Here is an 85,369-nt window from a genome sequence, read left to right as displayed (position 1 = left end):
TGCGATGCTCCGCAGGACCGGCAGCACCCGCTGCCAGCCGTCGTCGCTGAGCGTGTACACGGTGCGTCCGATCGGGGACGGGCCGGTCTCGCCGCTGAACGGGTTCCTGGCGGGCATCCTGCTGGGCTTCGACTCGGGTGCCGCGGCCGGTCTGGAGGCGACGTGCCGCATCGAGATCGACGGCCGCCGTTTCGAGTTCGCGGTGACCGAGGGTCGCCTCGCCGGCGCGCGCGGCGAGCCGGCGGTGACCATCACCGCCAGCGCGGCGGACCTTGTCAACGCCCGCCTCGGGTCAACCGACGCCAAGCGCAAGGCGGCGCTGCGGCGCATCGACTTCGCGGGCGACCCGGGCGCGGTCGACGCGGTGCGTCAGGCGTTTTCGCTGTAGTCGGGAGTCAGTCTCGGTTTTCCAGCAGCGCGCCGATCAATGCGTGGGCGATGAACTTGCCGTAGCGGGAGGCCGACCAACCGCGTTCCAGAACGAGGAGTTCGTAAAGCTCGGGTGCGTGGTACGTCCAGAGGACATCGCGGGCGTGTGTGGCGCTGACCCGCAGCTGCCCGGTGTGGGCCAGGTCGGAGGCGAACATCGTCATCGCCGTGAGAGTTTCGTGCCGGATCTGCTTCCAGACCGTCGCGGCGTCTGGGGACGACGCGGCGCCGTCGCGTGCGAGCAGCTGGACTGGAGCGCTGCGCGGCATCGTGGAGGCCAGGTGCTTGGCGTAGATCTCGATCTTGCGGGCGGCCCGGGGCGCCTTGAGCACCTCCTGGATGACGTCTCGCTGGACCATGGGGATCGGTTCGTCATCGCCGGCGACGGACACATCGAAGAGCGCTTTGAGGACGCCCGCCTTGGTGGCGAAGGCCTTGTACACCGTCTCGACTGACACGCCGGCGTCGCCCGCGATCTCCGCAATGGTCGTCGCCGCATAACCCTGCGCCAGGAAGCGCTTCCGGGCGGCCGCAAGCACCGCCTGCCGGTTCTGTTGCGCCTGTTGGCGACGACGGGTCGAGTCATAGCGGCGCGGAGGCTGGCTCTTGACAGATCCCATATTTCAGTACATGCTCCTGTATCTATTACTATTTACTGTATCAGACATGGGGAGCCAGACATGACAATCGCTACACCTGCTCCCGCCACGCTGGCGGACGGCGACCATTCCATGGCGGTCGCGCGTGGCCTGGCGCCGGAAATTGCGCGGTGCGCCGATGACGCTGAGGCGCTCGGGACATTGCCGATCGATCTGGTCGGGCGGCTGCGTGCTGCCGGCATCTTCCGTGCCTTGCAACCACGCTCGCTCGGCGGCTTTGAAGTGGCACCCGCGGAGTTCATCCAGATGATCGAGGAACTGGCGCGTGCCGACGGTTCGACGGGCTGGATTGGGGCGATCGGCTCCGGCGCTCCGGCGTTCACCGCTTGGCTCGAGCCTGCGGTCGCCCTAGAACTGTTCGGCCCGGACGCGGATTTTTTGGCGGCCACCGTGTTTGCCCCCACCGGGCGAGCCGTCCAGGATGACCGCGGCCGGTTCACAGTCGACGGCCGTTGGCCTTTCGCCAGCGGTTGCCGCCACGCCGAATGGTTGCTGGCCGGGATGTTCGTCTTCGACGGCTTGGACAGTCAGGCGCCGAGAATGATCGCGGGACAGGGCCCGGACTGGCGCCTTGCGTTCTTTCCGCGCGCCAACGCCGAAATCGTGGACAACTGGGACGTTTTGGGGCTGCGCGCCACGGGCAGCAATGACGTGGTCGCACGAGGTCTGCACGTTGCCGAAGAACACACCATCCGCCCGTTCTTCGAGCCGGCCCGCCAGGACGGCCCATTGTGGAGACTGGCGTTCTTCACACTGGTCGGAGTCGCCTTGGTCGGTGTCCCGCTCGGGATCGCGCGGCGCGCGCTCGACGAATTCGCCGACCTTGCGCCCACGAAGACCCGTGCCGGCACCTTCGAGCCCCTCGCCGAGGACCCTGTCGCGCAGGTCGAGTTCGCCGGTGCCGAAGCGGCTTTGCGGTCGGCGCGGGCCTTCGTTCTCGACGAGGCCGGCGCCCTGTGGGACACCGCGCTCGCCGGCGACACACCGTCGCTACAGCAGCGCGCTCGTTTCCAGCTCGCCGCCCAGCAGGCAATGCGCGCGGCGCGCCACGCGGTCGACGCGACGTTCGGCCTGACCGGTGCGGGGGCGGTGCACGCGACCCATCCGCTGCAGCGATGCTTCCGGGACTTACATACCGTCGGTCAGCACGTGTACTTCAGCCCGTCCGCCCTGAAGCGCTATGCCAACGCCCAATTCGGCATCACCCAACCGACCCACTTGATGTGACACCCACGCCCCGTCAGACCTCCAAGGCGTTGATCCACTTTTCCAGCCGCCTGGCTTCGCGCGTCATGATCTCGGGTTGGGCCAGCGCGTTCGTGAGGACCGCGCTGCCCTCGTAGGCGATGACGAGTTGGTGCGCCAGGTCGCGGGCGTCGCGGCGACCCATGGCGCGGAATTGCTGCTCGGCCCAGTCCAGCAGGGTCTGCATGAGTGGAGCGGTCAGGGCGGGCGATTGGCCCGGCTGGTTCGCGAGCTCGGTGCACAAGGTGCCCAACGGGCAGCCGTGGTCGGCGATCGTGTCACGCGAGTCGGCCAACATGCCCACGAGCGCCTTGAGCCGGGCCTTGGGGCTACCGTGCCGGCGTTGCACGGCCGCGGTGGCGGATCGGATTTCGTCGGTGCGCGCCTCGACGACTGCGGCCACGATGTCGTCCTTGGTCTTGAAGTAGTAGTACACGTTGCCCAGCGGTACGTCGGCGGCCTCGGCGATGTGCGCGAGCGTGGTACCCGCGATGCCCTGGCGATGGAACAGATCGCATGCGGCGGCGATCAGTCGCTCTCGCTTGCCCGGGGGCGTCGGCGGGGCGGCATCGTCGGAATCGGTTGAGTCAGCCATATCACTCACGGACTATAGACGGCACGCATCCATGCTCAACGCCCACAACAGATTCCTGTTCTCGTGCGTGTTGTAGGAGGTCTTGACGCTCCTAGCCTTAGCACGCGCGAAGTATTGGCCGGAGTGCTGCGCTCGCCGCGTGGAGGAGGCAAGGTCCACCGAGGTGGCCGCGCCCTTGTCGGGGGAAATCGAAAACGGCAGCGCCGCATAGGACATCGCACGCAGGGCTCCCGGGGCGTCCCGCATCATCGGTGTCCTGACGATCCCGGGATGCACGGCGTTCGCGGTGACCCGCGTCGACGCCAGCCGGTGCGCCAACTCGATGGTGAACAACAGCACGAGGAGCTTGGACGCCGCATAGGCGCGGATGGCCGAAAATCGTTGCTCGCCTTGCAGGTTGTCGGGTTCGAACTTGCCCACGCGGTACACGCTCGAGCTCAGGTTGACGATTCTGCCCTGTGGGCTCCTTCGCAGTTCATCGAGCAACAAGTGGGTGAGGTAAAACTGCGAGAGGTAGTTGACCTGAAAGGTCGTCTCATAACCGTCCTCGGTCAGGATGCGCCGCGTCACGACGATCCCGGCGTTGTTGATCAACACGTCCAACCGCGGATAACGGGCCGCGAACGTGTCGGCCAGCCGCTGCTGCTGGGCGAGGGACGTGAGGTCGGCGGTGAGGTAATCGACGTCGTGATTGCCGGTGGCCGCGACGATTTCGCTCATGACGCTCGCCGCCTTGGCTTCGTTGCGTGCGGCGAGCACGACGGCATAACCCTTTGTCGCGAGCGCGGTCGCGGTGACCTTGCCGATGCCGTCGGTGGCCCCGGTGATCAGGCAGATTGGTTTGTCCATGGGCTATTGGGCGGCCGCATTGATCTGCGATGGCCGCGCCAACATGCGCGACATCATCGAGCGGGTCAACGCCGCGGGCACGAGCGCGGCACTGACCCGGTTGATCCGGCCCGGTATGCAGTTGGCGCGGTTGCGCTGCAGCGCGCGCAGCGCCTCGCGGACGCAATCGTCCGGCGTCAAGGGCGGTATTGGCAGCTTGTCGGGGTCCAGGCCGAGCTCGGCCAGCACGGGGGTGCGGGTGGGTCCCGGGTGCAGGACGGTCACGTGCACGCCGTGCTTGGCCAGCTCGCCGTGCAGTCCGGCGCCGAGGCTTGTTACGTAGGCCTTGGTCGCCGCGGTGTGCGCCATGTAGGGCACGCCGTGGATCGCGCCCAGCGCGGAGACGAGCACGATGCCGCCGCGGCCGCGTCGCGCCAGGCGTTGACCGAAGTGGTGGCTCAGGCCCAGGTGCGCCGCGGTGTTCAGCCGCAGGACCGCGCGCTGCGCCTGCAGGTCGGAGCTCAGGAAGGGCCCGGGCAGGGCCACACCGGCGTTCGACACCAGCAGGCCGACGTCAATGTCGTTGGTGGCCTCGGCGATTGGGGTCAGCATGCCCGGCTCGGACAGGTCGACGTCGAGGGCGCGATGCTCCACACCGTGGCGCTCCGCCAGCTCCGCGCCGACATCCCGCAGCACGTCCAGGCGCCGGGCGACCAGCACCACGTTGATGCCCGCGGCGGCTAGCTGGTTGGCGAACTCGCGCCCGATCCCTGATGACGCGCCCGTCACGACGGCCCACGGACCGAATTGGTGTGCGTTGATGCTCATGGCGTCCGCCTTCCCTTTGTCATGTACCAAGCTAGTTAGCCAACTTACTATCTCAGGTGAGTACTGACAAGGAGAAGAATTGAAGAACGGATTGCGCTGGCATCGGCTCAGTATTATGTTAGTTATCTGACTGATTACTGCCTACCGCGAGAGGCTTAGAGCCAGATGATTGTCGTCAAGCGTGCGTGGCTGCCGCTGGCCATCGCGGCCCTGGTCGCTATCGCGGGTTTCGCCGTCTACCGGCTGCACGGGACATTCGGTGTGCACCCCAACGCGTCGGCGGCGAGCCCCCGCGCCGATGACATCAAGCCGTTCAATCCCAAGCGCGTGACCCTCGAGGTGTTCGGCCCCGTGGGGAGCGTCGCCGACATCAACTACCTCGACGTCGACGCCGCACCGCAGCGAGTCGACGGTGCCGGGTTGCCGTGGACCTACAGCGTGTCCACTACCGCCCCGGCGGTAAGCGTCAACGTCGTGGCGCAAGGCGATGGTGAGGTCATCGGCTGCCGAATCACGGTGAACGGCCAGACCAAGGATCAACGAACCGTCGAAGGCGTCAACCCCCAAACCTTCTGCCTGGTGAAATCCGCGTGATCGCGCGAACGGTCCGCCGCCTTGCGCTGCCCATCCTGCTGTTCTGGGTGGGCCTCGCCGCGATTACGAATATCGTTGTGCCACAACTGGAAGCGGTCGGGGAAGCGCACGCGGTGTCGATGAGCCCCGACGACGCTCCCGCGATACAGGCGATGAAGCGCATCGGCCAGGTATTTCACGAGTTCGATTCGGACAGCGCCGTCATGGTCGTCCTGGAAGGTCAGGCGCCGCTGGGCGACACGGCACACCGGTTTTACGACGACCTGGTGCGCCGGCTCGCACAGGACAAGAAGCACGTCGAGCACATTCAAGACTTCTGGGGCGATCCGCTCACCGCGGCCGGCTCGCAGAGTCCCGACGGCAGGGCCGCATATGTGCAGGTCTTCCTCGCCGGGCACCAGGGCGAGACGCTGGCCAACGAGTCCGTCGACGCCGTGCGGCGCATCGTGTCGAGCGTGCCGGCACCGGCTGGGGTCAAGGCTTATGTCGCCGGCGCGGCGGCCGTCACCACCGACCAACTCGAATTCGGCAACAAAAGCGCCCGCAAGGTGATGGGCGTGACGATCGGGGTCATCGTGCTGATGCTGCTGATCGTGTACCGATCGTTGGTCACGGTGCTGCTGACGCTGCTGATGGTCTTCATCGAATTGCCCGCCGTGCAGGGGGTGATCGCGTTTCTGGGAAGCCATGGGGCCATCGGGCTTTCGACCTTCGCGGTGCAAATCCTGCCGATACTCGCCATCGCGGCCGGCACCGACTACGCGATATTCGTCGTCGGGCGATATCAGGAGGCCCGCCAGGCGGGAGAGGATCGGGAAGCCGCCTACTACACCATGTTTCGCGGCAGCGCACACGTGGTCCTGGGCTCGGGCCTGACCATCGCCGGCGCGATGTTCTGCCTGTCCTTCACACGGCTGCCCTACTTCCAAACGCTGGGTGCGCCCTGTGCCATCGGCATGTTCACGATGGTCGCGGCGGCCCTCACCCTGGGCCCGGCCATCCTCACCCTGGGCAGTCGATTCGGCCTGTTCGATCCCAAACGGAAGATCAAGACGCGCGGATGGCGACGGGTCGGAACCGCCGTCGTGCGCTGGCCCGCGCCGATCCTCGCGGCGACCTGCGCGAGCGCCCTGGTCGGGCTGCTGGCGCTGCCGTCGTTCACCACGAGCTACAACGACCGCAATTACCTGCCCTCGATCACACCGTCCAACATCGGATACGCCGCGGCGGACCGGCACTTTTCGCCGGCGCGGCTCAACCCCGACCTGCTTCTCGTCGAGACCGACCACGACATGCGCAATCCCGCCGACATGCTCATCCTGGACCGGGTTGCCAAGGCCGTCTACGCGGCCGACGGCGTCGCCCGCGTCCAGGGCATCACCCGGCCGCTGGGTACCCCCATCGCGCACACGTCCATTCCCTTCCAGATCAGCATGCAGGGGACGACCCTGACCGAGAACATGAAGTACATGCACGACCGCATGGCCGACATGCGCGCCGTCGCCGATCAGATGGCGGGCGTCATCGACACCATGCAACGGATGCTCGCCGCGATGCGTGGGCTCGCGGCCACCACCCACGACATCGCGGGCCAAACAAAGCAGATCGTCGCGGACACCGACGACGTGCGCGACCGCATCGCCGATTTCGACGACTTCTTCAGGCCGTTGCGCGGCTACCTCTCCTGGGAGCGGCACTGCTTCGACATCCCCGTCTGCTGGGCGCTGCGCTCGGCATTCGATGCGCTGGATGGCGTCGACAAGCTCACCGACGACCTGGGCGGGCTGGTGAAAGACACTGACAGCCTCGATGTCATGCTGCCACAGCTGATCTCGCTGCTGCCGCCGATCATCGACGCCACCTCGACCATGCGCACGATGACGATGACCATGTACAGCTCGTTCTCGGGTCTGCTGGATCAAATGGACGCCGCCCAGCAGAACGCGAGCGCGATGGGGCAGGCCTTCGACGCGGCCAAGAACGACGATTCCTTCTATCTGCCGCCGGAAGCGTTCGACAACCCCGACTTCAAACGGGGCTTGGCGATGTTCCTCTCGCCCGACGGGAAGGCGGCCCGGTTCATCATCACCCACAACGGGGATCCGGCGACACCCGAGGGCATCTCGCACGTCGACGCCATCAAAAAGGCCGCGCACCACGCGGTCAAGGGAACCCCCTTGGAGGACGCCAAGATTCAGCTGGGCGGCACGGCGGCGACGTACAAGGACATGAGTGACGCGGCCAAGTACGACCTGCTGATCGCCGGGATCGCCGCGGCCAGCCTGATTTTCGTCATCATGCTGATCATCACCCGCAGCGTGATCGCCGCCCTCGTCATCATCGGCACGGTGCTGCTGTCGCTGGGATCCTCGTTCGGACTGTCGGTGCTCGTCTGGCAAGACATTCTCGGAAGTCCGTTGCACTGGCTGGTCATCGCGATGGCGCTGATCGTGCTGCTGGCCGTGGGATCGGACTACAACCTGCTGCTGGTATCCCGATTCAAAGAGGAAATCGGCGCCGGCATCAAGACCGGAATCATCCGCGCCATGGGCGGAACCGGAGCGGTGGTGACGTCCGCCGGGCTGGTGTTCGCGTTCACCATGGCGTCCTTTGTGTTCAGCGATCTGAGGATGATCGGACAATTCGGCACGATCGTCGGGATGGGGCTGCTCTTCGACACTCTCGTCGTGCGCTCCCTCATGACGCCGTCGATCGCGGCCCTGCTCGGACGCTGGTTCTGGTGGCCGCAACGCGTCGGCTCCAGACCTCGTGCGGTGACACCCACGGTCTCGGCCCGGACCGTCGCCGAAAGCCTGCACGCATGAAATCCCGCCGCGCCGAACAGCAGACGCTCTCCAAGTCGATACGCCTCGCCGCGCCGCCGGAGAAGGTGTGGAACTTGATCACCACCGTCGCCGGCATCGCCGAGTGGTACGACACCTGGGACGCCGTCGAGCACGCCGTCGAGGACCAACGGCTCGAGGTGGGCACGTCGTTTCGGTTGATCCGTCATCGCCGCGGCCGCGACGACACCGCACTGTGCCGGGTGACAGCGCTACAGGCGCCCACGCGATTGTGCTGGGTGCAATACGCCCCTCATCTGTCCGCCATGTCGGTCGAGTTCCGGTTAGTGCCCGACGACGGGGCCACCCTGCTGGAGCACACCAGGAGTTGGATCACCACGTGACCGGTAGTTCGACGAGTCCGCCGGCCAGCACGTCGCGACGCATGGGCAGTCTTGCGGCATCGACCGTGAGATTCATTGACGGAAACCGTGGAATCAGTTGAGCGAAAACCGCTTTCAGCTCGATGCGGGCCAGCGGCGCTCCGATGCAATAGTGCCCGCCGTATCCGAACGCGAGATGGGCGGCTTCCTTGCGGGAGACATCAACGCGTTGCGGGTCGGCGAACGTCGCGGGGTCGTGGTTGGCCGCCCCGACGTCCAGCAGCACCAGGTCTCCGGCGTGGATCGCGACTCCGTCGATGTCGAAGTCCGTGCGCGCGTAGCGGGGAATGCCGCCCACCCCGCCCCCGGTTGTCGACGCTCGTAGCAGTTCCTCGACGGCATTGGGAATCAGCGCGGGGTTATCGACAAGCGCCTCCCACTGATCGCGGTTGGTCAGCAAATGCATTGTCCCCAAGCCGATCTGGACCACGGTGGTCTCGTGCCCGGCGAACAGCAAGAGCATCGACATCGTGGCGGCGTCTTCGTCGGAGACGCCGTCGGTCGCACACAGCCGCGACATAACGTCGTCGCCCGGGTGGGCGCGCTTGCGCTCGACCAGGGCGCGGCCATAGTCGAACAGCGCGGCCAGCCCGCGCTCGGAGCGATCGTGATCGCGCACGTTGCCTGCGTCCTCCGCCCAGGCACGGAACTGGTCCCTATCGGAATAGGGCACCCCGAGCAGCTCGCAGATCACCAGGATGGGCAGCGGCAGCGCCAATCGCGCGTGCAGATCGGCCGGGGGGCCCTGCTTTTCGAGTTCGTCCAGCAGCCCGGTGGTCAGTGCCTCGACTCTCGGTGCCAGCGAACGCAGGTGCTTGGGTGAGAAGTGGGGCTGTAGCAGTGCCCGCATCTTCGCGTGGTCCGCCGCCTCGGTGTCGAAGTCCCCCAGCGGGCCACCGAACAATGCCGATTCGCCTGTGCGCGCAGCCGTTTCGGGTTCGCGATGAGAACGGCCGAGGCGATCGTCGTCGAGCAGTCGTCGCACGTGGGTGTAGTCGCTGACCAGCCAGCCCACGTCGCCGACCGGGGTCCGTACCCGATGTATGGGCAGTCCGATGGATGTCATCGCATGTCCCCAGCAGGTATAAGAGTCCTTATACAACTGTACTTGTATACTTGGGCTTAGACAAGAGGAGGTTGGGGTGACGGTTGTCCAATCCGAGCCGACCCGGCGGATGCCCCGCGCCCAACGGCGCGAGCAGATCCTCGAGGCCGCCACCCGCGCCTTCGCCCGCGGCGGCTTCGCGAACACGGGGCTCGATGCCATCGCCGCGGAGGCCGGCGTGACCCCGGTGATCCTGTACCGGCACTTCGCGTCGAAGGCCGACCTGTATCGCGAAGTCATAGAGAGTGGCCACCAAAGGCTGCGCGAGGCAACCGGCGGCGAAGACCTCGGCGATGCCAGCATCCCCGCGTTCATCCGCGCGGCCGCGGCCGATCCGGACGCCTTCCGGCTGCTCTACCATTACGTCGCGCGCGAACCGCAGTTTCACGACATCATCGACACCCTCATCGAGAGCTCGGCCGACCTCACCCGCCGCCACCTCGCGGGCGTCGCCGATGATCGGTGGCGGAGCTGGGCGGCGCGGCTGCTGCCCAGCATGACGATCGACGCCGTCATCGCCTGGCTCGACGCCGGCCAGCCCGACCCCGCCGACGCCGCCATCCGAATCAGGAGCGTTGTCGACGCCGTGATCCAGGCCGCGGAGCGCTGACCGGGGGCGGTCGTCGGCAGCCACTAGACTTTCTGCCGTGGCCGAACCCGCTGACACCGTGTCGACGCCCCGCCCTGTGTTGGTGGTCGATTTCGGCGCACAGTACGCGCAGCTGATCGCCCGCCGGGTGCGGGAGGCGCGGGTCTTCTCGGAGGTCATCCCGCACACCGCCTCGGTCGAGGAGATCAAGGCCCGCGACCCGGTGGCGCTGGTGCTCTCCGGTGGACCGGCCAGCGTCTACACCGAGGGCGCGCCGCAGCTCGATCCGGCGGTGTTCGACCTCGGGCTGCCGGTGTTCGGCATCTGCTACGGGTTTCAGGCCATGGCGCAGGCGCTGGGCGGGACCGTCGCGCACACCGGCACCAGCGAGTACGGCCGGACCGAGCTGAAAGTCGTTGGCGGCGAATTGCATTCGGGGCTGCCCAGTGTGCAGCCGGTCTGGATGAGTCACGGCGACGCCGTCACCGCCGCCCCCGACGGGTTCGACGTGGTGGCCAGCAGCCCCGGTGCGGTGGTGGCCGCCTTCGAGAACCGCGGCCGGCGCCTGGCCGGGGTCCAGTACCACCCCGAGGTGATGCACACCCCGCACGGGCAACAGGTGCTCAGCCGGTTCCTGCACGACTTCGCCGGACTCGGCGCGGAGTGGACGGCCGCCAACATCGCCGAGGCGCTCGTCGAGCAGGTGCGCGCCCAGATCGGCGACGGCCACGCGATCTGCGGGCTGTCCGGCGGCGTGGATTCCGCGGTTGCCGCCGCGCTGGTGCAGCGCGCCATCGGCGACCGGCTGACGTGCGTCTTCGTCGACCACGGGCTGCTGCGCGCGGGCGAGCGCGATCAGGTGCAGCGCGATTTCGTGGCCGCCACCGGCGCCAACCTGGTCACCGTGGACGCCGCGGACACCTTCCTGCAGGCGCTGTCGGGGGTGACCAATCCCGAAGGCAAGCGCAAGATCATCGGCCGGCAGTTCATCCGGGCCTTCGAGGGCGCGGTGCGGGATGTGTTGGGGGACAATCCCGTTGAGTTCCTGGTGCAGGGCACGCTGTATCCGGATGTGGTGGAGTCCGGCGGGGGCAGTGGCACCGCCAACATCAAGAGCCACCACAACGTCGGCGGGCTGCCCGGCGACCTGAAGTTCAAACTCGTCGAGCCGTTGCGGCTGCTGTTCAAGGACGAGGTGCGCGCCGTCGGGCGGGAGTTGGGTCTGCCGGAGGAAATCGTTGCGCGCCAACCGTTTCCGGGACCGGGGCTGGGCATCCGCATCGTCGGCGAGGTCACCGCGAAGCGGTTGGACACGCTGCGGCGCGCCGACGCCATCGCGCGCGAGGAACTCACCGCCGCCGGGTTGGACAACCAGATCTGGCAGTGCCCGGTGGTGTTGCTGGCCGACATCCGCTCGGTCGGCGTCCAGGGCGACAACCGCACCTACGGGCATCCGATCGTGCTGCGGCCGGTGTCGAGCGAGGACGCGATGACCGCCGACTGGACGCGGGTGCCCTACGAGGTGCTGGAGCGGATCTCCACCCGCATCACCAACGAGGTGGCCGAGGTCAACCGCGTCGTGCTGGACGTCACCAGCAAGCCGCCCGGCACCATCGAGTGGGAGTAGCTACTCCACGAATTCTCTTCTGCCGTAGGCGATCGTGGCCGCATCCCAGTTCCCGCCGGCCTCGGCGACGAGCCTGCGTGCGACCTCGCGATCGTCGTTCCCGGCGACCAGGATCAAGGTGTGGTCGGTCGCGGTGACGGATCCACCCCGGATACGGTCGCGCCCAGCCGGGTCGGCCGCCAGCGCGTCGCCGAAGCGGGCGATGTCGACATCCGGCACGGCGATGATGATCGCGTCCCCTGCCGGCGCGGGCTCGTAGTCGAAGGTCAGGACGGCTTCCTGGTCGAACTGGCGGCGCAGCGCCTCGGCGGCGGTGTGCAACGTACCGTCGGCCCCGCACAGGTGAAATTCACGCGAGCGCTCATGGGTGATCTGCTGCAGCGCCGTCGACCAGTACACGCCGTCGAGGGCGGTGGATCCCGTCACCGCCGTGCCGTTCAGCGCGAGCGTCACGTCGGCTTGCGTCTCGAACAGGGAATCGGTGTTGTCGGTCGCGAACAGCTCCGCGGGGTGACACGGCGCGGCATGGGTTGGCGCGGGAAAAGAAGCGCAAAAAAGCACCATCAGCCACACCAGTACCGAGCGCATAAAGCAGCCTCTCACGTTTCTTGACGGTTGTCGGAGGCTGGGTGTTTACTCCAAATATATCGAACATGCGTTCGAACAGAGTGTTTAGTAGGAGGCAGTCATGACCGCGGCTTTGGCCTCCGATAACCGCGCTGAACAGCTGGAATCGCTTCGCCGACGGATGGCTGCAATGTCCGGGCGAGCCCCCGACCCGCTGCCGGATTCGGAATCCGGGGTGGCGCTCCCGCGGTGGCTGGCGGAGTCGCTCCCGGTGCCGTTACCGCGGGGGACGGTGGCGGTGCTGTCGGGGGCCCGGTCGCTGCTGCTGGGCATGGTGGCCGCGGTGACGGCGGCCGGGGGCAACGTCGCCGTCGTCGGCCAGCCGGACATCGGGCTGCTGGCAGCCGCGGAGATGGGGGCGGATCTGAGCAGGCTGGCGGTGATACCGGATCCCGGGACCGATCCGGTGGAGGTGGCCGCGGTGCTCATCGACGGCATGGATTTGGTGGTACTCGGTCTGGGCGGGCGCCGGGTGCCGCATACCCGCGCGCGGGCGGTGGTGGCGCGGGCCCGCAGCAAGGGGTGCACCTTGCTGGTCACCGACGGCGATTGGCAAGGGGCGCCGACGCGGCTTGCGGCCCGGGTCTGCGGCTACGAGATCACTTCGGCTTCTCCAGGGGCTCCCGCCCCTGGATTCGGCCGGATCAGCAGGGTGCGGCTGCAGGTCAGCGGCGTGTGTGCGGGCAGACGGGTGATCGGCCGAGCGCGAGCCGGGTAATTCCAGTGGTATCCCCTTCTGGTTCAAGGGTTTTAGCGATCTGGTGCATGGACTGGCCCGCGGTCGCGGCGGCAGCGGCAGCGGACCTGCCCGCGACCGCTCCCATCGCGGTCACGTTGGCCAATCGGGTGATCGCCTGCTCGCCGGCCGCTCGTGCGGTGGGAGTGCGCCGAGGGCTGCGACGCCGCGAGGCCGCGGCCCGGTGCCCGCAACTGCACGTCGCGACCGCCGACGCCGACCGCGACGCCCGCTTCTTCGAAGGAGTGATCGCGGCGGTGGACGATCTGGTGCCCCGCGCCGAGGTGCTGCGGCCCGGCCTCCTGGTGTTGCCGGTGCGCGGGGCGGCCCGCTATTTCGGGTCCGAGGAGGTGGCCGCCGAGCGGCTGATCGACGCGGTGGCCGCGGCCGGCGCGGAGTGTCAGGTCGGGATCGCCGACCAGTTGTCCACCGCGGTCTTCGCCGCGCGCGCGGGCCGGATCGTGGAACCGGGTGGCGACGCGAAGTTCCTGTCGGTGCTCTCGATCCGGCAGCTGGCCACCGAGCCGAGCCTGTCGGGTCCGGGCCGAGAAGAGCTGACGGATCTGTTGTGGCGGATGGGGATTCGCACCATCGGGCAGTTCGCCGCGCTGTCCCGCACCGATGTGGCCTCCAGGTTCGGCGCCGACGGGGTGACCGCGCACCGGTTCGCCTGCGGTGAACCCGAGCGAGGCCCGTCCGGGCGGGAGCCGCCGCCGGAACTCGAGGCCGTCCTGGACTGCGATCCACCGATCGACCGGGTCGATGCCGCGGCATTCGCCGGACGCTCGCTGGCCGGCACGCTGCACCAGATGCTGATGGCCGCCGGAGTGGGATGCACCCGGCTGGCCATCCACGCCGTCACCGCCAACGGCGAAGAGCTGCAACGGGTGTGGCGCTGCGCCGAGCCGCTGACCGAGGACGCCACCGCCGACCGGGTGCGCTGGCAGCTGGACGGGTGGTTGAGCAACCGGAATGCCCGAGTCCGCGCGCCCACGGCGGCGGTGACGTTGCTGCGGCTGCAGGCGGTGGAGGTGGTGTCCGCCGAGGCGCTGCAATTGCCGCTATGGGGCGGTCTCGGCGAGGAGGACCGGCTGCGGGCCCGCCGCGCGCTGGTGCGGGTGCAGGGCCTGCTCGGCCCGGAGGCGGTGCGGGTGCCGGTGCTCTCCGGCGGCCGCGGGCCCGCCGAACGCATCACGCTGACCCCGCTGGGCGACGAGCCGGTGCCGGGCGCCGACCCGGGGTTGCCGTGGCCCGGACAACTGCCCGACCCGTCGCCCGCGGTCCTGCTCGATGACCCGGTGGAATTGCTTGACGCCCAAGGCAATCCGATACGGGTAACCGGACGGGGGCTGTTCTCGGCCGACCCCGCCCGGCTGACCGTGGACGCTCGAGACGAGCGGCTGAGCTGGTGGGCCGGACCGTGGCCGGTCGACGAGCGGTGGTGGGACCCCGACGCCAAGGGCAGCGCCGCCCGCGCCCAGGTCTTGCTGGAGGACGAGCGGGCGTTTCTGCTGTGCTACCGCCAGCGGCGCTGGTATCTCGAGGGGAGTTACGAGTAACGGTGCGGGCATACCCGGCGGGTGTGCGGGTAGTCATCCAGCATGGCTTTACGTGCGAGTTCAGCGATCCCCGTCGAATCCGTCGAGGCCTCGGCCTACTCGATCCCGACCGACGCACCGGAGTCCGACGGCACCCTGGAGTGGGACTCGACGACCCTTGTCCTGGCGAGCGTGCGGGCCGGCGGGCAGGTCGGGGTCGGCTACACCTACGCGGGCGCGCCCGTCGTCACCGTCGTCCGCTCCAAGCTGGCCGACGTCCTGGACGGCGCGGACGCGCTGCAGCCGCCGGCGCGGTGGGCGCAGATGCAGGACGCGGTCCGCAACCTGGGCAAGCCGGGCGTGGTCGCCGAGGCGATCTCGGCGCTCGACATCGCGCTGTGGGACTTGCGCGCTCGCCTGTTGGACGAACCGTTGGTCGTGGCGCTGGGCGCCGTGCACGACGCCACCCCGATCTACGGCAGCGGCGGGTTCACCTCATACGACAACGACACCCTGTGCGCGCAGCTGAGCGGCTGGGTCGAGGCCGGCATTCCCCGGGTCAAGATGAAGGTGGGTCGCGACCCGGACGCCGACGTCGGTCGGGTCGCGGCAGCGCGGGCGGCGATCGGCGACGATGCCGAGCTGTTCGTCGACGCCAACGGGGCGTATCAGCGCAAGCAGGCACTGCTGTGGGCCGAGCGCTACGCGGAGTACGACGTGCGGTGGTTCGAAGAACCGGTGTCCTCCGACGATCTCGACGGATTACGCCAGCTGTGCGAGCGCGGGCCGGCCGGCATGGACATCGCGGCCGGCGAATACGGGTACCACCTGCCCTACTTCCAGCGCATGCTTGCCGCGGGCGCGGTCGACTGCCTGCAGGCCGACGTCACCCGGGCCCTCGGCATCACCGGGGTGCTCAAGGTTGCCGCGTTGTGCGACGCGCGGGGCATGGACCTCTCGCTGCACTGCGCGCCGCAGATCAGCGCCCAGGTTGGCACCGCCATCTGGCACCTGCGCCACCTCGAGTACTTCCACGACCACGTGCGGATCGAACGGCTCGCGTTCGACGGGACCATCGATCCCGAGCCGGGCGGCGTGCTGCGCCCGGACCGCACCGCGCCCGGACACGGGTTGACCGTCAAGGACGCGGATCTCGAGCAGTTCCGCGTCGCCTGAACTCATCGCGGGCGAACATCCCGACCCGTGCGATGAACCGGTCGAAGAACTCCTCAGGTTCCACGCCAATACCGATGTGCGCGTTGGGTTCCCGGCCCCAGCGCCCCGACCAATCGACCACGGTCATGCCGCGGGTCAGGGTCCCGGCCAGCTCGACGTCGACCGTCGCCGCCCGGGTCGTCACCAGCTCCGGCTCCAGCGCGACCGCGGCGGCCAGCGGATCGTGCAGATGCGCCACGTATCCGTGAGCGTGGTCGTGGTGGACCTCGCAGTAGTACCGCAGCGCATCCTCGATCACCCGGATCAGCGGATTCGATGCCGTCGACGGCGTGCCGCGTTCATCGTCGGCGCTCATCGGCGTGGTGGTCGAGTTCGCCGCGGCCGCCAGCCGTGCCACCATCTCCGGCGTCATCGCGATGTGCTGGGTGAGATCCAGCCCGCACAGCATCGGAAGGCGTTGGGGTCCAAGGGCTTTAGACCAGGCCGCGAACACCTCGGCCGCCGCCTCCGGGTCCACGCTGATGTTCCATTCGGCGACCGGATTGGTGTTGCCGCGGTAGTCGTAGGCGCCGCCCATGATCACCAGGCGGCGCAGCAGCGTCGGGAGCGCGGGCTCGGCGCGCAGCGCCAGCGCCAGATTGGTCAGCGGCGCGGTGGCCACGCCTATCAACTCCCCGGCGTGGGCGTGTGCCGCGCGCACCCAGGCGGTAGCGGAATCGTAGTCGGTGAGCCGGCGGCGGGTGGGCGGCACGTCGGCGTACCCCATGCCCCTGGGGCCGTGCGCCTTCCCGGGGCGCAACGGACAGTTCAACGGCTGCTGGGCCCCCTTGGACACGGGTATGTCTGTGGCCCCGCACAATTCGAGCAGACCCAGGTTGTTCTCACACACCTGATCCACCGCGACGTTGCCGGCCGTCGAGGCGATGCCGACCACGTCCGCCTCCGGGCTGGCCAGCAGGTAGATCAGGGCCAGCGCATCGTCGACACCGGTGTCGACGTCGACGAAAACGGGCTTCACCGCGGCAAGGATACCGGGACGCTCAGGGCCAGCGGGACGCGAAAGTGATCACCAGGACGTCGCGCTGCGCCGGCGCGGGGGCGTCGATGGGCCGGACCGGGGTGACGCCGTGCAGGTTCCGGCGGTCGTCGCCCAGCAGCAACGTCCCGGGCTCGGCCAGCGTTGTCGTCAGCAACCGGTGACCGTCCGAGTCGCACACCGAACTCTCGCCACCGATGGCGTTGCGGCGTCCGATCAGCAGCGCGCTGACCAGGGTGACGCCGTCGCGGTGCATGCCCTCGGGCGTCGGATGGCCGCCCTCGCCGGTGGATCGGACGCGGAACGGATGCACCTTGACGTTCCAGTTGACCACGTCGTCGAGGGCCGCCGCCAAGCGGGCCAGCAGCTTGATCACCTTGTGCAGCAAGGGATCCTGGCCGAACGCGTCGGTCAGCGGCTCGAAGTCGCGACCCCGGTTGATGTAGAGGGGATTGGAGTCGTCCGGCTGCGCGAAGGTGTTGGCGGGCATGCGTTGCGCAACCCCGTCGCGGAACAGGTACTGGCCGTAGCGGCGTAGCCGCACCACGCCCAGCTCCGCCGCATAGGGGTCGGGCACCAGGTCGTCCCAGTGCCGGCCAAAGCGCGTCCAGGCTTCACGGCCCACCTCCAGGCTTCGGGTCACGTCGAACGACGGGATCAGGGCCGCGCCCGTACTGGTGAGCTGTTCCGCCGCGACGGCGACCGGGTCGGCGTGCGTGCGCCGGTCGGAAGTAATCCGGGCCATCGGTCGGGAATACCGCAATCCGGTGCGGCCAAACGCAACTAGCGGATTTACCAGTGCACTCCGGGCACCAATCGCACCAGCCGCTTGACCGGGCGGGGCGTCCGGATGCCGCGGGCGACGGCCCGCGCCGGGCGCTTCGGCTTGCGGCGGGCCGGTGCAGCCGCGCCCGGGTCGGTGGGCAGCCCGCGGGCCGCGGCCGAATCCGGGTAGCCCAGGTAGAGCTGATGCAGGATCCGCCGCGACAGCCTCGGTGTGAAGTAGTTGCCGACTTCGGCCAGCGTGCCCATCGGGGTATCGATGCGGGCCGGTTTCTCCACCAGCCCGCGCACCACCATCGCCGCGGCGCGCTCGGGGCTGATCGGCGGAACCGGGTTGAGCCGCTGCGACGGCACGATCATCGGCGTGCGGACCAGCGGCATATGGATGTTGGTGAAGGTGATGTGGTCGGACAGCGTCTCCGTCGCGACGACATCGGCGAACGCGTCCAGCGCGGCCTTGGTGGGCAGGTACGAACTGTATTTCGGATTGCGGGCCTGCACACCGGCGCTGGACACGTTGACGACGTGCCCGAACCGGCGCTCGCGCCAGTGCGGCAGCAGCGCCAGCACCATCCGCACCGCGCCGAAGTAGTTGACCGCCATCACCCGTTCGTAGTCGTGCATGCGGTCCGTCGCGTTGACCACCGAGCGCCGGATCGACCGGCCGGCGTTGTTCACCAGGTAGTCGACGTGGTCGAAGCGGCCCAGGATGTCCTTGACGGTGTGCTCCACCGAGGTGGAGTCGGTGACGTCGCAGGTGAACGCGAACGCTTGACCGCCGTTGGCACGGATCTCGGCCACCAGCTGATCCAGCGCGTCGGCGTTGCGGGCCAGCGCGAAAACCGTCGCGCCCTTTTCCGCGACGGCGATGGCCGACGCGCGGCCGATGCCGCTCGATGCACCGGTGATGATGACGTGCCGGCCCTGCAGCGGGCCCGTCGGGTCGTCGCGCCGCGCGCGGTCGGGGTCGAGGTGCTCGGCCCAGTACCGCCACAGCTTGGGGGCGTAGCTCGCGAACTCGGGGACCTCGATGCCGGTGCCGCGCAACGCTTTCCGGGTCTCGTCGCTGACGAATACGGGCTTCAGGTCGACGACGTCGAGGATCTCGGCGGGAATCCCGAGCTGGGTGGCCGCCATGTTGCGCATCCATTTGGCGCGCCCACTGGCCTTCAGCACCGGTGCCGCCACCGAGCGGGGCAGCGACCCGCGCAGCGGGGGCAGCCCGGCCGCCTTGGCGACACCGCGGTAGATGCCGCGCAGCCCAATGGTTTTCGGCGCGGTGAGGTGGAAGGTCTGCCCGTCTCGACCGTCGGCGTGCATGAGGGCGACCAGCGCGTCGGCCACGTAGTCGACCGGAACGATGTTGGTGCGCCCGGTATCGGGCAGCAGGATCGGCGTCAACTTGGGAAGGCGGGCCAGCACCGACAGTATTCCGAAGAAGTAGTAGGGACCGTCGACCTTGTCCATCTCGCCGGTGCGCGAATCGCCGACTACCACCGCCGGCCGGTAGATGCGGTAGCGCAGGCCGGGCGCCGAGCGCACCAGCGACTCGGCCTCGAACTTGGTTTGGTGATACGGCGTCGGCAACCGCTGGCCGACGTCGAAGTCGTCCTCGGTGTACTCGCCGGCGAAGTCGCCGGCCACCGCGATCGATGACACGTGGTGAAGCGTGGCGCCCAGCCGCTGCGCCAGCCCGATGACGGCGCGGGTGCCCTCCACGTTGGCGGCCCGCTGCTCGGCCTCGCCGGCGGTGAGGTCGTAGATCGCCGCGCAGTGCACGACATGGGCGACTGGACCCAGCTCCGCCACGGTCTCGTCGCTGAGCGTTAGCTCCGGAAGCTCGCCGACCAGTGGTTTCGCCCGTTCCCCCCACTGGGCGGCGAGGCGCTCGAAGCGTCCCAGCGACTGGCGGCGGACCAGCACCCACACCTCGGCATCGGCGTGCTCGTCCAACAGGCGAGCTACGACGCGGCGACCAATAAACCCGGTACCGCCGGTAACGACATACCGCATGCAGCCATGGTGGCGGTTGGTGCCGCGCACGTCAACCGTGATCTGTACCGCTATCGGCTAGACGTCGCTCAGGCCGTGAAGTTGCGGATGCCGTCCCAGTCCACCAGCGTCCAGCCGTCCACCGGGTTGCCGGTGACGACCACCCGGCCGATATTGGGCAGGGGATGGCTGCTCAGCAGACTGGTCTTGGCGTTCTTCGTGTTCATCAGCGTCCAGACCATGATCGCCGTGCCCTGCGAGAACACCGCCGGGCTGTGGTGACCGCTGTTGTAGATCTTCTGGATCGCGGCGGTGAACTGATCGTTGAACTGTTTGCCGCTGACCGACCCCGGGATGCTGTTCTGCAGGTCGCCGTTGATCCAGTCCGCCGGCGCCAGCATGTACGTCGAGCTTGACATCGTTTCGGGTTTGCCGTTGTACCAGCCGGCGTTGATCGACTGCAGGCCGTTGAGCACCTCGACCTGCTTGCCTAGTTCGCTGGCCAGCAGCCCGGCGGTCTGCTGGGCTTCCGCCATCTCCGAGGCGTAGACGCTGTCGTACTGGTTGTGGCCGGCCTGGTGTACCAGTTGCTGGGCCTGCCCCTTGCCCTCGGCGGTGAGGCTGGGGCCGGGGATACCGGTGTCGATGACCCCGTCCGCATTCGCCTGGGACTGCGCGTTGCGGATGAAGGTCAGGGTGATGCTGTGCGCCTGCGCCGAGCCGCCGCAGGCACCGACGATTACGGTTGCGGCAAGCACGCTGGCCGCCTTCCAGATCATGCTGCGATTGCGCATGGCGATAGCCTGCCCTGCCCACCATGTCGGTGGGAAGGGTTTGCGATGGTTGAGTGCAGAAAAAGCCGAATTTCCACTGGAGAGGATGCTCGTATGGCGATTGATCCGAGTGCCGTCGGTGCGGTGACCGAACCGATGACCTTCGAATGGACGGACCGGGACACGTTGCTGTATGCCCTCGGCGTCGGTTGTGGGATCGATGACTTGTCGTTCACGACGGAGAACAGCCACGACACTCCCCAACAAGTGCTTCCCACCTACGCAGTGATCTGCTGCCCGGCCTTCGGGGCGGCGGGCAAGATCGGAAAGTTCAACTGGGCCATGCTTTTACACGGATCGCAGGGTATCCGGCTGCATGCGCCGCTGCCGGCGGCGGGCAAGCTGTCGGTGGTCTCCGAGGTCACCGACATTCAGGACAAGGGCGAGGGCAAGAACGCGGTCGTGATGCTGCGCTCTCGGGGCACGGACCCGGACTCGGGGGCGCTGATCGCCGAAGCGTCGACCACCTTCGTCATCCGGGGCGCGGGCGGTTTCGGGGGGCAGCCGGGTCAGCGGCCGGTCGCGCCGGAATTTCCGGACCGCGAGCCCGACGTCCGGATCCCGCTGCCCACCCGCGAGGACCAGGCGCTGATCTACCGGCTGTCCGGTGACCGCAACCCCCTGCACAGCGACCCGTGGTTCGCCCGGGAGCTGGCCGGGTTCCCGAAGCCGATCCTGCACGGGCTGTGCAGCTACGGCGTGTCGGGCCGGGCGCTGGTCGCCGAGCTCGGCAAGGGGGTGGCCGCCAACGTCACCTCGATCGATGCGCGGTTCAGCTCGCCGGTGTTCCCCGGCGAAACGCTGACCACGCTGATCTGGCGCACCGAGCCGGGCAAGGCGGTTTTCCGCACCGAGGCGTCGGGCGCCGAAGGCAACCCCGCGCGCGTGGTGCTCGACGACGGCGCGGCGGAATACGTGGACGGCTAGCTGGTCGGCTAGCCCACGTGGGCGTCGCTTAGCTGACGCGCCAGCCGGTCGGTGAACTCGGTGACGCGCGCGGGGCTGTCCAGCGCGAACAGTGCCGCCGTGGCGCGGTCGCCATCGTCGGTGTGCCGCACCACAATTGGGACGCCGTCGTGGCGCACCGCGTCGAACGCATCCTCGTCGGTGATGTCGTCGCCGAGATAGATCGGCGTCAGGTTCGCGCCGGCCTGAGGACCGGCGTGACGCAGGTGGTCGATCACCCACCGAAGCGTTTTCCCCTTGTCCCAGTCGATATCCGGACGCAACTCGATGACTTCGCGGCCGGTGGTCACGCGCAGCGCGTGACGCTGACCCGCCGCGCGCACCGCCGCCGCCGCCTCGCCGACGCGATCTCGGGCGGCATTGCGATAGTGCACGGCCACACCGAATCGCTTGTGCTCCACCACAACACCGGGAACCGACCCGAGCTGGTCGCGCAGCTGGCCTGCGACGCGCTCCAGCACCGGAATGGCCGCCGCCGCGGCCTCATTTTGGTGGTGCGTTCCGTCGGGTGCGGTCAGCTCGAAACCGTGGCTGCCCGCATACCAGATGCCGGGCAGGCCGACCCGCTCGGTCACGTCGGCGAGGTCGCGGCCGGACAGCACCGCGACCGGGCAATGCGCGGCCAATTTCCGCAGCGCCTCGACAGCACCGGCGGCCGGCCGGGCCGCGTCCGGATCGTCGACGATGTCCGACAGTGTGCCGTCGAAATCGAAGAACACCGCCGGCTGCCGGGCGGTCAGGCCCGCGGCCAGGCCGAGGGCCTGCAATGCGTCGGGAAGCTGCGAGAGCCGTCGGTCCCCGGTCCGCACGGTCACTTCCTGCAGCCCGGCGACGACCGCGTCGGCGCCGAACCGGCGCAGCTCGTCGCGGTGACCCGTGGGGTCGACCCCGATGACCAACGCGAATCCACCGTCGCGCCCCGCCGCGACGCCGGCCGCGTCGTGCGCGACGACGACGCACCGACCGGGTCGCGCGCCCAGGCCGTCGGCCGTCTCGACCGGGCCACCCACGTGCACGTCGATCCCCGCCAGGGCGTCTCGGCGGTCGCGGTCGTTGGTAAAAACGGCGGTGCCGGCACCGATCTCGTGCAGCAGCCGGATCAGCGTCACCGCCGGGTCTGCCGCGGCGCCCTCGGCCGTCACCACCGCGTCGAGGTCGAACAGCACCGCGTCATGGCGGCGCGGGTCGATGATGACCTGCCCCAACTTGCGCACGACCAACTTTCTCACGGAGCGGAATCGAACATACATTCGATATACTCGCCGTGTGGGCTGGTTCAACGGGCCGCCGAGTTGGGCGGAAATGGAGCGGGTGCTCGATGGCAAGCCGCGCCGTGCGGGCGGCCCGGCCCCGGTCGAGCCGGCTTTCGAAGCCGGGGGAGACGTCCCCACGTCGCGCAAGCGCGGGGCGTATGAGCCGCCGGACGACAACCGGAGGGTCCGTTCGTCCGTCGCCTACGCCGAGCTCCACGCGCATTCGGCGTACAGCTTCCTCGACGGGGCCAGCACGCCGGAGGAGCTGGTCGAGGAGGCGGCCCGGCTGGATCTGCGCGCTCTGGCATTGACCGACCACAACGGGCTGTACGGGGCGGTGCGGTTCGCCGAAGCGGCCGCGGAACTCGACGTGCGTACCGTCTTCGGCGCCGAACTGTCTTTCGCGCCCGTCGCCCGCACCGAGGAGCCCGATCCGCCCGGGCCGCATCTGCTGGTGCTGGCCCGTGGCCCGGAGGGCTACCGTCGGCTGTCGCGGCAGCTGGCCGCTGCGCATCTGGCCGGCGGCGAGAAGGGCAAGCTGCGCTACGACTTCGACGCGCTGACCGAGGCGGCGGGCGGGCACTGGCACATCCTGACCGGGTGCCGCAAAGGCAATGTGCGCCAAGCGCTTTCCGACGGCGGGCCGGACGCGGCGGCCCGCGCGCTGGCCGACCTGGTCGACCGGTTCGGCGCGGCGCGGGTCAGCATCGAGTTGACCCATCACGGTCATCCGCTCGACGACGAACGCAACGAAGCGCTGGCCGCACTCGCGCCGCGGTTCGGTGTCGGTGTCGTCGCCACCACCGGCGCGCACTTCGCGGGGCCGTCGCGGCGGCGGCTGGCCATGGCGATGGGGGCGATCCGGGCCCGGCAGTCGCTGGATTCCGCCGCGGGATGGCTGGCCCCGCTGGGCGGTTCGCATCTGCGCTCCGGCGAGGAGATGGCCCGGCTGTTCGCGCAGCGGCCCGAGGCGGTGACCGCCGCGGCCGAGCTTGGCGAGCAGTGCGCGTTCGGGCTGGCGCTCATCGCGCCGCAGCTGCCGCCGTTCGACGTGCCCGACGGGCACACCGAGGACAGCTGGCTGCGGCAGTTGGTGATGGCCGGGGCGCGCGACCGTTACGGACCGGCCGAGGCCGCGCCGCGCGCCTACTCCCAGATCGAGCATGAGCTGAAAGTCATTGCACAACTGCAGTTTCCGGGATACTTCCTGGTGGTGCACGACATCGCCCGGTTCTGCCGGGACAACAACATCCTGTGCCAGGGCAGGGGATCGGCGGCCAACTCCGCGGTCTGCTACGCCCTCGGCGTCACCGCGGTGGACCCGGTGACCAACGAGCTGTTGTTCGAGCGCTTCCTGTCGCCCGCCCGTGACGGTCCGCCCGACATCGACATGGACATCGAGTCGGACCAGCGCGAAAAGGTCATCCAGTACGTCTACGACAAATATGGCCGGGACTACGCCGCACAGGTCGCCAACGTGATCACCTACCGGGGGCGAATCGCGGTGCGCGACATGGCCCGCGCCCTGGGTTTCTCGCAGGGACAGCAGGACGCGTGGAGCAAGCAGGTCAGCAGCTGGAACGGGCTGGCCGACTCGCCCGACATCGAAGACATTCCGCCGCAGGTGATCGACCTGGCCACCCAGATCCGGAACCTGCCGCGGCACATGGGAATCCACTCCGGGGGCATGGTGATCTGCGACCGTCCGATCGCCGACGTGTGCCCGGTGGAGTGGGCCCGCATGGAGAACCGCAGCGTTCTGCAATGGGACAAAGACGACTGCGCGGCAATCGGTTTGGTGAAGTTCGACCTGCTCGGGCTGGGCATGCTCTCGGCGCTGCACTATGCGAAGGACCTGGTGGCCGAACACAAGGGCATCGAGGTCGATCTGGCCAGGCTCGATCTCTCCGAACCGGCGGTGTACGAGATGCTGGCACGCGCCGATTCCGTTGGCGTGTTCCAGGTGGAGTCGCGGGCGCAGATGGCGACGTTGCCGCGGCTACGGCCGCGGGAGTTCTACGACCTGGTGGTGGAGGTGGCGCTGATCCGTCCCGGGCCCATCCAGGGCGGGTCGGTCCACCCCTACATCCGGCGGCGCAACGGCATCGATCCGGTCGTCTACGACCACCCCTCCATGGAACCGGCGCTGCGAAAGACGCTGGGGGTTCCGCTTTTTCAAGAACAGCTGATGCAACTCGCGGTCGACTGCGCCGGCTTCTCGGCCGCCGAGGCCGACCAGCTGCGGCGCGCCATGGGATCCAAGCGGTCGGCCGAACGCATGCGACGCCTGCGCGGCCGGTTCTACGACGGCATGCGCGCGCTGCACGGCGCCACCGACGACGTGATCGAGCGGACCTACGAAAAGCTGGAGGCATTCGCCAACTTCGGCTTCCCGGAAAGCCACGCACTGTCCTTCGCGTCGCTGGTGTTCTACTCGTCGTGGTTCAAGCTGCACCACCCGGCGGCGTTCTGCGCCGCGCTGCTGCGCGCACAGCCGATGGGTTTCTATTCCCCGCAGTCACTGGTGGCCGATGCGCGCAGGCACGGGGTGGTGGTGCACGGTCCGTGTGTCAACGCCAGCCTGGCGCACGCCACCCTCGAGAACGCCGGGACGGAAGTGCGGCTGGGTTTGGGCGCCGTCCGTCATATCGGCGACGATCTCGCCGAACAACTGGTCGAGGAGCGAAAAGCCCACGGCCCGTTCGCTTCTCTGCTGGATCTAACCGCCCGGCTGCAGCTATCCGTGCCGCAGACCGAAGCGCTGGCGACGGCCGGGGCTTTTGGGTGCTTCGGGATGTCCCGCCGCGAGGGTTTGTGGGCGGCCGGGGCGGCGGCCACTCAGCGGCCCGACCGGCTACCCGGCGTGGGGTCGTCGTCGCACATTCCGTCGCTGCCGGGGATGAGTGAGCTGGAGCTGTCCGCCGCCGACGTGTGGGCCACCGGCATCTCGCCGGACAGCTATCCGACGCAGTTCCTGCGGGACGATCTCGACGCGATGGGCGTGGTTCCGGCCGAGAAGCTGCTGAGCGTGCCCGACGGCGATCGCGTGCTGATCGCCGGCGCGGTGACCCATCGGCAGCGACCCGCGACGGCCCAAGGGGTGACCTTCCTCAATCTCGAGGACGAAACCGGGATGGTCAACGTGCTCTGCACGCCGGGGGTGTGGGCCCGGCACCGCAAGCTGGCCAACACCGCGCCGGCGCTGCTGGTGCGTGGCCAGGTCCAAAACGCCAGTGGCGCAGTCACTGTCGTGGCCGAGCGGTTGGGCCGCATCACCTTGGCGGTCGGTTCGCGCTCGCGTGACTTCCGCTGACTCAGCCCGTCGGTGTCGTCCACACCTTGGTCGGGGTGATCGTCAGCCGGGTGCTGTAGGAGCCCATCGCCTCGGTGAGACCAAACTTCGCCGCTTCCTCGCTGTACTTCGCCCAGTAGGGCTCGTCGTCGCGGCAGTCGACGTCGACGGCGTCCACCGTGGCGATCCCGCCGACGACGATGATGCCACCGCCGTTGCCGTCGGAATCCAGATTGAGGCTCACCTTCGGGTGCGACTTGATGTGGGCCACCTTGGCCGCCTGCGGCATGGAGTACACCGTCAGCTTCGCGCCGTCGAAGTAGAACCAGATCAGCCGCGGTACCGGTTGCCCCGATTTTGCGACCGTTGTCAGCCACCCATAGTGGTCGGAGATAAGCCTGCCGGAAACCTCTTGTGTCAGTTCGACGCTCATGGGCCCGAATGTAGTCTCCACCCATGACCCTCAACTTGTCCGTCGACGAAGTTCTCACCACCACTCGCTCGGTCCGCAAGCGCCTCGATTTCGACAGGCCGGTACCTCGCGAGGTGTTGATGGAATGCCTCGACTTGGCGCTGCAGGCGCCGACGGGCTCCAACTCGCAGGGCTGGCAGTGGGTCTTCGTCGAGGACACCGAGAAGAAGAAGGCGATCGGCGACATCTACCTGAACAATGCCCGCGGCTACCTCGCCTCGCCGTCGCCCGAGTACGCCGAGGGAGACACCCGCGGTGAGCGGATGGGCAAGGTCAGGGATTCCGCGACCTATCTCGCCGAGCACATGCACCAGGCGCCGGTGCTGATGATTCCCTGCATCGAAGGCCGCGAGGACAAGACGCCGCTGGGCGGCGTGTCGTTCTGGGCATCGCTGTTCCCGGCGGTGTGGAGCTTCTGCCTGGCGCTGCGCTCCCGCGGCTTGGGCTCCTGCTGGACGACGCTGCACCTGCTGCGCGATGGCGAAAAGCAGGCCGCCGAAGTGCTCGGCATCCCCTACGACCAGTACAGCCAGGGCGGGCTGTTCCCGATCGCCTACACCAAAGGCACCGACTTCCGGCGGGCCAAGCGGCTGCCCGCCGAGAGCCTCACGCACTGGAACAGCTGGTAGCCGCTAGGTCGTCACCGCCTAAACGGGGCGTCCGGCAGGAGGATGGTCTTGCCGTGCAGGCGGCCCGCGTCGGAGTCGGCGTGCACGGCCGCGGCCTGATCGAGCGGGCGCCGGTCGGCGACTTCGATGCGCAGCTGCCCGGCGTCGGCGCGGCTGACCAGCCCGGCCAGCTGCCCGGCGTCGCTGCGTACGAAGACCCGTTGCGTGCGGATCCGGCGGCCGGGGTTTTCCGGGCCAGAAGTCATGGTGCCGACGTGAAAGCCGCCGTCGGCGACGACGCCGATGAGGGCTTCGGTCTCCTCCGGCGAGGTGCTGACCAGGTTGAGCACCACGTCGAACGGTGCACCATCGACGTCGATCGGCGAGCGCGTGTAGTCGATGTAGTCGACGATCCGGTCGGCGCCCAAGCCGCGCAGGCGCTCGGCGTCACGCGCCTTGGCGGTCGCGGTCACGACGGCACCGGCCTGCGTGGCCAGCTGAATCGCGTAGCCGCCGACCGCGCCCGACGCGCCATTGATCAGGATCGTCTGCCCGGCCGTCAAACCGGCGATCTCGAACAGCGCTTGCCACGCCGTCAATGCGGGCTCCGGCAGTGCAGCCGCATCCGCTAGATCCACCGACTGCGGTGCGGCGGCCAGCGACTCGGCCGGCGCTATCGCGTACTCCGCGGCGGCGCCATCGGCATCCAGGGGCAGAAACGCGACGACCGCATCGCCGACGTTCCATCCCTGAACGCCGTCACCGAGTTCGGCGATCGTGCCCGAGACGTCGACGCCGGGGATGTGCGGGAAGCTGATTTGGTACACCTCGGCCAGATAGCCGCCGCGAATGCCGGCATCCACCGGGTTGAACGAGGTGGCGGCCACCTTCACCAGCACTTGCCCCGGGCCCGGCAGCGGTCGCGGGGCCTCCTCGTACTGCAAGACGTCGCTGTCGCCGTAACGGTGGTATCGCACAGCCTTCATGATCTTCCCCTTCCTCGATTGCTTCGATGTTGAAGCAGTTGCACCTGGAGTAACTTGCTTCAACATCGAAGCAATTCCGAAGACGGCTGTGACGGTCGTCTCATTGCTTCGATGTTGAAACATTAAGATGGCCGGATGGCCGAAGGCCTCAAGCCCGTGCAACTGCGCACTTACTTCGCCCTGACCGAGGCGACCAGCTTGCTCCAGTACGCCGTGCGACAGCAGTTGCAGGCCGAGGGCGGCCTCAGCTACGTGCAGTTCGAGGTCTTGGCCAAACTGGTCGACGCCGGCCAACCGCTCACCATGACCGAGCTCGCCGATGGCGTGGTCTACAGCCGCAGCGGCCTGACCCATCAGGCGGGACTGTTGGAAAAGGCGGGGCTCATCACCCGCCAAGTCAGTACCCATGACAAGCGCGCCACGGGCGTCGAGATCACCGAGGCAGGTCGAGCCCTTGTCGCCAAGGTTCTACCCGGCCACATCCAGGTCGTGCGCGAACTCCTGTACGGCTCACTTTCCGATCACGACGCGCAGATCCTCGGGGACCTGATGAGTCGCGTCCGCGATCACATGCGTGATCGGCCACCCCGCTCGGCCGCTCCGCGCAAACGCCACGGCTAGACCGCGCCCGCGTAGCCGTGCTGGCGCCAGGCCTCGTACACGGCGATCGCCGCCGCGTTGGCAAGGTTCAGCGAGCGCCGGCCGGCAAGCATGGGGATGCGCACCTGCTGCGTGACGTGGGGGTCGGCCAGGGTCGCCGCGTCCAGTCCGTCGGGTTCCGGCCCGAACATCAGCACGTCGCCGGCCCGGTAACCGATGTCGGCGAACGAGGTGCTCGCGTGCGCGGTGAACGCCACCACCCGCGCCGGCAGCAGCGCGTCCCACGCCGCCGGCAGCGACGGGTGCACGGTGACCGACGCGAGGTCGTGGTAATCCAGCCCGGCCCGGCGCAGCTTGGGCTCGGAAAGATGGAAACCCAGCGGCTCGACCAAGTGCAGTTCGGTGCCGGTGGCGGCCGCCGTCCGGATGGCGTTGCCGGTGTTGGGGGCGATGCGCGGGCTATAGAACAGCAGCCGAAACATCTGCCGATCATTGCAAAACCGTCCGTGCCGGTGACCCGCCGTGTTTGCCAGATTTGCTTGCCGGTGTAGGCAGAAACCTTAAAGGGCTCTGTCTGCTCAGTAACAATTCTGGTGACCTGAGGCTTGGGCTGTCATACTCGTCGGATTGCCAGGCGTTTTCCGCTCGCGCCTTTCTGCGCGGGGTGGGTGCGAATAAAGCAGGAAGTTTCATGAGGCTCTTTTGTTCAGCGCTGAATGTCAGCGCAGCGGCCCTTCGTGCGGCCGCGATCACGTGACCATGTTCGCCCGCCCGGCCGACTCGGTCGAGGCGGTTCCCCCCGAGTTCGCCGATGCCCCCGCCGCCGCGGCGCCGGTCAAGCGTCCGCCGGCCTGGTCGCTGACTAACTGGCCGGTGCGGTGGAAAGTCCTGGCGATCGTGCTGGTCCCGCTGGTTTTGGCGTCGCTTTTCGCCGCGTTGCGCGTCAACGCCGCCATGGCCAACTCCAGCGGCCTGCGGCTGGCCGCGGCCCGCGCCGACGTCCTACCGGCGATCACCAAGTACATGTCCGCGCTCGACGTGGCGCTGATGGCGAGCTCCGCCAACCGCGACCAGGAAGGCGCGAAGAAGAACTTCGAGGCCCGCAAGGGCGAGCTGGCGGCGCGGCTGGCCGACACCGACGTGACCCCCGACGTCCGGTCGGCGGTGACCAACCTGCTCAACGGCGGGCAGGCGCTGTTGAGCAAGGTGGCCGACAACAGCATCGGTTTGCGGGAGCGGGTGACCACCTATGCGCCGCTGCTGTTGACGGCCGAGGACGTCATCAACGCGTCGGTCCGGGTCGATGACGAGAAGATCCGCGCCGAGGCGCAGGGTTTGAGCCGCGCGGTCGGGGCCCGCGGGCAGATGACCATGCAGGAAATCCTGGTGACCCGGGGCGCGGACCTGCCCGAGCCGCAGCTGCGCACCTCGATGATCACCCTGGCCGGTACCGAGCCGTCGACGCTGTTCGGGATGAGCGAAGTACTGGGCGCGGGCTCGCCCGAAGCCAAGACGCTGCAGCAGCAAATGGTGACCCGGATGGCGATGATGTCCGACCCGGCCAGCCCGCTGGTCGACAATCCCGAGCTGCTGCGCTCGATACGGACCACCGACGGGATCGCCGAACAGGTCATCAAGGACGCCACCGCGTCGGTGACCAAGGCGGTGCACGCCCAGGCCGATGACCGGCGCCGCGCCGCGATCCTCGACAGCATCCTGGTGCTGGCCGCCATTGTGGTCGCTCTGGCCATCGTCTTGCTGGTGGCGCGCGCGCTCGTCGTGCCGCTTCGGGTGCTGCGCGACGCGGCACTCAAAGTCGCGCACACCGACCTCGAGGAAGAGGTCGCGCTGGTCAAGGGCGGTGGCGCCGAGCCGATCCCGCAGCCGTTGCCGGTGTACACCACCGAGGAAATCGGCCAGGTCGCGCACGCCGTCGACGAACTGCACACCCAGGCCCTGCTGCTCGCCGGCGACGAGGCGCGGCTGCGGCTGCTGGTCAACGACATGTTCGAGACCATGTCGCGGCGCAGCCGGTCGCTGGTCGATCAGCAGCTGCAGCTCATCGACCGGCTGGAACGTAACGAGGAGGATCCCGACCGCCTCGACAGCCTCTTCCGGCTGGACCACCTTGCGGCCCGGCTGCGCCGCAACAGCGCCAACCTGCTGGTGCTGGCGGGTGCGCAGCTGGCGCGCGACCAGCGCGAGCCGGTGCCGCTCGCGACGGTCATCAACGCCGCCGTTTCCGAGGTCGAAGACTATCGCCGCGTCGAAATCGCCCGGGTACCCGAGTCAACGCTGATCGGTGCCGCCGCGGGCGGTGCCATCCATCTGTTCGCCGAGCTGATCGACAACGCCCTGCGCTACTCGCCGCCGACGACGTCCGTGCGGATCTCCGGGGCGCCCGGCGGCGACGGTGGGGTGCTGGTGCGGATCGCCGACGCCGGCTTGGGCATGAACGACGCGGATCGGCGCATCGCCAACATGCGGCTGCAGGCCGGCGGCGAGGTCACCCCCGACAACGCCCGCCACATGGGGCTTTTCGTGGTCGGCCGGATCGCCGCCCGGCACGGTATCCGCGTCGGGCTGCGCGGTCCGGGCCCCAACGAGGCGGCGACCGGTACGACGGCCGAGATCTACCTCCCGGCGACGGTGCTTGTGGGCGCCGCCTCACGGGCGGCGGCGGCGCGAGCACGGGCCCGAGGCGTGTCCTCGCCGAGCACCCAACTCGCCAACGCCATGGCGACGACCGACCCCGGCGGCGAGGCCGCCCTGCGAGACGCCGACGTGGCCACGACGTCCGCCCACAACGGCGCTCACACGGCTGCCCCACCGGCTTCCCAATCGCCGGTCCCGCCGATAACCCTGCTGCCGCGCCGCGACCCGGGGTCCAGCGGCATCACCGAAGTTCCCGCCCAACCCCCCGAGAAGCCGCGCCGGCACCGGCGCGAACTGGCCACCCCCTGGTGGGAGACGCAGAAGCAGCCGGAGCCGAAACCGGCGCCGCCCGCGGAGACCGAAACCCCGGCCGCGGCGGTCTCGGACACCTCGGCATTCTTCGCCGCCCGGTCGCGGGATGTGCCCGCGGAGACGCCGGCCGCCGAACCCGCCGACGCGGACGCCGACGTGCCGGTCACTGCGGAAGCCGACGCGTCGGTCACTGCGGAAGCCGACGCGTCGGTCACCCCGATCCGGTCCGTCCAGGCGATCCCGTCGATCCCCGAGGCACCGGAGGCGCCGGAGGCCGCGGAGACCCCGAGCGAGGACGACGTGATCTACCGGCGGATGCTCTCGGAGATGCTGGGCGACCCGCACGACCTGGTCAACAGCGCCGACCTGGATTGGCAGTCGGTGTGGGACCGTGGCTGGTCGCTGGCCGCCGAGGCCGAGGACAAACCCGTCGAGTCGCACACCGCCGAGCACGGCCTGCCGGTGCGTACCCCCGGTGCGAGGCTGGTGCCTGGCGCGGCCAACGGTGTCGGCCTGTCCGCGCACGACCAGGCCGACGAGGACGGCCCCGACCAGGACGATGAAGGCTCCCTCGTAGGATCGAATGGCGGATCCGGTTCCAGCCGGTCCGAGCGGCGGCCGCAGCACGCGGCCGCGGTGCGCGACCCCGACGCGGTTCGCGCCTCCTTCAGCAGCCATTTCGGCGGCGTGCGCACCGGACGCTCGCATGCCCGTGAATCGAATCAAGGACCCGATCAGGAATGACGTCACCGGATAACTCACTGGACTGGCTGGTGACGAACTTCGCCCGCGAGGTCCCCGGGGTGGCGCACGCGCTGCTGGTGTCCGTCGACGGGCTGCCCATCGCCGCCAGCGAGCATCTACCCCGCGAGCGGGCCGACCAGCTGGCCGCGGTTGCCTCCGGGCTCGCGAGCCTGGCGACCGGGGCCGCGCAGCTGTTCGAGGGCGGGCAGGTGCTGCAATCCGTGGTCGAGATGCAGAACGGCTATCTCTTGCTGATGCGCGTCGGCGACGGCTCACACCTGGCCACGCTGGCGGTGACGTCATGTGACATCGGTCAGATCGGTTACGAAATGGCCATCCTTGTCGAACGGGTGGGCGGCGTCGTGCAGTCCTCCCGCCGGTCCGCTGCACACTCGTGAGCCGCGATGGACAAGCGCGAGTCCTGGCCGCCCTCACGTGAGGCGAGCCTCGTCCGTCCGTACACCCTGACGTCCGGACGGACCGGAACCAAAGTCGACCTTCCGCTGGAAGCGCCGATTCAAGCGTTGCAGGCCGGACTGGCGCACCGATGGCCGCCCAACGACGCGAGAGGCAAGATCATCCAACTGTGCGTCAAAAGCCCGTCCGTCGCGGAAATCTCGGCCCGGCTCGATTTGCCGGTCGGTGTCACGCGCGTCTTGATCGGCGATCTGGTGCTCTCCGAATACGTTCGGGTGCATCGAACGTTGACCGAGCGTTCGACCCGCGATGAGCGCCACGATCTCATAGGAAGGACGCTGCGTGCCCTACGCGCACTCTGAGCCGCACCCCGATGCGCACCCCGATGAGGGAGCCACCGCCTCGACGAAAATCGTGATCGCGGGCGGCTTCGGTGCCGGCAAGACCACGTTCGTCGGGGCGGTTTCGGAGATCATGCCGCTGCGCACCGAGGAGATGGTCACCGACGCCTCCGCCGGCGTCGACATGCTCGAGGCGACCCCCGACAAGCGGACCACCACGGTCGCGATGGACTTCGGCCGGATCACCTTGGAAGAGGACCTGGTGCTCTACCTGTTCGGCACCCCGGGCCAGCGCCGGTTCTGGTTCATGTGGGACGACCTGGTCCGCGGCGCCATCGGGGCGATCGTCCTGGTCGACTGCCGGCGCCTGCAGGACAGCTTCGCCGCGGTCGACTTCTTCGAGCACTGCAACCTGCCGTTCTTGATCGCGGTCAACGAATTCGAAGGCGCGCCACGCTATCCCATCGACGAGGTGCGCGAAGCGCTGACCCTGCCCCGCCACATCCCGGTGATCTCCGTCGACGCACGGGATCGCAGATCGGCGACCGACGCGCTGATCGCGGTCAGCGAGTACGCACTGGAAACGCTGGCCGCGAGCTGACCGCTTTGCAGCCCTGGGTCGATTGCGAGTTTTCCGGCAGGGATTTTCGCGACGAGGACCTCAGCCGGTTGTGCACCGAACGGGCCGTGTTCACCGAATGCAATTTCAGCGGCGCAAACCTGGCCGAATCGCAGCACCGCGGATCGGCGTTTCGCAACTGCACATTCGAGCGAACGCTGTTGTGGCACAGCACGTTTGCGCAGTGCAGCATGCTCGGTTCGGTCTTTGTGCAATGCCGGCTGCGGCCCACGACCTTCGACGAGGTGGACTTCACGCTCGCGGTGCTGGGCGGCAACGACCTGCGCGGTGTCGACCTGAGCGGCTGCCGGCTCCGCGAGGCCAGCCTCGTGGAAACCGACCTGCGCAAGGCCGTGCTGCGTGGCACCGACCTGTCCGGGGCACGGACCGCCGGCACCCGGCTCGACGACGCCGACCTGCGCGGCGCGACCGTCGACCCGTCGCTGTGGAGAACCGCAACGCTGGCCGGGGCGCGCGTCGACGTCGGCCAAGCCGTCGCCTTCGCGGCCGCCCATGGGCTGCGCTTGGACGCGGGCCCGGACGCCTGAGCCGTCGTACCCGCTTGAGCCGCTATCGCTTGAGCCGCTATCGCTTGAGCCGCATGCGCCACCACACGACGCCGGTATAGAACACCGACAACGCCGCGAGCATGGCCATGTCGAAGAGCCAGGTGCCGGACGTGTGCTGGAAGTGGCGGTCGCGGGGACTCTGCGGGCCGGGCGCCACCGTCCACAAATCCACCGTCGAGCCCGACGCCGCATATCCCCACCGCGAGGGCACCACCCAGGACAGCTGATCCAGAAAGATGCGGTTGGTGATCGGAACCATCCCGCCGGAGAGCACCATCTGCATCATCAACGACACCACCAGCAGCGGCATGATCTGCTCATTCGAGCGTGCCAGCGACGACAGCAGCAGGCCGAGCATCGCCGAGGCCACGCAGGTCGCCGCGACGGTGACGTACAGCTCGAAGGTGGCATTGCCGAGCAGCACGGCCGGCCGCGTCGGCGTGCCCTTGCCCACGACCACGATGGTGGTTGCGATCACCGCCTGGACGATGGCGAACACGCAGAAGACGACGACCTTGGCGCCCAGATAGGCCCCGGTCGACAGTCCCACCGCCTGCTCGCGCCGGAAGATGGCGCGCTCGCCGATGAGGTCGCGCAGCGTCAGCGCCGTACCCATGAAGGCGGCGGCCATGGTCAGCAGCATCAAGATCGTCGCGGCCTCGCCGGCGGAGGCGCTCGTCGGGTCGGCGATGCCGAAACCGGTGTCGCCGGGAACGGTCAGCGACAGCGCACCCATGACGAACGGCAACAGCGCCAGGAACACGAAATACGCGCGGTCGGACACGATCAGGCGAACTTGGCGCCGCGCGATCGTCGAGAACTGACGACGCACGCTGGTGTGCGCCGCGTCGCCGAGTTCGGCCGCGGGCGCTTCGGCCTCCGGCGGCGGCGGGGGTTTGTTCTGGGCCAGGAACCGGCGATTGGCCTCGTCCGGGTCGGCGCCGACCTTCGCGAAAATGTGGGCCCAGTTGGTGGTCCCCATGACCTCGCCGATCTGGTCGGGCGCGCCCAGGAACGCGGTCTTGCCGCCGGGGGCCATCAGCAGCACCTGATCGCAGATGTCCAGATACGTCAGCGAGTGGGTGACCACCAACACCACGCGGCCGGCGTCGGCCAGTTGCCGCAGCATCGTCATGACTTGCAGGTCCAGCGCGGGGTCAAGGCCCGAGGTCGGTTCGTCGAGGATCAGCAGCGACGGCCCGGTGAGCAGCTCGAGCGCGACGGACGCGCGCTTGCGCTGGCCGCCGGAGAGCTTGTCGACCCGGGTGTCCGCGTGCTGCGTCAGCCCCAGCTCGTCGAGGACCTGCGCGACGACCTCTTCGCGGTCGGTCTTGCTGGTGTCCGGCGGCAGGCGCAGCTCGGCGGCGTAGCCGAGCGCCTGGTTGACGGTCAGCTGGCGGTGCACGACGTCGTCCTGGGGCACCATCCCGATCCTGGTGCGCAGCGTCGCGTAGGCGGTGTGGATGTTGTGGCCTTCGAACGTGACGGTGCCGGCCGTGGGGGTGGCGTACCCGGCGATCAGCCGCGACAGCGTGCTCTTGCCGGCGCCTGATCCGCCGATGATGGCGGTCAGGGTGCCGGGCCTGGCCGTCATCGAGATCTTCTCGAGCAGGTTCTTGCCGTCGACGCTGAAGTCGACATGGCGGACCTCGAGACCGCCGGTGCGCGTCGCCGCTTCCTGGCGGCGCAGCAGGACGCCGCCGGTGAAGACCAGGTCGACGTTGCCGATGGTGACCACGTCGCCCTCGGACAGCAGCGCCGACCCGACCCGGAGCCCGTTGACGAACGTCCCGTTGATGCTGTTGGCGTCGCGGATCTCGGTGCCGATCGGCGTCGGGGCCAGGAACGCGTGATAGCGCGACGCCAGCACGTCGTGGATGACGATGTCGTTGTCGATCGCGCGGCCGATCCGGGCGGCGCCCGCGACGGGTGCCGCCCCCGATTCGGGCCCCAGGGGTTTGATCGTTCTGGTCGGGGCGTCGGGCCCGGGCCCGGCCGCTGCCGGTGGCACCTGGTGGGTTTGTGCCTTGGGCGCGACGATCGGAACCGGCTGCGGCGAGCCGGGCTGATAGCGGCGCGCGACCGGCGCCTGGGCCGGTGACTGGCGGGGCAAGGGGGGTGGTGCGATCGTCGGGATCACCTGCGTCGTCCGCGGTAGCGAGCCGACGCTGCCCCGGTGGTGCCCGACCTCGAAGGTGATCCGCGGCCCGTCGGGCTTGCCGATGTTGATGCTCTGCCCGTCCTGGATGTCGACGGTGGGCACGCGCTGGCCGTTGACGAACACACCGTTGAGCGAGTTGTTGTCGAGCGCCAACCAGCGGCCCTGGTCGAAGCGCAACAGCACGTGCGCGCGGGCGACCAGCGGATGGGCCACTCGCAGGTCGGCGCGCAGGTCGCTGCCGACCACCACGTCACCGCCCGGGGCGAAGCTGCCCTGGGATCGGTTGGACCGAACGGTCAGCACGGGCTGCGCAGGGCGATTCATCGGGTGATCAGTGCCGCTTGAGCCGGATCTTCCACCACACGATGGCGCTGTAGAGGACGCTCAACAGTGCGAGCATCGCCATGTCGAACAGCAGAATGTGTTTGGAGTGCTGCCAGACCGGGTCGTTGGTCGGGATCTGTTTGACCTTCACCAGTGACGGAAAGTCGATCGAGGACGCACCCCCGGCGTAGCCCCAGCGGGCGGGTGTCAGCCATGCGAGCTGCTCGAGACCGACGCGTTGGTAGACCGGGATCATCCCGCCGGACAACACCAGCTGCGACATGATCGACACCACGAGCAGCGGCATGATCTGCTCGTTGGACTGCGCCAGCGACGACAGCAGCAGGCCGAGCATCGCGGAAGCAACACAGGTGCCCGCGACGGTGACGAATAGCGAGAACGTCGAGTTGCCAAAGAAAGGCGGGTCTGCGGTCGGCGCGCCCTTGCCCAGCCGCACGATGAACGTTGCGATCGCTGCCTGCGCGGTCGCGAAGACGCAGAACACCACGATCTTGGCCAGCAGATACGCCGTGGTGGACAGGCCGACGGCCTGCTCCCGGCGGAAGATCGCGCGCTCGCCGATGAGGTCGCGGATGGTCAGCGCGGTGCCCATGAAGACGGCGCCGATGTTCAACAGCACCATGATGTACTGCGGCTGAGTGGGCGCGAGACCGAGCGGGTCGGCGGGGCCGAGGCCGGGTTTTGGGCCTTTCACGGTCAGCGACAACGCGCCGATGAGGAAGGGCAGGATCGCCAGGAAGATCGTGTAACCGCGGTCGGACACGACGAGGCGAACCTGACGGCGAGCGATGGTAGATAGCTGCCGCCACAGGTCGGTTTGGGGTGGTTCGCCCAGATCCGCCGGGCTCTCGGGGGCCGGCGCCTGCGACGACGGCTGGTTGCGTTCCTTGAAGCGGCGGTTGGCCTCGTCGGGATCGGCGCCCACCTTGGCGAAGATGTCGGCCCAGTTGCGGGTCCCCATGGCGGCCTCGACCTGGTCGGGCGGCCCGCAGAACGCGGTCTTACCGCCGGGCGCGACGAGCAGGATCTGATCGCAGACGTCGAGATAGGACACGGAGTGGGTGACCACCAACACCACGCGGCCGGCGTCGGCGAGCTGACGCAGCATCAGCATGACCTGACGGTCCAGCGCCGGGTCCAGACCGGACGTCGGCTCGTCCAGGAGCAGCAGCGATGGTTGGGTCAGTAGCTCCAGCGCCACCGAGGCGCGTTTGCGCTGGCCGCCGGAGAGCTTGTCGACCCGGGTGTCTGCGTGTTTGGTCAGCTCGAGTTCCTCGAGCACCTGAGCGACGACCTGGGCACGTTCCTCTTTGCTGGTGTCGGGCGGCAGGCGCAGCTCGGCGGCGTAGCCAAGGGCCTGGTTGACGGTCAGCTGGCGGTGCACCACGTCGTCCTGCGGGACCATCCCGATCCTGCTGCGCATGGACGCATATTCGGTATGGATGTTGTGACCCTCGAAGGTCACCGAGCCCGACGTCGGGGTGGTGTAGCCGACGATCAGCCGCGACAGGGTCGTCTTGCCGGCGCCGGAACCACCGATGATGGCGGTCAGCGTCCCGGGCCGGGCGGTCAGCGAGATGTGGTCCAGAAGTTGCTTGCCGTGGTCGACGGTGAAGCAGACCGAGTTCACCTCGAGGCCGCCGGTGCGCGTCGCCGCTTCGGTGCGCCGGACCAGGGTGTCGCGGGTGAACACCAGGTCGACGTTGCCGATGGTGACCACGTCGCCCTCGGTGAGCACCGCGGACCCGACCCGCACACCGTTGACGAAGGTCCCGTTGACGCTGTGCGCGTCGCGGATTTCGGTGCCCAGCGGCGTCTGAGTCAGAAACGCGTGATGGCGTGACGCCAGCACGTCCTGGATGACGACGTCGTTGTCGGTGGCACGGCCGATGGTGAGCGAGCCGACCGGCTTCTGTATCGCCCCGGACCGCGACGGCATCAGCGCCTGGAACATCTTCGTCGCGAGGTTGCCCACCTCCGGTTGCTTGGGGGCGGTGCGCGATATCTCGGTGTGCGGCGCGGCCGGCGCCGACGCCGCGGATCCCGCAAGCGGCGGCGGCGGGAAGTTGGGTGGCGGTGGCGGCGCACCGGGCGGAAACGCGGTCGGCCGCGCCGGTGGTGGCCCCGGCGGTGGGCCCGGATGCGGTCGACGCAGTGGGGGCGCGGCGCGGTTCGGTGGGCGCCCCGGCGGGCCGGGCGGCGCGGGCGGAGGGCCCGGCTGACCCGGGGACGGCGAGGGCGGCCACGCCGTTCCCGCCGCGTGCGCCGCCACGGGGATGCCCATCGACTCGGTGCGGGGCGGGCGACCCGCCATCCCTTGGTAGTGACCGATTTCGAAGGTCAGCTGCGGCCCGTCGGGATTGCCGATGTTGACGGTCTGGCCGTCGTGGATGTCGACCACCGGCACGCGGCGGCCGTTGACGAAAGTCCCGTTGAGCGAACCGTTGTCGATCGCCAGCCACCTGCCCTGGTCGAAGCGCAGCAGCAGATGGGCACGCGAAATCAGCGGGTGTGTGATGCGCATGTCGGCGCGGAGATCGCGACCGACCACCACGTCATGGCCCGCCGCGAAAGTCCGTTCGGACCCGTCGTGTCGAACGGTTAGCGCTGGCGGGGGTGCTGCGGTCATCGCCACAACTCTAGCCGGTGCAACTGTTGTCAGCCTGCAATGTCAGGCGCCCCGGTTACCACGCAGTGCGTCCGGCTGTAGACCGTGGGCATGCAGCGATTGCAGTGCGTGCACGCCGAATGCACGCCGTGCGCGGCGCCGTCGGCGGCGATCCGATTGACCAGGTCCGGCTCGGCCAGCAGGGCCCGGGCCATCGCGACGAATTGGAATCCCTCCGCCATCGCGAGGTCCATCGTTTCCCGGTTGGTGATGCCGCCGAGCAGGATCAGCGGCATCGTCAGCTCGGCGCGGAACAGCTTGGCGTGTCGCAAGAGATAGGCCTCGCGGTAGGGGTACTCGCGAAGGAATTTCTTGCCCGTCATGCGGATGCCCCAGCGCAGCGGCGGCTTGAAAGCGCGGGCGAACTCCTTGACCGGTGCGTCGCCGTGAAACAGATACATCGGGTTGACCAGCGAGCTGCCGGCGGTGAGTTCGATCGCGTCCAGCCCGCCATCGTCCTGCAGCCATTTGGCGGTGGTCAGCGATTCCTCGGTGCTGATGCCGCCGCGCACGCCGTCGGCCATGTTGAGCTTGGCGGTCACCGCGATCGGCGTCCCCTCATTCTCCACCGCGCGCCGGACGGCCATCACCATGCCGCGGGCCAGCTTGGCCCGGTTCTCCAGCGATCCGCCGAACTCGTCGTCGCGGCGGTTGATCAGCGGCGACAGGAACGAGCTCGCCAAATAGTTGTGGCCCAAATGGATTTCGACCGCGTCGAAGCCCGCCTCGATGGCCAGCCGCGCGGCGTTGGCGTGTCCTTCGATGACGTCGTCGATGTCCTCGCGGGTTGCCTTCTTCGCGAACCGCATCCCGATCGGGTTGAAGAACCGCACCGGTGCCAGGGCGGTGGCCTTGTTGGAGCGGGCGTTGGCCACCGGGCCGGCGTGGCCGATCTGCGCGCTCACCGCCGCGCCCTCTGCGTGGATCGCGTCCGTCAGCCGCCGCAGTCCCGGCACCGCCTCGGGGCGCATCCAGAGTCCGTTGCCCTCGGTGCGGCCGCCGGGCGAGACCGCGCAGTAGGCGACGGTGGTCATGCCCACTCCGCCGGCGGCCGGCAGCCGGTGGTATTCGATCAAGTCGTCGCTCACCAGCGCGCCGGGTGTGCGCGCCTCGAACGTCGCGGCCTTGATGATCCGGTTACGCAGCGTGACGGGGCCCAGCTTGGCCGGCGAGAACACGTCTGGGGTCTCGGGCATGTGGGCAGCGTAAACCTTGGCCATGGAACACTGTCAGGCGTGGGCGCAATCACGCTGGACGGCAAGGCCACCCGTGACGAGATCTTCGTAGACCTGAAGAAGCGCGTCGCCGAGTTGACCGCCGCGGGTCGCACGCCCGGGTTGGGCACCATCCTGGTCGGGGACGACCCGGGCTCGCAGGCCTACGTCCGCGGTAAGCACGCCGATTGCGCCAAGGTGGGCATCAACTCGATCCGCCGCGACCTGCCCGCCGACATCAGCGCGGCCGTGCTCGACGAGACGATCGACGAGTTGAACAGCAATCCCGATTGCACCGGTTACATCGTGCAATTGCCGCTGCCCAAGCATCTCGACGAGAACGCGGCGCTGGAGCGCGTCGACCCCGACAAGGACGCCGACGGGCTGCACCCGACGAACCTGGGCCGGTTGGTGCTGAACAAGTCCGCGCCGCTGCCGTGCACCCCTCGCGGCATCGTGCATTTGTTGCGGCGCTACGACGTCGAGATCGCCGGGGCGCACGTGGTCGTCATCGGCCGGGGTGTCACGGTGGGCCGCCCGCTGGGCCTGCTGCTGACCCGCCGCTCCGAAAACGCCACGGTGACGTTGTGCCACACCGGAACTCGCGACTTGCCCGCGTTGACCAGGCAGGCGGACATCATCGTGGCCGCCGTGGGAGTGCCGCACCTGCTGACCGCCGACATGGTGCGGCCCGGTGCCGCGGTGCTCGACGTCGGCGTCAGCCGGGTGGACGGCAAGCTCGTGGGTGACGTGCATCCGGACGTGTGGGACGTCGCCGGTCACGTGTCACCGAATCCCGGTGGCATCGGCCCGCTGACCCGGGCGTTCCTGCTGACCAACGTCGTCGAGCTGGCCGAGCGGCGATGACCGCCAGGACCGTCCTGCGGGCGCTCGTGCGGGCCCAGTGGCCGATTCTGTCGGTCGGGCTGATTTTCGCCGCGGCGTTTGTCTTGGTCGGGGCCAACTTCTGGCGCCGCGGTTCCCTGCTGATCGGCATCGGCGTCGGGGTGGCGGCGGCGCTGCGGCTGGTCTTGTCCGAAGACCGTGCCGGCCTGCTCGTGGTGCGCAGCAAGGGCACCGACTTCATGACGACCGCGATCGTCGGGGCCGCGATGATCTACATCGCGTCGACCATCGATCCGCTGGGGACGCGTTAGATCCCCGGCGTGTAGTTGCCTGGGATGCCGGGCATGCCCCCAGGCACACCCGGCATCCCTCCCGGCATGCCCGGCATCCCCCCCGGCATGCCCGGGACCTGCGGCACACCAGATAGGTTGCCGTTGGCTATGTTTGCCATTTCGGTCGGGCAGTACGTCTGTATCGCGATCGTGGTGAACATCTGGGCCATTCCCGGCGACAGGCCGGCGCCCCGCACGCGCTGCACGGCCGCGGCCATGCTCCCGCCCGGCTGGGCGAGCATCGGGCAGATGGATTCGCCGACAGCCATCGCGTTGCCGGGTTGGCCGAAGTCGACGCCGGCGTGGTTCAGCGCGTCGATGAAGGCATCGTCGGTCCCCGGGTCGGCCTCGGCGGGCGCCGAAAAGGCCGCGGCCATGGTGAGCAGGGCGGCCGTCGCCGCCAGCAGGCGGATCGTCAGGGGCTGACGGCGAAACAACCAGAGCCAGTCCTGAGTTCGTGCCAGAGCCTTCAACAGCTTCCCCATCCGTCCCGAGTGCGCTCATGGCACTCAAATCACTCTGGAAACTTTGGTCTACTACTGTCACATTTACAACACGGGGAGATAAAGGTTTGCACACTATGCGTTTCGTGAACGCGACGTGCGCGAGACATCGGTTATTGGAGCGGCTGTAGGTCGACACGCGCCGACACGCGCGTCGACACCGGACTTTCGGGGCGAAATGGTCCAGAATCTGGCATGACGACGAATCGCAGCCGTCCGTCTGACCCCGTGATCTCCCGTGTTATCTCCCGTCAGGCGTTACTCCGCGGCGCCGCCGGAGCGTTGGTGAGCGGGACGGTGTTCGGCGGCACGCGTGCGGCGGCCGACCCGGATCCCGGGTGGGACGGTCTGGCCTCGTCGATCGGCGGTACTATTCTGTTGCCCGCCAACGGAACTCAGTTCGCGACGGGCAAGCAAGTCTTCAATTCGTTCTACGACAACTCCAATCCCGCTGCGGTGGTGAGGGTTTCGTCGCAAGCCGACGTGCAGAAGGCGTTGTCGTTCGCCGCGGCGCACAACCTGAAGGTCGCGCCGCGTGGGGGAGGGCATTCGTATGTCGGCGCGTCCAGCGCCACCGACGCGATGGTGCTCGACCTGCGCGGGCTACCGGGGGGAGCGAACTTCGATGGCGGTAGCGGCAACGTCACGGTGACGCCGGCGACGAATCTCTATGCGGTCCACCAGGCGTGCGCCGCGGCGGGCCGCGCGATCCCCACCGGGAGCTGTCCGACGGTCGGCGTCGCGGGGCTGGCGCTCGGCGGCGGGATTGGGGCCGATTCCCGGCACGCGGGCCTGACGTGTGACGCGCTGAAGTCCGCCACCGTGGTGCTGCCGAGCGGCGACGTCGTCACCGCCTCGGGTAGTGACCATCCGGATTTGTTTTGGGCCCTATGCGGCGGTGGCGGGGGCAATTTCGGCGTGACCACGTCGATGACGTTCGGGACCTTCGCCACCGCCGACAGCGACGTGGTCCGGCTGGACTTCCCGCCGGCGTCAGCCGTTCAGGTGCTCGTCGGCTGGCAGTCGTGGCTGACCGGCGCGGACCGAAACACCGGCGGAATCGTCGATCTCGCCATCGGCGCGACTCCAAGGTGCCATATCCTGGCGATCTGTCCGGCCGGCGCGGGATCCGGGGTGGCCGATGCCATCAAATCGGCGGTCGGCGAGGCGCCCACCGCGGTGCAGACCAAGACGTTGAGCCACATGGATCTGGTGATGTTCCTGGCCGGCGGCAGTTCGGCGCCTCCGCCGCGCGGGTTCGTCGCCGGATCCGACGTCACCGGTCCGGTGGATTCGGCTGCGGCCCATGCCATTGCCACCGCGATCGGGCAGTGGCCCGCCTCGGCGGGACAGGCGTCGGTGCTCGTCGACCCGTTGGGCGGCGCGGTGGGCGATGTGGCCGCCGGAGACACCGCATTTCCCTGGCGTCAGCAGTCCGCGGTGCTGCAATGGTACGTGGAGCCGGCCGCGAGTCAGGTTTCCGCAGCCAAGCAGTGGCTGACTTCCGCGCACCGAGCGGTGCAACAGTTTTCGGCCGGCGGCTACGTCAATTACCTCGAGGCCGACACCACCGCGGCCCGCTATTTCGGACCGAACCTGCCGCGGCTGACGACCGTCCGGCAGAAGTACGACCCGAACCGGATCATGTTCTCCGGATTGAACTTCTGACGCCTTCCGGCCGGTCCACCGTCATTCAAATTTCTTGCGCCACTTTGGTTTCAGTAGTCACAAACTAACGATTCTTGTCGGTGCGCTTGGATAGTTTCGCATTATGAATTCCGGCGGGGTGGTCGACCGAGAGGCGATGACGGCTGCTTTTGATGCGTTGGACGCCGCACTCGACGTGGTCGCCGCGCTGGACTTCGATCCGCTGACCACGCCCGAACGCTTCCATTTCTTGGAGCGCTGCGAACGGGTGCGTCGCCGGTTGCCGGCGGTGGAGCATCCGCTGATCAATCAGCTTGGCCGCCAGGCCACTCCGGAGGAGATGGGCGGCAAGCTCTCGCATGCGATGGCCGAGTGGACGCTGATCAGCCGCGCCGAGGCGGCCCGGCGCATCCGCGAAGCCGCCGATCTGGGACCCCGACAAGCATTGACGGGAGAACCCCTCCCTCCTGTGCTGCCGGGCGCCGCCGCCGGGCAGCGCGATGGGACGTTGGGCCCCGGGCAAGTCGCGGTGATCCGCCGCTTCTATCACCAGCTGCCCGGCTGGATAGATGATTCCACGCGCGACCAGGCCGAAGCCCAATTGGCCAAGCAGGGCAGCCAGTTTCGTCCGGAACAACTGGCCGGGCTCGCCGACACGCTGGCCGACTGCCTCAATCCCGACGGAACCTACACCGACGAGGAACGAGCCCGGCGCCGCGGCCTGACCCTGGGCACCCAGGGCTCGGATGGAATGTCGCAGCTGCGCGGCTGGCTGACACCGGAGGCCCGCGCCACCCTGGAGGCGGTGCTGGCCAAGCTCGCCGCACCCGGGATGTGCAATTCTCTCGATGAAGCCCCAACGGTGGATGGGCCGCCCCCGCAAGAGGCCATCGACAAAGACGCCCGCTTAGTCGGCCAGCGCAACCACGATGGGCTGAATGCCGCCCTGCGCGCGCTGTTGGCGTCGGGAAAACTCGGTCAGCACAACGGGTTACCGGCCTCCATTGTCGTCACCACCACCCTGGCCGAACTGGAAGCCGCCGCCGGGAAGGGCCTCACCGGTGGCGGCACCATCTTGCCCATGAGCGACGTGATCCGCCTGGCCCGCCATGCCCGGCACTACCTCGCGATTTTCGACAAGGGCAAGGCCCTGGCGCTCTATCACACGAAACGGCTCGCAAACCCCGCCCAGCGGATTGTGTTGTACGCCAAGGACCGCGGCTGCTCGGCGCCCGGCTGCGACGTGCCCGGGTACTACAGCGAAGTCCACCACGTCACCGATTACGCGAAGTGCCGCACCACCGACGTCAATGACCTCACCCTCGGTTGCGGTCCCCACCACCGACTGCTGCGACCCGGCGGCTGGACGACGCGAAAACGCGCCAACGGCGACACCGAATGGATCCCGCCCACGCACTTGGATCGCGGCCAACCGCGAACCAACACCTTCCATCACCCCGAGAAACTGCTGCGCTACGACGAGGACGATGACGAGTGGTAACTGCTCAGCTTGTCAGCCATTGGCGTACGCCGCCGTGGCCCGAGCATGTGCCCGTGTGGTGGGTGCTGAATGAATAGTCGCCGTCGCGGCAGATCGCGGTGGCTCCGGGAGGTGTACCTACGAGGCCGGGGGCCCCGCCGGGGGGCAGACCCGACGATGGCCGGGGGATACATTGACCGTCCGAGTTTTGGTAATAACCGCTGCTACAACTGGCCAAGACCGCCGTCGGACTGCTGGGGACCACGGTTGAAGCAATGCCTAAGGCTGACGCTCCAATCGCTGACGCGACGACGAGCACCCTAATCTGAACGCGCATATCAAACCCCGCACAAAACTGCGTTGATTGTCAGGCACCCGAAGCCTGCGGGAGAGCCTAACGTTTCTGTGACTCCGTCACATGAATTCGAGCAACAAAGTTCGGCGCGCTGGCCCGACCTACTCGGCCAGCGTTGCGCGGATGCACACGGTGACGTAGGGCATCGCCAGGCCGGTGGAGTTCGCCAGCGCCGGGTGGGTGGCCAGCAACTCGCGCACCTGGTCGAGCGTCCTGGTGCGGACCTCGGTCGGGGAGGTGATGCAGTAACTACGCGAAGCCACCAGGTCGATCAGCGCTTGCGGGGTAAGGTAATTCGTCCATTCGACTTGATGGCGCTGCGACTCGGCGAATGGCGCGGGCAACCCGACGTCGAATCGACCCCTGTCGCCATCGCTGCCGATGATCTCGCCCAATTCGCGTACCCAGCCGAGCCTTTCGTCGCGGGTGTTCCACACCAGACCCAACCGGCCGCCGGGCCGTAGCACCCGGGCCACCTCGGGAACAGCGCGCTCGGGATCCACCCAGTGCCACGCCTGGGCGACCAGGACCGCGTCAACGCTGTTGTCCTCCAACGGAATCTCTTCGGCGGTGCCCAGCACCGCGCGAGTCTCCGGTAGCGAACTGCGCAGCACCTCCAGCATGTCCGGAATGGGATCCACGGCCACCACGTCCAAGCCGCGCTCCACCAGGCGCGTGGTCAGCTTGCCGGTACCCGCACCGAGGTCGAGCACTTGGCGCGCGCCGCGCGGCAACAACCAGTCGATCGCCTCGGGCGGATACGACGGACGGCCACGCTCATAGGCGGCAGCCGCGGAGCCAAACGACAGCGAGCGGTCGTGCCTGGGGCGGGTCACCTTTGTCACGCGCCTTCGTTCCCGGCCAATTCCAGGGTCTTGCGGATCAAGTCGTTGACCGCATCCGCTTCGATCAGGAAGCCATCGTGCCCGTAGGGGGACTCGAGCACATGCAGGCCGGTGCAGCCCGGCAGCAGCTCGGCCAATTCCTCCTGCAACCGCAGCGGGTACAGCCGGTCACTGGTGATGCCGCCGACCACGACCGGTACCGGGCACCCGCGCAGCGCTTTTCGCACCCCGCCGCGGCCGCGGCCGACGTCGTGGCTGCTGCACGACGCGCTCAGCGCCACGTAGGTGCCGGCGTCAAAGCGGTCCACCAGCTTGTCGCCCTGGTGCTCCAGGTAGCTCTGTATCGCGTAGCGGCCGCCGGTCAACGGGTCCTCATCGCCCTGGCTGTCGTTGGCGAACCGGGTGTCGAGCTCGGCCTCGCCGCGGTAGGTCAGGTGAGCGAAGCGACGGGCGATGGACATCCCGAAATCGGGCTTGCGGCCCGTGCCGTAGTAGTCGCCGCCCTGCCAGGCGGGGTCGCCCTTGACGACCGAAATCTGGGTCTCGAGATGACCGATCAGGTCAGCGGTGCTGCGGGCGCTCATCGCCAACAGCAGTCCGGCCCGGACTTGGTCCGGGCGGCTCACCATCCACTCCAAAGCCCTTAGGCCGCCCATCGATCCGCCGATAACGGCGGCAATCTGCTTGATACCCAGTGCGGCCAGCGCGGCGACATCCGCCTCGACCTGATCCCGCACGGAAATGCGCGGAAACCTGGAGCCCCACGGCTTTCCGTCGGGGGCAATCGAGCTGGGTCCGGTGGAGCCACGGCAACCGCCCAGCACATTGGTGGCCACCGCGCACCAGCGGTTGGTGTCGATCGGGGCGCCCGGCCCGGCCACCCCGTCCCACCATCCGGCCGTGGGATGCTCGGGTCCGGCGGGTCCGGTGATGTGCGAATCGCCGGTGAGCGCATGCATCACCACCACCACGTTGTCCCGCGTTGGCGACAATTCGCCCCAGCGCTGGACGGCTATCCGGACATCGTCGATCACCGCACCGCTTTCGAGCGTCAGCGAGCCGATGTCGACCAGGCCGATTTCGCCTTCGGGGGGCAGCGTCTGGGCGGGAGTCTGGCGTGGAATGTCGGACGTCATCATCTCAGAGTTCATCACAACGCCGCCGTCACGCGCTTTCGTTCTGGGCCAATTCGTTCTGGGCCAATTCGCGCTGGGCCACTTCGAGGGTCTTGCGGATCATGTCGCTGACCGCCTCAAATTCCAGTAGGAAGCCGTCGTGCCCGTAGGGAGAGTCGACCACCTGCAAGCCGGTGCAGCCGGGCAGCAGTTCGGCCAGTTCCTCCTGCAACCGCAGCGGGTACAGCCGGTCGGAGGTGATGCCGCCGACCACCACCGGCACCGGGCACCCGCGCAGCGCTTTTCGCACCCCGCCGCGGCCGCGGCCGACGTCGTGGCTGTTCAGCGCCTCGGTCAGGGCCACGTAGCTGCCGGCGTCGAACCGGTCCACCAGCTTGTCGCCCTGGTATTCCAGGTAGCTCTGCACCGCGTAGCGGCCGCCGTTCAGGGGGTCCTCATCGCCCTGGCCGTCGTTGGCGAACCGGGTGTCGAGCTCGACCTCGCCACGGTAGGTCAGGTGCGCGAAGCGACGGGCAATCGCCAGCCCGGCATCCGGTGTTCGCCCGCTGTCGTAATAATCGCCGTCCTGCCAGTTCGGGTCGGTCTTGATGGCGGCGATCTGAGTGCTCTGGGTTCCGATCTGGTGGGCAGTCGCGCGTGCGCCGACGGCCAGCAGGAGCCCGGCCCCAACGTCGTCGGGGTGGCCGACTATCCATTCCAAAGCCCTTGCGCCGCCCATGGATCCGCCGACGACGGCGGCAACCCGCTCGATACCCAGCGCGGCCAGCGCCGCGACGTCCGCTTCCACCTGATCGCGTACGGATATGTGCGGAAATCTCGAGCCCCACGGCTTTCCGTCCCTGGCAAGGGAACTCGGCCCCGTGGAGCCGCTGCAGCCGCCCAGCACATTGGTGGCCACCGCGCACCAGCGGTTGGTGTCGATCGGGGCGCCCGGCCCGGCCACCCCGTCCCACCATCCCGCCGTGGGATGCCCGGGTCCGGCTGGCCCGGTGATGTGCGAATCGCCGGTGAGCGCGTGCAGTACCACCACCACGTTGTCACGCGTGGGCGACAATTCACCCCAGCGCTGTATGGCGATGTAGACGTCGTCGATCACCGCACCGCTCTCGAGGGTCAGCGAGCCGATGTCGACCACGCCGATTTCGCCTTCGGCGGGCAGCGTTTGGGTCGGAATTTCGAAAATCGTCACGTCGGAGTTGTTCCTCAGAACGCCGCCACCGTCTGCGGGTCGCCGGCCTGAGCGGACCCCGCGGCCGGCGCACCGAATTTCCGCGCCGCGGCGAAGCCGAGCTCCAGGTCGGCGAGGATGTCGTCGATGCCCTCGATGCCGACGGCCAGCCGCACCAGCCCCGGGCTGACGCCGGTGCTCAGCTGCTCGGCGGGGCTCAGCTGGGCGTGCGTGGTCGACGCGGGATGAATCACCAGGGAGCGCACGTCGCCGATGTTGGCGACATGACTGTGCAGTTGCAGCGCGTTGACGAACGCTTTGCCGGCCTCGACACCGCCCGCCAGCTCGAACGCGAGAACGGCACCGGTTCCCTTGGGCGCCAGCTTCTTTGCGCGCTCATGCCACGGCGAGCTGGGCAGCCCCGCGTAGTTGACCGACAACACGTCGTCACGCGCGGCCAGGAACTCGGCGACGCGTTGCGCATTGGCGACGTGGCGCTCCACGCGCAGACTCAGCGTCTCCAGACCCAGCGCCACCAGGAACGCGTTGAACGGCGCCGCCGCCGACCCGTAGTCGCGCAGCAGTTGCACGCGCGCCTTCACGGCAAAGGCCGGCGGTCCCAGCTCGGCGTACACCACGCCGTGGTAACTCGGATCGGGTGTGGTGAACCCGGGGAAGCGGCCCTGCGTCCAGTCGAACGTGCCGCCGTCGACGATGACGCCGGCGATGGCCGCGCCGTGCCCGCCCAGATATTTGGTGGCCGAGTGCACGACGATGTCGGCGCCCTGCGTTAGAGGCTGAATCAAATACGGTGTGGCGATGGTGTTGTCGACGATCAGGGGTACGCCGTTGGCGTGGGCGACCCCGGAAACCCCCGGGGTGTCCAGGATGTCGATCTGCGGGTTGGAGATGGTTTCGCCGAAGAACGCCTTGGTGTTCGGCCGCACCGCCGCCTGCCAGGAATCCAGATCGTCGGGATCCTCGACGAAGCTGACGTCGATGCCGAGCTTCGGCAACGAATAGTGGAACAAGTTGTAAGTGCCGCCGTAGAGGCGCGGGCTGGAGACGATGTGATCCCCGGCACTCGCGAGGTTCAATATGGCGAACGTCTCAGCGGCCTGTCCCGAGGACAGGAAGAGCGCGGCCACGCCGCCCTCGAGCGCGGCGATCCGCTGTTCGACGACGTCGGTGGTGGGGTTGCCGATGCGGGTGTAGATGTTGCCCGGGACCTCGAGCCCGAACAGCGCGGCGGCGTGGCTGGTGTCGTTGAAGGTGTAGGACGTGGTCTGGTAAATCGGCAGGGCACGGGCGCTGGTCGCGGGGTCGGGACTCTGGCCGGCGTGGACCTGCTTCGTTTCGAACGACCAATGGGCAGTCGGATCGGCCTCGGGACTGGTTTCGTCGCTCATGGAAAGCTTCCCCTCTAGTCAGGGGCCCGTCATGGCGGACCCGCGCTTGCCGGATAGCCGGTTGTGGCTACTCAACCTGGTCATCACCCGGGGCACCCCACCGCGGTTGGAGGGTTGCCGGCCAGCAAGCCGGGGCTTGTCGCTGGCGCTCATGACCGATACGAAGCCTAGCTTATTGTGCGGAGCCGACGCCAATAGGCCGCTGCGGTGGCCACCGTGCCGGCACGTGCGGGCTGGCCTGCGGGTCGACACCTGTCCAAATCCCCTTGATAACGTGGCAAGCAGAACGCTGAGCCCTATCCGTATCTGACCCCAATCTGACCCAACGCCGGGAGATGGACCAACCGTGTGCGCCGAACAGCCGACCGTCATCTACACGCTGACCGACGAGGCGCCGCTGCTGGCGACCTACGCGTTCCTCCCGATCCTGCGAGCCTTCGCCGAGCCGGCGGGCATCAAGATCGAGGCGCGTGACATCTCCGTGGCCGCCCGGATCCTTGCCGAGTTCCCCGATTACCTGACCGAAGAGCAGCGGGTGCCGGACGACCTGGCCGAACTGGGCGCGCTGACGAAGCGACCCGACACCAACATCATCAAGCTGCCCAACATCAGCGCCTCGGTTCCCCAATTGGTCGCCGCGATCAAGGAGCTGCAAGGCAAGGGGTACAAGATCCCGGACTTCCCGCAGAGTCCGAAGACCGACGAGGACAAGGCAATTCGCGAGCGATACGCCAAATGCCTTGGCAGCGCGGTCAACCCGGTGCTGCGTGAAGGCAACTCGGACCGACGCGCGCCCAAGGCGGTCAAGGAGTACGCGCGCAAGCACCCGCACAGCATGGGGGAGTTCTCGCCGGCGGCGCGCACCCACGTCGCGACCATGCGGTACGGCGACTTCTACCACGGCGAGAAGTCGATGACGCTGGATCGCGCGCGCAACGTAAAGATGGTGCTGGAAACCAAAAGCGGGCAGACGCTCGAGCTCAAACCCAAGGTAGAGCTGCGCGACGGCGACGTCATCGACAGCATGTTCATGAGCAAAAAAGCGCTCTGCGAGTTCTACGAGGAACAGATGCAGGACGCCTACGAGACCGGCGTGATGTTCTCACTGCACGTCAAGGCGACCATGATGAAGGTCTCCCACCCCATCGTCTTCGGCCACGCCGTGAAGGTCTTCTACAAGGAGGCATTCGCCAAGCACCAGGCGCTGTTCGACGAACTCGGCGTCAACGTCAACAACGGCTTGGTCGATCTCTACGACAAGATCGAGTCGCTGCCCGCGTCGCTGCGCGAGGAGATCATCCGCGACGTGCACGCCTGCCACGAACACCGACCCGAGCTGGCGATGGTCGATTCGGCTAAGGGAATCACCAACTTCCATTCGCCCAGCGACGTGATCGTGGATGCGTCGATGCCGGCGATGATCCGCGCCGGCGGCAAGATGTGGGGTGCCGACGGGCGGCAGAAGGACACCAAGGCCGTCAACCCCGAGTCGACGTTCGCTCGCATCTACCAGGAGATCATCAACTTCTGTAAAACCCACGGGCAGTTCGACCCGACGACGATGGGCACGGTGCCCAACGTCGGCCTGATGGCGCAGCAGGCCGAGGAGTACGGCTCGCACGACAAGACGTTCGAGATCCCCGAGGACGGCGTCGCCAACATCGTCGACCTCGAAACCGGGGAGGTCCTGCTCACCCAGAACGTGGAAGAAGGCGACATCTGGCGGATGCCCATCGTCACCGACGAAGCGATCCGCGACTGGGTCAAGCTGGCCGTCACCCGGGCCCGAAACTCGGGCATGACGGTGGTGTTCTGGCTGGACACCGAACGGCCGCACGAGGTCGAGCTGCGCAAGAAGGTCAAGGCCTACCTGAAGGAGCACGACACCGAGGGCCTGCAGATCCAGATCATGCCGCAGGTGTGGGCCATGCGCTACACGCTGGAGCGCCTGATGCGCGGGCAGGACACCATCGCCGCGACCGGAAACATCCTGCGCGACTACCTCACCGACCTGTTCCCCATCCTGGAGCTCGGGACCAGCGCGAAGATGCTGTCCATCGTGCCGCTGATGTCCGGCGGCGGAATGTACGAGACCGGTGCGGGCGGTTCGGCGCCCAAGCACGTTCACCAACTCGTCGAGGAAAATCATCTGCGCTGGGATTCCCTCGGTGAGTTCCTCGCGCTGGGAGCGTGTTTCGAAGACATCGGTATCAAGACCGGCAACGAGCGCGCCAAGATTCTGGGCAAGACGCTGGACGCCGCGATCGGCAAGCTGTTGGACAACAACAAGAGTCCGTCGCGCAAGACCGGCGAACTCGACAACCGCGGCAGCCAGTTCTACCTGGCGCTGTACTGGGCCGAGCAACTCGCCGCGCAATCCGACGACGAAGAGTTGCGCACGCACTTCGCCGCGCTGGCCGAGGAGTTGGGCCGCAACGAGGACGCCATCGTGACCGAGCTCGCGCAGGCGCAGGGCGAGGCAGTCGACATCGGCGGCTACTATCGCCCGGACACCGAGAAGACGACTGCGGTGATGCGGCCGAGCAAAACGTTCAACGAAGCGCTAGCCGCTTCGCAAGCCTCCCAAGGCTAGATCCACAGGGACGCAGCAAGAGGAAAGTCGAACTCGATATGGCAGGCGAATCCAAAACCGAATCCAAGATCAAGGTCAAGGGCCCGGTAGTCGAGCTCGACGGCGACGAGATGACCCGCGTCATCTGGAAGCTCATCAAGGACATGCTGATCCTGCCCCATCTCGACATCAACCTGGACTACTACGACCTGGGCATGGAGCACCGCGACCGCACCGACGACCAGGTGACGATCGACGCGGCCTACGCCATCAAGAAGCACGGCGTGGGCGTCAAGTGCGCGACTATCACCCCCGACGAGGCGCGCGTCCAGGAGTTCAACCTGAAGAAGATGTGGCTGTCGCCCAACGGGACGATCCGAAACATCTTGGGCGGCACCATTTTCCGCGAGCCGATCGTGATCTCCAATGTCCCGCGGCTGGTTCCGGGCTGGACCAAGCCAATTGTCATCGGCCGTCACGCTTTCGGTGATCAGTACCGGGCGACCAACTTCAAGGTCGACCAGCCGGGAACCGTGACGTTGACTTTCACGCCCGCCGACGGCAGCGAGCCGATGGTGCACGAGATGGTGTCCATCCCCGAGGACGGCGGTGTCGTGATGGGGATGTACAACTTCAAGGAATCCATCCGCGATTTCGCCCGGGCGTCCTTCGCGTACGGCCTGAACGCCAAATGGCCGGTGTACCTGTCGACGAAGAACACCATCCTCAAGGCCTACGACGGCATGTTCAAAGACGAGTTCCAGCGCATTTACGAAACCGAATTCAAGGACAAGTTCGAGGCCGAAGGGCTGACCTACGAGCACCGGCTGATCGACGACATGGTGGCGGCCTGCCTCAAGTGGGAGGGCGGCTACGTGTGGGCCTGCAAGAACTACGACGGCGACGTCCAGTCGGACACCGTCGCGCAGGGCTACGGGTCGCTGGGGTTGATGACGTCGGTGCTGATGACCGCGGACGGCAAGACGGTCGAAGCGGAAGCCGCACACGGCACCGTCACCAGGCATTTCCGCCAGTACCAGGCCGGCAAGCCGACGTCGACCAACCCGATCGCCTCGATCTTCGCCTGGACGCGCGGGCTGCAGCACCGCGGGAAGCTTGACGACACGCCTGAGGTGATCGAGTTCGCCCAGAAGCTGGAGGAGGTCGTCATCGGCACCGTCGAGGGCGGCAAGATGACCAAGGACCTCGCCATCCTCATCGGCCCTGACCAGGAGTGGCAGAACAGCGAGGAATTCCTCAACTCGATCGCCGAGAACCTGGAAAAGGCTCTAGCCGGTTAGGGGCCGACTAACTAACTGGCCGGCGGGTTTTCGGCCGCCCGCAGCGGCCGGCTGCACTCGTCGATGAATTCGGAGATGACCTGGGTGACCCGCTCGGGCGCCTCGAACATCGGAACGTGTCCGACGCCGTCGAGCTTGGTGATCTTCGTTCCCGCGGGCAGGTGATCGGTGAAATGCCGGCTGAATCTGCGCGGCGGAACAACGCGGTCCTTCTCGCACTGCACCAGCTGGACGGGCACCGCGGTCTCGGCCAACTCGAGCAGGCCCGGCTGCAGCAGCGACTTGACGAGCAGCTGGAAGTAGGCCGGACAGTGCGCGGCGTCGTCGATGACGCCGGACAGTTCGCGTTCGCTGACCCCGTCCGGCGACGCGCTCAGCGGCAGGGTCGCCAGCCGGCGGCTGAACGGCAGCTGCAGGGTCCGTTGACCGAGCAATCGCGCCAGGACCAGCAACGGCATGCCCGACAGGAACTTGCTGATCACCTCGAATTTGACCGGGCTCCAGCGGGTCCAGCCGCCCGCGGCGCCGATGCCGGTCACGCTGCGGGCTCGCCCGCGCCGCTCGAGTTCGAACGCGACCCAGGCGCCCAGCGAGTTGCCCACCATGTGGGCGTTGTCCCAGCCGAGCTCGTCGAGCTGCCGCTCGACGTGGTCGGCCAGCACCGACGAGCTCAGCAGCCAGGTGCCCGCGTACGGTCCGCCGTTGTGCCCGGCCATGGTCGGGGCGAACACCTCGTAGCGGCCGGTGTCGGCCAGCCGCGGCGCCACCCCGTCCCACACGGTCTGCGACATCAGGAACCCGTGCAGCAGCAGGACCGGCTCTGTCGAACCATCCCTGGGGCCGAGGTGCGTCGGCGGGCGAGTCGTCATGTTGCCGACCCTAAAGGTGATACCGCCGGTACCGCAACCAACGGGCGGTGTTCGAACGGCCGTGGGCCCGCACGAAGATCGGGGCGTGAAAAGATCGGGGGCATCATGAGCACCGCTACCGGACCCAGCCGCATCTTTTCGGGCGTGCAGCCCACGTCCGATTCGCTTCACCTCGGCAACGCTTTGGGCGCCGTCACCCAATGGGTCGCGCTGCAGGACGACCACGACTCGTTCTTCTGCGTCGTCGACCTGCATGCCATCACCGTCCCGCAGGATCCCGAGGCGCTGCGACGCCGGACTCTGGTGACCGCCGCGCAGTACCTGGCGCTGGGCATCGATCCGGCGCGCAGCACCGTTTTCGTGCAGAGCCAGGTGCCCGCCCACACGCAGTTGGCATGGGTGCTGGGCTGCTTCACCGGCTTCGGGCAGGCGTCGCGAATGACGCAGTTCAAGGACAAGTCGCTGCGCCAGGGCAGCGACTCCACAACAGTCGGGTTGTTCACCTACCCCGTCCTGCAGGCCGCCGACGTGCTGGCCTACGACACCGACCTGGTGCCCGTCGGCGAGGACCAGCGCCAACACCTCGAGTTGGCGCGCGACGTCGCGCAGCGATTCAACGCCCGCTTCCCGGACACCTTCGTGGTTCCCGACGTGCTCATCCCCAAGGCCACCGCGAAGATCTACGACCTGGGCGACCCGACGTCGAAGATGAGCAAGTCGGCGGCCACCGATGCCGGGTTGATCAACCTGCTGGACGATCCGGCCTTGTCCGCCAAGAAGATTCGCTCGGCCGTGACCGACAGCGAACGCGAAATCCGTTACGACACCGAGGCGAAGGCGGGCGTGTCGAACCTGCTGACCATCCAATCGGCGGTCACGGGTGTCGACATCGACAAGCTCGTCGAGGGCTACGCCGGGCGCGGTTACGGCGATCTGAAGAAGGACACGGCCGACGCCGTCGTCGAGTTCGTCAGACCGATCAAGACGCGGGTCGACGAATTGCTCGCCGATCGCACCGAATTGGAGGCCGTGCTGGCCGCCGGCGCGGAGCGCGCCCAGGATGTGGCCGGGAAAACGGTACAGCGGGTTTACGATCGGCTGGGGTTCCTCCTCCAACGGAAGTAGATTCATGGATCGGCTGCGGGCCCGGTTCGGATGGCTCGACCACGTGATGCGCGCCTATGAGCGCTTCGACGACCGCAACGGCAGCTTCTTCGCGGCGGGCTTGAGCTACTACACGATCTTCGCGTTATTTCCCTTGCTGATGGTGGGTTTCGCGATCGTCGGATTCACCCTATCCCGCCGACCCCAGCTGCTGGACACGATCCAGAACCATATCCACGCCTCGGTGCCCGGATCGCTGGGTCAGCAGCTGGTCCAGTTGATGAATTCGGCGATCGACGCGCGGGCGTCCGTCGGTGTGATCGGTTTGGCGACCGCGGCCTGGGCCGGCCTGGGCTGGATGTCACACCTGCGGCAGGCACTGACCGAGATGTGGTGGGACCGACGCATCGACTCGCCGGGTTTCGTGCGCAACAAGCTGTCCGACCTGTTGGCGATGTTCGCCACGTTCTTGGTGCTGATGGCCACTGTCGCGTTGAGCGCGCTCGGCCACGCCCGCCCGATGTCGGCCGTGTTGAGGTGGCTTGGGATACCCGACTTTTCGGTGTTCGACCTCATCTTCAGGATCGTTTCGCTGGTGGTGTCCTGGCTGGTTTCCTGGCTGCTGTTCACCTGGATGATCGCCCGGCTGCCGCGTGAAAAGGTCAGCCTGGCCGCCTCGGTGCGGGGCGGGTTGCTGGCTGCGATCGGCTTCGAGCTCTTCAAGCAGGTGGGATCGATCTACTTGCAGACCGTGCTGCGCAGCCCGGCGGGCGCCGTGTTCGGGCCGGTGTTGGGCCTGATGGTGTTCGCCTACATCACCGGCTTTCTCGTGCTGTTCGCCGCCGCATGGGCCGCCACCGCGTCCACCGATCCGCGCGGCAAGCCCGTCGAGCCGCCGGCGCCCGCGATCATCGCCCCGCGGGTACAGCTGCACGAGGGGCCCAGCGCGCGTCAGACCCTGGCCGCGATGGCCGCGGGAGCCGTTGGCGCGCTGGCCTTTTCCCGCCTGACCCGCTGGCTGCGGTAGCCCCGCATCGGCCGCCAATTTCACGATCGGCGGTGCCGCTCGCGGATCCCGCTCCTCGAATTTCGCCCGTGTCGGGGCACACGGTGGGTATCGTAACCTCGCGAGCTGCCCACACCGCTGGGATCGAGGGTGAATGTGGAGAGCCTGGCTCAGGCACTGGCCGCGTCGATGGATCCAGTGTCTTTGATGAGGCGCGTTGCCGAGCAGGCTTGTGCGTTTATGCAGAAAGCCGACGGGGCCGCCGTCACGCTACTCCGTGCCTCCGATAACGCGTACGTGACCGTTTCCGGACACGGCGCGCTAGCGACGACGCCGGGTTTCGTGGTGCCAAAAGAGGGCAGTATTCAGGGCCTCGCGGCGCGGGAGAAACACCCCGAGCTGATAAACGACGCCTGCGCAGACCGACGACTCTCGCCACGCGTCCGTGCGATGAACAGGCACTGGGGCACTCGGTCGTGGGCGGCGATTCCCCTGATGTACAACGACGACCCCATCGGTACACTGCTGCTGGCCGCGAGGGCCCCCAGTGCGTTCACTGACGCAGATGTCGACGCGCTGCTCGCCATCAGTGCGTTCGTTTCCGCCGTGATCGGTGCCCAGTCACAGCTGTCAACGCTGCTCACCCAGGTAATGAGGGACAGCGACGATCGCGGGCAGCGTGCGCTCACCGAGCGGTTCATCGCCTCGGTGATGTTGCCCGAAGCGGCGGAGACCGAGGGGCTGCAAAAGCGACTGGACGCACTGCTGGCACAGCCGAACGCTCTCGGCGCGGTCTTCCAACCCATCGTCCATCTGGCAAGCGGCACGACGACCGCCTACGAAGGGTTGATACGTTTTCCCGCATGGTCAGAGCTGACCCCGACCCAAGGGTTCAGCGTCGCGCGGCGCCTGGGCCGGGGCATCGAATTAGAACACGCCGCGCTATGCACCGTCCTGAATGCTGCTGGCCGCATCCCGGGCGATTGTCCAGTCGCAGCCAACCTGAGCCCGAGCGCCGTGCTGGAGCCGGCGATTCAAGACGTGCTGGCGGCCCACGACCGGGCGTTGATCGTGGAAATCACCGAGCACGAACCGTTTCCCGATGACCTCGGCCCCGGTCTGAAGCCTCTTCGTGATCGCGGCATACGCGTGGCCGTCGACGATGCCGGCGCCGGATATGCCAGCTTCGCCCAACTGCTGCGGCTACGCCCGGACATCATCAAGATCGACGGGGCGTTGATTGCCGGCATCGACGACGATCCCGTCAAACGTGCGTTGGCGACCGCATTGAGCTCGCTGGCATCCGAGCTGCACGCGAAATTGGTGGCCGAAGCTGTGGAGACACCCGGCCAGCTCCAGACGCTAATTCGTCTCGGTGTCGAATACGGCCAAGGCCTTCACCTGGGGCGACCTCAACCCTAGATGTGACACCAGTCGCCACGGACCATGACGGCGGTCACTTCCAAAGTGCCGTTCAGCACAACAAGATTGGCGTCGTATCCGGGTTGCAAACGGCCCATACCGTCCAGCCCGAGCGCCCGGGCGGGCGTCGCCGAAGTCATCTGGACCGCGGCGGCCAATCCCGCGTCGGCGGCCACGGTGCGGAAGAGCTCATCCATCGTGGCGGTGCTGCCGGCGATCGTCGAGGTTCCGCGCACCCGCGCCACGCCCGAGGCGACGTCGATCGGCACCGGGCCGAGCCGAAACGCCCCGTCGTCGCATCCGGCCGCGGCGATCGCGTCGGTAATCACCGCGACCCGGTCGGGTCCGGCCGTCCCGATCACCGCGCGCATCATCGCGGGGTGGACGTGCACGCCGTCGGCGATGAGCTCCAAAGTGACCCCTGGGTCCTGCAGCAGCGCGAGGGCCGGCCCGGGCTCGCGATGGTGCAGCGGCGGCATCGCGTTGAACAGATGCGTGCCGACGGTGGCGCCCAGGGCGAGCGCGCGGTTGGTCTGCTCGTAGGTCGCGTCCGTATGGCCCACGGCGACAACCACATCCGCGTCCAGGAAGCGTCGGATCGCGTCGTCGCTGCCGGCCCGCTCCGGCGCCAGCGTGACCATGCGGATCGTTCCGGCGCCCGCGGCGAGCACGGCGTCGATCTCGGCGGGTTCGGGGTCGCGCATCTGGGCGGGGTCGTGCGCTCCGCAACGAGCCGCACTCAGCCACGGCCCCTCCAGGTGGATGCCCGCGACGATGCCCTGCCGGGTCGCGTCGGCCAGTGCCCGCACGCCGGCGATCAGCTCCGCGGGCGGGGCGGTGACCAGGCTGGCCAGCGTCGTCGTCGTGCCGTGCACCCGGTGGAACCCGGCGGCCTTGGCGATTTGCCCGGCCTGCAAGTAGGAAGCCCCGCCGCCACCGTGCACGTGCATGTCGATAAAGCCAGGCACCACAACGCAATCGGGAAAATCGTGGTCCGCGGCCCGGGCCGGCTCACCGGCACCGCAGGCGACGATCTGCGCGCCCGACGTCTCGAGCCATCCCGGCCGGCACACCTTATCGTCGAGTATTACGGTGCCCGCGCTGATCATGGGCCCGTGTTTTCCCAACGGCCACCGTTTTCCCAGAAGTGACTTATCTCCTCGAGTTGGCGTCCCTTGGTCTCGGGAGCGAACCGGTGAACGAAGCCGAAGGCGGCCACCGCGAGGGCCGCGAACACCGCGAAGGTCCCCGCGCCGCCGAGGGAGTGCAGCATCGTCAGAAAGACGGCGGCGACGATCGCGTTGGCGACCAGGTTGGAGGTGAGCATCGCGCTCGAACCGATGGACCGTAGCCGGGACGGGAAACTTTCACTCGCGTACACCCAGCCAAGAGAGCCGAATCCCAGGGTGTAGCCGATGATGAACAACAGCACGCCGGCGAACCCGAAAAACAATCCGGCGCCGCCGAGATGGCCCTGGGCGAACACGGCGATCAGGACGACGTCGGCGACGATCATCATCGCGATGCCGGACAACAGGATTGGGCGGCGCCCCACCCGGTCGACCAGGAGCAGCGCGGTGCACACCGCCGCCAAGCCGGCGACCTGAACCAGTGCGGGCAGGGCCAGCAGCGCGAAATTTCCGGTGAAGCCCATGGCTTCGAATATCCGGGGGCTGTAGTAGATGATCGCGTTGATCCCGGTGATCTGGATCAGGAAACCGAGCGTGACCACGAAGGTGGTCGCCCGCAGATAGGGCCTGCGAAGCATCTCCAACAGCATTTCGCGCAGCCCCCCGCCACTTTCTTCCCTTATGGCAGTGGCAATTTCGGCGAGTTCGTCGTCGGCCTGTGCGCTGGCCTCCACGCCCAGCAGCGCTCGGCGGGCGTCATCGGCCCGGCCCTTCAGCAGATACCACCGAGCGGTGTCGGGCAGCCGAGCCAGCAGCGGCAGGAGGAGCACCGCGGGGACGGCGGCGAGGCCCAGCATCCACCGCCAGCTGTGGGTGCCGGCCAGCAGGTAACCGGTCAGGTAGCCGATGATCAGCGCGCTGACGATGGCCAGTTGATAGGCCGTCAGCAGCGCGCCACGCACCGCCGCCGGGGCCGATTCCGCGATGTATACAGGGACGACCACCACCATCACGCCGATGGTCAGACCCAGCACGAATCGCGCCGCCAACAGCATCGGTAGCGAGACGGAGAGCGCACCGACAAGCGCGAACACCGTGTAGCCGGCGGCGATCAGGATCATCGACCTCTTGCGACCGATCGCGTTGGCCAGTACTCCGCCGCCGAGCGCCCCGGCGATCTGGCCGATCACCACCATCGTCGTCAGGAGTTCTTGTTGCCGGGTCGTGAGTCCGAAGTCCTCGGTGATGAACAGTTGCGCGGCGGCGATGATCGACAGGTCGTATCCGAAGATGATGCCGAGGCTGGCCGCGGTGAGCCCAACCCGCAGGCCCCGCCGCGATGGGCGGGCTTGAGTCATTTCGGTGAGTCTAATGTTGCGGCATCGCGGCCTTGTCCCCCCATCGGGGGACACGCGAATTCCACCCGCGCTGCCCGATCGGCGGATACTTCTGTGAGCTCAGCCACCATAAATTTGTCTGCATGCCCGCAGCCCTGGTGCCCTCCGCCCCGGCACAGCCGCGCGTGTTCGGTCGCCTGCTTTCCCAGGGCACCTTCTACAACGCAGGCATGCAACTCAGCAACGGCAGCGTAGTGCTGGCGTTCGTCTGCGCGCACCAGGGTCTCAGCTGGGTGGCCGCGCTGCTCTTTCCGGCCTACAGCCTGGGCGATATCGTCGGGAACTCGGTGTCTCCGGTGGTGCTGCAGCGGGTGGGTCTGATGCGGCACCGGCTGCTGGCCGCGTTGGTGGCGAGCGTGGCCGCACTGATCTTGTGCGACGCGTTCGTTCCTTGGAACGGCGGTCTCGCCGCGCCGGTGTTTCTATTGACCTGCGGGGCAGCCGGAGTCCTCCTCGGGATCGCCGGTGTCGCGTACCCCGACCTGATCTCCAGCAAGCTATCCGCGGCGGGGCGTGGCGAGCTGTTGCTGTTCCAGGGTGCCACCGGGTCGGTGCTGGCCACCGTGGTCACGTTGTTCGTCGTTCCGGTACTGGCCCACGGCGACGAGATGATGTATCGCCGCGATCTGCTGTGGCTGGGCGCAGCCGGACTGGTCGTCTCGGCCATCGCGGCGCTGTCCGTCGGCCCGGTGCGGTCCGTCTCGAACACCACCCGGATGTCCGCGCGGCAGACCTACCGGCAGGGCTTCGCGGTCGCGCGCTCCCAGCCATGGTTTCGCCGGTATGTGACCGCGTGCCTGTTGTTCGCTCCGGTCACCCTTGGCACCACGTTCTATGCGCTGCGCACCGCCCACCACAACAGCAGCTTGCATGTGTTGGTGATCCTGTCGAGCATCGGATTGGTTTTCGGGTCGCCGCTATGGCGCAAGGTTTTCCGGCTCTTCGGAGTGCGCGGCATGATGCTGGGCAGTGCCCTGCTCAGCATCGCCGCCGCCACGCTCACCGTGGTTGCCGAGTCGTGCGGCCAGTGGTTCCACATCTGGGCGTACGGCACGGTGTTCCTGCTGGCGACGGTGGCCGGCCAGGCTGTCTTCGCCGCCGCGATTTCGTGGCTCAGCGCGGTGGCCGACGAGTCGCACCGCGGGACACTGATCGCGTTCAGCTCGACGCTGGTTGCTATCGAGGCCATGGCGCTCGCATTTGTGCTCGGCAGCATCGCGCAGAACCACACCGCGATCTGGCCGGACGTCGTGGTGCTGGTCCTGGCCGTCGCCGCCGCCATTGCGGCGCTGGGAGCACCCAAGTCGGAGACCCGACCGGCACCCGCCGATCGCGAGCGCACGGCGGCGTTCGCGCCTCGCTCCATCGCGAGGGTCGCGCCGTCGGTGAGCCTTCAGGCCGCCTAGGTCCGGGCCTAGGTCAGGGGCCGTTCCGGCGACTTGTCGGCGGGCGTCTGCAACAGCGCCCGCACCAGACGACGGGCCGCGTAGGGCCGAAGCATTTGGCTGGCCGGGCGCGGGCGCACCCGTTGCGGCCACCAGAACCAGCGTCCGAGCAACGCGGCGATGGACGGCGTCATGAACGAACGCACGATGAGCGTGTCGAAGAGCAAGCCCAATCCGATGGTGGTGCCGATCTGTCCGATGATCCGCAAATCGCTGAAGATAAAGAGCGACATCGTGACGGCGAACACCATCCCGGCGGCCGTGACCACCCCTCCGGTACCGGCCATCGCGCGGATGATCCCCGTGTTCAAACCCGAATTGACTTCCTCCTTGAGCCGGGAGATCAACAACAGGTTGTAGTCCGATCCCACCGCCAACAGCAGGATCACCGACATCGCCATTACCAGCCAATACAAATCGACGTGGAGCAAGTCCTGCCAGACCAGCACGGACAGGCCGAAGGACGAGCCCAGCGAGAGCAGCACCGTCCCGACGATCACCGCCGCGGCGACCACGCTTCGGGTGACGATCATCATGATGATCACGATGAGACTGATCGCAGCCACTCCGGCGATCAGCAGATCGTAGGTGGCGCCCTCTTGTAGGTCCTTGAACGTCGCGGCGACGCCGCCCATCGAGATCGCGGCGCCCTGCAACGGAGTTCCCTTGATGGCCTCTCGTGCCGCCTGCTGGATCGGCTCGACGCGGGCGATGCCGGCAGGCGAGTCGGGATCTCCTTCGAGGGCGATGATGAAGCGGGCCGCCTTGCCGTCGGGCGACAAGAACATCTTGAGGCCGCGCCTGAAATCCGGGTTGTCAAGGGCGGATTGGGGCAGATAGAACGAATCGTCGACCTGGGCGGCGTCAAACACCCGACCCATGGCGCCGGGGTCTTTGGTATTCATCTCTTGCTGTTTGTAGAACGACAAAAGCGTGCCGTGCCAGACGACCATCATGTCTCGCATGATCGTCATCGTCGACAGCATCGGCAGCATCTGCGCGCGCATCTCCGGCAAAAGCTTCACGAGGATATCCAGATCCTTGGCGAGGAATGTCAGCTTCTCGCTGAGCTGGTCCACGTTGTCGAACGTGTCGAATACTGCTCGGATCGCCCAGCAAGCCGGGATATCGAAACAATGTTTCTCCCAATAGAAATAGCTACCGATCGGGCGAAGGAAATCCGAGAGGTCCGCGAGGTGATCGCGAATTGTATCCGTGATATTCGACATGTCATGGGTCAGGCTGTCCATGTCGGCCGTGTTGTCGATGATCTTGCCCATGATGTCGTACATGCGATGCATGGTTTCGATCGATACATCCATGGCCTGCACCTGGACCAGCATGTCGTCCAATCGGTCCTTCATGAACCCCATGTTTTCGGCGTTCGTGACGCCTTGCATGCTGATGAGGAATGGGATCGACGTGTGCTTGATGGACGTTCCCAGCGGCCTGGTTATCGATTTCACCTGTGCGATTCCGGGGCTGTGAAATATCGTCTTGGCCACCTTGTCCAACACCAGCATGTCAACCGACGTGCGCATGTCGTGATCGCTCTCGAGCAACAGCACCTCGGGGTTGAGCCGCGCCAGCGAAAAGTGGCGGGCCGCGGCCCTATCCCCGACATTCGACGGCATACCGGCCGGCATGTATTTGCCCAGCGCGTAAGTAGTCCGGTAAGTCGGCAATGCCAGCAGGCCGATTGACGCGATCAGGCACGTCGCGAAGAGCACGGGGCCCGGCCAGCGGACGATCGCCGTGCCCACGCGCCGCCAGCGCCGAGTGTTGAGCCGTCGCCTGGGGTCGAACAGCTCGAAGAAGCTGGCGACGGTCAGCACGGCCGGGCCGAGTGTGATCGCCGCGAGGACGGCAACCAACATGCCGATAGCACAGGGAGCTCCGAGCGAGTGGAAATACGGAAGTCGGGCAAAGCTGAGGCAACACATGGCGCCGGCGATGGTCAGGCCCGAGCCCAAAATCACGTGAACGGTTCCGTGAAACATGGTGAAGAAAGCGGTTTTTCGATCCTCGCCCGCATAGCGCGCCTCGTGGTAGCGGCCGAGCATGAAGATCGCATAGTCCGTGCTGGCGGCAATGGCCAACAGGGTGAGCAAGTTGACCGCGAAGGTCGAAAGACCAAAGACGTTGTGCGCGGCCAGAAATGCCACGGTCCCGCGAATTGCCCCGAGCTCGATGCCGACCATGGCCAGGACCAGGGCCATGGTGACCACGGATCGGTAGATGAACAGCAACATCACCGCGATTACCACACCGGTAATCAGCGTGACCCTGCCAATGCTTTTGTCGCCGGCAACCGATTGATCGGCGATCTGCGCCGTCGGACCGGTGACGTAGGCCCTGACCCCCGGCGGCGCCGGGGTGCTATCCACGATATGCCGCACGGCGAAAACCGCGTTGTACGCCTCGGTCTCGCTTTTGCCGGCGAGATAGACCACGACGTACGCGGCCTTGTCATCCGCACTTTGCGATCCCGTGGCGGTGAGTGGGTCATTCCAGAAGTCCTGGATGTGCGCGACGTGGCGGGTATCGGCGGACAGCCTGTGCAGCAGCTCGTTATAGAACCGGTGCGCGGCATCGGCGAGTGGTTTGTCGCCTTCAAGGAGCACCGTGACGGCGTTCTCGGAATCAAACTCGCCGAACACCTTGCCGATTCGTTTTATCGCCTGAATCGAGGCGCCGCCCTTAGGACTCATGGAGACCGAGTGTGCTTTTCCGACCGCTTCCAGTTGCGGGACAGCGATATTGAGAATGGCCGTGAGCACCACCCACAACAGGACGATGGGCGCCGCAAGCCGGCGGATCGTCCGCGGGAAGCGTGGTGGGCTGGGTTCCGGGGCGGCCTCCGTTTCGCTCATCCGCCGGCCACTTCGCAATAAGTCAGGGCCTTCGGTCCGGTCACGGACCTTTCGTCCTTAATCGCGCCGTTCACGGTGATCCGGCAGCCGAGCACGTCGCCGCTGCTCTGCGCCTCGAGGTTGACTGTGATCGCGGTCAGCGTCGTCGTCACCGTTTGAGACCAGGGGAGGGGCGCATTTTCCAGTTGTTGCACCCTGGCATCGGGATCCAAATAGGCGATTCTTGCGGACGTGGCAGGTCCGAAGATTTCATAGGTCACCCGTTTTGGGTTGTACGGCGGGATATCTCGATCGGCCTTAACCCGCACAACGGGATGTCCGTGAACGCCAAACATCCCGTGCAGACGATAGATGCCGAACCCCGCGACACTGGCCACCGCGAGAACGGCCAGCAATAACCACATTCGTTTGACGAACCTGGTAACCCGAATCATCTTTTCCCTCGCCTTGTGCCACCGGGTCGCAATATCGCCTGTTGCGTCATTGCCGCGTCGTCGCATTAGCGACGAAAACGCTACCGCTAATGGACCGCAGCATTCTTGCGTTTCAGCGAATTGTTATGTGCGGCTAGTGCTGCGGGCGGCGGTTCATTGAGCGCGCGACCATGATCAACGCGAACACGATGATGGCGCCGATGACGGCCACGCCCACTCGCACCGGCAGCGCGTCTGCCGACGGCAGTATCCCGCCCGCCTGGGCGTCATTGGCCTGCCGGTCGGCCGCCGCATCCGGCTTGGTGGCCATCAGCGAGCGGTCGGGTTCGATCAGGTTGCCGACCTGGGTGCCCGTAGGGGTGCTGAACCCGTAGTCCAGCAGGTGCGCGGCCTGCTCCCACGGGGCGATCGGCTGCCGGGTCCCGTGCAGCAGCACCGCCATCAGCCGTCGCCCGTCGTGGTTGGCCGCGCCGACGAAGGTCTGCCCGGCGTCGTCGGTGTAGCCGGTCTTGCCGCCCAACGCGCCCGGGTATTTGAACAGCAGCTGGTTGTCGTTTTCCAGCTCGTACCCCGGATGGTCGCCGTGGCCGGGGAAGTCGAACGTCCGGGTGGCCACGATGTCGGCGAAGGTGGGGTTCTGCCACGCATACCGGTAGAACAACCCGATGTCGTAGGCCGACGTGCTCATGCCGGGCCCGTCCAGTCCCGACGGCGTCACCACCCGGGTGTCCTGTCCGCCGAGCTTGGCGGCCAGGACGTTGATCTTCTCCAGCGCCTGCTGCATCCCGCCCAGCTGCATCGACAGCGCGTGCGCGGCGTCGTTGCCGGAGTGCATCAGCAGGCCGTGCAGCAATTGGTTGACGGTGTAGGTACCGCCGTCGTCCACACCGACTTTGGTGCCTTCGGCGGCCGCGTCGTCGGCGCTGCCGACGACGGACTTGTTGAGCGGCAGCGCGTTCAGGGACGCCATCGCTACGAGCACCTTGATGATGCTGGCCGGGCGGTGACGGCCGTGTGGGTCCTTGGCCGCGACGACGGCGCCGCTGTCCAGGTCCGCGACCAGCCAGGCGTCGGCGGAGACGTCGTTCGGCAGCGGCGGGGTGCCCGGCGCGGCGACGATGCCGCAGCCGCCGAGCGCGTCGCCGCCGACCGGCTTGGGCGGCACCGCCAACGGGATCGGCGCGTCGCCGGCTTGCGGCACCTCCGACGAATCCACCGCGGGCGGAGTGTTCACCTGGTACGGGCAGTTGGTGGGACCGGCGTTGGGCCCGGGGCTGGGCTCGGCGTTGGCAACAACCGGCACAGCGATCGGCGCGGCGGCCAGAAAAACCGCCGCTGCCAGGCATGACGCGGAACGTAACAGGCTCATTGCTTCAGCAGACTAGGCGATCGGAAGGTCAATTCCCGGGAGCCGCGCTGTGACTGATGGGGCAGATGTTACAAACTCGCCGGTGCGAGCGCCGACGGCGCCGAAGCACTACGCTGACACCATTCAAAACAACCGATTTTGGACTCGAATGTCGAAGGGGCGGCGCGACGGTGACGATTCCGCGCCGCGCTCGCTGGAACAGTTGCTCAAGCAGGTCGAGAAGGGGACGCAGGTTCGCAGCTCCGGGGCCGACGGTGTGTTGGACGACCTGAAGCGGCATCGCGACAGCACCACCAACGACGACCTGCGTTCGGCGCTCGCCTGGCTCTGCAACGCGCAGTCGCGGATGGCGAGCAGCCCGTCGCCTGCGCATTCCAGGGATGTGTTGCTGGCCGCGTACGAGGTCAAACGGGTCCTCGCCGTCGGCTAAGCCGCCGCCTGGTCTGGCAGTTCCCCCGATCGGGGGACATGCAATTCGTCCGGCGGTATCCGATCGGAGGATAGTTCTGCCTGCTCAGCGCCCATATTGTCGGTGTCATGGCCGGATCGCTGGACGGGGTCTCCGTACACACGAACCCGTTCCCGCGCCTGCCCTCCCAGGGCGCGTTCTACACCGCCGGGATGCAGTTCAGCAATGGCGCGGTGGTGTTGCCGTTCATCTGCGCACACCTGGGGCTCACCTGGCTGGCCGCGCTGCTGTTTCCGGCGTACGGGCTTGGCTCCATCGTGGGAAATTCGGTGTCTCCCGCGGTTCTGCGGCGAGTGGGCCAGATGCGGCACCTGCTGCTGGCGGCGATGGCCGCGAGTGCGGCCGCGCTGATCCTGTGTGGGGCGGTGATCCGTTGGAGTGGCCTGCTTGCCGGGGCGGTATTTCTGCTGATGAGCGCCGGGGGCGGAGCCCTCGTCGCGGTCTCCAATGTCGCCTACCCCGACATGCCGTCCAGCAAGCTGTCCGCGCTGAGGCTGCTGATGGTCCAGGGGGCCATCGCATCGGTGGTGGCCACCGTTGCCGCGCTGTTCCTGGTGCCCGGGTTCGCCACCGGTGACAAGGCCACGTTGCACCGCGACCTCTTGTGCCTGGGCGCATTCGGCCTGGCCGCCGCCGGCTTCGCGGCGCTGTTCGTCGGCCCGGCGCGGTCCACGTCGACCGCCCCGAGGATCTCCGTGCGTGACACCTGCCGGCAGGGCTTCGGGGTCGCCCGCACCCAGCCGTGGTTTCGCCGGTATGTGATCACTTGCCTGCTGTTCGCCCCGCTTTCGCTGGGCACCACCTTCTATGCCCTGCGCACCGCGCACGAGAGCGGCACTTTGCGGGTGTTGGTGGCCCTGTCCAGCATCGCGCTTGTCATCGGTTCCGCGCTGTGGCGCAAGGTTTACCAGCTGTTCGGCGTGCGCGGCATGCTGCTGGGCAGTGCGCTGCTCAGCGCCGCCGCCGGCGTGCTGTCCATCGCGGCCGAGGCGTGCGGCCAGTGGGTTCACATCTGGGCCTACGGCAGCGTGTTCTTGCTGGCGACGGTGGCCGCCCTGGCCGTCTTCGCCGCGGCGATTTCGTGGATCGGCGTGGTCGCCGCCGAACCCCACCGCGGCATACTGATCGGGTTTTGCTCGATGCTGCTTGCCATCGAAACGACGGCGCTGGGAGGCGCCCTCGGCGGCATCGCGCAAAACCACGCCACGATCTGGCCGGTCGCCGTCGTCCTGATCCTGGCCGTCGCCGCCGCCGTCGCGGCACTGGGCGCACCCGCATCGCAGAAGCACCTCGCGGCGGAGCCCGCCTAGGGCCGGGTCGGCTGCGCCGACTTGTCGGCGGGCGTCTGCAAAAGGGCACGCACCACGCGACGGGCCGCGTAGGGCCGAAGCATTTGGCTGGCCGGGCGTGGGCGCACCCGTTGCGGCCACCAGAACCAGCGTCCGAGCAACGCGGCGATGGACGGCGTCATGAACGAGCGCACGATCAGCGTGTCGAAGAGCAAACCCAACCCGATGGTGGTGCCGATCTGACCGATGATCATCAAATCGCTGAAGATAAAGAGCGACATGGTCACGGCGAAGACCATGCCGGCGGCCGTGACCACCCCTCCGGTGCCCGCCATCGCACGGATGATCCCCGTATTCAAGCCGCCACCGATTTCCTCTTTGAGGCGGGAGACCAGCAACAGGTTGTAGTCCGATCCCACGGCCAAGAGCAGCATCACCGACATCGCCAACACCAGCCAATACAGATCGATGCCGAGCAGGTCCTGCCAGACGAGCACGGACAGGCCGAAGGACGAGCCCAGCGAGAGCAGCACCGTCCCGACGATCACCGCCGCGGCGACCACGCTTCGGGTGACGATCATCATGATGATCACGATGAGACTGATCGCAGCCACTCCGGCGATCAGCAGATCGTAGGTGGCGCCCTCTTGTAGGTCCTTGAACGTCGCGGCGACGCCGCCCATCGAGATCGCGGCGCCCTGCAACGGAGTTCCCTTGATGGCCTCTCGTGCCGCCTGCTGGATCGGCTCGACGCGGGCGATGCCCTCAGGCGTGTCGGGCTCTCCTTCGAGGGCAATGATGAAGCGGGCCGCCTTGCCGTCGGGCGACAAGAACATCTTGAGGCCGCGCTTGAAATCCGGGTTGTCAAAGGCGGATTGGGGCAGATAGAACGAATCGTCGACCTGGGCGGCGTCGAAGTCCCGGCCCATGGCGCCGGGATCTTTGCTATTCATCTCTTGCTCGTTGTCGAGAGACGCAAGTGTGCTGTGCCAGACCAGCATCATGTCCCGCATGATTTTCATCGTCGATAGCATCGGCAGCATCTGCGCTCGCATCTCCGGCAAGAGCCGGATGAGAACGTCCAGATCCTTGGTGAGAAATCGCAGCTTCTCGCTCAGCTGGTCCACATTGTCGAACGTGTCGAATACCGATCGAATCGCCCAGCAGACCGGGATATCGAAACAATGTTTCTCCCAGTAGAAATAGCTTCCAATCGGGCGAAGGAAATCCGAGAAGTCCGCAAGGTGGTCCCTTATCAAGTCGGTGATGTCCGACATGTCGTGGGTGAGGTGATCCATGTCGACGGTGTCGTCGACAACTCCGCCCATGAGTTGATACATGCGCTGCATCGCTTCGATCGACACATCCATCGCGTGTACCTGGACCATCATGTCGTTCAATCGGTCCTTCATGAACCCGATGTTTTCGGCGTTCACTACGCCTTGCATGCTGATGATGAACGGAATCGACGTGTGCTTGATGGACGTTCCCAGCGGCCGGGTTATCGATTTCACCTGCGCGATGCCGGGGCTGTGAAAGATAGCCTTCGCGACCTTGTCCAACACCAGCGTGTCCACCGGATCGCGCATGTCGTGATCGGATTCGAGCAACAGCACCTCGGGGTTGAGCCGCGCCTGCGAAAAGTGTCGGCCTGCGGCCGCGTCCCCGACATTGGACGGCATGCTAGGGGACATGAATTTGCGTAGGTCGTAAGTCGCCCTGTAAGTCGGCAAGGCGAGCAGGCCAATTGACGCAACCAGACATGTCGTGATGAGGACTGGGCCGGGCCAGCGGACGATTGCGGTGCCCACTCGGCGCCAGCGCCGGGTATTGAGCCGTCGCTTGGGGTCGAAGAGCTTGAAGATGCTGCCGACGGCCAGCACCGCCGGCCCGAGCGTGAGCGCGGCGAGGACGGCAACCAACATGCCGATGGCACAGGGGGCGCCGAGCGTCTTGAAATACGGAAGTCGGGCGAGGCTCAGGCAATACATGGCGCCGGCGATGGTCAGGCCCGAGCCCAAAATCACGTGGGCGGTCCCGCGAAACATCGTGTAGAAGGCGGTTTTTCGGTCCTCGCCCGCATAGCGGGCCTCGTGGTAGCGACCGAGCATGAAGATCGTGTAGTCGGTGCTGGCGGCAATGGCCAGCAGGGTGAGCAAGTTGGTGGCGAACGTCGAAAGACCAAAAACGTTGTGGTAAGCGAGAAACGCGACGGTCCCGCGGATTGCCCCCAGGTCGATCACGACCATGACCAGGACGAGAACCATGGTGACGAAGGACCGGTAGATGAAGAGCAACATCACCGCGATCACCGAAGCGGTGATCAGGGTGACCTTGGCGACGCTCCTGTCACCGGCCTCGGTTTGATCGGCGATGAGCGCGTACGGTCCGGTGACGTAGGCCTTGACGCCGCGCGGCGCCGGTGTGCCATTCACGATGTGGCGGACGGCGTGAACGGAGTTGTATGCCTGCGTTTCGTTGTTGCCGACGAGGTACACCACGACGTACGCGGCCTTGTCGTCCGCGCTTTGCGATCCCCCCGCGGTCAGGGGATCACTCCAGAAGTCCTGAATGTGCGCGACGTGGCGGGTGTCCGCCGACAGCTTGTGCATCAGGTCGTTGTAGAACCGGTGCGCAGTGTCATCGAGTGGCTTGTCGCCTTCCAGCACGATTGTCACCCGGCTGTTGGAATCAAACTCGCCGAATACCTGACCCACGTGCTTGATTGCCTGAACCGCGGGCGCGTCTTTCGGGCTCAGCGATACCGAGCGTGCTTTTCCGACGACTTCCAGCTGCGGGACGGCAATGTTGAGAATGGCTGTGAGCCCTAGCCATAACAGGACGATCGGCACCGCAAAGCGGGTGATCATCCGCGGCATAAACGGCGCTTTGGGGGGCCGGCTGAGAGCGCCCATCGCGCAGAACGTACACCTGCGACGGGCAACCGCGACTTGTATTTCAGCTAATCGTTATGTTTGCCGGCCTCGCGGAGCACGGTGCGCAGGATGGATTCGATCGTGTCGAACTCGGCCTGGCCGCTGATCAGCGGCGGGGCCAGCTGGATGACGGAATCGCCGCGGTCGTCGGTGCGGCAATACATCCCGGCCTCGAACAGCGCCGCCGAGACGCCGCCCAGCAGCGCTCGGCGTTCGTCGTCGCTGAAGGTCTGCTTGGTCGCCTGGTCCTTGACCAATTCGACGCCGTAGAAGTATCCCTCGCCGCGCACGTCGCCGACGATGGGCAGGTCGTACAGCTTCTCCAGGGTGGCGCGCAATGCCGGGGCGTTGGCCTTGACGTGATCGTTGAGGCCCTCGCGCTCGAAGATGTCGAGGTTGGCCAGCGCCACGGCGGCCGACACCGGATGCCCGCCGAACGTGTACCCGTGCGGAAACATCGTCTTGCCGTCGTCGAAGGGCTCGAACAACCGCTCGCTGGCGATCATCGCGCCGATCGGTGAGTAGCCCGACGTCATACCCTTGGCGCAGGTGATCATGTCGGGCACGTAGCCGAAGTCGTCGCAGGCGAACATCGAGCCGATCCGGCCGAACGCACAGATCACCTCGTCGGAGACCAGCAGCACGTCGTAGGAGTCGCAGATCTCGCGGACCCGTTCGAAATAGCCCGGGGGCGGCGTGATGGAGCCGCCGGCATTCTGCACCGGTTCCAGGAACACCGCCGCGACGGTCTGCGGCCCCTCGAACTCGATGGCCTCGGCGATCCGGTCGGCGGCCCAGCGCCCGAAGGCTTTCGGGTCGGTGTCGAACGGCTCGGGTGCGCGGTAGAAATTGGTGTTGGGCACGCGGAAACCGCCCGGCGTCACCGGCTCGAACGGCGCCTTGTACAACGGCAGCCCGGTGATCGCCAGCGCACCCTGGGTGGTGCCGTGATAGGCGACCGATCGCGAAATCACCTTGTGTTTCCCGGGTTTGCCGGTGAGCTTGAAATACTGCTTGGCCACTTTCCACGCGGTCTCGACGGCCTCGGTGCCCCCGGTGGTGAAGAACACCCGGTTGAGGTCGCCCGGCGCGTAGCGCGCGAGCCGCTCGGCGAGCTCGATCGCGGGCGGGGTGGCGTAGCCCCACAGCGGGAAGAACGCCAGGGTGCTCGCCTGCCGGGCCGCGACCTCGGCGAGTTCGGTGCGGCCGTGGCCGACCTGCACCGTGAACAGACCGGACAGCGCGTCGAGGTAGCTCTTGCCGCGGTCGTCGAAGATGGTGACGCCCTCGCCGCGGGTGATGGTCGGCGGCGTGAAGTGGGGGCCGTGCCGGGTGAAATGCAGCCAGAGGTGTTCGGTCATCGCCGCGAGCGTAACGCTAGGCTCGCGATATGACCGCAGCGCAGCAGGTCAGCGAGTTCGAAGAGCTGCGGCCGCATCTCCTGTCGGTCGCCTACCGGCTGACGGGAACGGTGGCCGACGCGGAGGACATCGTCCAGGACGCCTGGTTGCGCTGGGATTCCGCCGAGACCGCGGGCGCGATCACCGACCTGCGCGCGTGGCTGACGACCGTGGTGAGCCGGCTCGGCCTGGACAGGCTGCGGTCGGCCGCGCATCGCCGCGAGACCTACACCGGCAATTGGCTGCCCGAGCCGGTGGTCACCGGTCTCGTGGATGCGCAAGAGCCCGATCCGCTGGCCGCGGTGGTGGCCACCGAGGATGCCCGGTTCGCGGCGATGGTGGTGCTCGAGCGGCTCACGCCCGATCAGCGGGTCGCATTCGTGTTGCACGACGGGTTCGCCATGCCCTTCGCGGAAGTGGCCGAGGTGCTGGGGATCAACGAGGCCGCCGCCCGGCAGCTGGCGTCGCGGGCCCGCAAGGCCGTCGCCGTCGAACCACCGCCGGAGCCCGACCCGTCGCACAACGAAGTGGTTGGCCGGCTGATGGCCGCCATGTCCGCCGGTGACGTGGAGGCCGTGGTGGCGCTGCTGCATCCCGACGTGACTTTCACCGGCGATTCGAATGGCAAGGCGCCCACGGCAGTTCAGGTCATCCAGGGGCCGGACAAGGTGGTCCGGTTCATGCTCGGCCTGGCCCGCCGCTACGGCCCCGATTTTTACACGGCCTATCAACTGGGGCTGGTCAACGGCGAGCTCGGCATTTACACGTCCGGCTTCCCGGCCGGCGACGGCTACCGCGAGATGTGTCCGAGGGTGATGGCGATGACGGTACGCGACGGAAAGGTCTGCGCCCTATGGGATATCGCCAACCCCGACAAGTTCACCGGCTCTCCGCTGCGGCGCGAGCGGTCGTAAGTCAGTCGAGTCAAGCGCGGATTGGAGAGGGTAGATGGCCGGCGGCGTCGCCGAGGCGATGGGCAAGTTGATGTTCCGCGGAATGGACAAGATGCGGCACCGCAGCGCGTTCGACGTCGGCGCCAGGACTCCGCAAGGTAAGGACTTCACCGGTTTCGAGAAGACGCGGCAAATCCTGTTGGTGACGTTCAGGCGTTCCGGCGAGGCGATGCCGAGCCCGATCAATCACGGTGTCGCCGACGGGAAGATCTACGTGCGCACGGATGGCTCCACCGGAAAGGTCAAGCGCATCAAGAACAATCCGCGCGTCGTGGTGGTGCCGAGCAGTTTTCGCGGCAAGCCGAAAGGTCAAGCGGTTGCCGGGGTGGCCAGGATCCTTTCCGAGTCCGAACATGCGCACGCGGACAAGGTGATCGCGGCAAACTGGAGCCTGCCGATGAAGTTGTTCGAGCGCAGCCTGGACAAGGGCAGCGCGGCGTTCGACATCCCGACCACCTACATCGAGATCGCGCCGGCGCCCGAGGCTTGATTGGAGCGCATGGTTTCCAGCCCGACCCGCAGCGCACCGGCCGCCTCACTGGCGGCTTCGGCGAAGCGGCCGCCGAGGCCGACGAAGTTGAGGTACGCATGGGGCAGGTCAGCCTGACATGTGAAGGCAACCGGGATTCCGTTGGCGCGCAGCGTTTTCGCGTATGCCTCGCCGTCGTCGCGGATCGGATCGAAACCGGCGCTGGCGATATAGGCGGGCGGCAGGCCGGTGACGTCTCCGTGCAACGGTGACAATCGCGGATCGCCGCGATCGGTTCCCGGCGGCACGTAGTTGGCCAGTGCCCACTCGAGGTTCGCGTCGGTGAAGGTGGAGCCGCGGGCGAACAGGTCGCGCGACGGACGGCGCGTGCTGAGGTCAGTCGGCGGATACATCAGTAGCTGAAACGCCGGCACCGGACCGCCCCGCCGCACCGCCTGCTGCGCGGTGACGGCGGCGAGATTGCCTCCGGCGCTGTCGCCCCCGACCGCGATGCGGCCGGGATCCGCTCCCAGATCCGTAGCGTGGCGGTGCGCGTGCTCGAACGCGGCGACGGCGTCGTCGAGGGCTGCGGGGAACCGGTGCTCGGGCGCACGCCGGTACTCGACGGACAGCACGCGCACGCCGGCGTGGCTCGCCAGGTACCGGGCGACGGGGTCGTGGCTCAGCCGTGAGCCGACGGAGAAGCCGCCGCCGTGGAAGTACACCAGCAGCCCCGACGGCTCGGGCACGTCCCCCGGCGCGTACAGGGTGGCCGGGACGCCGCCGCGCTCGGCGGGGATGGTGATTTCCCGCGTCGCCACCGGTATGGGTGATGCGTAGCCGATGAGCCGCGAGAGTTGGTCATAGCGCGCGCGGGCCTTTTCGACGGGGTCGGTGAAAACGTCGGAACCCGAGAGGTTTTTGAGCCGGATCATCAATTGCGCGTCGAGGGTGAGTTCCTGGCCGTCGATGCGGAGCGGAGGGCCGGCCAACAATCGTCGGACCGGCCGGGGCGCCGCGAAGAGGGCCCGGATGACGGCCGCCTTCGCGTGGGTACCTAGCGGTGCTGCCATGAGATCAAGCGTGGGGCAATCCGACCGGGGACGCTTGTACGGATCCGTCAGACTTCGCGAACCGCTTGCGCGAAGGCACGCGGGGCCGCGCCGGTCATCTCCCAGCACACCTTGTTGGCGTGCGAGCCGTCGGCGAATCCGGCCAGGTGGGCGGCATCGGTCACGGAGCGCCCGTCGAGGAGGTGGCCGACGGCGGTCACCAGCCGCTGCCAACGGATCGTGGCCGAGAACGAGACGCCGGTCTGTTGTCGGCATAGCCGCCCGAGGTAATCGGGCGACAGCGCAACGGCATCCGCGACCGAGGCCACATCGATGTGGGCGGGAACCCGGCTGGACACGACGTCCATCGCCCGTCGCAACTGCGGGTGAACGGACCGGGGTTCGCCCGGGCGCCGGTCGTCCGTGCCGCACAGCTCGTCGACGAGTACGTCCGCTCCGGCCCGTGGGCCATCGGCATCCAGCGACGCCGCGGTCATCTCGGCCAATCGCTGCCCGTCGCCGACGATCCAGACTCCGCGCCGACCGCGGCTGTGGCCCAACGTGTTCAGCGCAAAACCCTGCGGTGTCTGCAACCCGAAATACAGCGTCAGCGCCCCCGATGCCGAATCCGACCGGACGGCGTGGCGTGCTCCGCTGGCGACGACGACCAGCCGGCACACGTCCCGCGCATCGCCGTCGCGCGTGACCGTAACGGGGCCCTGCGTACCGACTGTGACCTGAACCGCGGGATGGTGGTGGACGGCAAGGTCGGAGAATCCGCCGCCCGCGATGAGCCGCCCCGGCTGCACATCCCAGACGCGCATGCCGCCACTTTAGCCCCGTCGTGCTGCCTGGCTCGTGACGTCCGCCCACGGAACACGGCAGGCGTCACCGGAATTGAAGCCCTGCTCGGTGATGCCCAGGGCGGAGTTCACCCGGGCCCGCATGTTCTCGAGCCCGATCTGATAGGTCAGCTCGAACACCCCCGCGTCGCCGAAGCGGGCCCGCAGGTCGGCGACCTGCTCGTCGGTGACGGTGTGCGGATCCGTGGTTATCGCGTCGGCGTAGGCGATGGCGGCGCGCTCGTCGTCGGTGAATGCCGGTGAGGTGGCGTAGTTGTCGATGTCCTTGAGCCGCTCCATGTCCAGGCCGTCCAAGCGCTGCAGCATCGACCCGAAGTCGACGCACCAGGAGCAGCCGATGGCGCGCGCGGTCCACAACACCGCGAGCTCACGCACGCTGACCGGAAGCGTCTTCGACGCCCGCTCGACCATGGTCTCGTGGACGGCGCCGGCGATCATCAGTTTGCGATGATGCGCGGACACGGCGAACGGTTCGGGAACTTGGCCGTAGCGCCGCTTGGCGACCCGGTACATCGCGCGGGTCAGCAATCCGGCGCGCTTGGGGGGCAGGGGCTCGATACGTGTTTTCTGTGTCATACCCCTCAGACGAGACAGGTCGACAATGTGTGACGAGCGCGGCGGTCAGCGCGAGGGGCGACTTCGCGCCTTCTGCCTCGCGGGCCGCGAGACAGCCGTAACATGCGGCTAGCCTCTCGGCATCGATGGCCAGTGGTGGCGATTGGGAGTCAACGATGACTGCGCTGTTTAGCCGGCGGGCCGACCAGTACGACTGGCTCTCCGGCTACCTCGCGTCGCGGGGCATCGGAGGCGCCACTCGGGCCGTGATGGCGTTCATTGCGACGTCGATGGTGTTGTGCCTGCTCGCACTGCTGGCCAGTTCGGACGGTCCCCGCGGACCGGTGCCGGTGGCGATGACATGGGTTGCCGTCGCCGGCGGGGTAGCGGGCGTGTTGCTGTGGGTTTGGCGGTGGCCGACGCGCAGGCAGTCAATCGCATTCGCCATCACGTGCAACACCGCCGTCGCCTTGGCGTGCCTGGCACACCCGAACCCGCTCGCCGCGCTGATCGGGTGCATAGCATTCGCGACCTTCGGCGCCTACATGGCGTTCTTTCACACCACGGGATTGGTGCTGTACAACTTCGCGGTTGCCGCCGCCGTCGGCTCCTGGGAGGCGGTGTCGTTGGCGAGATCTGGACACCCCAGCCTGGCGGGGGTGGACCTCTGGCTGGTGATCGAGGTCAACATCGCCCTACCACTCGCCATTCGCATCCTGGTGCGCGCTTTGGCGGGAGATCTGCTGACTGCCGACCGCGATCCGTTGACTGGCCTGCTCAATCGGCGCGCATTTCAGCACGAGGCGCTGGGAATGATCTTGGCCCGACGCGGCATCGACTCCCACCTCGTGGTCATGTTGATCGATCTCGACAACTTCAAATCCGTCAACGACAGGTGCGGCCACGCGGCGGGCGATCGCGCACTGGTCCAGGTCGCGCGGGCGCTGTTGGCCGCCGCCGACAATCAAGCGGTGGTGGCCCGGAGCGGTGGTGAGGAATTTCTCGTCGCCGGCACGTCTTCGACCTGCAACGCAGAGTCGTTGGCCGCGCGCGCGTGCCGGGCCATCGCGATCTCGGCCGCGGGAGTCACCGCCAGCGTCGGCACCGCGTGCGCCCGCCTCGACGACGCCGCAACCGAGCCGCAGTCAGTTCTAGAGGAGTTGATCACGGCCTCCGATGCCGCGATGTATCAGGCTAAACGGTTGGGGGGCAACCAAAGTAATCACCACGAACTTTGTTGACCCGTGCAGATATCAGCGCGTGAACATCAGCGCGCGCTTGACCTCCTGGATCGCCTTGGTCACCTCGATGCCCCGCGGGCAGGATTCGGTGCAGTTGAACGTGGTGCGGCACCGCCACACGCCGTCGACCTCGTTGAGGATGTCGAGGCGCTCGGCGGCGGCCTCGTCGCGGCTGTCGAAGATGAAGCGGTGCGCGTTGACGATCGCGGCCGGGCCGTAGTAGCTGCCCTCGTGCCAGAAGATCGGGCAGCTGGTGGTGCAGCACGCGCACAGGATGCACTTGGTGGTGTCGTCGTAGCGGGCGCGGTCGGTGGGGCTCTGGATGCGTTCGCGCGTCGGGGGATTGCCGGTGGTGATCAGGTACGGCTTCACGGCGCGGTAGGCGTCGAAGAACGGCTCCATGTCGACGACGAGGTCCTTCTCCACCGGCAGCCCGCGGATCGGTTCGACCGTGATGGTCAAAGACTTGCCGGGCTTCTTGGGTAACAGGTCGCGCATCAGCACCTTGCACGCCAGCCGGTTGACGCCGTTGATGCGCATGGCGTCCGACCCGCACACCCCGTGCGCGCACGATCGCCGGAAGGTCAGCGTCCCGTCGAGGTAGCTCTTGATGTAGATCAGCAGATTGAGCAGCCGGTCACTGGGCAGGCAGGGCACCCGAAAGCTTTGCCACCCACCGGTTTTCGCGAAGGCGTCCGGTTGGTCGGGATTGAACCGGGCGATCTTGACGGTCACCAGCACCGCGCCGTCCGGAACCGGCGGCAGCGGCGGGTCCAAAGTTTCGGCGTCCTCTCCTGGTTCCAAGGCCATCAGTACTTCCGCTCCTTCGGTTCGTAGCGGGTCTGCACCACCGGCTTGAAGTCCAGCGCGACGTCGCTCAGCAAGTCGGTGCCCTGCTTGTAGGCCATGGTGTGCCGCATGTAGTTGACGTCGTCGCGGTTCGGATAGTCCTCGCGGGCATGCCCGCCGCGGGACTCCTTGCGATTCAGGGCGCCCACGACGGTGACTTCGGCCAGCTCCAGGAGGAAGCCCAGCTCGATGGCCTCCAACAGGTCGCTGTTGTAGCGCTTGCCCTTGTCGTGCACGGTGATTCGGGAGTATCGCTCTTTCAAAGCGTGGATGTCGGTCAGCGCCTGCTTGAGCGTCTCCTCGGTGCGGAACACCGCGGCATTGTTGTCCATCGTCTGCTGCAGGGAACCGCGGATGTCGGCGACGCGCTCGTTGCCGTGCTCGGAGAGGATGTCGGCCACCCACCCGACGACCATCGCCTCCGGCGTCGGCGGCATGTCGACGAAGTCGTGGCCCCGGGCGTATCCCGCCGCCGCGATGCCGGCCCGGCGCCCGAACACGTTGATGTCCAGCAGCGAATTGGTGCCCAGCCGGTTGGCGCCGTGCACCGACACGCACGCGCACTCGCCGGCCGCGTACAGGCCCGGGACGGTGGAAGTGTTGTCCCGCAACACCTGTCCGGTGACTGTGGTCGGGATGCCGCCCATCAGATAGTGACAGGTCGGATAGACCGGGACCAGCTCGTGCACCGGGTCCACACCCAGGTAGGTGCGGGCGAACTCGGTGATGTCGGGCAGCTTGGCCTCGAGCACATCCTCGCCGAGGTGGCGCACGTCGATGTAGACGTAGTCCTTGTGCGGCCCGGCACCGCGACCCTCGAGCACCTCCAACACCATCGAGCGGGCGACGATGTCGCGGGGCGCCAGGTCGACGATGGTCGGGGCGTAGCGCTCCATGAAGCGCTCGCCCTCGCCGTTGAGCAGCCGGCCGCCCTCGCCGCGCACCGCTTCGGAGATCAGGATGCCCAGGCCGGCGAGCCCGGTCGGGTGGAACTGGTGAAACTCCATGTCCTCCAACGGAAGTCCCTTGCGGAAGACGATGCCGATGCCGTCGCCGGTCAGCGTGTGCGCGTTGGACGTGGTTTTGTACATGCGGCCCGAACCGCCGGTGGCGATCACGACGGCCTTGGCGTGGAAGACGTGGATGTTGCCGGTGGCCAGCTCGTAGGCGATGACCCCGGTGGCCACCGGACCGCTCGGGGTCTGCGTCAAAGCCAGGTCGAGCGCGTAGAACTCGTTGAAAAACTCCACGTCGTGCTTGACGCAGTTTTGGTAGAGCGTCTGCAGGATCATGTGGCCGGTGCGGTCGGCGGCGTAGCAGGCCCGGCGTACGGGTGCCTTGCCGTGGTCGCGGGTGTGCCCGCCGAAGCGGCGCTGGTCGATGCGGCCCTCGGGGGTGCGGTTGAACGGCATCCCCATCTTCTCCAGGTCGAGCACCGCGTCGATGGCTTCCTTGCACATGATCTCCACGGCGTCCTGGTCGGCGAGGTAGTCGCCACCCTTGACGGTGTCGAAGGTGTGCCATTCCCAGTTGTCGTCCTCGACGTTGGCCAGCGCGGCGCACATGCCGCCCTGGGCGGCCCCTGTGTGGCTGCGGGTGGGGTAGAGCTTGGTGAGCACCGCGGTACGCACGCGGGGGCCGGCCTCGACGGCGGCCCGCATTCCCGCCCCGCCCGCGCCGACGATCACCACTTCGTATCGGTGTTGCTGGATCACCGGTCAGCCTCCGATATTCGGGTCGAACGTCATCAGGACGTAGGTGCCCAGCACCAAAGTGAATCCCATCGACAGCAGCAGCAGGCTGTTGAGCCAGAATCGGGTGCGGTCCGTGCGGCTGTAGTCGTCGATGATGGTGCGCAGGCCGTTGCCGCCGTGCAGCTGCGCCAGCCACAACAGCGCCAGGTCCCAGAACTGCCAGAACGGTGACGCCCACCGCTGGGCCACGTAGTTGAAGTCGATGCGGTATACCCCGTTGTCCCACATCAGCATGATGAACAGGTGCCCGATGGCCAGGAAGACCAGCGCGACGCCGGAGAACCGCATGAACAGCCACGCGAACTTCTCGAAGTTGGGTATGCCGGCGCGACGCCGCGGCGAGCGCGGATTGTCCAGGCTCGCCGGACGGTCGTGGCTGCGCTGGTGTACCGGGGCGACCTCGCCCCGGCCGAGCTGAAGGTCGGGGCTGCTCATCGGAAGTGCTCCCACATGTGGATGCCCAGCACTACCCCCACCGGAACCATGAGCAGCAGGAAGACGACGCAGACGATCCAGAACATCACACGCTGGTAGCGGGGGCCCTGCGACCAGAAGTCGATCAGGATCACCCGGATCCCATTCAGGCCGTGGAACGCTACGGCGGCGACCAGGCCGAATTCCATCAGGCCCACGATCGGGGTCTTATAGGTCGCGATCACCTCGTTGTAGGCCTGCGGGCTGACCCGGACCAGGGCGGTGTCCAAAACATGCACGAACAAGAAGAAGAAGATCGTGGCACCGGTGATGCGATGCAGCACCCACGACCACATGCCGGGATCCCCCCGATACAGGGTTCGCGGCGGCCGCCGCTTGCGCGAGGGTGTCGACGCCGGTACGGCCGGATCCGCGGTTGTCGCCTGTGTGCTCACTGAAGTTCTCACCGCCTTCGTCAACAAGCCGGGCAACCGAGCTTAGCCCCGCAACGATGGGCCGCGGTAGGAGATCGGTCCGGCCAAGACGCCGTGTCGCATCGGAGTTAGGGTGGCTGCTTGAGCCGGCCCAACAAGTCAGCCCATCGGTGAACGGGGGTTGCGAAATGCCAGATGTCGATTGGAATATGCTGCGGGACAACGCGATCCAGGCGGCTGCGGGAGCCTATGCGCCGTACTCGCGGTTCAAGGTAGGTGCCGCCGCACTGGTCGACGATGGCCGCGTCGTCACCGGTTGCAATGTGGAGAACGTCTCATATGGCCTTGGTCTCTGCGCCGAGTGCGGTGTGGTGTGCGCCCTGCATTCCACCGGCGGGGGCCGGCTGATCGCGCTGGCGTGCGTGGACGGGCAGGGATCCTCGCTGATGCCGTGCGGGCGATGCCGTCAGGTGCTGCTGGAGCACGGTGGTCCGGAGTTGCTGATCGACCATCCGGCCGGGCCCCGCCGGCTCGACGAGCTGCTGCCCGACGCGTTCGGCGCCGAGGTCCCCCGGGAACGTTCTTGACCGATTTCGCATTCGACGCGCCGACGGTGATCAAGACCAAGCGCGACGGCGGCAGGTTGTCCGACGCCGCCATCGCGTGGGTCGTCGACGCCTACACCGACGGCAGCGTCGCCGACGAGCAGATGGCGGCGCTGCTGATGGCGATCGTGTTGCGCGGCATGGACCGCGGCGAGATCGCCGAGTGGACGGCGGCGATGCTGGCGTCCGGTGAGCGGTTGGACTTCAGCGATCTGCGGCGCGACGGACGGCCGCTGCCCACCGTGGACAAGCACTCCACCGGCGGGGTCGGGGACAAGATCACCCTGCCGCTGCTGCCCGTCGTCGCCGCGTGCGGGGCGGCGGTGCCGCAGGCGTCGGGCCGGGGGCTCGGGCACACCGGCGGCACCCTGGACAAACTGGAATCCATCGCCGGATTCACCGCCCAGCTGTCCAACGGGCGGGTCCGCGAACAGCTCGTCGATGTGGGCGCGGCGATCTTCGCCGCGGGCGAGCTGGCGCCCGCGGACGCCAAGCTGTACGCGCTGCGTGATGTCACCGGCACCGTCGAGTCGCTGCCCCTGATCGCCAGCTCGGTGATGAGCAAGAAGCTGGCCGAGGGCGCGGGCGCGCTGGTGCTCGACGTGAAGGTCGGCGCGGGGGCGTTGCTGACGTCGGAGGCGGCTTCCCGCGAGCTGGCGCACATCATGATCGAGTTGGGCGCCGCGCACGGGGTGCCCACGCGCGCGCTGCTGACCGACATGAACGCTCCGCTCGGCGCGGCCGTCGGCAACGCGCTCGAGGTCGCCGAGTCCCTGGAAGTCCTGGCCGGCGGCGGGCCGCCCGACGTGGTGGAGCTGACGCTGCGGCTGGCCGGCGAAATGCTCGAACTCGCCGGGATCGACGGCGCCGACCCCGCCGACACGCTGCGCGACGGCACCGCGATGGACCGATTTCGCCGGCTCGTCGCCGCCCAGGGCGGCGATTTGTCGATACCGTTGCCGATCGGTGCGCTGTCCGAGACCGTGACCGCCACCCGGGGCGGCACAATGGGCGATATCGACGCGATGGCAGTGGGGCTGGCGGCATGGCGGCTCGGTGCGGGCAGATCCCGCCCGGGCGAACGGGTGCAATTCGGCGCCGGCGTGAAGATCCACCGCCGTCCCGGCGAACCGGTGGTGGCCGGTGACCCGTTGTTCACCCTCCACACCGACACGCCCGAACGCGTCGGCGCCGCGATGGCCGAGCTGGACGGCGCGTGGAGCGTCGAAGACACACCGCCCGCGCCGCGGCCGCTGATCATCGATCGGATCGCCACGTGACCACACTTCTGGATCTGCGGCAGATCGAAAAAGCGCCGAAGGCCCTGCTGCACGATCACCTCGACGGTGGGCTGCGCCCGTCGACCGTGCTGGAGATCGCGGGCCAGACCGGCTACGACGGGCTGCCCGCCACCGACGTCGAGGAGCTGGCCACCTGGTTTCGCACCCGGTCGCACAGCGGTTCGCTGGAGCGCTACCTGGAGCCGTTCTCGCACACCGTCGCGGTGATGCAGACGGCCGAATCGCTGCATCGGGTGGCCTACGAGTGTGTGGAGGACCTGGCTGCCGATTCGGTGGTTTACGCCGAGGTGCGGTTCGCGCCCGAGCTGCACATCGACCGCGGGCTGTCTTTCGACGAGATCGTCGACGCCGTGCTCGCGGGTTTCGCCGACGGGGAGAATGCCTGCGCCGCCGCGGGGCGTCCAATTGTCGTGCGGCTCTTGGTCACCGCCATGCGGCATGCCGCGGTTTCACGGGAGATCGCCGAGCTGGCGATCCGCTTCCGGGACAAGGGCGTGGTCGGGTTCGACATCGCCGGGGCGGAGGCCGGCAACCCGCCGTCGCGACACCTGGATGCGTTCGAATACATGCGAGATCACAACGCGCGCTTCACCATTCACGCCGGTGAGGCCTTTGGGTTGCCGTCCATCCACGAGGCGATCGCGTTCTGCGGGGCGGACCGGCTGGGCCATGGGGTGCGGATCGTCGACGACATCGATGTCTTGGAAGACGGTGGTGTGCGGTTGGGCAGGCTGGCATCGATCCTGCGGGACAAGCGAATTCCGCTCGAGCTGTGCCCCAGCTCGAACGTGCAGACCGGCGCGGCCAAGAGCATCGCGGACCACCCGTTCGATCTGCTGGCCCGATCCCGGTTCCGGGTGACCGTCAACACCGACAACCGGCTGATGAGCGATACCTCCATGAGCCTGGAAATGCACCGCCTGGTGGAGGCTTTCGGCTACGGATGGAGCGACCTCGAGCGGTTCACCATCAATGCGATGAAGTCGGCGTTCATTCCGTTCGACGAACGCCTGGCCATCATCGACGAGGTGATCAAGCCGCGCTACGCGGTGTTGATCGGCTAGGCCAGCTGGCTCGGCGCCATCAAGTTCGGTTTGGGTGGCCGGGATTTGTCGTACCCCTTTGTGATGATGTGGTCATGTCTTCGACCGCATCGCTTGCCTCGGTGGGGTTGAGTCCTGCCGAGCGCCTGGGGGTGCTCTTTGAGGAGTTGGCGGAGTTGTCCGGTCAGCGCAATGCGATTGATGGGCGCATCGTGGACATCGTCGCCGAGATTGATCGCGACCGGCTGTGGGGAGCCACCGGGGCGCGCTCGGTGCCGGCGTTGGTGGCCTGGAAGACGGGCTGCTCACCGGCCACTGCCCACACGATCGCTACCATCGCGGCCCGGCTGGAGGAGTTCCCGCGGTGTGCCCAGGGCATGCGGGAGGGCTGGCTGTCGCTGGATCGGGTGGGCGTCATCGCAGCGCGGGGC

The 85,369-nt window shown here is 67.4% G+C and carries 74 protein-coding genes, 2 pseudogenes and 1 riboswitch; of the genes and pseudogenes, 38 read left to right on the top strand and 38 right to left on the bottom strand.

The window, feature by feature from the left end:
* Window positions 1-388 (top strand): SCP2 sterol-binding domain-containing protein (locus A5744_RS07300; RefSeq protein WP_139331268.1); only part of this gene is annotated, 388 nt, incomplete at its 5' end.
* A 7-nt stretch (window positions 389-395) separates the two neighbouring features.
* On the opposite strand, the gene A5744_RS07295 is transcribed toward A5744_RS07300, so the two are convergent.
* Entirely contained in the window at window positions 396-1,049 is a 654-nt protein-coding gene (locus tag A5744_RS07295) for a TetR/AcrR family transcriptional regulator (RefSeq protein ID WP_076059678.1), read from the bottom strand.
* Between the two features lie 60 nt (window positions 1,050-1,109).
* Between A5744_RS07295 and A5744_RS07290 the strand changes: the two genes are divergently transcribed.
* Window positions 1,110-2,315 carry an acyl-CoA dehydrogenase family protein gene (locus A5744_RS07290; protein WP_076059676.1) on the top strand — a complete coding sequence of 402 codons (1,206 nt, stop codon included), beginning with the start codon at window positions 1,110-1,112 and terminating at the stop codon, window positions 2,313-2,315.
* 13 nt (window positions 2,316-2,328) lie between these two features.
* On the opposite strand, the gene A5744_RS07285 is transcribed toward A5744_RS07290, so the two are convergent.
* The 3 genes from A5744_RS07285 to A5744_RS07275 are packed head-to-tail and all read right to left on the bottom strand — an operon-like array spanning window position 2,329 to window position 4,584.
* The gene (locus A5744_RS07285; protein WP_076059675.1) at window positions 2,329-2,928 is read right to left on the bottom strand and encodes a TetR/AcrR family transcriptional regulator; all 600 of its coding nucleotides are present in this window, start codon (window positions 2,926-2,928) and stop codon (window positions 2,329-2,331) included.
* 12 nt (window positions 2,929-2,940) lie between these two features.
* Window positions 2,941-3,777: an SDR family oxidoreductase gene (locus tag A5744_RS07280; protein ID WP_076059673.1), complete on the bottom strand. Its 837-nt coding sequence runs from the start codon at window positions 3,775-3,777 to the stop codon at window positions 2,941-2,943.
* A gap of 3 nt (window positions 3,778-3,780) precedes the next feature.
* Window positions 3,781-4,584, bottom strand: a complete 804-nt coding sequence (locus A5744_RS07275; protein WP_076059671.1) for an SDR family NAD(P)-dependent oxidoreductase — start codon at window positions 4,582-4,584, stop codon at window positions 3,781-3,783.
* 165 nt (window positions 4,585-4,749) lie between these two features.
* On the opposite strand from A5744_RS07275, the gene A5744_RS07270 reads away from it, so the two are divergent.
* From A5744_RS07270 to A5744_RS07260, 3 genes are read left to right on the top strand one after another with little or no spacing between them, the layout of a single operon-like run.
* Window positions 4,750-5,178, top strand: coding sequence for an MmpS family transport accessory protein (locus tag A5744_RS07270; RefSeq protein WP_076059670.1), 429 nt, complete (start codon window positions 4,750-4,752; stop codon window positions 5,176-5,178).
* Window positions 5,175-8,003: an MMPL family transporter gene (locus A5744_RS07265; protein ID WP_240562990.1), complete on the top strand. Its 2,829-nt coding sequence runs from the start codon at window positions 5,175-5,177 to the stop codon at window positions 8,001-8,003. The genes A5744_RS07270 and A5744_RS07265 overlap by 4 nt, the downstream gene beginning before the upstream one ends.
* Entirely contained in the window at window positions 8,000-8,365 is a 366-nt protein-coding gene (locus tag A5744_RS07260; RefSeq protein WP_076059667.1) for an SRPBCC domain-containing protein, read from the top strand. Before A5744_RS07265 ends, A5744_RS07260 begins: the two co-directional genes overlap by 4 nt.
* On the opposite strand, the gene A5744_RS07255 is transcribed toward A5744_RS07260, so the two are convergent.
* Window positions 8,355-9,470, bottom strand: a complete 1,116-nt coding sequence (locus tag A5744_RS07255; RefSeq protein WP_076059665.1) for a cytochrome P450 — start codon at window positions 9,468-9,470, stop codon at window positions 8,355-8,357. The two genes, A5744_RS07260 and A5744_RS07255, sit on opposite strands and share 11 nt — an antisense overlap.
* Before the next feature lie 76 nt (window positions 9,471-9,546).
* On the opposite strand from A5744_RS07255, the gene A5744_RS07250 reads away from it, so the two are divergent.
* Together A5744_RS07250 and guaA are read left to right on the top strand one after the other, a co-directional pair.
* Complete coding sequence (locus A5744_RS07250; protein WP_240562989.1) at window positions 9,547-10,119, top strand: TetR/AcrR family transcriptional regulator; 573 nt, start codon at window positions 9,547-9,549, stop codon at window positions 10,117-10,119.
* Window positions 10,120-10,156: 37 nt separating this feature from the next.
* Window positions 10,157-11,725: a glutamine-hydrolyzing GMP synthase gene (gene guaA / locus A5744_RS07245; RefSeq protein WP_139329674.1), complete on the top strand. Its 1,569-nt coding sequence runs from the start codon at window positions 10,157-10,159 to the stop codon at window positions 11,723-11,725.
* Here guaA and A5744_RS07240 read toward each other — a convergent pair whose 3' ends face one another.
* Complete coding sequence (locus tag A5744_RS07240) at window positions 11,726-12,313, bottom strand: hypothetical protein (RefSeq protein ID WP_240562988.1); 588 nt, start codon at window positions 12,311-12,313, stop codon at window positions 11,726-11,728.
* Between the two features lie 100 nt (window positions 12,314-12,413).
* Here A5744_RS07240 and A5744_RS07235 point away from each other — a divergent pair, with 100 nt between their 5' ends.
* From A5744_RS07235 to A5744_RS07225, 3 genes are read left to right on the top strand one after another with little or no spacing between them, the layout of a single operon-like run.
* Entirely contained in the window at window positions 12,414-13,070 is a 657-nt protein-coding gene (locus tag A5744_RS07235; protein WP_076059661.1) for a hypothetical protein, read from the top strand.
* Between the two features lie 47 nt (window positions 13,071-13,117).
* A complete protein-coding gene (locus A5744_RS07230) occupies window positions 13,118-14,647 on the top strand; it encodes a DNA polymerase Y family protein (RefSeq protein WP_076059659.1) in 1,530 nt (509 codons plus the stop codon).
* 42 nt (window positions 14,648-14,689) lie between these two features.
* Window positions 14,690-15,802 (top strand): enolase C-terminal domain-like protein, encoded by a 1,113-nt coding sequence (locus A5744_RS07225; protein ID WP_076059657.1) that lies wholly within the window; start codon window positions 14,690-14,692, stop codon window positions 15,800-15,802.
* Here the strand turns inward: A5744_RS07225 and A5744_RS07220 are convergent.
* The 4 genes from A5744_RS07220 to A5744_RS07205 form a co-directional block, all read right to left on the bottom strand.
* Window positions 15,765-16,820 (bottom strand): nucleoside hydrolase, encoded by a 1,056-nt coding sequence (locus tag A5744_RS07220; protein WP_076059656.1) that lies wholly within the window; start codon window positions 16,818-16,820, stop codon window positions 15,765-15,767. The two genes, A5744_RS07225 and A5744_RS07220, sit on opposite strands and share 38 nt — an antisense overlap.
* A gap of 22 nt (window positions 16,821-16,842) precedes the next feature.
* Window positions 16,843-17,583, bottom strand: coding sequence for a 2OG-Fe dioxygenase family protein (locus A5744_RS07215; RefSeq protein WP_083679227.1), 741 nt, complete (start codon window positions 17,581-17,583; stop codon window positions 16,843-16,845).
* Between the two features lie 47 nt (window positions 17,584-17,630).
* A complete protein-coding gene (locus A5744_RS07210) occupies window positions 17,631-19,634 on the bottom strand; it encodes an SDR family oxidoreductase (RefSeq protein ID WP_076059695.1) in 2,004 nt (667 codons plus the stop codon).
* 68 nt (window positions 19,635-19,702) lie between these two features.
* Window positions 19,703-20,407 carry a histidine phosphatase family protein gene (locus tag A5744_RS07205; RefSeq protein WP_076059654.1) on the bottom strand — a complete coding sequence of 235 codons (705 nt, stop codon included), beginning with the start codon at window positions 20,405-20,407 and terminating at the stop codon, window positions 19,703-19,705.
* A gap of 93 nt (window positions 20,408-20,500) precedes the next feature.
* On the opposite strand from A5744_RS07205, the gene A5744_RS07200 reads away from it, so the two are divergent.
* Complete coding sequence (locus tag A5744_RS07200; protein ID WP_076059652.1) at window positions 20,501-21,373, top strand: MaoC family dehydratase; 873 nt, start codon at window positions 20,501-20,503, stop codon at window positions 21,371-21,373.
* Window positions 21,374-21,381: 8 nt separating this feature from the next.
* Here A5744_RS07200 and otsB read toward each other — a convergent pair whose 3' ends face one another.
* A complete protein-coding gene (gene otsB, locus A5744_RS07195) occupies window positions 21,382-22,626 on the bottom strand; it encodes a trehalose-phosphatase (protein ID WP_139331270.1) in 1,245 nt (414 codons plus the stop codon).
* Window positions 22,627-22,678: 52 nt separating this feature from the next.
* On the opposite strand from otsB, the gene A5744_RS07190 reads away from it, so the two are divergent.
* Window positions 22,679-25,978 carry an error-prone DNA polymerase gene (locus A5744_RS07190; RefSeq protein ID WP_076059649.1) on the top strand — a complete coding sequence of 1,100 codons (3,300 nt, stop codon included), beginning with the start codon at window positions 22,679-22,681 and terminating at the stop codon, window positions 25,976-25,978.
* 1 nt (window position 25,979) lies between these two features.
* Here A5744_RS07190 and A5744_RS07185 read toward each other — a convergent pair whose 3' ends face one another.
* A complete protein-coding gene (locus A5744_RS07185) occupies window positions 25,980-26,390 on the bottom strand; it encodes a TIGR03667 family PPOX class F420-dependent oxidoreductase (RefSeq protein WP_076059647.1) in 411 nt (136 codons plus the stop codon).
* 23 nt (window positions 26,391-26,413) lie between these two features.
* On the opposite strand from A5744_RS07185, the gene A5744_RS07180 reads away from it, so the two are divergent.
* The gene (locus A5744_RS07180) at window positions 26,414-27,058 is read left to right on the top strand and encodes a nitroreductase family protein (RefSeq protein WP_076059645.1); all 645 of its coding nucleotides are present in this window, start codon (window positions 26,414-26,416) and stop codon (window positions 27,056-27,058) included.
* Between the two features lie 11 nt (window positions 27,059-27,069).
* On the opposite strand, the gene A5744_RS07175 is transcribed toward A5744_RS07180, so the two are convergent.
* A complete protein-coding gene (locus tag A5744_RS07175) occupies window positions 27,070-28,023 on the bottom strand; it encodes an NADP-dependent oxidoreductase (RefSeq protein ID WP_076059643.1) in 954 nt (317 codons plus the stop codon).
* Between the two features lie 135 nt (window positions 28,024-28,158).
* Between A5744_RS07175 and A5744_RS07170 the strand changes: the two genes are divergently transcribed.
* Window positions 28,159-28,644 (top strand): MarR family transcriptional regulator, encoded by a 486-nt coding sequence (locus tag A5744_RS07170; protein WP_076059641.1) that lies wholly within the window; start codon window positions 28,159-28,161, stop codon window positions 28,642-28,644.
* Here the strand turns inward: A5744_RS07170 and A5744_RS07165 are convergent.
* Window positions 28,641-29,105 (bottom strand): tRNA (cytidine(34)-2'-O)-methyltransferase, encoded by a 465-nt coding sequence (locus tag A5744_RS07165; protein ID WP_076059639.1) that lies wholly within the window; start codon window positions 29,103-29,105, stop codon window positions 28,641-28,643. The two genes, A5744_RS07170 and A5744_RS07165, sit on opposite strands and share 4 nt — an antisense overlap.
* Before the next feature lie 277 nt (window positions 29,106-29,382).
* Here A5744_RS07165 and A5744_RS07160 point away from each other — a divergent pair, with 277 nt between their 5' ends.
* The 5 genes from A5744_RS07160 to A5744_RS07140 are packed head-to-tail and all read left to right on the top strand — an operon-like array spanning window position 29,383 to window position 34,259.
* Window positions 29,383-32,334: a sensor histidine kinase gene (locus A5744_RS07160; RefSeq protein ID WP_083679226.1), complete on the top strand. Its 2,952-nt coding sequence runs from the start codon at window positions 29,383-29,385 to the stop codon at window positions 32,332-32,334.
* Complete coding sequence (locus tag A5744_RS07155; protein ID WP_076059635.1) at window positions 32,331-32,732, top strand: serine protease inhibitor; 402 nt, start codon at window positions 32,331-32,333, stop codon at window positions 32,730-32,732. Before A5744_RS07160 ends, A5744_RS07155 begins: the two co-directional genes overlap by 4 nt.
* 6 nt (window positions 32,733-32,738) lie before the next feature.
* Window positions 32,739-33,113, top strand: coding sequence for a DUF742 domain-containing protein (locus A5744_RS07150; protein WP_076059633.1), 375 nt, complete (start codon window positions 32,739-32,741; stop codon window positions 33,111-33,113).
* Complete coding sequence (locus A5744_RS07145) at window positions 33,094-33,693, top strand: ATP/GTP-binding protein (protein WP_076059632.1); 600 nt, start codon at window positions 33,094-33,096, stop codon at window positions 33,691-33,693. The genes A5744_RS07150 and A5744_RS07145 overlap by 20 nt, the downstream gene beginning before the upstream one ends.
* A gap of 5 nt (window positions 33,694-33,698) precedes the next feature.
* The gene (locus A5744_RS07140) at window positions 33,699-34,259 is read left to right on the top strand and encodes a pentapeptide repeat-containing protein (RefSeq protein WP_076059630.1); all 561 of its coding nucleotides are present in this window, start codon (window positions 33,699-33,701) and stop codon (window positions 34,257-34,259) included.
* 37 nt (window positions 34,260-34,296) lie between these two features.
* Here A5744_RS07140 and A5744_RS07135 read toward each other — a convergent pair whose 3' ends face one another.
* From A5744_RS07135 to A5744_RS07125, 3 genes are read right to left on the bottom strand one after another with little or no spacing between them, the layout of a single operon-like run.
* Window positions 34,297-36,765, bottom strand: coding sequence for an ATP-binding cassette domain-containing protein (locus A5744_RS07135; protein ID WP_076059628.1), 2,469 nt, complete (start codon window positions 36,763-36,765; stop codon window positions 34,297-34,299).
* Window positions 36,766-36,772: 7 nt separating this feature from the next.
* On the bottom strand, window positions 36,773-39,415 hold the full coding sequence (locus A5744_RS07130) for an FHA domain-containing protein (RefSeq protein WP_076059693.1): 2,643 nt from the start codon (window positions 39,413-39,415) through the stop codon (window positions 36,773-36,775).
* 29 nt (window positions 39,416-39,444) lie between these two features.
* Complete coding sequence (locus A5744_RS07125) at window positions 39,445-40,650, bottom strand: NADH:flavin oxidoreductase (protein WP_076059691.1); 1,206 nt, start codon at window positions 40,648-40,650, stop codon at window positions 39,445-39,447.
* A gap of 39 nt (window positions 40,651-40,689) precedes the next feature.
* On the opposite strand from A5744_RS07125, the gene A5744_RS07120 reads away from it, so the two are divergent.
* Window positions 40,690-41,535 (top strand): bifunctional methylenetetrahydrofolate dehydrogenase/methenyltetrahydrofolate cyclohydrolase, encoded by an 846-nt coding sequence (locus tag A5744_RS07120; protein WP_076059627.1) that lies wholly within the window; start codon window positions 40,690-40,692, stop codon window positions 41,533-41,535.
* Window positions 41,532-41,825, top strand: a complete 294-nt coding sequence (locus A5744_RS07115) for a DUF3017 domain-containing protein (protein WP_076059625.1) — start codon at window positions 41,532-41,534, stop codon at window positions 41,823-41,825. Before A5744_RS07120 ends, A5744_RS07115 begins: the two co-directional genes overlap by 4 nt.
* Here the strand turns inward: A5744_RS07115 and A5744_RS07110 are convergent.
* Window positions 41,822-42,319 carry a DUF732 domain-containing protein gene (locus A5744_RS07110; protein WP_170874442.1) on the bottom strand — a complete coding sequence of 166 codons (498 nt, stop codon included), beginning with the start codon at window positions 42,317-42,319 and terminating at the stop codon, window positions 41,822-41,824. The two genes, A5744_RS07115 and A5744_RS07110, sit on opposite strands and share 4 nt — an antisense overlap.
* 261 nt (window positions 42,320-42,580) lie before the next feature.
* Between A5744_RS07110 and A5744_RS07105 the strand changes: the two genes are divergently transcribed.
* Both A5744_RS07105 and A5744_RS07100 read left to right on the top strand, forming a co-directional pair.
* Window positions 42,581-44,017 (top strand): FAD-binding oxidoreductase, encoded by a 1,437-nt coding sequence (locus A5744_RS07105; protein ID WP_076059690.1) that lies wholly within the window; start codon window positions 42,581-42,583, stop codon window positions 44,015-44,017.
* 103 nt (window positions 44,018-44,120) lie between these two features.
* Window positions 44,121-45,497, top strand: a complete 1,377-nt coding sequence (locus tag A5744_RS07100; RefSeq protein WP_076059622.1) for an HNH endonuclease signature motif containing protein — start codon at window positions 44,121-44,123, stop codon at window positions 45,495-45,497.
* A gap of 4 nt (window positions 45,498-45,501) precedes the next feature.
* On the opposite strand, the gene A5744_RS07095 is transcribed toward A5744_RS07100, so the two are convergent.
* The 5 genes from A5744_RS07095 to A5744_RS07075 form a co-directional block, all read right to left on the bottom strand.
* The gene (locus tag A5744_RS07095) at window positions 45,502-45,813 is read right to left on the bottom strand and encodes a DUF3761 domain-containing protein (RefSeq protein WP_076059620.1); all 312 of its coding nucleotides are present in this window, start codon (window positions 45,811-45,813) and stop codon (window positions 45,502-45,504) included.
* Between the two features lie 119 nt (window positions 45,814-45,932).
* Window positions 45,933-46,667, bottom strand: coding sequence for a class I SAM-dependent methyltransferase (locus A5744_RS07090; RefSeq protein WP_076059686.1), 735 nt, complete (start codon window positions 46,665-46,667; stop codon window positions 45,933-45,935).
* Between the two features lie 5 nt (window positions 46,668-46,672).
* Window positions 46,673-47,815 carry a homoserine O-acetyltransferase gene (locus A5744_RS07085; protein WP_139331269.1) on the bottom strand — a complete coding sequence of 381 codons (1,143 nt, stop codon included), beginning with the start codon at window positions 47,813-47,815 and terminating at the stop codon, window positions 46,673-46,675.
* Between the two features lie 25 nt (window positions 47,816-47,840).
* Window positions 47,841-49,001 carry a homoserine O-acetyltransferase gene (locus A5744_RS07080; RefSeq protein ID WP_076059619.1) on the bottom strand — a complete coding sequence of 387 codons (1,161 nt, stop codon included), beginning with the start codon at window positions 48,999-49,001 and terminating at the stop codon, window positions 47,841-47,843.
* A 14-nt stretch (window positions 49,002-49,015) separates the two neighbouring features.
* Window positions 49,016-50,389, bottom strand: a complete 1,374-nt coding sequence (locus tag A5744_RS07075; RefSeq protein ID WP_076059617.1) for a bifunctional o-acetylhomoserine/o-acetylserine sulfhydrylase — start codon at window positions 50,387-50,389, stop codon at window positions 49,016-49,018.
* 37 nt (window positions 50,390-50,426) lie between these two features.
* Window positions 50,427-50,546: riboswitch (SAM riboswitch) on the bottom strand.
* Between the two features lie 189 nt (window positions 50,547-50,735).
* Here A5744_RS07075 and A5744_RS07070 point away from each other — a divergent pair.
* Window positions 50,736-52,982: an NADP-dependent isocitrate dehydrogenase gene (locus A5744_RS07070; protein ID WP_076059615.1), complete on the top strand. Its 2,247-nt coding sequence runs from the start codon at window positions 50,736-50,738 to the stop codon at window positions 52,980-52,982.
* 38 nt (window positions 52,983-53,020) lie between these two features.
* The gene (locus A5744_RS07065; RefSeq protein WP_076059613.1) at window positions 53,021-54,262 is read left to right on the top strand and encodes an NADP-dependent isocitrate dehydrogenase; all 1,242 of its coding nucleotides are present in this window, start codon (window positions 53,021-53,023) and stop codon (window positions 54,260-54,262) included.
* Between the two features lie 11 nt (window positions 54,263-54,273).
* Here A5744_RS07065 and A5744_RS07060 read toward each other — a convergent pair whose 3' ends face one another.
* Entirely contained in the window at window positions 54,274-55,074 is an 801-nt protein-coding gene (locus A5744_RS07060) for an alpha/beta hydrolase (protein WP_076059685.1), read from the bottom strand.
* Window positions 55,075-55,236: 162 nt separating this feature from the next.
* Between A5744_RS07060 and trpS the strand changes: the two genes are divergently transcribed.
* The 3 genes from trpS (at window position 55,237) to A5744_RS07045 (ending at window position 58,663) form a co-directional block, all read left to right on the top strand.
* Window positions 55,237-56,256: a tryptophan--tRNA ligase gene (trpS, locus tag A5744_RS07055; RefSeq protein WP_076059611.1), complete on the top strand. Its 1,020-nt coding sequence runs from the start codon at window positions 55,237-55,239 to the stop codon at window positions 56,254-56,256.
* Between the two features lie 4 nt (window positions 56,257-56,260).
* On the top strand, window positions 56,261-57,262 hold the full coding sequence (gene yhjD, locus A5744_RS07050; protein WP_076059609.1) for an inner membrane protein YhjD: 1,002 nt from the start codon (window positions 56,261-56,263) through the stop codon (window positions 57,260-57,262).
* A 129-nt stretch (window positions 57,263-57,391) separates the two neighbouring features.
* Entirely contained in the window at window positions 57,392-58,663 is a 1,272-nt protein-coding gene (locus A5744_RS07045) for an EAL domain-containing protein (RefSeq protein WP_083679224.1), read from the top strand.
* Here A5744_RS07045 and nagA read toward each other — a convergent pair.
* Together nagA and A5744_RS07035 are read right to left on the bottom strand one after the other, a co-directional pair.
* Complete coding sequence (nagA, locus tag A5744_RS07040) at window positions 58,660-59,772, bottom strand: N-acetylglucosamine-6-phosphate deacetylase (RefSeq protein WP_076059607.1); 1,113 nt, start codon at window positions 59,770-59,772, stop codon at window positions 58,660-58,662. The genes A5744_RS07045 and nagA overlap by 4 nt on opposite strands.
* A complete protein-coding gene (locus A5744_RS07035) occupies window positions 59,769-61,151 on the bottom strand; it encodes a sugar porter family MFS transporter (protein ID WP_076059605.1) in 1,383 nt (460 codons plus the stop codon). The genes nagA and A5744_RS07035 overlap by 4 nt, the downstream gene beginning before the upstream one ends.
* 122 nt (window positions 61,152-61,273) lie before the next feature.
* Between A5744_RS07035 and A5744_RS07030 the strand changes: the two genes are divergently transcribed.
* Window positions 61,274-62,596: a hypothetical protein gene (locus A5744_RS07030; RefSeq protein WP_076059603.1), complete on the top strand. Its 1,323-nt coding sequence runs from the start codon at window positions 61,274-61,276 to the stop codon at window positions 62,594-62,596.
* Between the two features lie 8 nt (window positions 62,597-62,604).
* Here the strand turns inward: A5744_RS07030 and A5744_RS07025 are convergent, their stop codons facing one another.
* The 3 genes from A5744_RS07025 to A5744_RS07015 all read right to left on the bottom strand — a co-directional run bounded on the left by A5744_RS07025 (window position 62,605) and on the right by A5744_RS07015 (window position 67,311).
* Window positions 62,605-65,508, bottom strand: a complete 2,904-nt coding sequence (locus tag A5744_RS07025) for an MMPL family transporter (RefSeq protein WP_076059601.1) — start codon at window positions 65,506-65,508, stop codon at window positions 62,605-62,607.
* Window positions 65,505-65,942 (bottom strand): MmpS family transport accessory protein, encoded by a 438-nt coding sequence (locus tag A5744_RS07020; RefSeq protein ID WP_076059599.1) that lies wholly within the window; start codon window positions 65,940-65,942, stop codon window positions 65,505-65,507. The genes A5744_RS07025 and A5744_RS07020 overlap by 4 nt, the downstream gene beginning before the upstream one ends.
* A gap of 133 nt (window positions 65,943-66,075) precedes the next feature.
* The gene (locus tag A5744_RS07015; protein WP_076059597.1) at window positions 66,076-67,311 is read right to left on the bottom strand and encodes a D-alanyl-D-alanine carboxypeptidase family protein; all 1,236 of its coding nucleotides are present in this window, start codon (window positions 67,309-67,311) and stop codon (window positions 66,076-66,078) included.
* Between the two features lie 193 nt (window positions 67,312-67,504).
* Between A5744_RS07015 and A5744_RS07010 the strand changes: the two genes are divergently transcribed.
* Together A5744_RS07010 and A5744_RS07005 are read left to right on the top strand one after the other, a co-directional pair.
* On the top strand, window positions 67,505-67,741 hold the full coding sequence (locus A5744_RS07010) for a hypothetical protein (protein WP_076059681.1): 237 nt from the start codon (window positions 67,505-67,507) through the stop codon (window positions 67,739-67,741).
* A 107-nt stretch (window positions 67,742-67,848) separates the two neighbouring features.
* A complete protein-coding gene (locus tag A5744_RS07005; protein WP_076059595.1) occupies window positions 67,849-69,090 on the top strand; it encodes a hypothetical protein in 1,242 nt (413 codons plus the stop codon).
* Here A5744_RS07005 and A5744_RS07000 read toward each other — a convergent pair.
* A complete protein-coding gene (locus A5744_RS07000; RefSeq protein WP_076059593.1) occupies window positions 69,087-71,984 on the bottom strand; it encodes an MMPL family transporter in 2,898 nt (965 codons plus the stop codon). The two genes, A5744_RS07005 and A5744_RS07000, sit on opposite strands and share 4 nt — an antisense overlap.
* A gap of 47 nt (window positions 71,985-72,031) precedes the next feature.
* Window positions 72,032-73,366 (bottom strand): annotated as a pseudogene (locus A5744_RS06995) (aspartate aminotransferase family protein); the annotation flags it as partial.
* Window positions 73,367-73,395: 29 nt separating this feature from the next.
* On the opposite strand from A5744_RS06995, the gene A5744_RS06990 reads away from it, so the two are divergent.
* Together A5744_RS06990 and A5744_RS06985 are read left to right on the top strand one after the other, a co-directional pair.
* Window positions 73,396-74,319, top strand: a complete 924-nt coding sequence (locus tag A5744_RS06990) for a sigma-70 family RNA polymerase sigma factor (protein ID WP_076059589.1) — start codon at window positions 73,396-73,398, stop codon at window positions 74,317-74,319.
* 34 nt (window positions 74,320-74,353) lie between these two features.
* Window positions 74,354-74,848 carry a PPOX class F420-dependent oxidoreductase gene (locus A5744_RS06985; RefSeq protein ID WP_076059587.1) on the top strand — a complete coding sequence of 165 codons (495 nt, stop codon included), beginning with the start codon at window positions 74,354-74,356 and terminating at the stop codon, window positions 74,846-74,848.
* Here the strand turns inward: A5744_RS06985 and A5744_RS06980 are convergent.
* The 3 genes and pseudogenes from A5744_RS06980 to A5744_RS06970 all read right to left on the bottom strand — a co-directional run.
* The gene (locus tag A5744_RS06980; protein WP_076059585.1) at window positions 74,815-75,900 is read right to left on the bottom strand and encodes an alpha/beta hydrolase; all 1,086 of its coding nucleotides are present in this window, start codon (window positions 75,898-75,900) and stop codon (window positions 74,815-74,817) included. The two genes, A5744_RS06985 and A5744_RS06980, sit on opposite strands and share 34 nt — an antisense overlap.
* A gap of 47 nt (window positions 75,901-75,947) precedes the next feature.
* Window positions 75,948-76,703 carry a helix-turn-helix transcriptional regulator gene (locus tag A5744_RS06975; protein ID WP_076059583.1) on the bottom strand — a complete coding sequence of 252 codons (756 nt, stop codon included), beginning with the start codon at window positions 76,701-76,703 and terminating at the stop codon, window positions 75,948-75,950.
* 9 nt (window positions 76,704-76,712) lie between these two features.
* Window positions 76,713-77,354: pseudogene (locus tag A5744_RS06970) on the bottom strand (carboxymuconolactone decarboxylase family protein); the annotation flags it as partial.
* A 119-nt stretch (window positions 77,355-77,473) separates the two neighbouring features.
* On the opposite strand from A5744_RS06970, the gene A5744_RS06965 reads away from it, so the two are divergent.
* Window positions 77,474-78,538, top strand: a complete 1,065-nt coding sequence (locus A5744_RS06965) for a GGDEF domain-containing protein (protein ID WP_076059579.1) — start codon at window positions 77,474-77,476, stop codon at window positions 78,536-78,538.
* 12 nt (window positions 78,539-78,550) lie between these two features.
* Here the strand turns inward: A5744_RS06965 and A5744_RS06960 are convergent, their stop codons facing one another.
* From A5744_RS06960 to sdhC, 4 genes are read right to left on the bottom strand one after another with little or no spacing between them, the layout of a single operon-like run.
* Window positions 78,551-79,348: a succinate dehydrogenase iron-sulfur subunit gene (locus A5744_RS06960; RefSeq protein WP_076059577.1), complete on the bottom strand. Its 798-nt coding sequence runs from the start codon at window positions 79,346-79,348 to the stop codon at window positions 78,551-78,553.
* Window positions 79,348-81,102, bottom strand: a complete 1,755-nt coding sequence (gene sdhA / locus A5744_RS06955; RefSeq protein WP_076059575.1) for a succinate dehydrogenase flavoprotein subunit — start codon at window positions 81,100-81,102, stop codon at window positions 79,348-79,350. The genes A5744_RS06960 and sdhA overlap by 1 nt, the downstream gene beginning before the upstream one ends.
* Before the next feature lie 3 nt (window positions 81,103-81,105).
* The gene (locus A5744_RS06950) at window positions 81,106-81,576 is read right to left on the bottom strand and encodes a succinate dehydrogenase hydrophobic membrane anchor subunit (RefSeq protein WP_076059574.1); all 471 of its coding nucleotides are present in this window, start codon (window positions 81,574-81,576) and stop codon (window positions 81,106-81,108) included.
* Window positions 81,573-81,911 (bottom strand): succinate dehydrogenase, cytochrome b556 subunit, encoded by a 339-nt coding sequence (sdhC, locus tag A5744_RS06945; protein WP_240562991.1) that lies wholly within the window; start codon window positions 81,909-81,911, stop codon window positions 81,573-81,575. The genes A5744_RS06950 and sdhC overlap by 4 nt, the downstream gene beginning before the upstream one ends.
* A 266-nt stretch (window positions 81,912-82,177) precedes the next feature.
* Between sdhC and A5744_RS06940 the strand changes: the two genes are divergently transcribed.
* The 4 genes from A5744_RS06940 to A5744_RS06925 form a co-directional block, all read left to right on the top strand.
* Window positions 82,178-82,576 carry a cytidine deaminase gene (locus A5744_RS06940; protein WP_076059573.1) on the top strand — a complete coding sequence of 133 codons (399 nt, stop codon included), beginning with the start codon at window positions 82,178-82,180 and terminating at the stop codon, window positions 82,574-82,576.
* On the top strand, window positions 82,573-83,874 hold the full coding sequence (locus A5744_RS06935) for a thymidine phosphorylase (protein WP_076059572.1): 1,302 nt from the start codon (window positions 82,573-82,575) through the stop codon (window positions 83,872-83,874). Before A5744_RS06940 ends, A5744_RS06935 begins: the two co-directional genes overlap by 4 nt.
* A complete protein-coding gene (locus A5744_RS06930) occupies window positions 83,871-84,959 on the top strand; it encodes an adenosine deaminase (protein WP_076059571.1) in 1,089 nt (362 codons plus the stop codon). The genes A5744_RS06935 and A5744_RS06930 overlap by 4 nt, the downstream gene beginning before the upstream one ends.
* A gap of 74 nt (window positions 84,960-85,033) precedes the next feature.
* On the top strand, window positions 85,034-85,369 hold a 336-nt coding region (locus A5744_RS06925; protein ID WP_139331267.1), incomplete at its 3' end, for a DUF222 domain-containing protein.

The organism is Mycobacterium sp. IS-1264, assembly GCF_001954195.1.
In the GTDB taxonomy this organism is placed as follows: Bacteria; Actinomycetota; Actinomycetes; order Mycobacteriales; family Mycobacteriaceae; genus Mycobacterium.
The sequence above is the reverse complement of the archived record's forward strand: the minus strand, read 5'-3'. Positions and strand labels throughout refer to the sequence as shown.

Excerpts from the sequence above, each read along its gene's own strand:
- A5744_RS07285 (WP_076059675.1), bottom strand. The coding sequence starts at position 2,928 with ATGGCTGACTCAACCGATTCCGACGATGCCGCCCCGCCGACGCCCCCG.
- nagA (WP_076059607.1), bottom strand. The coding sequence starts at position 59,772 with ATGATCAGCGCGGGCACCGTAATACTCGACGATAAGGTGTGCCGGCCG.
- A5744_RS07035 (WP_076059605.1), bottom strand. The coding sequence starts at position 61,151 with ATGACTCAAGCCCGCCCATCGCGGCGGGGCCTGCGGGTTGGGCTCACC.
- A5744_RS07215 (WP_083679227.1), bottom strand. The coding sequence starts at position 17,583 with ATGGCCCGGATTACTTCCGACCGGCGCACGCACGCCGACCCGGTCGCC.
- A5744_RS06960 (WP_076059577.1), bottom strand. The coding sequence starts at position 79,348 with ATGGCCTTGGAACCAGGAGAGGACGCCGAAACTTTGGACCCGCCGCTG.
- sdhC (WP_240562991.1), bottom strand. The coding sequence starts at position 81,911 with ATGTGGTCGTGGGTGCTGCATCGCATCACCGGTGCCACGATCTTCTTC.
- A5744_RS07270 (WP_076059670.1), top strand. The coding sequence starts at position 4,750 with ATGATTGTCGTCAAGCGTGCGTGGCTGCCGCTGGCCATCGCGGCCCTG.
- A5744_RS07290 (WP_076059676.1), top strand. The coding sequence starts at position 1,110 with ATGACAATCGCTACACCTGCTCCCGCCACGCTGGCGGACGGCGACCAT.
- A5744_RS07115 (WP_076059625.1), top strand. The coding sequence starts at position 41,532 with ATGACCGCCAGGACCGTCCTGCGGGCGCTCGTGCGGGCCCAGTGGCCG.
- A5744_RS07235 (WP_076059661.1), top strand. The coding sequence starts at position 12,414 with ATGACCGCGGCTTTGGCCTCCGATAACCGCGCTGAACAGCTGGAATCG.
- A5744_RS07180 (WP_076059645.1), top strand. The coding sequence starts at position 26,414 with ATGACCCTCAACTTGTCCGTCGACGAAGTTCTCACCACCACTCGCTCG.
- A5744_RS07225 (WP_076059657.1), top strand. The coding sequence starts at position 14,690 with ATGGCTTTACGTGCGAGTTCAGCGATCCCCGTCGAATCCGTCGAGGCC.
- A5744_RS06965 (WP_076059579.1), top strand. The coding sequence starts at position 77,474 with ATGACTGCGCTGTTTAGCCGGCGGGCCGACCAGTACGACTGGCTCTCC.
- A5744_RS07000 (WP_076059593.1), bottom strand. The coding sequence starts at position 71,984 with ATGGGCGCTCTCAGCCGGCCCCCCAAAGCGCCGTTTATGCCGCGGATG.
- A5744_RS07015 (WP_076059597.1), bottom strand. The coding sequence starts at position 67,311 with ATGAGCCTGTTACGTTCCGCGTCATGCCTGGCAGCGGCGGTTTTTCTG.
- A5744_RS07030 (WP_076059603.1), top strand. The coding sequence starts at position 61,274 with ATGCCCGCAGCCCTGGTGCCCTCCGCCCCGGCACAGCCGCGCGTGTTC.
- A5744_RS07095 (WP_076059620.1), bottom strand. The coding sequence starts at position 45,813 with ATGCGCGTTCAGATTAGGGTGCTCGTCGTCGCGTCAGCGATTGGAGCG.
- A5744_RS07200 (WP_076059652.1), top strand. The coding sequence starts at position 20,501 with ATGGCGATTGATCCGAGTGCCGTCGGTGCGGTGACCGAACCGATGACC.
- A5744_RS07065 (WP_076059613.1), top strand. The coding sequence starts at position 53,021 with ATGGCAGGCGAATCCAAAACCGAATCCAAGATCAAGGTCAAGGGCCCG.
- A5744_RS06985 (WP_076059587.1), top strand. The coding sequence starts at position 74,354 with ATGGCCGGCGGCGTCGCCGAGGCGATGGGCAAGTTGATGTTCCGCGGA.
- A5744_RS07175 (WP_076059643.1), bottom strand. The coding sequence starts at position 28,023 with ATGAAGGCTGTGCGATACCACCGTTACGGCGACAGCGACGTCTTGCAG.
- A5744_RS06950 (WP_076059574.1), bottom strand. The coding sequence starts at position 81,576 with ATGAGCAGCCCCGACCTTCAGCTCGGCCGGGGCGAGGTCGCCCCGGTA.
- A5744_RS07085 (WP_139331269.1), bottom strand. The coding sequence starts at position 47,815 with ATGATGACGTCCGACATTCCACGCCAGACTCCCGCCCAGACGCTGCCC.
- A5744_RS07275 (WP_076059671.1), bottom strand. The coding sequence starts at position 4,584 with ATGAGCATCAACGCACACCAATTCGGTCCGTGGGCCGTCGTGACGGGC.
- yhjD (WP_076059609.1), top strand. The coding sequence starts at position 56,261 with ATGGATCGGCTGCGGGCCCGGTTCGGATGGCTCGACCACGTGATGCGC.
- A5744_RS06975 (WP_076059583.1), bottom strand. The coding sequence starts at position 76,703 with ATGCGCGTCTGGGATGTGCAGCCGGGGCGGCTCATCGCGGGCGGCGGA.
- A5744_RS07205 (WP_076059654.1), bottom strand. The coding sequence starts at position 20,407 with ATGCGCAATCGCAGCATGATCTGGAAGGCGGCCAGCGTGCTTGCCGCA.
- A5744_RS07295 (WP_076059678.1), bottom strand. The coding sequence starts at position 1,049 with ATGGGATCTGTCAAGAGCCAGCCTCCGCGCCGCTATGACTCGACCCGT.
- A5744_RS07170 (WP_076059641.1), top strand. The coding sequence starts at position 28,159 with ATGGCCGAAGGCCTCAAGCCCGTGCAACTGCGCACTTACTTCGCCCTG.
- A5744_RS07075 (WP_076059617.1), bottom strand. The coding sequence starts at position 50,389 with ATGAGCGACGAAACCAGTCCCGAGGCCGATCCGACTGCCCATTGGTCG.
- A5744_RS07210 (WP_076059695.1), bottom strand. The coding sequence starts at position 19,634 with ATGCGGTATGTCGTTACCGGCGGTACCGGGTTTATTGGTCGCCGCGTC.
- A5744_RS07130 (WP_076059693.1), bottom strand. The coding sequence starts at position 39,415 with ATGACCGCAGCACCCCCGCCAGCGCTAACCGTTCGACACGACGGGTCC.
- A5744_RS06940 (WP_076059573.1), top strand. The coding sequence starts at position 82,178 with ATGCCAGATGTCGATTGGAATATGCTGCGGGACAACGCGATCCAGGCG.
- A5744_RS07005 (WP_076059595.1), top strand. The coding sequence starts at position 67,849 with ATGGCCGGATCGCTGGACGGGGTCTCCGTACACACGAACCCGTTCCCG.
- A5744_RS07100 (WP_076059622.1), top strand. The coding sequence starts at position 44,121 with ATGAATTCCGGCGGGGTGGTCGACCGAGAGGCGATGACGGCTGCTTTT.
- A5744_RS07160 (WP_083679226.1), top strand. The coding sequence starts at position 29,383 with ATGTTCGCCCGCCCGGCCGACTCGGTCGAGGCGGTTCCCCCCGAGTTC.
- A5744_RS07155 (WP_076059635.1), top strand. The coding sequence starts at position 32,331 with ATGACGTCACCGGATAACTCACTGGACTGGCTGGTGACGAACTTCGCC.
- A5744_RS07025 (WP_076059601.1), bottom strand. The coding sequence starts at position 65,508 with ATGAGCGAAACGGAGGCCGCCCCGGAACCCAGCCCACCACGCTTCCCG.
- A5744_RS07135 (WP_076059628.1), bottom strand. The coding sequence starts at position 36,765 with ATGAATCGCCCTGCGCAGCCCGTGCTGACCGTTCGGTCCAACCGATCC.
- A5744_RS07150 (WP_076059633.1), top strand. The coding sequence starts at position 32,739 with ATGGACAAGCGCGAGTCCTGGCCGCCCTCACGTGAGGCGAGCCTCGTC.
- A5744_RS07280 (WP_076059673.1), bottom strand. The coding sequence starts at position 3,777 with ATGGACAAACCAATCTGCCTGATCACCGGGGCCACCGACGGCATCGGC.
- A5744_RS07165 (WP_076059639.1), bottom strand. The coding sequence starts at position 29,105 with ATGTTTCGGCTGCTGTTCTATAGCCCGCGCATCGCCCCCAACACCGGC.
- A5744_RS07240 (WP_240562988.1), bottom strand. The coding sequence starts at position 12,313 with ATGCGCTCGGTACTGGTGTGGCTGATGGTGCTTTTTTGCGCTTCTTTT.
- A5744_RS07230 (WP_076059659.1), top strand. The coding sequence starts at position 13,118 with ATGGACTGGCCCGCGGTCGCGGCGGCAGCGGCAGCGGACCTGCCCGCG.
- A5744_RS07185 (WP_076059647.1), bottom strand. The coding sequence starts at position 26,390 with ATGAGCGTCGAACTGACACAAGAGGTTTCCGGCAGGCTTATCTCCGAC.
- A5744_RS06990 (WP_076059589.1), top strand. The coding sequence starts at position 73,396 with ATGACCGCAGCGCAGCAGGTCAGCGAGTTCGAAGAGCTGCGGCCGCAT.
- trpS (WP_076059611.1), top strand. The coding sequence starts at position 55,237 with ATGAGCACCGCTACCGGACCCAGCCGCATCTTTTCGGGCGTGCAGCCC.
- A5744_RS07020 (WP_076059599.1), bottom strand. The coding sequence starts at position 65,942 with ATGATTCGGGTTACCAGGTTCGTCAAACGAATGTGGTTATTGCTGGCC.
- A5744_RS07255 (WP_076059665.1), bottom strand. The coding sequence starts at position 9,470 with ATGACATCCATCGGACTGCCCATACATCGGGTACGGACCCCGGTCGGC.
- A5744_RS07125 (WP_076059691.1), bottom strand. The coding sequence starts at position 40,650 with ATGCCCGAGACCCCAGACGTGTTCTCGCCGGCCAAGCTGGGCCCCGTC.
- A5744_RS07260 (WP_076059667.1), top strand. The coding sequence starts at position 8,000 with ATGAAATCCCGCCGCGCCGAACAGCAGACGCTCTCCAAGTCGATACGC.
- A5744_RS06980 (WP_076059585.1), bottom strand. The coding sequence starts at position 75,900 with ATGGCAGCACCGCTAGGTACCCACGCGAAGGCGGCCGTCATCCGGGCC.